The sequence below is a fragment of the Azohydromonas australica DSM 1124 genome (assembly GCF_000430725.1).
In the GTDB taxonomy this organism is placed as follows: Bacteria; Pseudomonadota; Gammaproteobacteria; order Burkholderiales; family Burkholderiaceae_C; genus Azohydromonas; species Azohydromonas australica.
Genome location: NZ_KE387211.1, coordinates 93,007 through 207,196 on the forward strand (window position 1 = coordinate 93,007; position 114,190 = coordinate 207,196).

At 71.6% G+C, this 114,190-nt stretch carries 94 protein-coding genes (1 of these 94 cut by a window edge); 47 read left to right on the forward strand and 47 right to left on the reverse strand.

The genetic code is table 11. From position 1 onward, the window contains the following. The 5 genes from H537_RS51740 to H537_RS0132925 all read left to right on the forward strand — a co-directional run. Window positions 1–3,618: response regulator (locus H537_RS51740; protein WP_043461109.1), on the forward strand; the 3,618-nt coding region annotated here is incomplete at its 5' end. Then, entirely contained in the window at window positions 3,609–5,900 is a 2,292-nt protein-coding gene (locus H537_RS46875; RefSeq protein ID WP_051244003.1) for a hybrid sensor histidine kinase/response regulator, read from the forward strand. The genes H537_RS51740 and H537_RS46875, both read left to right, overlap by 10 nt. A 67-nt stretch (window positions 5,901–5,967) precedes the next feature. Beyond that, window positions 5,968–6,360, forward strand: a complete 393-nt coding sequence (locus tag H537_RS0132915) for a hypothetical protein (RefSeq protein WP_029001286.1) — start codon at window positions 5,968–5,970, stop codon at window positions 6,358–6,360. Next, complete coding sequence (locus H537_RS0132920; RefSeq protein WP_029001287.1) at window positions 6,361–6,621, forward strand: DUF5985 family protein; 261 nt, start codon at window positions 6,361–6,363, stop codon at window positions 6,619–6,621. 76 nt (window positions 6,622–6,697) lie between these two features. Then, on the forward strand, window positions 6,698–6,973 hold the full coding sequence (locus H537_RS0132925) for a DUF5985 family protein (RefSeq protein WP_029001288.1): 276 nt from the start codon (window positions 6,698–6,700) through the stop codon (window positions 6,971–6,973). Between the two features lie 30 nt (window positions 6,974–7,003). Here the strand turns inward: H537_RS0132925 and H537_RS46880 are convergent, their stop codons facing one another. Then, entirely contained in the window at window positions 7,004–8,449 is a 1,446-nt protein-coding gene (locus H537_RS46880; RefSeq protein WP_051244006.1) for a dienelactone hydrolase family protein, read from the reverse strand. A gap of 356 nt (window positions 8,450–8,805) precedes the next feature. Between H537_RS46880 and H537_RS46885 the strand changes: the two genes are divergently transcribed. The 3 genes from H537_RS46885 to H537_RS0132945 all read left to right on the forward strand — a co-directional run bounded on the left by H537_RS46885 (window position 8,806) and on the right by H537_RS0132945 (window position 12,594). After that, complete coding sequence (locus H537_RS46885) at window positions 8,806–11,031, forward strand: 4Fe-4S binding protein (RefSeq protein WP_084151129.1); 2,226 nt, start codon at window positions 8,806–8,808, stop codon at window positions 11,029–11,031. A 21-nt stretch (window positions 11,032–11,052) separates the two neighbouring features. Beyond that, entirely contained in the window at window positions 11,053–12,033 is a 981-nt protein-coding gene (locus H537_RS0132940) for an FAD:protein FMN transferase (RefSeq protein WP_029001289.1), read from the forward strand. Window positions 12,034–12,159: 126 nt separating this feature from the next. Further along, window positions 12,160–12,594, forward strand: coding sequence for an SRPBCC family protein (locus H537_RS0132945; RefSeq protein WP_029001290.1), 435 nt, complete (start codon window positions 12,160–12,162; stop codon window positions 12,592–12,594). A 456-nt stretch (window positions 12,595–13,050) separates the two neighbouring features. Here H537_RS0132945 and H537_RS0132950 read toward each other — a convergent pair whose 3' ends face one another. From H537_RS0132950 to H537_RS49950, 5 genes are all read right to left on the reverse strand, one after another. Next, window positions 13,051–13,680 carry a response regulator gene (locus H537_RS0132950; protein ID WP_029001291.1) on the reverse strand — a complete coding sequence of 210 codons (630 nt, stop codon included), beginning with the start codon at window positions 13,678–13,680 and terminating at the stop codon, window positions 13,051–13,053. Further along, entirely contained in the window at window positions 13,677–15,092 is a 1,416-nt protein-coding gene (locus H537_RS49945; RefSeq protein ID WP_169517137.1) for a sensor histidine kinase, read from the reverse strand. The genes H537_RS0132950 and H537_RS49945 overlap by 4 nt, the downstream gene beginning before the upstream one ends. Before the next feature lie 92 nt (window positions 15,093–15,184). Then, complete coding sequence (locus H537_RS0132960; protein WP_211235123.1) at window positions 15,185–15,502, reverse strand: DUF2149 domain-containing protein; 318 nt, start codon at window positions 15,500–15,502, stop codon at window positions 15,185–15,187. Next, window positions 15,499–15,984: a MotA/TolQ/ExbB proton channel family protein gene (locus H537_RS0132965; RefSeq protein WP_029001293.1), complete on the reverse strand. Its 486-nt coding sequence runs from the start codon at window positions 15,982–15,984 to the stop codon at window positions 15,499–15,501. Before H537_RS0132965 ends, H537_RS0132960 begins: the two co-directional genes overlap by 4 nt. Window positions 15,985–15,987: 3 nt before the next feature. Then, window positions 15,988–16,788 (reverse strand): SEL1-like repeat protein, encoded by an 801-nt coding sequence (locus H537_RS49950; RefSeq protein ID WP_051244011.1) that lies wholly within the window; start codon window positions 16,786–16,788, stop codon window positions 15,988–15,990. A gap of 144 nt (window positions 16,789–16,932) precedes the next feature. Between H537_RS49950 and glgX the strand changes: the two genes are divergently transcribed. From glgX to H537_RS56630, 5 genes are all read left to right on the forward strand, one after another. Further along, a complete protein-coding gene (gene glgX, locus H537_RS0132975) occupies window positions 16,933–19,065 on the forward strand; it encodes a glycogen debranching protein GlgX (protein ID WP_029001294.1) in 2,133 nt (710 codons plus the stop codon). Window positions 19,066–19,131: 66 nt separating this feature from the next. Next, window positions 19,132–20,943 carry a malto-oligosyltrehalose trehalohydrolase gene (gene treZ, locus H537_RS0132980; protein ID WP_029001295.1) on the forward strand — a complete coding sequence of 604 codons (1,812 nt, stop codon included), beginning with the start codon at window positions 19,132–19,134 and terminating at the stop codon, window positions 20,941–20,943. After that, window positions 20,936–26,014 (forward strand): malto-oligosyltrehalose synthase, encoded by a 5,079-nt coding sequence (locus tag H537_RS0132985; RefSeq protein WP_029001296.1) that lies wholly within the window; start codon window positions 20,936–20,938, stop codon window positions 26,012–26,014. Before treZ ends, H537_RS0132985 begins: the two co-directional genes overlap by 8 nt. A gap of 163 nt (window positions 26,015–26,177) precedes the next feature. Then, the gene (locus H537_RS0132990) at window positions 26,178–26,582 is read left to right on the forward strand and encodes a hypothetical protein (protein ID WP_029001297.1); all 405 of its coding nucleotides are present in this window, start codon (window positions 26,178–26,180) and stop codon (window positions 26,580–26,582) included. A gap of 90 nt (window positions 26,583–26,672) precedes the next feature. Further along, entirely contained in the window at window positions 26,673–28,886 is a 2,214-nt protein-coding gene (locus H537_RS56630; RefSeq protein WP_051244013.1) for a PAS domain-containing hybrid sensor histidine kinase/response regulator family protein, read from the forward strand. Between the two features lie 15 nt (window positions 28,887–28,901). Here the strand turns inward: H537_RS56630 and H537_RS56635 are convergent, their stop codons facing one another. The 3 genes from H537_RS56635 to H537_RS53740 are packed head-to-tail and all read right to left on the reverse strand — an operon-like array spanning window position 28,902 to window position 31,329. Beyond that, complete coding sequence (locus tag H537_RS56635) at window positions 28,902–30,314, reverse strand: sensor histidine kinase (RefSeq protein WP_029001298.1); 1,413 nt, start codon at window positions 30,312–30,314, stop codon at window positions 28,902–28,904. After that, window positions 30,311–30,976 carry a response regulator transcription factor gene (locus H537_RS0133005; protein ID WP_029001299.1) on the reverse strand — a complete coding sequence of 222 codons (666 nt, stop codon included), beginning with the start codon at window positions 30,974–30,976 and terminating at the stop codon, window positions 30,311–30,313. Before H537_RS0133005 ends, H537_RS56635 begins: the two co-directional genes overlap by 4 nt. After that, window positions 30,973–31,329, reverse strand: coding sequence for a PepSY domain-containing protein (locus tag H537_RS53740; RefSeq protein WP_064736088.1), 357 nt, complete (start codon window positions 31,327–31,329; stop codon window positions 30,973–30,975). The genes H537_RS0133005 and H537_RS53740 overlap by 4 nt, the downstream gene beginning before the upstream one ends. Before the next feature lie 216 nt (window positions 31,330–31,545). Between H537_RS53740 and H537_RS0133015 the strand changes: the two genes are divergently transcribed. The 3 genes from H537_RS0133015 (at window position 31,546) to H537_RS0133025 (ending at window position 33,739) form a co-directional block, all read left to right on the forward strand. Further along, entirely contained in the window at window positions 31,546–31,857 is a 312-nt protein-coding gene (locus H537_RS0133015; RefSeq protein ID WP_029001300.1) for a PepSY domain-containing protein, read from the forward strand. Window positions 31,858–31,871: 14 nt separating this feature from the next. After that, entirely contained in the window at window positions 31,872–32,330 is a 459-nt protein-coding gene (locus H537_RS0133020; protein WP_043461112.1) for a hypothetical protein, read from the forward strand. A 182-nt stretch (window positions 32,331–32,512) separates the two neighbouring features. Next, window positions 32,513–33,739 carry an amylo-alpha-1,6-glucosidase gene (locus H537_RS0133025; RefSeq protein ID WP_051244016.1) on the forward strand — a complete coding sequence of 409 codons (1,227 nt, stop codon included), beginning with the start codon at window positions 32,513–32,515 and terminating at the stop codon, window positions 33,737–33,739. Between the two features lie 264 nt (window positions 33,740–34,003). Here H537_RS0133025 and H537_RS0133030 read toward each other — a convergent pair whose 3' ends face one another. Then, window positions 34,004–34,957 (reverse strand): hypothetical protein, encoded by a 954-nt coding sequence (locus H537_RS0133030; RefSeq protein WP_043461114.1) that lies wholly within the window; start codon window positions 34,955–34,957, stop codon window positions 34,004–34,006. Window positions 34,958–35,300: 343 nt separating this feature from the next. On the opposite strand from H537_RS0133030, the gene H537_RS0133035 reads away from it, so the two are divergent. Together H537_RS0133035 and H537_RS0133040 are read left to right on the forward strand one after the other, a co-directional pair. Beyond that, window positions 35,301–37,364, forward strand: a complete 2,064-nt coding sequence (locus H537_RS0133035) for a carbon starvation CstA family protein (protein ID WP_029001304.1) — start codon at window positions 35,301–35,303, stop codon at window positions 37,362–37,364. Further along, a complete protein-coding gene (locus tag H537_RS0133040) occupies window positions 37,361–37,621 on the forward strand; it encodes a YbdD/YjiX family protein (protein ID WP_029001305.1) in 261 nt (86 codons plus the stop codon). Before H537_RS0133035 ends, H537_RS0133040 begins: the two co-directional genes overlap by 4 nt. 16 nt (window positions 37,622–37,637) lie before the next feature. On the opposite strand, the gene H537_RS0133045 is transcribed toward H537_RS0133040, so the two are convergent. Together H537_RS0133045 and H537_RS0133050 are read right to left on the reverse strand one after the other, a co-directional pair. Then, window positions 37,638–38,450, reverse strand: a complete 813-nt coding sequence (locus H537_RS0133045) for an alpha/beta hydrolase (protein ID WP_043461115.1) — start codon at window positions 38,448–38,450, stop codon at window positions 37,638–37,640. A gap of 7 nt (window positions 38,451–38,457) precedes the next feature. Beyond that, entirely contained in the window at window positions 38,458–38,799 is a 342-nt protein-coding gene (locus tag H537_RS0133050) for an HNH endonuclease signature motif containing protein (RefSeq protein ID WP_043461116.1), read from the reverse strand. A gap of 226 nt (window positions 38,800–39,025) precedes the next feature. On the opposite strand from H537_RS0133050, the gene H537_RS46910 reads away from it, so the two are divergent. Together H537_RS46910 and H537_RS0133060 are read left to right on the forward strand one after the other, a co-directional pair. After that, window positions 39,026–40,147 carry an extracellular catalytic domain type 2 short-chain-length polyhydroxyalkanoate depolymerase gene (locus H537_RS46910; protein WP_064736089.1) on the forward strand — a complete coding sequence of 374 codons (1,122 nt, stop codon included), beginning with the start codon at window positions 39,026–39,028 and terminating at the stop codon, window positions 40,145–40,147. 38 nt (window positions 40,148–40,185) lie between these two features. Then, window positions 40,186–40,704, forward strand: a complete 519-nt coding sequence (locus H537_RS0133060) for a hypothetical protein (protein WP_156902090.1) — start codon at window positions 40,186–40,188, stop codon at window positions 40,702–40,704. Between the two features lie 24 nt (window positions 40,705–40,728). Here the strand turns inward: H537_RS0133060 and H537_RS0133065 are convergent, their stop codons facing one another. The 3 genes from H537_RS0133065 to H537_RS0133075 form a co-directional block, all read right to left on the reverse strand. Next, window positions 40,729–41,892 (reverse strand): hypothetical protein, encoded by a 1,164-nt coding sequence (locus H537_RS0133065; RefSeq protein WP_156902091.1) that lies wholly within the window; start codon window positions 41,890–41,892, stop codon window positions 40,729–40,731. A 99-nt stretch (window positions 41,893–41,991) separates the two neighbouring features. Continuing rightward, window positions 41,992–43,104, reverse strand: coding sequence for a hypothetical protein (locus H537_RS55185; protein WP_211235124.1), 1,113 nt, complete (start codon window positions 43,102–43,104; stop codon window positions 41,992–41,994). Between the two features lie 157 nt (window positions 43,105–43,261). Continuing rightward, a complete protein-coding gene (locus H537_RS0133075; RefSeq protein ID WP_029001311.1) occupies window positions 43,262–44,911 on the reverse strand; it encodes a galactose oxidase early set domain-containing protein in 1,650 nt (549 codons plus the stop codon). Window positions 44,912–45,519: 608 nt separating this feature from the next. Between H537_RS0133075 and H537_RS0133080 the strand changes: the two genes are divergently transcribed. After that, window positions 45,520–46,404 carry a ketopantoate reductase family protein gene (locus tag H537_RS0133080; RefSeq protein ID WP_029001312.1) on the forward strand — a complete coding sequence of 295 codons (885 nt, stop codon included), beginning with the start codon at window positions 45,520–45,522 and terminating at the stop codon, window positions 46,402–46,404. 12 nt (window positions 46,405–46,416) lie between these two features. Here the strand turns inward: H537_RS0133080 and H537_RS46915 are convergent, their stop codons facing one another. Further along, complete coding sequence (locus tag H537_RS46915; protein ID WP_051244021.1) at window positions 46,417–48,084, reverse strand: GGDEF domain-containing protein; 1,668 nt, start codon at window positions 48,082–48,084, stop codon at window positions 46,417–46,419. 268 nt (window positions 48,085–48,352) lie between these two features. On the opposite strand from H537_RS46915, the gene H537_RS0133090 reads away from it, so the two are divergent. From H537_RS0133090 to H537_RS0133110, 5 genes are all read left to right on the forward strand, one after another. Continuing rightward, window positions 48,353–49,054, forward strand: coding sequence for a Crp/Fnr family transcriptional regulator (locus tag H537_RS0133090; protein WP_029001313.1), 702 nt, complete (start codon window positions 48,353–48,355; stop codon window positions 49,052–49,054). Window positions 49,055–49,145: 91 nt separating this feature from the next. Continuing rightward, window positions 49,146–49,337, forward strand: coding sequence for a YgaP family membrane protein (locus H537_RS0133095; RefSeq protein ID WP_029001314.1), 192 nt, complete (start codon window positions 49,146–49,148; stop codon window positions 49,335–49,337). Window positions 49,338–49,452: 115 nt separating this feature from the next. Then, window positions 49,453–50,520: an alpha/beta fold hydrolase gene (locus H537_RS46920; protein ID WP_084151132.1), complete on the forward strand. Its 1,068-nt coding sequence runs from the start codon at window positions 49,453–49,455 to the stop codon at window positions 50,518–50,520. 310 nt (window positions 50,521–50,830) lie between these two features. Next, on the forward strand, window positions 50,831–53,515 hold the full coding sequence (locus H537_RS49960; RefSeq protein WP_051244025.1) for a response regulator: 2,685 nt from the start codon (window positions 50,831–50,833) through the stop codon (window positions 53,513–53,515). A 329-nt stretch (window positions 53,516–53,844) separates the two neighbouring features. Then, entirely contained in the window at window positions 53,845–55,653 is a 1,809-nt protein-coding gene (locus H537_RS0133110; RefSeq protein ID WP_084151134.1) for a galactose oxidase early set domain-containing protein, read from the forward strand. A gap of 34 nt (window positions 55,654–55,687) precedes the next feature. Here H537_RS0133110 and H537_RS0133115 read toward each other — a convergent pair whose 3' ends face one another. The 9 genes from H537_RS0133115 to H537_RS0133155 form a co-directional block, all read right to left on the reverse strand. Next, window positions 55,688–56,740 carry an MBL fold metallo-hydrolase gene (locus H537_RS0133115; protein WP_029001316.1) on the reverse strand — a complete coding sequence of 351 codons (1,053 nt, stop codon included), beginning with the start codon at window positions 56,738–56,740 and terminating at the stop codon, window positions 55,688–55,690. A gap of 4 nt (window positions 56,741–56,744) precedes the next feature. Further along, window positions 56,745–57,404 carry a peroxiredoxin gene (locus tag H537_RS0133120; RefSeq protein WP_029001317.1) on the reverse strand — a complete coding sequence of 220 codons (660 nt, stop codon included), beginning with the start codon at window positions 57,402–57,404 and terminating at the stop codon, window positions 56,745–56,747. 491 nt (window positions 57,405–57,895) lie between these two features. Next, the gene (locus tag H537_RS0133125) at window positions 57,896–58,333 is read right to left on the reverse strand and encodes a hypothetical protein (RefSeq protein WP_029001318.1); all 438 of its coding nucleotides are present in this window, start codon (window positions 58,331–58,333) and stop codon (window positions 57,896–57,898) included. Between the two features lie 39 nt (window positions 58,334–58,372). Then, window positions 58,373–61,477, reverse strand: a complete 3,105-nt coding sequence (locus H537_RS0133130; protein WP_029001319.1) for an efflux RND transporter permease subunit — start codon at window positions 61,475–61,477, stop codon at window positions 58,373–58,375. A gap of 13 nt (window positions 61,478–61,490) precedes the next feature. Next, window positions 61,491–62,672 carry an efflux RND transporter periplasmic adaptor subunit gene (locus H537_RS0133135; RefSeq protein WP_238446899.1) on the reverse strand — a complete coding sequence of 394 codons (1,182 nt, stop codon included), beginning with the start codon at window positions 62,670–62,672 and terminating at the stop codon, window positions 61,491–61,493. Between the two features lie 304 nt (window positions 62,673–62,976). Then, window positions 62,977–63,558, reverse strand: coding sequence for a hypothetical protein (locus tag H537_RS0133140; RefSeq protein ID WP_043461117.1), 582 nt, complete (start codon window positions 63,556–63,558; stop codon window positions 62,977–62,979). Further along, entirely contained in the window at window positions 63,555–64,841 is a 1,287-nt protein-coding gene (locus tag H537_RS46930; protein ID WP_051244028.1) for a TolC family protein, read from the reverse strand. Before H537_RS46930 ends, H537_RS0133140 begins: the two co-directional genes overlap by 4 nt. 133 nt (window positions 64,842–64,974) lie before the next feature. After that, complete coding sequence (locus tag H537_RS0133150; RefSeq protein ID WP_029001322.1) at window positions 64,975–65,451, reverse strand: hypothetical protein; 477 nt, start codon at window positions 65,449–65,451, stop codon at window positions 64,975–64,977. A gap of 96 nt (window positions 65,452–65,547) precedes the next feature. Further along, window positions 65,548–65,739 (reverse strand): heavy-metal-associated domain-containing protein, encoded by a 192-nt coding sequence (locus tag H537_RS0133155; RefSeq protein WP_029001323.1) that lies wholly within the window; start codon window positions 65,737–65,739, stop codon window positions 65,548–65,550. 158 nt (window positions 65,740–65,897) lie between these two features. Here H537_RS0133155 and H537_RS0133160 point away from each other — a divergent pair, with 158 nt between their 5' ends. The 4 genes from H537_RS0133160 (at window position 65,898) to H537_RS0133175 (ending at window position 69,607) form a co-directional block, all read left to right on the forward strand. Beyond that, a complete protein-coding gene (locus tag H537_RS0133160) occupies window positions 65,898–66,377 on the forward strand; it encodes a hypothetical protein (RefSeq protein ID WP_029001324.1) in 480 nt (159 codons plus the stop codon). A 132-nt stretch (window positions 66,378–66,509) separates the two neighbouring features. Then, entirely contained in the window at window positions 66,510–67,022 is a 513-nt protein-coding gene (locus H537_RS0133165) for a hypothetical protein (protein ID WP_029001325.1), read from the forward strand. 103 nt (window positions 67,023–67,125) lie between these two features. Then, window positions 67,126–67,401: a DUF2933 domain-containing protein gene (locus H537_RS0133170; protein WP_029001326.1), complete on the forward strand. Its 276-nt coding sequence runs from the start codon at window positions 67,126–67,128 to the stop codon at window positions 67,399–67,401. A gap of 4 nt (window positions 67,402–67,405) precedes the next feature. After that, a complete protein-coding gene (locus H537_RS0133175) occupies window positions 67,406–69,607 on the forward strand; it encodes a copper-transporting P-type ATPase (RefSeq protein ID WP_029001327.1) in 2,202 nt (733 codons plus the stop codon). 13 nt (window positions 69,608–69,620) lie between these two features. Here H537_RS0133175 and H537_RS0133180 read toward each other — a convergent pair whose 3' ends face one another. The 6 genes from H537_RS0133180 to H537_RS0133210 all read right to left on the reverse strand — a co-directional run bounded on the left by H537_RS0133180 (window position 69,621) and on the right by H537_RS0133210 (window position 77,424). Next, entirely contained in the window at window positions 69,621–69,986 is a 366-nt protein-coding gene (locus tag H537_RS0133180; RefSeq protein WP_029001328.1) for a response regulator, read from the reverse strand. Continuing rightward, the gene (locus H537_RS0133185) at window positions 69,983–71,122 is read right to left on the reverse strand and encodes a sensor histidine kinase (protein ID WP_156902092.1); all 1,140 of its coding nucleotides are present in this window, start codon (window positions 71,120–71,122) and stop codon (window positions 69,983–69,985) included. Before H537_RS0133185 ends, H537_RS0133180 begins: the two co-directional genes overlap by 4 nt. Further along, the gene (locus H537_RS49965) at window positions 71,119–73,191 is read right to left on the reverse strand and encodes a sensor histidine kinase (protein WP_051244031.1); all 2,073 of its coding nucleotides are present in this window, start codon (window positions 73,189–73,191) and stop codon (window positions 71,119–71,121) included. The genes H537_RS0133185 and H537_RS49965 overlap by 4 nt, the downstream gene beginning before the upstream one ends. A gap of 289 nt (window positions 73,192–73,480) precedes the next feature. Continuing rightward, window positions 73,481–75,139, reverse strand: a complete 1,659-nt coding sequence (locus H537_RS46940) for a SulP family inorganic anion transporter (RefSeq protein ID WP_084151135.1) — start codon at window positions 75,137–75,139, stop codon at window positions 73,481–73,483. Window positions 75,140–75,253: 114 nt separating this feature from the next. After that, window positions 75,254–75,934, reverse strand: coding sequence for a carbonic anhydrase (locus tag H537_RS0133205; RefSeq protein ID WP_029001330.1), 681 nt, complete (start codon window positions 75,932–75,934; stop codon window positions 75,254–75,256). A gap of 497 nt (window positions 75,935–76,431) precedes the next feature. After that, complete coding sequence (locus tag H537_RS0133210) at window positions 76,432–77,424, reverse strand: Bug family tripartite tricarboxylate transporter substrate binding protein (RefSeq protein ID WP_375136351.1); 993 nt, start codon at window positions 77,422–77,424, stop codon at window positions 76,432–76,434. A 145-nt stretch (window positions 77,425–77,569) separates the two neighbouring features. Between H537_RS0133210 and H537_RS0133215 the strand changes: the two genes are divergently transcribed. The 5 genes from H537_RS0133215 to maiA all read left to right on the forward strand — a co-directional run bounded on the left by H537_RS0133215 (window position 77,570) and on the right by maiA (window position 81,947). Continuing rightward, on the forward strand, window positions 77,570–78,058 hold the full coding sequence (locus H537_RS0133215; protein WP_043461121.1) for a MarR family winged helix-turn-helix transcriptional regulator: 489 nt from the start codon (window positions 77,570–77,572) through the stop codon (window positions 78,056–78,058). Between the two features lie 177 nt (window positions 78,059–78,235). Then, window positions 78,236–79,441, forward strand: a complete 1,206-nt coding sequence (locus H537_RS0133220; RefSeq protein ID WP_238446900.1) for a 3-hydroxybenzoate 6-monooxygenase — start codon at window positions 78,236–78,238, stop codon at window positions 79,439–79,441. Window positions 79,442–79,476: 35 nt separating this feature from the next. Next, entirely contained in the window at window positions 79,477–80,514 is a 1,038-nt protein-coding gene (locus tag H537_RS0133225; protein WP_029001334.1) for a cupin domain-containing protein, read from the forward strand. A gap of 73 nt (window positions 80,515–80,587) precedes the next feature. Then, complete coding sequence (locus H537_RS0133230) at window positions 80,588–81,292, forward strand: fumarylacetoacetate hydrolase family protein (protein ID WP_029001335.1); 705 nt, start codon at window positions 80,588–80,590, stop codon at window positions 81,290–81,292. 16 nt (window positions 81,293–81,308) lie between these two features. After that, on the forward strand, window positions 81,309–81,947 hold the full coding sequence (gene maiA / locus H537_RS0133235) for a maleylacetoacetate isomerase (RefSeq protein WP_029001336.1): 639 nt from the start codon (window positions 81,309–81,311) through the stop codon (window positions 81,945–81,947). Window positions 81,948–81,993: 46 nt separating this feature from the next. Here the strand turns inward: maiA and H537_RS0133240 are convergent, their stop codons facing one another. After that, entirely contained in the window at window positions 81,994–82,887 is an 894-nt protein-coding gene (locus tag H537_RS0133240; RefSeq protein WP_051244035.1) for a spermidine synthase, read from the reverse strand. Beyond that, window positions 82,871–83,488: a fused MFS/spermidine synthase gene (locus H537_RS46945; RefSeq protein ID WP_211235125.1), complete on the reverse strand. Its 618-nt coding sequence runs from the start codon at window positions 83,486–83,488 to the stop codon at window positions 82,871–82,873. Before H537_RS46945 ends, H537_RS0133240 begins: the two co-directional genes overlap by 17 nt. 273 nt (window positions 83,489–83,761) lie before the next feature. Here H537_RS46945 and H537_RS46950 point away from each other — a divergent pair, with 273 nt between their 5' ends. The 4 genes from H537_RS46950 (at window position 83,762) to H537_RS0133265 (ending at window position 87,780) form a co-directional block, all read left to right on the forward strand. Beyond that, window positions 83,762–84,610, forward strand: coding sequence for a carboxymuconolactone decarboxylase family protein (locus H537_RS46950; protein ID WP_043461130.1), 849 nt, complete (start codon window positions 83,762–83,764; stop codon window positions 84,608–84,610). Between the two features lie 197 nt (window positions 84,611–84,807). Continuing rightward, the gene (locus H537_RS46955; protein ID WP_051244038.1) at window positions 84,808–85,896 is read left to right on the forward strand and encodes a LysR family transcriptional regulator; all 1,089 of its coding nucleotides are present in this window, start codon (window positions 84,808–84,810) and stop codon (window positions 85,894–85,896) included. Window positions 85,897–86,083: 187 nt separating this feature from the next. Then, on the forward strand, window positions 86,084–87,046 hold the full coding sequence (locus tag H537_RS0133260) for a Bug family tripartite tricarboxylate transporter substrate binding protein (protein WP_051244041.1): 963 nt from the start codon (window positions 86,084–86,086) through the stop codon (window positions 87,044–87,046). A gap of 5 nt (window positions 87,047–87,051) precedes the next feature. Further along, window positions 87,052–87,780: a class II aldolase/adducin family protein gene (locus H537_RS0133265; RefSeq protein ID WP_043461132.1), complete on the forward strand. Its 729-nt coding sequence runs from the start codon at window positions 87,052–87,054 to the stop codon at window positions 87,778–87,780. On the opposite strand, the gene H537_RS0133270 is transcribed toward H537_RS0133265, so the two are convergent. Both H537_RS0133270 and H537_RS0133275 read right to left on the reverse strand, forming a co-directional pair. Continuing rightward, complete coding sequence (locus H537_RS0133270) at window positions 87,760–88,872, reverse strand: 2OG-Fe(II) oxygenase (RefSeq protein WP_029001340.1); 1,113 nt, start codon at window positions 88,870–88,872, stop codon at window positions 87,760–87,762. The two genes, H537_RS0133265 and H537_RS0133270, sit on opposite strands and share 21 nt — an antisense overlap. A gap of 260 nt (window positions 88,873–89,132) precedes the next feature. Then, window positions 89,133–89,594, reverse strand: a complete 462-nt coding sequence (locus H537_RS0133275; protein WP_238446902.1) for a MarR family winged helix-turn-helix transcriptional regulator — start codon at window positions 89,592–89,594, stop codon at window positions 89,133–89,135. Between the two features lie 376 nt (window positions 89,595–89,970). Here H537_RS0133275 and H537_RS0133280 point away from each other — a divergent pair, with 376 nt between their 5' ends. Beyond that, entirely contained in the window at window positions 89,971–90,954 is a 984-nt protein-coding gene (locus H537_RS0133280) for a Bug family tripartite tricarboxylate transporter substrate binding protein (RefSeq protein WP_029001342.1), read from the forward strand. A gap of 60 nt (window positions 90,955–91,014) precedes the next feature. On the opposite strand, the gene H537_RS0133285 is transcribed toward H537_RS0133280, so the two are convergent. Then, window positions 91,015–91,926 (reverse strand): LysR family transcriptional regulator, encoded by a 912-nt coding sequence (locus tag H537_RS0133285; RefSeq protein ID WP_029001343.1) that lies wholly within the window; start codon window positions 91,924–91,926, stop codon window positions 91,015–91,017. Between the two features lie 187 nt (window positions 91,927–92,113). On the opposite strand from H537_RS0133285, the gene H537_RS0133290 reads away from it, so the two are divergent. The 3 genes from H537_RS0133290 to H537_RS0133300 all read left to right on the forward strand — a co-directional run bounded on the left by H537_RS0133290 (window position 92,114) and on the right by H537_RS0133300 (window position 95,249). Beyond that, entirely contained in the window at window positions 92,114–93,412 is a 1,299-nt protein-coding gene (locus H537_RS0133290; RefSeq protein WP_029001344.1) for a gallate dioxygenase, read from the forward strand. Window positions 93,413–93,529: 117 nt separating this feature from the next. Beyond that, window positions 93,530–94,384, forward strand: coding sequence for a shikimate dehydrogenase family protein (locus tag H537_RS0133295; protein WP_043461135.1), 855 nt, complete (start codon window positions 93,530–93,532; stop codon window positions 94,382–94,384). Window positions 94,385–94,406: 22 nt separating this feature from the next. Next, window positions 94,407–95,249 carry an amidohydrolase family protein gene (locus H537_RS0133300; protein ID WP_029001346.1) on the forward strand — a complete coding sequence of 281 codons (843 nt, stop codon included), beginning with the start codon at window positions 94,407–94,409 and terminating at the stop codon, window positions 95,247–95,249. 143 nt (window positions 95,250–95,392) lie between these two features. On the opposite strand, the gene H537_RS0133310 is transcribed toward H537_RS0133300, so the two are convergent. Further along, the gene (locus H537_RS0133310; RefSeq protein WP_029001347.1) at window positions 95,393–96,295 is read right to left on the reverse strand and encodes a LysR family transcriptional regulator; all 903 of its coding nucleotides are present in this window, start codon (window positions 96,293–96,295) and stop codon (window positions 95,393–95,395) included. Window positions 96,296–96,433: 138 nt separating this feature from the next. Between H537_RS0133310 and H537_RS46960 the strand changes: the two genes are divergently transcribed. Then, window positions 96,434–97,759: an aromatic ring-hydroxylating dioxygenase subunit alpha gene (locus H537_RS46960; RefSeq protein WP_051244044.1), complete on the forward strand. Its 1,326-nt coding sequence runs from the start codon at window positions 96,434–96,436 to the stop codon at window positions 97,757–97,759. A 24-nt stretch (window positions 97,760–97,783) separates the two neighbouring features. Next, window positions 97,784–98,254 (forward strand): aromatic-ring-hydroxylating dioxygenase subunit beta, encoded by a 471-nt coding sequence (locus H537_RS0133320; RefSeq protein WP_029001348.1) that lies wholly within the window; start codon window positions 97,784–97,786, stop codon window positions 98,252–98,254. Window positions 98,255–98,263: 9 nt separating this feature from the next. Here the strand turns inward: H537_RS0133320 and H537_RS0133325 are convergent, their stop codons facing one another. From H537_RS0133325 to H537_RS0133335, 3 genes are all read right to left on the reverse strand, one after another. Continuing rightward, window positions 98,264–99,034 carry a sulfite exporter TauE/SafE family protein gene (locus H537_RS0133325; RefSeq protein WP_029001349.1) on the reverse strand — a complete coding sequence of 257 codons (771 nt, stop codon included), beginning with the start codon at window positions 99,032–99,034 and terminating at the stop codon, window positions 98,264–98,266. Between the two features lie 28 nt (window positions 99,035–99,062). Continuing rightward, window positions 99,063–100,055 carry a 4,5-dihydroxyphthalate decarboxylase gene (locus H537_RS0133330; RefSeq protein WP_029001350.1) on the reverse strand — a complete coding sequence of 331 codons (993 nt, stop codon included), beginning with the start codon at window positions 100,053–100,055 and terminating at the stop codon, window positions 99,063–99,065. 143 nt (window positions 100,056–100,198) lie between these two features. Beyond that, entirely contained in the window at window positions 100,199–100,675 is a 477-nt protein-coding gene (locus tag H537_RS0133335) for an OsmC family protein (RefSeq protein ID WP_029001351.1), read from the reverse strand. Between the two features lie 335 nt (window positions 100,676–101,010). Between H537_RS0133335 and H537_RS46965 the strand changes: the two genes are divergently transcribed. Then, window positions 101,011–102,369: a LysR family transcriptional regulator gene (locus H537_RS46965; protein WP_064736090.1), complete on the forward strand. Its 1,359-nt coding sequence runs from the start codon at window positions 101,011–101,013 to the stop codon at window positions 102,367–102,369. A gap of 33 nt (window positions 102,370–102,402) precedes the next feature. Here the strand turns inward: H537_RS46965 and H537_RS46970 are convergent, their stop codons facing one another. Beyond that, on the reverse strand, window positions 102,403–104,613 hold the full coding sequence (locus H537_RS46970) for a hybrid sensor histidine kinase/response regulator (protein ID WP_051244047.1): 2,211 nt from the start codon (window positions 104,611–104,613) through the stop codon (window positions 102,403–102,405). A 124-nt stretch (window positions 104,614–104,737) separates the two neighbouring features. On the opposite strand from H537_RS46970, the gene H537_RS0133350 reads away from it, so the two are divergent. Then, window positions 104,738–106,096, forward strand: coding sequence for a class II 3-deoxy-7-phosphoheptulonate synthase (locus H537_RS0133350; protein WP_029001352.1), 1,359 nt, complete (start codon window positions 104,738–104,740; stop codon window positions 106,094–106,096). An 80-nt stretch (window positions 106,097–106,176) separates the two neighbouring features. Here the strand turns inward: H537_RS0133350 and H537_RS0133355 are convergent, their stop codons facing one another. The 6 genes from H537_RS0133355 to glgC all read right to left on the reverse strand — a co-directional run. Beyond that, complete coding sequence (locus H537_RS0133355; RefSeq protein WP_029001353.1) at window positions 106,177–106,644, reverse strand: hypothetical protein; 468 nt, start codon at window positions 106,642–106,644, stop codon at window positions 106,177–106,179. A 194-nt stretch (window positions 106,645–106,838) separates the two neighbouring features. After that, entirely contained in the window at window positions 106,839–107,309 is a 471-nt protein-coding gene (locus H537_RS0133360; protein ID WP_156902094.1) for a hypothetical protein, read from the reverse strand. Between the two features lie 297 nt (window positions 107,310–107,606). Beyond that, window positions 107,607–109,127, reverse strand: a complete 1,521-nt coding sequence (malQ, locus tag H537_RS0133365; RefSeq protein ID WP_029001355.1) for a 4-alpha-glucanotransferase — start codon at window positions 109,125–109,127, stop codon at window positions 107,607–107,609. A gap of 109 nt (window positions 109,128–109,236) precedes the next feature. Then, window positions 109,237–111,717, reverse strand: coding sequence for a glycogen/starch/alpha-glucan phosphorylase (locus tag H537_RS0133370; protein WP_029001356.1), 2,481 nt, complete (start codon window positions 111,715–111,717; stop codon window positions 109,237–109,239). A gap of 47 nt (window positions 111,718–111,764) precedes the next feature. Then, a complete protein-coding gene (gene glgA, locus H537_RS0133375) occupies window positions 111,765–113,216 on the reverse strand; it encodes a glycogen synthase GlgA (protein WP_029001357.1) in 1,452 nt (483 codons plus the stop codon). Next, window positions 113,216–114,190, reverse strand: the 3' portion of a protein-coding gene (gene glgC / locus H537_RS0133380; RefSeq protein WP_029001358.1) for a glucose-1-phosphate adenylyltransferase. 285 nt of this gene lie beyond the right edge of the window; 975 of the gene's 1,260 nt are visible here — the last part of the coding sequence; the start codon falls outside the window, past its right edge — the gene reads right to left on this strand; its stop codon occupies window positions 113,216–113,218. The genes glgA and glgC overlap by 1 nt, the downstream gene beginning before the upstream one ends.

The following is a 114,190-nucleotide window of genomic DNA, read 5'->3' on the forward strand; positions in this document are numbered from 1 at the left end:
GGCGGCCAGGCCGACGTGCAGGGCGTGGCCGGCACCTGGAAGGACCTCACCGAGAGCGTGAACTCCATGGCCGCCAACCTCACGGTGCAACTGCGCGACGTGTCGAAGGTGTCGGCGGCCATCGCCGGCGGCGACCTGACGCAGAAGATCACCGTGGACGTGCGCGGCGAGATCCTGCAGATCAAGAACGTGATCAACACCATGGTCGACCAGCTCTCGTCCTTCGCGGCCGAGGTCACGCGCGTGGCGCGCGAAGTCGGCACCGAAGGGCGGCTGGGCGGCCAGGCGCAGGTCAAGGGCGTGTCGGGCGTGTGGAAGGACCTCACCGACAACGTCAACTCCATGGCCGGCAACCTGACCTCGCAGGTGCGCGGCATCGCCAAGGTGGTGACGGCCGTGGCCGACGGCGACCTGCAGCGCAAGCTGACCGTGGAGGCCAAGGGAGAAATTGCGGCGCTGGCCGACACCATCAACTCCATGACCGACACCCTGGCCACCTTCGCCGACCAGGTGACCACCGTGGCGCGCGAGGTGGGCGTGGAAGGCAAGCTGGGCAACCAGGCCAAGGTGCCGGGCGCGGCGGGCACCTGGAAGGGCCTGACGGAGAACGTGAACCAGCTCGCGGCCAACCTCACGACGCAGGTGCGCGCCATCGCGGAGGTGGCGACGGCGGTGACCAAGGGCGACCTCACGCGCTCCATCACGGTGGAGGCGCAGGGCGAGGTGGCGGCGCTCAAAGACACCATCAACGAGATGATCCGCAACCTCAAGGACACCACGCAGAAGAACACCGAGCAGGACTGGCTCAAGACCAACCTGGCGAAGTTCTCGCGCATGCTCCAGGGCCAGCGCGACCTGGAGACGGTGGGCCGGATGATCCTGTCGGAGCTGGCCTCGGTGGTGGGCGCGCAGCAGGCCGAGTTCTACGTGCTCAGCGGCGGCGCGGAGGCGCCGCGCCTGAAGCTGCTGGCCAGCTACGCCTCCAGCGGCCAGGGCATGCACGGCAAGCAGATCGAGCTGGGCCAGGGCATGGTGGGCCAGTGCGCGCTGGACAAGAAGAAGGTGCTGCTCACCAACGTGCCCTCGGCCTCCTTCCGCATCGCCACCGGGCTGTCGGAGACCACGGCGATGGACGTGCTGGTGCTGCCCGTCATCTTCGAGGAGCGCGTGCGCGGCGTGATCGAGATGGCCTCGCTGCAGCGCTTCAACCCGGTGCACGAGGGCTTCCTGGAGCAGCTCACCGAGTCCATCGGCATTGTGATCAACACCATCGAGGCCAACACCCGCACCGAGGACCTGCTCAAGCAGTCGCAGTCGCTGGCGCACGAGCTGCAGCAGACCAACCAGGAGCTGCAGGAGAAGGCGCGGCTGCTGGCGCACCAGAACCAGGAGGTGGAGCGCAAGAACCGCGAGGTGGAGCAGGCGCGCCAGGCGCTGGAGGAGAAGGCCGAGCAGCTGGCGCTGACCTCCAAGTACAAGTCGGAGTTCCTGGCCAACATGTCGCACGAGCTGCGCACGCCGCTGAACTCGCTGCTGATCCTGTCGGACCAGCTGTGCAAGAACGCCGAGGGCAACCTCACCACGCGCCAGGTCGAGTACGCCAAGACCATCCACTCCTCGGGCAACGACCTGCTGATGCTGATCAACGACATCCTGGACCTGTCCAAGATCGAGTCGGGCACAGTGGCGGTGGACCTGTCGGAGCTGCGGCTGGAGGACCTGCAGCGCTCGGTGGAGCGCAGCTTCCGCCACTTCGCGGACTCCAAGCACCTGGGCTTCGGCATCGAGATCGCCGACGGCGCGCCCCCGTCCATGCTCACGGACGTGAAGCGGCTGCAGCAGATCATCAAGAACCTGCTGTCCAACGCCTTCAAGTTCACGCACCGCGGCCACGTGCACCTGCGCATCGGCACAGCGCCCGAGGGCTGGCTGCCGGAGAGCGAGGAGCTGCGCCGCGCCGGGCCGGTGATCAGCTTCGCGGTGTCGGACACGGGCATCGGCATCCCGGCGGAGAAGCAGCAGATCATCTTCGAGGCCTTCCAGCAGGCCGACGGCTCCACCTCGCGCAAGTACGGCGGCACCGGCCTGGGCCTGGCCATCAGCCGCGAGCTTTCCAAGCTGCTGGGCGGCGAGCTGCGGCTGGTGAGCACGCCGGGCGAGGGCTCGACCTTCACGCTGGTGCTGCCGCAGACGCTGAGCCTGCCGCGCAGCCAGCGCGCCATGCACCGTGACCGCGCCCCGGAGGCACCGCTGCAGCAACAGGTGCCGGCGCCGCGCCAGGCGCAGCAGCAACAGCAGGCCGCGGCCTGGGGCGCCGGGGCGCTGCTGGGCACGCTGCCCGCCGCGGTCGCGCCGGCGGACGGCTCCCGCCTGCTGCCGGCACCGGTGCCGGAGCCCGATCCCGACACCTTCGAGAACGTGGCCGACGACGACCGCCACCACCTCATGGCCGGTGACAACGTGCTGCTGATCGTGGAGAACGACCTGGGCTTCGCGCGCGTGATGCTCGACTCGGCGCGCCAGGCCGGCTTCAAGGGCCTGGTATGCACCACGGGCGCCAGCGCGCTGGGCCTGGCCTGCGAGTACCGGCCCTCGCTGCTGACGCTGGACATCCACCTGCCCGACATGCCGGGCTGGCGCATCCTGGAGCGGCTGCAGGCCGACGCGCGCACGCGTCACCTGCCGGTGTGCGTGATCTCCACCGACGACGCGCGCGAGCAGGCGCTGCAGGCCGGCGCGCTGAGCTTCATCGGCAAGCCGCTGCACTCCCGCGACGAGCTCGACGACGCCTTCGGCAAGCTGCACCGGTACGCGCAGCAGCCGGTGCGGCGGCTGCTGGTGGCGCTGCCCGACGGCGAGGCGCGGCGCACGCTGGCCGAGACGCTGCAGCAGGACGAAGGCGTGGAGCTGGCCTTCGCCGAGGACGCGGCTGCCGTGCGGGCGCAGCTGCGCGAGGCCGATGCGCTGGTGATCGACGCGGCGATGCAAGGCTTTGGGCCCGAGGACGTGCGCGAGGCCATGGAGTCGCACCCGCTGGGGCTGCAGCTGCCGGTGCTGCTGTGGAGCCCGGACGGCACCGACGCCGGCGTGTGGGAGCGCCAGCACGGCGGCTTCAGCCTGCGCCGCGCAGCCACGCCGCAGGAGCTGCTGGGCTACGCCTCGCTGGCGCTGCACCGCGCCGCGGCCGAGATGCCGGAGGCCGAGGCGCGCGCGGCGGAGGCCGTCACCGGCGGGCGCTGCTCGCTGCGCGGGCGCAAGGCGCTGATCGTGGACGATGACATGCGCAACATCTTCGCGCTGGCCACGGTGCTGGACGACCACGGCATGGAAATCGTCTCGGCCGACAACGGGCGCGAGGCCATCCGCATGGTGGAGAGCGACCCCTCCATCGAGATCGTGCTGATGGACATCATGATGCCGGAGATGGATGGGCTGACCACCATGCAGCACATCCGCCAGCTCCCGCGCGGGCGCGAGCTGCCCATGGTGGCCGTGACGGCCAAGGCCATGAAGGGCGACCGGCAGAAGTGCATCGAGGCCGGCGCCTGGGACTACCTGTCCAAGCCCGTGGACCCGGCGCACCTGCTGGGTGTGCTCAAGGGGTGGCTATGCCGCTGACGCCCAAGCCGCCGGGGGCACCGATGCCGCCCGCACCGCCCCCGGCCCGCTCCACCACGCCGACCATCACCACGCTGCCGGACGAGGACGAGGCCGTCACCAGCAGCATCCTCATCGTCGACGACCTGCCGGAGAAGCACCTGGTGTTCCGCGCGCTGCTGGAGGACCTGGGGCAGGAGCTGGTCTCCGCGTACTCCGGCGCCGAGGCGCTGCGCGAGGTGCTGCGGCGCGAGCTCGCGGTGATCCTGCTGGACGTGAACATGCCCGACATGGACGGGCTGGAGACGGCGCGGCTGATCCGCCAGTACAAGCGCGCGGCGCACACGCCCATCATCTTCATCACCGCCTACGCCGACGAGATGCAGACGCACCGCGGCTACGAGCTGGGCGCGGTGGACTACATCATGTCGCCGGTGGTGCCGCAGGTGCTGCGCTCCAAGGTGCAGGTGTTCGTGGACCTGCACGTGATGCAGCGCCGCGTGCGCCGCCAGGCCGAGCAGCGCGTGGCGCTGGTGGAGGCCGAGGCCGCGCGCCGCGCCGCGGAGCGCGCCACGTGGCGCTCCAACTTCCTGTCGCAGGTCAGCGGCGTGCTCAGCGCCTCGCTGGACGCCGAGGTCGCCATGCGCGGGCTGCTGGAGCTGGTGGTGCCGGCACTGAGCCCCTGCGCCGCGCTGCAGGTGTGCACTGCCACCACCGAGGCCACGCCGCAGCGGCTGCTGGTGGCGCGCGGCGACAGCGCGGGCCGGCCCGTGGCCTTTGCCGAGCACGCGCTGCACGAGATGGCGCCGCCCGTGCGCGAGGCCTTCATCCGTACGCTGTCCGAGCGGCAGCCCCAGGCGCTCGCGGAAGACCCGTGCGAGGCGCTGGACGAAGCCGAGGGCCACGCCGGCGCCACGCCCGCGCACCGGCTGCCGCACGGCGTGGTCATGCCGCTGCCGCACGGCACGCGCGTGCTGGGCGCGCTGTTCGTGGCGGCGCAGCCGGACCAGGAGCTGCTGCAGTCGCTGTGCGAGCGCGCGGCGCTGGCCCTGGAGAACGCGCGGCTGTACCGCACGCTGCAAGCCGAGATCGAGGAGCGGCGCCATGCGCAGGAGCAGCTCACGGCGCTGAACCGGCGCAAGGACGAGTTCCTGGCCATGCTTTCGCACGAGCTGCGCAACCCGCTGGCGCCGATCCGCAACGCGGTGGAGGTGATCCGCCGCATCGCGCCGGCGGGGCAGCCGCGGCTGTCCTGGGCCACGGACGTGATGGACCGCCAGGTGCGGCACATGACGGAGCTGGTGGAGGAGCTGCTGGACGTGGCCCGCATCAGCCAGGGCAAGATCAGCCTGCAGATGAAGCCCATCGACCTGCTGACGGTGGTGGCGCATGGCACCGAGACGGCGCGTCCGCTGCTGGACGGGCGCCGCCACCATCTGACGGTGCAGCTGCCCGCGGCGCCGGTGTGGCTGCGCGGCGACTTCGCGCGGCTGTCGCAGGTGGTGTCGAACCTGCTCAACAACGCCGCGAAGTACACGCACGAGGGCGGGCGCATCGAGCTGTCGCTGCAGGTGGCGCAGGGCCAGGCGGTGGTGAGCGTGCGCGACAACGGCATTGGCATCGAGGCCGCACTGCTGTCCACCGTGTTCGAGCTGTTCGAGCAGGGCCAGCGCTCGCTGGACCGCAGCCAGGGCGGGCTGGGCGTGGGCCTGACGCTGGTGCAGCGCCTGGTGCAGCTGCACCACGGCGACGTGGAGGCCCGCAGCGCCGGGCCGGGCCAGGGCTCGGAGTTCATCGTGCGGCTGCCCTGCCTGGCGGAAGTGGAGGCGCCCGCGCCGGCGCCGTCCGCGGATCCCGTGCAGGCCGCGGAGACCCGCGGCTGCCGGGTGCTGGCGGTGGACGACAACGTTGACGCGGCCGACACGGTGGCGATGTTCCTGCGCATGGAAGGCCACAGCGTGGAGACCGCGCACAGCGGGCCGGAGGCGGTGGAGCGGGCCAAGGCCTTCCAGCCCGAGGTGGTGCTGCTGGACATCGGGCTGCCGGGCATGGACGGCTTCGAGGTGGTGCGCCACCTGCGCGCCCTGCCCGCCACGCAGCACGCGCTGGTGATCGCGCTCACCGGCTACGGCCAGAAGTCGGACCAGGCGCAGGCGCGGCAGGCGGGCTTCGACCACCACCTGGTGAAGCCGGCGGACATCGCGGCGCTGGCGGCGCTGATCGCGCAGTGGCGCGCGCAGCAGGGCGCGGGCATCGAGGGGAGTGCCGGCGCCGGTGGCCGCGGCGCCCAGGGCGCGACGTGAGCGCCGGGGTGGCGGCCGCCCGCCGGCGCGTCGGCGGGCGCGCGGCGGGCCTGGCGGAGGCGCTGGCTTGAGCCCAGACGACGCGCTGCCGGACGACCTGCGGCGCTTCATCCTCACCAGCGTTCCGTCGGTGCCCTTCCTGGAGGCGCTGCTGCTGCTGCGCGGCCGGCCCGACTACGCGTGGCCGGTGGCCGAGGTGGCGCGTGCGCTGTACGTGCCGGAGGCCACGGCGGAAGGCGTGGCGCAGGCGCTGCGCGAGGTGGGCCTGGTGGAGCCCGAGGCCGCCGAGGCGCAGCGGCTGCATTACCGGCCCCGCGACGCGGCGCTGGCGGCGATGGTGGACCGCCTGGCCGAGGCCTACCGCGTGGACCTGATCGGCGTGACCAAGCTGATCCACGACCGCGTGCAGAAGAACGCCACGCGCTTCGCCGACGCTTTCTGCCTGCGAAAGGGAAACTGAATGGCCCAAGCCATCTATTCGCTGTGCGCGCTCACCGCGCTGCTGTGCGCGGGGTTGCTGCTGCGCGCCTATGCGCGCACGCGCTTCAGGCTGCTGCTGTGGAGCGGGCTGTGCTTCGTGGGCCTGACGGCCAACAACCTGCTGCTGGTGCTGGACCGGCTGGTGTTCCGCGACCTGGACCTGAGCCTGGCGCGGCTGCTGGTGGCGCTGGGCTCGGTGCTGCTGCTGGTGGTGGGCATGCTGCTGGAGCACGACACGTGAGCGCCCCCGCACGGCCGTTCCGAAGGGGGCGATCCGTCCCGCTTGGCGGGACCGCGCGCAGCGCGAGGGTGCACCCATGAACACCGAGCCGCTGGCGCCGATGCTGCTGGGCGCGATCGCCTGCGCGTCCTTCATCGCCGCGCTGCTGTTCTGGCGCTACTGGCGCAGCAGCGGCGACCGCTTCTTCCTGCTGCTGGGCGCGTCGTTCCTGGTGGAGGCGCTCAACCGCGTGCACATGGCCCTGCGCCCGGCCAACGACGAGAGCGAGCCCATCACGTACCTGGTGCGGCTGCTGGCCTACGGGCTGATCCTGGTGGCGATCTGGGACAAGAACCGGCAGGGGCGGCGCTGAGGTGCCAACGCCCGCCGCGCCGGGCCCGGCTCAGGGCTCCGCCGCCCACACCACCCCCTGGTCCACCGCGTACAGCCTGCAGCCCTGGTGCGCCTTGTTGCACTGCTCCAGGGCATGGGCCAGCGGATCGGGGCCCAGCGCGGCGGCGTTCCAGGCGCCGTCCGGCGCGATGACGAAGGCCTTGGGGCGGCGCAGCTCCAGGTACTTCAGCCAGCCCTGGCGGCCGGACTCGTTGACGAAGGGAATGGCGGGCGCCTCTTCCGGCACCGCGGGCCGCAGCGCCGGCGGCGCGGGCGTGGGACGCACCCAGGACACGTGGTCGTCCACCGCGTAGACCTGGCAGTGGCGCGAGCGCGCCCGGCACTCCTTCAGGCCGCGGCCCACCGGGTCGAAGCCGCCGTAGAAGGCGGCCGCGTAGGTCGGCGACACGATGTAGGCCCGGGGCATGGGCCGCTCCAGGAAGCGGCGATAGTGCTCGTGCCCCTTGTCGCTCAGGTAGGGCACGGCCTCCACGTCGTCGAGGGCGGCGTGGCCCGAAGGGGGCGGGAAGTCCTGCGGCAGGTACTGCGGATGCGCGATGGCCGCGGGCAGGCCGAGCTGGCGCAGGAAGGCGTCCGTCTTGGGCGCCCAGATCGGCAGGCCCTCGGGATAGACCAGCAGGTGGTGCGCATCCTTCATGAAGGGCCCGAAGGCCTCCATCTGCGCCTTCGCGCCCATGGCGGTGTAGCGCGAGAGCATGGCCTGCCACACCGGCGGGCCGAAGTAGCTGTCGTTCTCGCCGTAGAACCAGATCGAGGGCACGCGGGTGGAGGCGCCAAAGCGCTCGGCCCCGCGCGCCAGCGCGGCGGCGGAGGACGGGCAATTGGAGATGTTCATGCCGCCGGCGAAGTTGACCAGGCCCTTGACCCGCGGATCGCCCAGCGTGCCGTAGGCCAGCGTGTTCCAGCCGCCGATGCTCTGGCCGGCCATGACGGTGCGGCTGGCGTCGATGCCGGGCTGCGTGGCCAGGAAGTCCAGCACGGCCTGGATGTCGCGCGCGTTGTCCAGGCCGACGCGCTCCTGGTTGCAGCCGAAGGGCCTCATCTCGCCTTCCGAGCCGGCGTAGCCGCGCAGCATGGGCAGCGCCACGGCGTAGCCGCGCGAGAGAAAGTAATAGGCGGCGAAGGTGTGGACGTAGCGCGGCACCTGCGCGCGCGGCGTCTTGCCCGCGGCGCCGTGGTTCACCACCGCCAGCGGAAAGGGCCCCGGCCCGTCGGGCTGCAGCAGCGTCACCACCAGGCGCACGCTGCGCTGCAGGTCCACGGGGACCATCAGCACGCGCTCGTTCATCGAGGCTTCGGGCGCGGCGGTGCTGGGGACAGTGGTGCTGGAAGCGGCGGCGGCGTCAGGCTCGGCAGCGGGGCTCGCCGGGGACAGGCCGGCCAGGGCGGCTGCCCACAGCGCGCCGGCCAGGAGGCGGCGGAAGTTTCTTTTCATGTCGCGCCGATTCTTCGCGCGCGGCGCGGGCGGGACGGCGGCGGCCGTTCACGCAGGCCTGGAGACTGCCTGCTTTTTCACGCATTTCCGATTTCCGCGGCCCGCACGCCGGCTCAGCCGGGACCTGGGCGCTTCAGCGCGCTCGCAGGAAAGCGAATGGCCCGCGCACGCTGGCCTGGAACCCGGGCGATTTGCCCGGCATCGTGCCGGCAAATTCCCTTCGCATGCATTCCTGGAATTTCGGCCAGCCTGCCCGTATTACCCTGAGCCACCGGTTGCAATCGGGCTCCCTACAGATGATCGAGCCTCGACGGCAACGATAACCTTGAGTACGTTGCCTTGGGGCAAAAATCACGATGACGGGCCACCATCCAACAAACACCTGTCCGGCATTCAAATGCGGAACTTGGCAGATCGCCGCCCTGGCACTGCTGATGGCCCTGGCATCCTGGTGCCCGCTATCTTGGGCAGGCATCCTGGATAAATCGGAAATCGAGCGGCGCTTCAGCCATCCTTACCGGGTGGAGGAAAAGCTGTCGAACGTCCCTGTCTGGCCTGTCACCAGCCCGCTCGAACAAAACCTCGGACCGGCACTCTACGTTTTCGAATCCATCGACATCGCGCCATTGCCGGGTTTCGAGGGCAACCCCATGAATTTTCTCATTGCCATCGACCGCAAGGGAAACTTCGTGGACGTGGAGCTCCTGCAGCAGCGCGAGCCTGTTTTCACCTTCCGCGATCTTGGCGGTCAGAAGGATCGTCCGCTGAAGGAATTCATTGCGCAATATCCCGGCCACAGCATTTCGGACCAATACCTGATCGCCCAGGACGCCGCGCGCAACAAGAACGGCGGCCCCGCCCGCAGCCACGCCGGCCAGACGACCCTCGACGGTGTCGCCAAGGCCACCACCTCCATCCGCATCATCAACCAGACCGTGCTCACCGCCGCGCTGGAGGTCGCGCGGGCGCGCCTGGGCTTTGCCAACCACCAGCAGGCGGGCCCGCCCGCCCAGGTCAGGAGCGATGCATTTGAAGCAGCCAGCTTCGACGCGCTGGTGCGAAACGGCTCCATCGGCCATTTGCGCCTGACCCATGCCGAAGCGGAAAAGCTGTTTGCCGGCACCGAGGGCGAGGGATCGGATACCTACGGAATTTCGCATCCCGAAGAAACCTTCGTCGAGCTCTACGTGGCGTACCTCAACGTCCCCACCATCGGGCACGCCGTGCTGGGCCGGGAACAATATGAGCAGGTCATGGCGCGCAATTTCGATCACCAGCATCTCTGGTGGGTCGGAACCCGCGGGCGCTTTGTCCTGGCCGATGAAGACTTCCTGCCCGGGGCCCAATCGTCCCGCCTGGCCATGGCGCAGGACGGGATGTTCCTGGAGTTTCGCGACCAGGGACTGGAACCCCGCCAGGCCGGCGGCCTGAAAGATCTGAATTCCTCGCGGCTGTTCGGCGTGAACGCCGATGCCCATCTGGACCCGGCGCGGCCTGCCGAATTCCGGCTCACGTTCAGCCGGTCCAGAGGCACGGTCCTGTCCGCCATCACCCACCAGAGCGCGACGCTCGCCCATTCACCGCCGGCGCGGTATTTCAGCTACCCGCCCAAACCCTGGCCCGAATGGTTGCTCGCCTGGCAGGCGCGCGCGGTCGATATAGGCGTGCTGCTGGCGGCATTTAGCCTGCTGAGCCTGGTGCTGGCCCGACCCCGCTGGTGGTCCGTTTCGGCACGGCGGCTGGCGCTGTTCCGCAGGGGCTTCCTGGCCTTCACCCTGATCTATGTCGGGTGGCATGCGCAAGGGCAGTTGTCGGTCGTGCAGATCACGGGGCTGATCAAGGCCCTGATGGGCGGCCATGGGCTGTCGAACTTCCTGTACGACCCGATCAGCCTGGTGCTGATGGCCTTCACCGGCATCACGTTCTTCCTGTGGGGACGGGGCGCCTTCTGCGGCTGGCTGTGCCCGTTCGGCGCCTTGCAGGAATTCGTGGGCCTGCTGGCGCAGCGGCTGCGCATCCCGCAACTGGACCTGCCGCCGCGGCTGGCTCGCCGCCTGGGGTGGAGCCGCTACGCCGTCCTGGCCACATTGGTCGTGGCGGCCTTCCTGTTCCCGACGCTGGGCGAGACGCTCAACGAGGTCGAGCCCTTCAAGACCACCATCACGCTCGGATTCGACCGGCCCTGGCCCTTTGTCGCCTATGCCGTGGCACTGCTGCTGCTGGCGGCGGCCTACTACAAGTTCTTCTGCCGCGTGCTGTGCCCGCTGGGTGGGGCCATGTCCCTGGGCGGCAAGCTCAGGCGGCTGAACTGGCTGCCGCGCCGCGCCGAGTGCGGCAAGCCCTGCCAGCGCTGCAAGACGGCCTGCCGCTACGACGCCATCGAGCCCTCCGGCGCGGTGCGCTGGGACGACTGCTTCCAGTGCCTGGACTGCGTGGGCATCTACCACGACGCGCAGCGCTGCGTGCCCGTCATCGTCCACCACCGCACCGGCAGGCACCTGGCCGGACAGGCCGCGGCGACGCGGGCGGCCGGGCCCTCGCCGCACGCCAACGCCTCTGAGCAACCGACCCCGACCTGCTGAACCCCTGGCCGAGCACACACCATGCAACGACGAACGCTCCTGTTAGCACCGCTGGGCTGCCTGCCCCTGACCACCGCCCGCTCCGCGCCATCGCCACTGCAGCGGCCATGGCACAGCCGCCACCTGCAGGGCCTGGGCACCCAGCTGCACCTGCAGGTGGCGCACGCCGACCCGGCCCGGGCGGAGAAGGCGCTGTCGGCGGCCCAGGCGGTGCTGCGCAAGGTCGAGGACGCCATGAGCCTGTTCAATGCTGATAGCGAGCTGCAGCGGCTCAACCGCACCGGGCGGTTGTCCAGGCCGAGCGGCCACCTGCTGGCCGTGCTGCGCGAAGCCCAGTGGGTGGCCGAGCGCAGCCGGGGTGCCTTCGACGTCACGGTGCAGCCGCTGTGGCAGCTGTCCGACGCCGCCCGCCAGGCCGGCCGCCTGCCCACCGCTGCCGAACGCACGCAGGCCCTGGGCCTGGTGGGCTGGCGGGGCCTGAAGGTCAGCGAGCGGGCCATCGAGCTCGCCCGCCCCGGCATGGCTGTCACGTTGAACGGCATCGCGCAGGGCTACGCGGCCGATGCCGTGCGCGCCACGCTGCGCTCGCACGGCATCGAGCACGCACTCATCGATACCGGCGAATTCGGCAGCCTGGGACGCAGCCCGCGCGGCGGGGCCTGGACCCTGGGCGTGGAAGACCCTCACCACACGGGCCGGCTGATCGCCGCGCTGGCGCTGGACGGCAGAAGCCTGGCCACCTCGGCCGACAACCGCAGCGCCTTCACGCCGGACCACCGCCATCACCACATCCTCGATCCGTCCACGGGCGACTCCCCCACCGCCCTGAGCAGCGTCAGCGTGGCCGCGCCCAGCGCCATGCGGGCCGACGCACTCACCAAGGTCATGTTCATGGCCCGGCCGGCGCTCATCGCGCAGCTGGCCCGGCACTGGCAGGTCGGCGTGCTGTGGGTCGACAAGCAGGGCCGGTGGGGCGCCACGCCGGATCTCCGGCTGGCCTGAGCGGCGGGCGGCGCCCGCCGCGGCCACCAGCGCTTCATTTCAATGTCCCAAGGCAATCGGGGGGCGGTATGGCCTCGGGACATCAGCACCGCCGCCCCTCCATAAAACCCAGAAAGGCACCTGCCCATGTTCACCAAGCAAGCCATCACCAAGAAGCTCGACACCTCCACCGCCAAGGCCTGGCACGCCATCCGCGGCATCGAAGGCCTGGACCGCTGGTTCCCGATCATCGGGAGCTGCCGCGTCGAGGGCAGCGGCGTCGGCGCCCAGCGCCACATGACGCTGGAGGGCGGGCAGATCACGGACCTCATCGAGGCCGTCGACGACGAGCGCAAGCGCTTCGTCTACCTGCGCACGACTTCGCCGTTCCCGGTGACCCACTACCGCGGGACCGTGGAGATCTTCGACTCCTACGACGGCCAGGCGGTTCTGAGCTGGACCATCGACTTCGAATCCCGGCCCGAGGACAGCGAGGCCGTCGCCGCGCTGGTCAAGGGCGCCATCTCCGACGGCATCGACGGCATGGAGCGGGAGCTGCGGGAAGCGACGGTCAGCGCCTGATTGCAGTTCTCGACAGCGACTCAAGAATCCCGTCACACCCACGAAGGCGCAGTGCTGTCCGGGGAAGTTGGTGGCATCCCGTCAGCCAAGCCGTATCGCACCCTGCTTCGTCATCCCGGCGCAGGCCGGGATCCACGAACGCCGCAGCGTCTCCCAGAGCCGCATTTCCACGTGCCGGCGCCTGCCACGCCACTGCCTTGGTGCGCGTGGATCCCGGCCTGCGCCGGGATGACGGGCCAGGGTGCGTACCACAGCAGCTCGCGGGATACGCCTGTTCCTGTTTCCCCGGACAGCACTGGACGAAAGCCGGGATGACGACTTCCTGGGCTGGCGGCCTGCGTCGCAGCCGGCAAGGCAAATCGGTTTCCGACTTCCCCGGACAGCAATGCGCCTTCGCGGGCATGACGGAATCACGTCACTGGCAATGGCAAATTGGAATGAGAGCGCGCCCCGCGCCTACGCCGTCCACCCGTTCTGCCAGGCCAGGCGCGCCAGCTCGAAGTCGCTGCTGGTGCCGAGCTTGGCCTTCACCTGGTAGTGCAGGTTGTGGACGGTCTTGACGCTCAGCGCCAGCGCTTGCGCGATCTCCTGCGGGCTGCGGCCCGTCACCAGCGCGCGCATGACCTCGAACTCGCGCGGCGACAGCCCGTGCGCGGCCGGCGGCTGGGGCTGCAGCAGCAGCGCCGCTACCTCGCCGGCGATGTCGGCACTGATCAGCCGCCGGCCCTGGCTCACCTGGCGCACGCCCTGGACGAGCTCCTGCGGCGGGCTGCTCTTGGTCACGTAGCCCAGGGCGCCCGCGCGCAGCGCCTGCGCGGCCCACACCGGGTCGCGGTGCATGCTGAAGGCCAGCACGCGGCAGGCGGCGTCGCGCTGGCGCAGGCGCTGGATCAGCTCCAGCCCGCCCAGCCCGGGCAGCGCCAGGTCCACCACCAGCACGTCCACCGGCTGCTCGCGCCAGGCCTGCAGCGCCTGCGTGCCGTCCCCGGCCTCGGCCACCACCTGCATGTCGCCCTGCAGCTCCAGCAGGCGGCGGTAGCCCTCGCGCACCACGGCATGGTCGTCCACCAGCATCACGCGGATCACGGCATCTCCTCCTCTTGCGGCGCCGCAACCGCGGCGCCCTCTTCCAGGTCTTCCCGCAGCGGCAGCCACGCCCGCAGGCCCAGGCCGCCGGCGGCGCAGCGCTCCCACTCCAGCCGCCCGCCCAGCGCCAGCACGCGCTCGTGCAGGCCCAGCAGGCCGTGGCCCGATGCCGGCGGCAGCGCCGAGGCGGCGCCGGGGCCGTCGTCGGCCACGCTCACGTGCAAGGCGCCCGGCTCGCGCCGCAGTGCCACCACGGCGTGCTGCGCGCCGCTGTGGCGCTGCGCGTTGGTCAGCGCCTCCTGCACGATGCGGTAGACGTGGATGTCGTGGTCCGGCGGCAGCGGCACCCAGGGCTGCGGCAGCTCCAGCCGCACGTGCAGCTCACTGCCGTCGGCGCGCCGGCGCGGCAGGCTCGCCAGCGACTGCAGCGCCACCGCCAGGCCGAAGCGGTCCAGCGCCTGCGGGCGCAGGTCGGCCAGCACGCGCTGCAGGCCGTCCAGCAGCTGCGCGGTGGTGCGCGCCATGGCCTGCGCGCTGGCGGCGGCCTGCGGCAGCGCCTGCGTCATCAGGCTCATCGCCGCGGCCTCGGCCTGCAGCGCGGTCAGGCTCTGCCCCATTTCGTCGTGCAGCTCGCGCGCCAGGCGGCGGCGCTCGGCCTCGCGCGCCTGCAGCAGGTGCAGGCTGAGCTGCTGCTGCCGGCGGCGCAGCTCGGTCAGATGCTCGGCCAGGTCGTTGAAGCCCTGGCCGATGTGCTCCAGCTCGCGCAGCCGCATGGGCGGCAGGCGCACCTGCAGGTCATCGGCGGCCAGCCGCGCAAGCGCGCCCAACACCTGGTTGGCCGGCGCCAGCGAGCGCGCCACCAGGCGCGAGGCCAGCCACAGCATGGACATCAGCCCCGCCGCCGCCGCGGCCAGCAGCGCCCAGCGCTGCCAGAGCCGGCGCCCTTCCAGCGCCCAGTGCGGCTGCACCTCCACCGTGGCGACCTTCACGCCCTCCGACAGCGTCAGCGTGAGCGTCGTTTGCCACGCGCCGGGCGGGCCGCCGGCCAGCACGCGCGCCAGCCGTGCCGACGTCGCGTCGGGGTCATCGACCCTTGGCAGGCAGCCGGCATCGAGCACGCGGCCGTAGATGTCCACCACCTCGGCGCAGAAGGGCGCGAGCTGCGCCAGTGTCTCCAGCGGCTGCAGCGTGACGCTGCGGCCGCTGCGGTCGAAGGCGCTGGCGTGCCGCGCCAGGTCGTCGGCCAGCAGCTGGGTCGCCAGCATCGCGGTGCTGGGCAGCGCCTGGGCATTGCGCTGGCGCCACTCCCGCCAGTCGCCCCAGGCCAGCACCGCCACTACCGCCAGCGCCACGGCCCCCAGGCGCCAGCGCAGGGCACGGCCGAGGAGGAGCAGCGGGGGACGGGAGGGCATGGGGGGCGGCAGCGCTTCGGATGCGGCGGACTGGGCGGCGTGATGCATGGGGGGCGGCATCTTGCACCAGCGCCACGGCGGCACCGCCGGCCTCACTCCGGCACGTACACCATCGACCCATCCTCCAGCCGGTACGCCACGCCGGCCTTGACGCCGCCGCTGCCGCCGCCCGCCGTCCCCTCGGCCGCCTTGAAGCGCTCCACGCGCTGGCCGTCCTTGATCACCACCTGCATGTCGGGCCGGCCGGCGTTGCGGATCACGGTCACCTTGTCGGCGGTGAAGGGGTTCAGCGGATGGCTCGCCATGGCCAGCAGCAGCGCGGCGATCAGCACCAGGAACACGTCGATGAGGTTGACCAGCGACAGCACCGGGTCCTCGTCCTCCTCGGCCAGCAGGCGCTCGCGGATCACGGCCGCGCCTCCGGGGCAGCCAGCGCCTGCAGCTCGCCGGCGTACCAGCGCCGGCGCACCTGGGCGATGGTGTAGGTGATGGCCGCGGCGATGAGCGCCAGGATCACGGCCGAGAAAGCCATGGTCAGGCCCCGCGCCACGGCGTCGAGCTGGCCGCCGGCCAGGGCCTGCAGCGCCGGGCCCATGGGGATCATGGTCGCCACCAGGCCCAGCATCGGCGCCACGCGGGTGCTCACGCGCACCAGCTCCAGCCGCCGCAGCGCCAGCAGCTCCAGCGCCGCGGCGTCGAGCTCGGGCCGCAACGCGCGGGCCTGGTGCAGCTCGAAGGCCGCGGGCACGCCGCGGCGGCGCTGCAACGCCTGCAGCACGCAGGCGCCCAGCGCGAAGAAGGCATAGGCGAAGAGCGCCGCGATGCCCAGCAGCACCGGCAGCAGGAACAGCTGGCTCAGGCCGTACATCGCCCCGTCCACGGTGGTGTGCATGGCTCAGGCCCCCTTCGCGGCCAAGGCGTTGGGCACGCGGACGGCGCCGGCCTCCACCTGGCTGCGCCGGCCCCGGCGGCGCTGGTGCCAGGCGCCCGCGCCGGCCAGGGCCAGCACGCCCAGCCCTAGCCCGGCGGCCTCGCCGGGCAGCCCGGGCAGCGCCTCGGCCGCCTGCTTCACCAGGCGCTGCGCCGTGGCCTGGGCGGCGGCGACGGCGCCCGGCACCGGGCCCACGCCCTCGCCGCGCTGGTTGCGCGAGCCGGTGTGGTGGCCGGTGCGCAGGAAGGTCTTAGCGTCCTCGCTGCCCAGCGCGGCGGAGCGCTCGAACCACTTGCGCGCCTCGGCCTCGTTGCGCTCCACGCCGTTGCCCTCGTACAGCGCCGTGGCGTAGTGCAGGCTGCCCAGGGCGGCGTAGCCCTCGTCGCCGGCGCTCTCGGCCGCCTGCTTGTAGAGGGCGGCAGCGGCGGCCGGGTCGCGCGGCACGCCGGAGCCGTCCTCCAGCAGCAGGCCCTTCCAGATCATGGCGCCGCCGTAGCCCTTAGCGATGCACTTGTCGAAGATCCGGTGCGCCGACGCGAAGTCGCCGCACTTGGCGGCGAAGTAGCCGTAGCTGCAGGTGACCATGCCCGCGGGCTGCTCCACCCAGTACTCCAGCGACAGGGTGCTGACCTCGCGGGCGAGCGGGTCGCTGGCGCCGGGGTCGGCGGGCGAAGGGCCGCCGCAGTGGCCGGCAGCCTGGGCGGCGGCGCCCAGCAAAGCCAGAACAAGCGCCGCGGCGGCGCGATGCAGGTGGTCGAAAGGCATGGAACGCGGGCCGCGGTCGGCCGTGTGAGGCAATGCGGCCACTGTGCGCGTCGCCCCAGGCCGTGGGACAGAGCAGCTTGCTCAGCCGTACCCGGGCAAATTGCCCGCCGTCGCAGGCGTCCCATTTGCTCAAGCGCCTCGGCCATGAGCCGAGAGACCCCCATCACCACCGTCTGGCCCGGGCGGCCGTATCCCCTGGGCGCAACCTGGGACGGCGAGGGCGTGAACTTCGTGCTGTTCTCCGAGCACGCCCAGGAAGTGCACCTGGCGATCTTCGACCCCAGCGGGCGGCGCGAGCGCCAGCGCATCCGGCTGCGGGAACGCACCGACGACCTCTGGCACTGCTACCTGCCCGAGGCCCGTCCCGGGCTGGCCTACGGCTACTACGTGCGCGGCCCCCACAAGCCCGAGGAAGGGCACCGCTTCAACCACCACAAGCTGCTGCTCGACCCCTACGCCAAGGACTTCATCGGCCGCCTGCGCTGGAACGACTCGCTCTGGGGCTACTCCCTGGGCCACCGCAAGGGCGACCTCTCCCTCGACCGCCGCGACAGCGCCAGCTTCATGCCCAAGTGCCGCGTGCTGGAGCCCGCCTTCACCTGGGACAGCGACCGGCGCCCCGACATTCCCTGGACCGACATGGTCATCTACGAGATGCACGTGCGCGGCTTCACCATGCGCCACCCCGAGGTGCCCGACGCGCTGCGCGGCACCTACGCCGCCCTGGCCACCGCGCCCGTCATCACCTACCTCAAGCGGCTGGGCGTCACCACGCTGGAGCTGCTGCCCGTGCACACCAACGTCAACGACCACTACCTGGCGCAGCGCGGACTGCAGAACTACTGGGGCTACAACACCCTGGGCTTCTTCGCGCCGGAGATGCGCTACAGCGCCTCGGAAAAGGTCAAGGAGTTCAAGACCATGGTGCGCACGCTGCACGCGGCGGGCATCGAGGTGATCCTGGACGTGGTCTACAACCACACCTGCGAGGGCAACCAGATGGGGCCCACGCTGTCCATGCGCGGCATCGACAACGCCGCCTACTACATGCTCGGCGCCGAGCGCCGCTACTACGCCGACTACACCGGCTGCGGCAACACCCTCAACCTCGAACACCCGCGCGTGCTGCAGCTGGTCATGGACTCGCTGCGCTACTGGGTCGACGAAATGCACGTGGACGGTTTCCGCTTCGACCTGGCCTCCGCGCTGGCGCGCGAGGGCGGCGTGGTGCAGCACCTGGGCGGCTTCTTCGACGTCATCCGCCAGGACCCGGTGCTCAACAAGGTGAAGCTGATCGCCGAGCCCTGGGACCTGGGCGCCGGCGGCTACCAGGTGGGCAACTTCCCGCCCGGCTGGGCCGAGTGGAACGACCGCTACCGCGACGGCATGCGCGCCTACTGGAAGGGCGACGGCGGGCTCATCGGCGAGTTCGCGCGCCGCCTCACCGGCTCCTCCGACCTCTACGGCCGCTCGGGCAAGAAGCCGCACGCCAGCATCAACTTCATCACTGCCCACGACGGCTTCACGCTGCACGACCTCGTGGCCTACAACGCCAAGCACAACGAGGCCAACGGCGAGGACAACCGCGACGGCAGCGACAACAACCGCTCCTGGAACTGCGGCGCCGAGGGGCCCACGGACGACGCGGCCGTCGTGGCGCTGCGCGAGCGCCAGCAGCGCAACTTCCTGGCCACGCTGTTCCTGTCGCAGGGCGTGCCCATGCTGCTGGCCGGCGACGAGATCGGCCGCACCCAGGGGGGCAACAACAACGCCTACTGCCAGGACAACGAGACCAGCTGGCTGCACTGGGACCTCACGCCCGCGCAGGAGGCGCAGCTGCGCTTCACGCAGCTGCTCATCGGCCTGCGCCGCGGCCACCCCACCTTCCGCCGGCGCGACTTCTTCGACGGCCGCCCGCTCTTCGGCGGCCAGCTCAAGGACGTGCTCTGGCTCAAACCCGACGGGCGCGAGATGACGCCCCAGGAGTGGGAGCACGAGCATGCGCGCTGCCTGGGCATGTACCTCGCCGGCGCGGCCATCAACGACGTGGGCCGGCGCGGGCGGCCGATCTACGACGACGACTTCCTCATCGCCTTCAACGCCGACGCCGAGGAAGTGCCCTTCACCATCCCGGACATCCCCGGGGAGGACTGGCGCGTGCTCATCGACACCTTCGAGCCCGAGGGCCTGGGCGACGGTCTGCTGCGTGCCGGCCAGCGCTACGCCCTGCGGGGCCGCTCGCTGGTGGTGCTCACGCGGCCCATGGTGACGGTGTGACGCCTTTCTTCGCGCAGCCGCCGCGCGCGGCTGTTTTGCCTATCGACCCTCCTGGACCGGAACCTCATGCACACCATGCCTTTCGGCGCCACGCTGCTGGATGACGGCGGCGGCGTGCGCTTTCGCCTGTGGGCGCCCGACGCGCCGACGCTGCGGCTGCGCTTCGAACAAGCCGGCGTGCAGCGCACGCTGCCCATGAACGCGCTGGACGAGGGCTGGCACGAAGCCGTCGTCCCCGAGGCCCACGCCGGCACGCGCTACCAATTCGTGCTGCCTGACGGCCTGGCCGTGCCCGACCCGGCCTCGCGCTTCAACCCCGACGACGTGCACGGCGCCAGCGAGGTCATCGACCCCGACGGCTACCGCTGGAACGACAGCGGCTGGCGCGGCCGGCCCTGGCACGAGGCGGTGGTGTACGAGCTGCACGTGGGCACCTTCACGCCCGAAGGCACCTACGCCGCGGCCCAGCAGCGCCTGGCCGAGCTGGCGGAGCTGGGCATCACGGCCGTGGAGCTGATGCCGCTGGCGGACTTCCCCGGCCGCCGCGGCTGGGGCTACGACGGCGTGCTGCATTTCGCGCCCGACGCCAGCTACGGCCGGCCGGAAGACCTGAAACGCTTCGTGGACGAGGCGCACCGGCTGGGGCTGATGGTGCTGATCGACGTGGTCTACAACCACTTCGGCCCCGACGGCAATTACCTGCACGCCTACTGCAAGCGCTTCTTCAACCCGGCGCACCAGACGCCGTGGGGCGCGGCCATCAACTTCGACGGCGAGCACAGCCGCACCGTGCGCCAGTTCTTCGTCGCCAACGCGCTGTACTGGGTGGACGAGTACCACTTCGACGGGCTGCGCATGGACGCGGTGCACGCCATCGCCGACGACTCGCCCACGCACATCGCGGTGGAGGTCGCCCGCGCGCTGCGCGCCGGCCCCGGGCGCTTCCGCCACGTGCACGTGGCGCTGGAGAACGACGACAACGCCGCGCGGCTGCTGGCGCGCGACGACGACAACCTGCCCACCGGCGCCGACGCGCAGTGGAACGACGACCTGCACCACGCCGCCCACGTGCTGGCCACCGGCCAGCGCGACGGCTACTACGCCGACTACGCCGACGACCCCGTGGCGCGCCTGGGCCGCTGCCTGGCGGAAGGTTTCGCGTACCAGGGCGACCCGTCCGCCTTCCGCGAGGGCAAGGCGCGCGGCGAGCCCAGCGCGGAGTTGCCGTCCACGGCTTTCGTCTCCTTCCTGCAGAACCACGACCAGATCGGCAACCGCGCCTTCGGCGAGCGCATCAGCGACCTCGCGCCGGTGCCGCGGCTGGATGCGCTCTACGCCTGCCTGCTGCTCTCGCCGCACGTGCCGATGCTGTTCATGGGCGAGGAGTTCGCCGCGTCGGCGCCCTTCCTCTACTTCTGCGACTTCGGGCCCGAGCTGGCCGCGGCGGTGTCCAAGGGCCGGCGCGAGGAGTTCGGCCGCTTCGAGGCCTTCAGCAGCGAGGAGGCGCGCGCCGCCATCCCGGACCCCAACGCCGAGGCCAGCTTCACCGTCAGCCGCCCGGACTGGGACCAGCGCGAGCTGGAGCCGCACGCGCGGCGCCTGGCGCTGGTGCGGCAGCTGCTGGCGCTGCGCCGGCAGTGGCTGATGCCGCGCCTGGCGGGCCTGGCCGGCGGCGGCAAGCACCGCGTGGAGGACGGGGTGCTGCAGGTGGTGTGGCGGCTGGGCGACGGCGCCACGCTGCGGCTGGCGGCGAATTTCGGGGAGGCGGCCCAGCTGCGCCCGCCACTGGCGGGCCAGGTGGTGTTCGAGCAACGGGCCGACGACGGGCAGCTGCAGCCCGATGGCGTGATCGTGACGGTGGAGAACGTGGATGGCTGAAGACTTGCTGCGCCGCTGGTGCGAGCGCTTGAAGGTGGGCACCGAGTGGCACGACGTCTGGGGCCAGCGCCACGAGGTGCCGGACGTGGGGCTGAAGGCGATCCTCGCCGAGCTGGGCGTGAAGTCCCTGGACGCGGAGGCGCTGGACGCCGCCGAGGCCGCTGACTGGCACCAGCCGCTGCCGCCGGTGCTGGCCGTGAAGGCCGACGAGGAGCGCTTCGACCTGCCGCTGAAGCTGCCGCGCGAGGTGCGGCTGCTGCGCTGGACCATCCACGAGGAGGAAGGCGCCGTCCACAGCTGGGACGCCGACGCGGATGCCCTGCCCCAGCAGGCACAGGCCGTGGTGCACGGCCGCGCCATGCGCGCGCTGCGGCTGTCCATCGGCACCCGGCTGCCCGCGGGCTACCACCGGCTGGTGCTGGAGACCGAGGGCATCGCGCTGGGCGAGTGCCTGCTCATCGCCGCGCCGGCGCGCTGCTGGCGCCCGCCGGCGCTGCAGGAGGACGGGCGCGTCTGGGGCCCGGCGCTGCAGCTCTACGCGCTGCGCTCGCAGCGCAACTGGGGCATCGGCGACTTCACGGACCTGGCCGAGCTGGTGGCGGAGTTCGGCGAGCGCGGCGCGGGCATCGTGGGCCTGAACCCGCTGCACGCGCTGTTCAGCCACAACCCGTACCACATCAGCCCCTACAGCCCCTCCTCGCGCTCGCAGCTCAACACCATTTACCTGGACGTGGAGGCGGTGGAGGACTTCCGCGAGTGCGACAGCGCCCAGGCGCTGGTGCGCTCCGCGGGCTTCCAGAACCGGCTGCAGCAGCTGCGCGACGCGCCGCAGGTGGACTACCCCGGCGTGGCCGCCGCCAAGGCCGAGGTGCTGCGCCGCCTGTACGCGCACTTCCGCGAGCGGCACCTGGACACGGCCAGTGCGCGCGGACGCGCCTTCCGCGCCTTCCAGTCCGACCGCGGCGAGGCGCTGCGGCTGTTCGCCACCTTCGAGGCGCTGCAGGCGCGCTTCCACGCCCAGGACGGCAACGTGTGGGGCTGGCCGGTGTGGCCGGACGCCTTCCGCGACCCGCGCGGCGAGGCGGTGCGCCGCTTCCAGCGCGAGCAGCGCGAGGCGGTCGAGCTCCACGAGTACCTGCAGTGGCAGGCGGACCTGCAGCTCGCGCGCGTGTCGCACCGCTGCCGCTCGCGCGGGCTGGCGGTGGGGCTGTACCTGGACCTGGCGGTCTCGGTGGACCGCGCCGGCGCCGACGCCTGGGGCCACGCCGCGCTCTACGCCGCCGGCGCCACGGTGGGTGCGCCGCCGGACGAGATCAACGTCCAGGGCCAGGACTGGGGCCTGCCGCCGCTGCACCCGCAGCGCTTGCTCAACAGCAAGCTGCGCTTCTTCATCGAGACGCTGCGCGCCAACATGCGCCACGCCGGGGCGCTGCGCATCGACCACGTGATGGGGCTGATGCGGCTGTACTGGATCCCGCCCGAAGGCGGCGCGACCCGTGGCGCCTACGTGCACTACCCGCTCAAGGAGCTGATGGCGGTGGTGGCGGTGGAGAGCCAGCGCAACCAGTGCATGGTCATCGGCGAGGACCTGGGCACCGTGGCCGACGAGGTGCGCGCGGCGCTGGCCGAGGCCGAGGTGCTGTCGTACCGGCTGCTGTACTTCGAGCGCGGCGAGGGCGGCGCCTTCAAGGCGCCCGAGGAGTATCCGCGCGCGGCGCTGGTGGCCATCAGCACGCACGACCTGCCCACGCTGGCGGGCTGGTGGACCGGGCACGACCTGCAGGTGCGCAAGGGCCTGGGCCTGTATCTGGACGACGCGGTGTACGAGGAGCAGCTCGTGGGCCGCGCGCAGGAGAAGTACCGGCTGCTGCTGGCGCTGCGGCACGCGGAGCTGCTGCCGCCGGACGTGAGCATCGACCTGGGGCACCCGCCGCCGCTGACGCAGCCGCTGGTGGAGGCGGTGCACGCCTACATGGCGCGCACGCCCTCGTGGGTGCTGATGGTGCAGCTGGAGGACGCGCTGGGCGTGCTGGACCAGCCCAACCTGCCCGGCACCGTCAACGAGCATCCCAACTGGCGCCAGAAGCTGCCGCTGCCGCTGGACGCGCTGGTGGCGGACGAGCGCGTGCTGTCGCTGTCGCGGGTGCTGGCGCAGCTGCGTCCGCACGCGCCGCTGCAGGCGCTGCAGCGCCCGCGCGCGCAGGCGGTGGTGCCGCGCGCCACCTACCGGCTGCAGTTCCACAAGGACTTCAACTTCGAGGCGGCGACCGCCGTGCTGCCCTACCTGCAGCGGCTGGGCATCAGCCACGTCTACTGCTCGCCGCTGATGCGGGCGCGCCCCGGCAGCATGCACGGCTACGACGTGGTGGCGCACGACGAGTTCAACCCGGAGCTGGGCGGGCGCGAGGGCTTCGAGCGCTTCGCCGCGGCGGCCAAGGAGCACGGGCTGGGGATCATCCTGGACCTGGTGCCCAACCACATGGGCGTGCTGGGCGGGCACAACGCCTGGTGGTCCGACGTGCTGGAGCACGGCGAGGCCTCGGCCTACGCGCGCTATTTCGACATCGACTGGCAGCCGGTCGATCCGGCGCTGCACGGCAAGGTGCTGCTGCCGGTGCTGGGCCAGCACTTCGGCCAGGTGCTGGAGGCGGGCGAGCTGAAGCTGGTGTTCGAGCCGGAGCGCGGCGCCTTCGCGCTGCAGTACTGGGAGCACCGCTTCCCGCTGGACCCGCGCACCGCGGCGCCGCTGCTGGAGCGCGCGGCCACGTTCCTGGAGGGCGCCTCCTCGCTGGCGCTGCAGAGCCTGGCCACCGCCTGCCGGCACCTGCCCGCGCGCGAGGACGCGGCGCCGCAGGCGCGCTTCGAGCGCCAGCGCGACCAGGCGCTGCTCAAGGAGCGGCTGATGGCGCTGCTGCGCGAGGACGGCCGGGTGCAGGGCGCGATCGAGGCCGCACTGGCCGACCAGCAGACGCCCGATGCCCTGGACGCGCTGCACGCGGCGCAGGCCTGGCGCCTGGCCTTCTGGCGCGTGGCCTCGGAGGAGATCAACTACCGGCGCTTCTTCGACGTGAACGAGCTGGCCGCACTGCGCATGGAGGAGCCGGCGGTGTTCGAGGCCACGCACGGCCTGGCGCTGGAGCTGTGCGCCGCGGGCGTGGTGGACGGGCTGCGCATCGACCACCCCGACGGGCTGCACGACCCGGCGCAGTACTTCAACTGGCTGCAGCAGGGCTACGCGCGCCGCGTGGGGCTGCTGCTGCCGCAGAAGGAGGACGGCGGCCGGCCCGCGCGCCCGCTGTACGTGGTGGCCGAGAAGATCACGGCCGGGCACGAGGACGTGCCGGAGCACTGGGCGCTGCACGGCACCACCGGCTACCGCGCGATGAACGTGCTCAACGGCGTGCTGATCGACTGCAACGCGCGCGAGCGCCTGGACCGCATCTGGCAGGCCGTCAGCGGCGAGGACGAGCCCTTCGAGGAAGTGGGCTACCAGGGCAAGCAGCTGATCATGCGGGTGTCGCTGAGCTCGGAGCTGACGGTGCTGGCGACGGAGCTGCTGCGCATCGCGCGCTCGCACCGGCGCACGCGCGACCACGGCCTGAACAACCTGCGCCGCGCGCTGGCCGAGGTGGCGGCGTGCATGCCGGTGTACCGGACCTACATCGTCGACAAGCCGTCGGCGCAGGACCGGCGCTTCATCGACTGGGCGGTGGCGCAGGCGCGCCGGCGCAGCCGCGCGGCCGACACCACCGTGTTCGACTTCGTGCGCAGCACGCTGCTGGCGGAAGCCGTGGAAGGCGCGGACGAGGCGCTGCGCGAGCGGGTGCGGCGCTTCGCGATGCGCTTCCAGCAGTTCACGGCGCCGGTGACGGCCAAGGGCGTGGAGGACACGGCCTTCTACCGCTTCAACCGCTTCCTGCCGCTGAACGAGGTGGGCGGCGAGCCGGGCACCTTCGGCATGACGTTGCGGGCCTTCCACGGCGCCAACGGCGACCGCGCCGCGCGCTGGCCGCACACGATGCTGGCGACCTCCACGCACGACAACAAGCGCAGCGAGGACGTGCGCTGCCGGCTGGACGTGCTGAGCGAGTTCCCGGCCGCGTGGCGGCTGTCGCTGCGGCGCTTCTACAAGGCGCCGCAGCTGCAGCGCGCGCGGGTGGCGGCGCAGGAAGGCCACCAGATGCCCGCACGCGCCGACGAGTACCTGCTGCTGCAGACGCTGCTGGGCACGCTGCCGGCGCAGGGGCTGACGGAGGAGGCGCTGCCCGAGTACCGCGAGCGCATCGAGCGCTACGCGCTCAAGGCGGTGCGCGAGGCCAAGCGCCACAGCAGCTGGGTGAACCCGGACGCCGAATATGAAGAAGCGCTGCTGACGTTCATCCGCAGCGCGCTGCCGCGGGTGAAGCCGAACCCGCTGCTGACGGAGATCCAGGCGCAGGCGGAGGTGCTGGCGTGGTTCGGCGCGCTGAACTCGCTGACGCTGGTGCTGCTGAAATACACGCTGCCCGGCGTGCCGGACCTGTACCAGGGCAACGAGCTGCCGGACTTCAGCCTGGTGGACCCGGACAACCGCCGTCCGGTGGACTACGGCCGGCGCAGCCGGCTGCTGGAGCAGTTCGAGACACTGTCGGCGAGCCCCGACGGGCTGGTGAACGTGCAGGAGCTGACGCCCTCGCTGCACGACGGCCGGCTGAAGCTGTGGCTGACGTGGCGGCTGCTGCAGTGGCGCGCGGAGAGCCCCGGGCTGTTCCGCGACGGCAACTACCAGCCGCTGAGCGCTGCCGGCGCGCGCGCCGACCACGTGATCGCCTTCGCGCGCGAGACGGCGGACGGGCAGCGGCTGATCAGCGTGGGCGGGCGCTTCTTCGCGCGGCTGCTGGGCCTGCAGATGGGCTGGCCGTTGGGCGAGGAGGCCTGGGGCGACACCACCGTCGAGATGCCGGCCTGGGCGGAAGGGCTCACGCTGCGCAACGTGCTCACCGGGGAAAAGCACGCGGTGCGGGACGGGAAGCTGCGGGTGGCGGAGGTGTTCGGGACGCTGCCGGCGGGGGGGCTGGTGGTGGAGGGGTGAGTCCGGCGTTTTCACGCCTTGGCAGCCTTTCCGCAACGACACCACGCCCCTGACAACGCCACTGCCCCCTGTCGCGACTTTTTCACGCCCCGTTACCACCTGCCCGCCAATTCGGCCGGGCAGACTAACGGGCTGTTACAGAACAAGACGTACCAGGGAGCGTATGGCCATCGGAAGAAGAGCCAAGGGCAAGGGAAGAAGCAAGGGCAAGGGCGACAAGTCGGCCCGCAGGGAGATCAAGGCCGCGCAGGCCTACGTCAAGCGTTGCTTCAGGCAGTTCTCGCTGTTCACGCGGGCGGAGCTGGACCTCGGCGCGGCGCAGGTGGCGGACCGCTACCAGGCCAACCAGGCCGACCGCACGCTGGCCGCCAAGCTCCTGCTCATTACCACGGCACGGAGCGATTGCCCGGAAGATTTCAAGCCCTCCGCCATCAAGCGCTATTTCTTCCTGCCTGGCACGACCGAGCACTGCGTCAACCACTTCCTGGCCGACCGGTTCTCGCTGTCCAGGCACGTGAGCGACGAGCGGATGCTTGGCCTGATCGAGAGCGGCGGCAGCGGGCGATAGATCACCCGGCGCGCTGTCGGGCCAGGTCACGAACGTTGTTTGTAACCCCTGGTAGCCTGCGCTTTTCGCCCAGGGACCCGTCGCTTCATCGTGTCCGACCACCTCCCCGCTGCCCTTCCCCGTCCGCACTGGCGCAAGCGCCTGCTGCTGCCGCTGGTGGGCGTGCTGCTGCTGACGCTGGCGGGCGTGGCGATGGTGCTGCGCGAGGAGCGCCGGACCGAGTCGGTGCGGCTGCAGGCCCTGGCCGACGCCAAGGCGCAGCAGGTGGCGGAGTGGGTGCGCGAGCGCCACGGCAACCTGCGCCTGCTGGGCAGCAGCGGCTTCCTGGGCGATCTCTACCGGCGCTGGCGCGAAAGCGGTGACGCCCAGGCCGGCAGGCTGCTGGGCATGCGGCTGACGGAGTGGCGCCGCGCCACGGGGGTGGACTCGCTGTTCGTGCTCGACAAGCAAGGCGGCGTGGCATGGAGTTCGCAGCCGGGGCCGGCCACCGATCCGGAGGCCGGGCCGCTGCACGACCTGCCGCCCGTGGGCGAGATGCGCGGCCCCCGCCGCGCGGAGGGCGCGGTGGTGGTGGACTTCCTCGTGCCGCTGTCGGACCTGCAGGGGCGGCCGGGGCCGGTGGTGCTGATGCGGGTGCGCGCCGACAGCTACCTGGTGCGCGTGCTGGCGAGCTGGCCCTCGGTTTCCGCCACAGGGGAGGCCCGCATCGCCTGGCGCGAGCGCGACGGCGCCGTGACCGTGCTGCGCGCCGTGCGCGAGGGCAGCCAGACCAATGCCGGGCTGCTGGTGGCCACGCCGCGGTCGGCGGCCACGCGCGCGGTCCAGGGCGACGTGGCCCAGGGCCGGCCTTTCGACGGCGTCGACACGCAGGGCCGCAGCTACCTGCTGGTCGGCCGCCCGGTGGAGGGCACGCCGTGGCTGCTGCTCACCGGCGTGTCGCAGGGCGAGATCGCGCGCAACGCCATCCTGCCGGCCGCGCTGGTGTCGCTGGCCGGCATGCTGGCGCTGCTGACCGTGGCCAGCGTGACGCGGCTGGGCTTCAAGGAGCGCGAGATCGTGGCGCTGGAGCGCATGCACCGCTCCGAGGCGGCGCAGCACCTGAGCGAGCAGCGCCTGTCGCTGGCCGTCGAAGGCGCCGGGTTGGGGCTGTGGGACTGGGACCTGCGCAAGGGCTCGCTGCAGTTCAACGAGCGCTGGCCGCGCATGCTCGGTTTCCAGCCCTGGGAGCTGGAGCCGCGCTACGACACCTGGGAGCGCCTGGTGCATCCGGACGACCTGCTGCGGGCCAGCGCGGCGCTGCGCCGCCACCTGCGCGGGCAGGCGCCCTTCTTCTCCGTGGAGTACCGGCAGCGCCACCGCGAGGGGCACTGGGTGTGGCTGCTGACGATGGGCCGCGTGGTCGAGCGCGAGGGCGACGGGCGCGCGCGGCGCGCGGTGGGCGTGTTCCTGGACATCGACGAGCGCCGCCGCAACGAGGAGGAGCTGGCGCAGTACCGCCAGCACCTGGAGGCGATGGTGGAGCAGCGCACCGCGCAGCTGGCCGAGGCGCGCGAGCGCGCCGAGGCCGCCAACGAGGCCAAGAGCCGCTTCCTGGCCAACATGAGCCACGAGATCCGCACCCCGCTCAACGCCGTCATCGGGCTGAGCCAGCTGCTGGCGAAGATGAGCCTGCCCGAGAGGGCGCAGGGCTTCGTCGGCCACATCGGCCTGGCCGGCGAGCAGCTGCTGGCGCTGACCAACGACGTGCTGGACCTCTCGCGCATCGAGGCCGGCGAGCTGCAGCTGGAGCGCGTGCCCTTCGCGCTGAGCACGCTGCTGGAGACGGTGCGCGCCATCGTCCAGGCCCAGGCCGCCGCCAAGGGCCTGGCGCTGTGCTTCGAGATCGCGCCAGGGCTGCCCGAGGAGCTGCTGGGCGACCCGCTGCGCATCCGGCAGGTGCTGATCAACCTGCTGGGCAATGCCGTGAAGTTCACGGCCCGCGGCAGCGTGACGCTGCGCGTGGCGGCGCAGCACCCGCAGGCCGGACGCTGCCGGCTGTGCTTCGAGGTCGTGGACACCGGCATCGGCATCGACCCGGCGATGCACTCGCGCATCTTCGAAGCCTTCACCCAGGGCGACGGCTCCATCACGCGGCGCTACGGCGGCACGGGCCTGGGCCTGTCCATCGTGCGCCGGCTCGTGACGCTGATGGACGGCGAGCTGGCGCTGCAAAGCGCCCCGGGCCAGGGCAGCACCTTCAGCGTGAGCCTGAACCTGTACATGCCCGCGACGCCGGCCACGGCGCCGGGGCCGGCGCGTTCGTAGCGTCCCGCTTCCCCCTCAGCGCAGCGGCAGTCCCACCCGCACCAGCAGCCCGCCCAGCGCCGACGCCTCCAGCGCCAGCGTGCCGCCATGCAGCCGCGCAAGCTCGTCGGCGATGGCCAGGCCCAGGCCGCTGCCGGGCTGGCGCTCGTCCAGGCGCTGCCCGCGCTGCAGCGCCGCCTCGCGCTGCCCGGCCGCGATGCCCGGGCCGTCGTCGTGGATCTCGATCACCGCCAGGGCCGCCGCGCCGGGCGCGCCCTCCACGCGCACGCTCACCCGCACCCGGCCGCGCGCCCATTTGCAGGCGTTGTCCAGCAGGTTGCCCAGCAGGTCATGCAGCGTGTCCGAGGCCATCGCCACCCGGGGCGATGCCGGCGGCAGGTCCCGCTCGAAGCGCAGCTGCCGCGCCGCGTACAGCCGCTCCAGGACGCGCAGCAGGTCCTGCAGCACCGGCGACACGGGCGTGCCGGCGGCCGCGCCGGGCGTGGTGTCCAGCGCCCGCGCCGCGGCCCGCGCGCGCACCAGGTGCAGCTCCACCAGTCGCTGCAGCAACGCCAGCTGGGCCCGCACCAGCGCGCCGTCCTCGCCCGGCCAGTGCGTGGCGGCGTTGCCGATGACGGCCAGCGGCGTCTTCAGGCCGTGCGCCAGGTTGCCGGACTGCTCGCGCGCCTGCCGCACCAGCCGCTCGTTGTCGTCCAGCACGGCGTTGAGGTCGGCCACCAGCGGCTGCACCTCGGCCGGGTAGCGGCCCTCGATGCGCTGCGACTGGCCGCCGCGCAGGCGCTGCAGCGCCGACTGCAGCCGCCCCAGCGGCGCCAGCCCGGAGCGCACCTGCAGCCAGGCCGCCCCCCACAGCACCAGCGCCAGCACGCCCAGCGCCGCGGCGACCGTCAGCGCGTAGCTGCGCGCCAGGCTGCGCAGCCGCGTGGCGTCGGCGCCCACGGCCACCACCACCGGCACGTCCAGCCCGGCCAGCTCCACGCGCCGCGCCCACAGCAGCAGCGGCTGATCGCCCGGGCCGGTGGCGCTGAAACGCCCGGTGGCGCCAGGGTCCATGGCGGACCACCGCGCGGCCAGCGCCGGATCGTGCGGCGCGTCCCACCACGAGCGCGAGCGCAGCAAGGTGCCGTCGCCCTGCACCAGCCAGTACAGCCCGCCCAGCGGCTGGCGAAAGGCGGGATCGGGCGGCTCGCGCTGCAGCCGCAGGCGCGGCGAGGGCGCGGCGCCGTCCGCGCCGAGGGCCGGGACGACCTCCACCGCCAGGCCGGCGGTCAGCGCATCGAGCTGGACCCGCGCCCGCTCGGCCAGCTCCTGCTCCACGTGGTGGCTGAACAGCAACACCAGCAGCACGCCCACCGCGGCCAAGCCCAGCGCGATCCACAGCGCCGCCGCCAGCAGCAGGCGGCGGCGCAGCGAGCCTGCGCCGGTCACGCCGCGGCCTCGCCGACGCGCCAGCCCAGGCCGCGCACGGTGGCGATGAAGCCCGGGGGCAGCTTGCGGCGCAGCCGCGCGATGAACACGTCCAGCGTGTTGCTGTCGCGGTCGGCGTCCTGCGCGTACAGGTGCTCGGACAGCTCGGCCCGCGCCACCACGCGCCCGCGCTGATGCATGAGGTAGGCCAGCACGCGGTACTCGTGCGCGGTCAGCGCCACGGCCCGGTCCTCGACTTCCAGCGTGCAGCCGCGCGTGTCCAGCCGCACGGCGCCCAGTGTGAGCACCGGGCTGGCCAGGCCGCTGCTGCGCCGCACCAGCGCCCGCAGCCGCGCCACGAGCTCTTCCATCTGGAAGGGTTTGCTCAGGTAGTCGTCGGCGCCGGCGTCGATGCCCAGCACCTTCTCCTGCCAGCTGCCGCGCGCGGTGAGCACCAGCACCGGCACGGCCGAGCCGGCGGCGCGCCAGGCCCGCAGCACGGACAGGCCGTCCTGGCCCGGCAGGCCCAGGTCCAGCACCACGGCGTCGAAGGGCAGCTCACGGCCCAGGTGCTCGGCGTCGATGCCGTCGCCCGCCACGTCCACCGCGAAGCCGGCCGCCCGCAGCGCCTGCTGGAGCTGCCGCGCCAGCGCCGGCTCGTCTTCCGCCACCAGCACCCTCATCGCTTGTCTCCCGGTAGGGCGGCGGCCGGTGCCGGCGTGCGGCGGAACGCGGTTTCCAGCCGTGGCCCTTGCAGCGACAGCCAAGTGCCGTCGCGGGCGTCGAGCTCGATCTCCAGGCGCCGGCCATCGGGCAGCAGCCACTTCAGCTCGTATTCCAGGCGGCCGTCGTCGTCGTCCAGCTCGGCCTCCAGCAGCCGTCCGGGCAGCAGCGCCGACACCTGCCGCACCAGCTGCTCCAGCGCCAGGATGCGCCCGCGGCCCCGCTCGATGGCCGCGCGGTCCTGGCTGTCGCCCCAGGCCGGCACCCCGCCGAGGCCCAGCGCCAGCGCCGCCGCCAGCGCCAGGCCGGGCAACGCGAGTTGGCGCCGGCGCGCGCGGGCATGGGGTGCGCGGGACGAAGGCCCGGGCGGGCGGCGACGGTGAAAGCGGAGAGCTGGCAGCGGCATGGGCCGGGCAAGCGTAGCGCCGGCCGCATGAACGCCCGGTGAACGCGCGGTTCATGGGCCGTTCATGCGGCGGGGCGCAGCATCCGGGCCCTGTCCAACTCGAACCCCACCGTGGAGCAAGACATGACGACCCCGAGCAAGCACCGCCTCCTGGGCGCCGCCCTCCTCGCCGCGGCCGCCGCCATCGGCGTCCAGGCCCAGACCGTGACGCCCGCGCCGGCGGCGACTCCCGCCACGGCGGCGCCCACCTTGACCATGCAGCAGGTCATCGAGCGCCTGGCCGCGCGCGGCTACCGGGACATCAGCGAGATCGAGCTGGAGCGCGACGGCAGCTACGAGGTCGAGGCCCGCGACGGCCAGGGGCGCAAGGTCGAGCTGAAGGTGGACGGCCGCACCGGCGAGCTGCTGGCGCAGGACATCAAGGTCCGGCACTGAAAGGGGACGGCGGCATGAAACCCATCCTCTGGTTGACGAGCCTGGTGCTGGCGCTGGCCTGGACCGCGGGCGCCTGGGGCCTGAGCGAGGCGGTGCAATGGGCCGTGGCGCTGCCGGCCTCGGGCGCGGCCCCGGCGCTGGCGCAGTCGGTGGCCACCTGGACGGCGCCCGCCTGGCTGGAACTGTGGCTGGAGATCGATCCGCAGGAGCTGCAGGCGCTGCGGGATTTCGCGCTGTGGGCCCTCGGGCAGCTGCAGCACCCGGCCGCGGCGCTGCAGGCGGCGCTGCCCTTCCTGGTGCCGCTGGTCTGGCTCGCCTGGGCGCTGGGCCTGGCGCTGCTGGTGGCACTGACGCTGGCCATGCAATGGGCGCTGGGCCGCCTGGTGCGGCTCGTGCGGCGGGCGGCGTCCGCCCGGCCGCAACGGCTGCAGCCCCGGCATCGCCCTGAAGAGGGAAGCGTGCAGGCGTCCTGAACCCGGGCCCGCGGCGGGGCAACGGAAGGGGCGTCCGGGGACCGCGGGCCGCAGCGTGCACATGTCACGGCGGCCGGCGGGCCGGTGCGAACTGGCGGGCGATCGCCCGCCAATTGCGCCCTTGGTGCCGCGCGCGGCGCGCCACCATGCCGCCCTGAACCATGTCGAGTGCAGGAAAACCGATGCTGACCCTCAAAGATGCGGCCCATCCCCAACTGCCGCTGGCCGATGCCGCGGAGGAGGCCGCGCTGCTGGAGCGATGCCGGCAGGAGTCCCTCAAGCTGCTCAAGCGCAACTGCACCACCGGCGGCGTGCTGGCGGCCACGCCGGGGGCGATGGCCGAATCGCGCAGCTACACCCGGGTGTTCGGGCGCGACGCGGCCATCTGCGTGCTGGCGATGGCCGGCAGCGGCGACCCCGTGCTGGAAGCCGGCGCGGTGGCCAGCCTGGACGCGCTGGCGCGCGGCCAGGCCGGCAACGGGCAGATCCCGAAATACGTCGATCCGGCCGGCACCGAGGCCGACTTCTGGTACCTGGGCTGCATCGACGCCACGCTGTGGTGGCTGATCGCGGTGGACCACGTGCGCCGCCACTCGGCCGATCCGGCGATGAAGACGCGCTGGCAGGCCGAGGTGGACCAGGCGATCCGGTGGCTGCAGGCGCAGGAGCACCAGCGCTTCTTCCTGCTGCAGCAGAACGAGGCCAGCGACTGGGCGGACATCATGCCGCGCTCGGGCTACGTGCTCTACACGAACGCGCTGTGGTTCCGCGTCAAGTCGCTGTACGAGCTGCCGCAGTGGGAGGAGACGCGCTACCACTTCAACCACCTGTTCCACCCCTTCCACCGCGACCTGCCGGAGTACCGGCGCAGCCGGCTGATGGGCCATTACGCGCGCCGGGGCAAGGCGAGCCCGGGGCTGTACCTGAGCTTCGTGAACCTGTCCTTCGCGGGCGACGAGGGGGACGTGTTCGGCAACGTGCTGGCGGTGCTGTATGGGCTGGCGGGCGACTCGATGGCGCAGCAGGTGCTCAAGACGCTGCAGGCCGGCGGCGCGGGCACGCCCTACCCCGGGCGCTCGGTGCTGCAGCCGATCCACGAGGAGCACGAGCTGTGGCGCCAGTACATGGCGCGGCACCAGCAGAACCACCCGCACCAGTACCACAACGGCGGCATCTGGCCCTTCATCGGCGGCTTCTACGTGATGGCGCTGGCGCTGATGGGCCGGCGCGAGCTGGCACGCGCGGAGCTGGTCAAGCTGGCGCAAGCCAACGCCGCGGCTGACTGGCGCTTCACGGAGTGGTTCCACGGCCGCTCGCTGCAGCCCTGCGGCATGGCCGGGCAGAGCTGGAACGCGGCGGCGTTCTTGACGGCGCTGCAGGCGGTGGAGGGCGGGCGGTTCAGCATGTGACGTACGGCGCTGGCGCCCGGAAGCCGCCGGGAGGGGCGGTCATTGACGGCAACGATCCCTGAAGGCCCCCGCGTGGGGCCTTTTTCCATGGGCTGGACCGGCCTGCCTCCAGGGATGCCGCAACCCTCGCTCGCCTAACATGCTTCTGGCGCTGCGCAGGCATGAGGAAGAAGCTCATGGCGCTGCGACAGGCACGGGTGGGCAGAAGAAGCTCCGTGCCCAGGCCACGGCCGGCGATATCGGCGCGGGGCCGAGCCCGAAACCTCAGCCGATCACCTCGTAAGCCCGTCCGCTGGCCGTGCGCCGCGTGACCGACTCGCGCTCCAGCCGGGCCAGGAACTGGCGCGCCTCCTCGGCCGGCGAGCCCTCGGCACGCTGGATGGCGCGCGCATTGGGCTTGACCGAGCCGCTGCGCACGGCCGCCAGCACCCGCTGGTAGCGCGCCTCGGCATCGCCCTCGGCAATGTCGTCTTCCCCGTCGTCCTCGGCAACGGCGGCCGCGGTGCGCTGAGGCCGCGCGACAGCCGCCGGCGGGGCCGGCAGCGGCTCCAGCCACGGCGCCCGTTCGGCCGTGCGCGCCACGCGGAACAGCACACCGGAGGCCGACATCATCGTCAGGCCCACGAGCGCGATCAGCGCCGAGCGCACCACCGCGAACAGCACGGTGCGGTCGTCGCCCAGCAGCGTGGTGAGCGTGGGCCGCTTGGCGCTCTGAAGCTCCGCCAGCTCGACCGCCATGGGGGCGATGCGCCCCTCGATCTCCATGGCCTCGCGCAGCGCCTGCCCGCCGCGCTCGCGCGAGGAGGCCAGCACGGAACGCGACTGCGCCGCGGCGTTGTCGCGCAACCCGGCCGCCGTCGCCCGGTGGCTGGCGATGGCCGCCTGCAGCTCCTCGATGCGCGCCTCGTTGGCGCTGGCCTGCACGTCCGAGGACTGCACCAGCGCCAGCTGCGTCACGCTCATCGTGGCCACCTCGAATCCGAACAGCACGATGCCCAGCCCCACCAACGCCCAGCGCAGCCGCCGCAGCAACCGCTCCGGCAGCAACGCGGCCGTGCCGAAAGCCAGGAGCTGGCACAGCGTCAGCAGCACGCCAGCCAGGATCAGTGCCTGGCGGGCCATCTCGTCGCGCTCCGTCTGCTGCAGGCCCAAGGTGAAGAACCAGGCGCCAAGCGCACTGGCAGCCAGTCCGATGAAGGCGGCCAGCGTTCCCAGCACACGGTAGGTTCTGGGAGTGAGGTGGGTGTTGTCAGTCATTGGGAGGGGAAAAACGGAACAGCGACCCGTCTCAACGGCCGCTCCGGATGTTGAACAGGCAGACAAACTTGTCGATTTTCGTTGCATTCATGTCCGTGGATTGGCAAGTAGTTGGCGCCAAGACCATTTTTGTGCACGACCGCATCGGGTCGAGCCATCGCGCCGCCCACTCTGCCCCCGCGTTGTGCACACCGCTTGCCCCGGGAGCGACAGGCGCTTCCGGTCCACCGGGAGCTGATGCCTTGCGTGTCCAGGCTGCGGCCCCGGCTCTCGACGGGCTCCACGCAGCCGCCGGAGGAGACTCATGAACAAGCTCGTGTCCCTGCTCCTGTGGCCCGCCGTGGCGCTGCTGGGCGCCTTTTCCTTCGCCGCGCTGGCGCTGCACCGCGGCGAGTCGGTCAACGCGGTGTGGCTGGTCACGGCAGGGCTGTGCGTCTACTTCATCGCCTACCGCTTCTATTCGAAGTTCATCGCTGACAAGGCGCTGCGCCTGGACGACGCGCGCCCCACGCCGGCCATGCGCCACAACGACGGGATGGACTACGTACCCACCAACAAGTGGGTGCTCTACGGCCACCACTTCGCCGCCATCGCCGGCGCCGGGCCGCTGGTGGGGCCGGTGCTGGCGGCGCAGATGGGCTACCTGCCCGGCACGCTGTGGCTGCTCTCCGGCGTGGTGGTCGCCGGCGCGGTGCAGGACTTCATCGTGCTCTTCGCCTCGGTGCGCCGCGACGGCAAGTCGCTGGGCGAGATGATCAAGATGGAGCTCGGCCCCGTGGCCGGCACCCTGGCCTCCGTCGGCGTGCTGGCGATCATGATCATCATCCTGGCGGTGCTGGCGCTGGTGGTGGTCAAGGCGCTCACGGGCAGTCCCTGGGGCCTGTTCACCATCGCCGCCACCATCCCCATCGCGCTGCTCATGGGGCTGTACATGCGCATCATTCGCCCCGGGCGCGTGGGCGAGGCCTCGGCCTTCGGCGTGGTGCTGCTGCTGGCGTCCATCTTCGCCGGCCGCCTCGTCGCCGAGAGCTCGACCTTGGCGCCGCTGTTCACGCTCACCGGCACGCAGCTGGCCTGGGCGCTGATCATCTACGGCGCCGTCGCCGCGAGCCTGCCGGTGTGGCTGATGCTGGCACCGCGCGACTACCTCAGCACCTTCCTCAAGATCGGCACCATCGTCGCGCTGGCACTGGGCATCTACTTCGTGGCGCCGCTGCTGTCCATGCCCAGTACCACGCGCTTCATCGACGGCAGCGGGCCGGTGTTCAGCGGCAAGCTCTTCCCCTTCCTGTTCATCACCATCGCCTGCGGCGCCGTCTCCGGCTTCCACTCGCTCATCTCCTCGGGCACCACGCCCAAGATGATCGAGAAGGAGTCGCACATGCGGCTCATCGGCTTCGGCGGCATGCTCACCGAGAGCTTCGTGGCGCTGATGGCGCTCACCGCCGCCTGCGTGCTGGACCCGGGCATCTACTTCGCGATGAACGCGCCGGCGGCCGTCATCGGCACCACGGCCGAGAACGCCGCGCGCGTGATCTCCGAATGGGGCTTCGTCATCACGCCCGACGTGCTGACGCAGACGGCCAAGGACATCGGCGAGAGCACCATCCTCTCGCGCGCCGGCGGTGCGCCCACGCTGGCGGTGGGCATGGCGCAGATCCTGGGCCAGGCCTTCGGCGGCAAGGCGATGGAGGCCTTCTGGTACCACTTCGCCATCCTGTTCGAGGCGCTGTTCATCCTCACCGCGGTGGACGCCGGCACGCGGGTGGGCCGCTTCATGATCCAGGACATGCTGGGCCACGTGTACAAGCCCTTCGGCAACACCGAGAACCTGCCGGCCAACCTCGTGGCCACCGCCGCCTGCGTGGCGCTGTGGGGCTACTTCCTGTACCAGGGCGTGGTCGATCCGCTGGGCGGCATCAACACGCTGTGGCAGCTCTTCGGCGTGGGCAACCAGATGCTCGCCGGCATCGCGCTGCTGCTGTGCACCTGCGTGCTGGTGAAGATGAAGCGCGAGCGTTACGTGTGGATCACGCTGGTGCCCACGGCATGGCTGCTCGTCACCACGCTCACGGCCGGGGTGCAGAAGATCTTCCACCCCTCGCCGAGCATCGGCTTCCTGGCCCTGGCCGACAAGTTCAGCGCCGCGGCGGCGCAGGGCACGGTGCTGGCGCCGGCCAAGACCATCGCGGAGATGCAGCGCGTGGCCTTCAACAACTACCTCGACGCGGCCGTGTGCGGCTTCTTCGTGCTGCTGGTGGTGGCGATGTGCTTCTTCGCGCTGCGCATCTGCGCCAAGGCGCTCAAGCAGGCCCGGCCCACCGCGCACGAGATCCCGCCGGCGGCCACGCGCCAGGCGCCGGTATGAGCACGCGGCCCGACATGGAGAAGGACGCGCCGCCGGTGCCCGAGGACACGGCACAGGCCGGCGGCAGCGGCTGGGCCGCGCGCTGGCGCAGCGTCTGCGGCGGCTGCCGTCAGATCTTCGGCATCCCGGACTACGAGCGCTACCTGGCGCACGCCGCCGCGCGCCACCCCGGCGCGCCGGTGCTCTCGCGCGAGGAGTTCAGCAAGCGCGCCATCGACCGGCGCTACGGCGGCGGAGGCGGGATGCGCTGCTGCTGAGGCGTCCGGCGGCACCTCAGGGCGCCTCGCCCAGTGCCGCCGCGATCGCCCCGCGCCACCAGGCCGCATCCACCCGTTCCGGCCAGTCGTTGTGGCCGGCCCCTTCGAGCACCAGCAGCCGCTTGCGCCCGTCCAGCGCGTCGTACAGCGCCTGGCCCAGGCGCGCCGGCACGATGCCGTCATGCTCGGCCACGACCACGACCACCGGGCGGTCGAAGCCGGCGAGGTAGGCCATGCTGTCGTAGTCGTCGCGCAGCAGCCAGCGCACCGGCAGCCACGGATAGTGGATCGCGCCCACGTGCGCCAGCCGGTCCCAAGGCGTGATGAGCAGCAAGCCGCTGACGCGCTCGCGCTGCCCCGCCGCCGCGCCGGCGGCCACGGCTGCGCCCATCGATTCGCCCACCACCAGCAGCGGTCCCGGCCAAGCCTGGTATGCCAGCGCCAGCGCCAGCGTCTTGCGGGCATCGTCCACCAGGCTGGCTTCGCCCAGCGCGCCACCACGCGGCCCGTAGCCCGGATGCTCGGCCAGCAGCACGCGCCAGCCCTGCGGCGCCAACGCCTGCGCGTAGAACGCCCGGTGGCCGGCATGCCCGGCGTTGCCGTGGAACACCACCACCGTGCCCCGGGCCGTGCCGGACGGCTCCGCCACGAGGCCCCGGAAGTCCTGTGCCGAGGGCCAGGCCCGCAGCCTGCCGCCCGCCAGCTGCTCCACCGGTGCGCGGTCCGGGAAGTACAGCAGCCGGTCCTGCCAGCGCCAGACGGCCGCCAGGAACAGCAGCGCGACGATGGCCAGCAGCAGCAGCGTGGTCACGAGCTTCCTCACGAACATGCCCGGCTCAGCGACGCCGCCGCGGCTTGATGGTGCGGTCCCAGTACTCGGGCGGCTTGTTCGCCACCCAGCCCACGAAATCGGCGATTTCCGGATGCGCGCGCAGCGCCGCCCAGGTGTGGAAGCGCCGCGCCAGCTCCTTCTCGCTGAAGGTCGCGTGGATCTTGCGGTGGCAGATGCGGTGCACCAGCTGCGTGTCCTTGCCGCCGTGGCTGCGTGGCACCAAGTGGTGCTCGTCGGCCGAGGGCCCGGGCACGATAGGCCGCCCGCACAGCGGGCAAGGCGGCGGCGGGACGTCCGCCGCCGCGGCGAAGGGTTCTCCAGTGCGCAGGTGTCTCTTGCCGACCATGCCGCGTTTGTAACGTGCCGTGCCAAGCCCGCGTCGGCGCGGGATCTTCCATAGTCCGCCCGTCACGGCCACCACGGCGTCTTGACGCTGGCAAGCGGTCCATGCTGCAATGCAGCAATCAGGTAAGTCGTTGTAACGCAAGCAGCGCTCTGCCGTTGAGGCTAGGCGTGCTCCTGCGCTTCAAAACCGGCCGTCCCCCTGGCCGCTGATTCCCCTGGAGGCAACCATGCTCGATCCCCTGGCCGCGCCGCCGGCCGCTCCGCTGCCCAGCTTCAACGCCGACCTGAGCCAGAGCTCGGTGTCCGGGCTGTCGTCCGGCGCCTTCATGACGGTGCAGCTGCACGTGGCGCACTCGTCGATGTTCGTGGGCGCGGGCGTGGTGGCCGGCGGGCCGTACCGCTGTGTCGAGACCTTCCGCGGCTCCTCGCTGATCGCCGAGGACGCCTACGTGCAGAACGCGCTGTTCATCTGCATGAACCCGCTGATCCCCGAGGTCGGCCCCAATCCCGAGCGCCTGGTGAAGCTGGCCCGGGAGACCGAGGCGCAGGGCCTGATCGACCCGCTCAAGCACCTGGCCGGGCAGAAGCTCTACATCTTCACCGGCAGCGAGGACAAGGTCGTGGACTCCTCGGTGGTGCGCACCACGCGCCAGTTCTACGAGCTGCTGGGCGTGGCGCCCAAGGACATCCAGTACGTGGACGACGTGCCCGCGGGCCATGCGCTGCTGACCAGCAACGACGAGGACAACCCGCTGGGCGTCAACGCCCCGCCCTACATCAGCAACTGGGGACGGATGCAGAGCTGGGACATCCTGCGCCACATCTACGGCCCACTGAAGCCGCCGTCGGAGCGGCTGAGCGGGCGCATCCTGCGCTTCGACCAGCGCGAGTTCTTCGGCGGCGAGGCGCGCGCCAGCATGGCGCCCTACGGCTACGCCTACGTGCCCAAGGCGGTCGAGGACGGCGCACCCTGCCGCATCCACGTCGCGCTGCACGGCTGCACCCAGGGCTACAGCTACGTCACGCGCACTTCGGGCAAGGCCGATACCGCCACCGAGCCGCCCTACGGCAACCGCTACTACACGACCACCGGCTACAACGAGATCGCCGACAGCAACAACATCGTGGTGCTGTACCCGCAGGCCCAGGGCATGGACGACGCCCAGGTCCAGAACCCCGACGGCTGCTGGGACTGGTTCGGCTACAGCTGCCCCGACGCGCAGGCGCCGGACTACTACTCGCAGAACGCCATCCAGATCCGCGCCATCCACGCGATGCTGGTGCGCCTGGGCGGCAAGGCCCCGGCCGCAAAGGCGGGCCGCTCCAAGACCACGGCCGTGACGGCCTGAGGCCGGCGCTTCCCGGAACCCCCTAGCGAGATCCAGCGATGCCGATTTCCCAATCCCTGATGATGAAAGCCACGGGCTCGCGCCCCGACGACTGGCTCAAGGCGCAAGTGCAGCTGGCCAAGGCCGCGCTGCCCGATGCCGACAACCCCAGGCAGGTGCCGCTGCCGCTGGTGCCGCTGGCACGGCTGCAGTCGCTGCAGGCGCTGCTGACCCACACCGCCAGCAGCGCCACGACCCAGGCCACGCAGGCCGCGGCTGCGCTGCCCGCGCTGGCCGCCGACCCGAATGCACTGCAGGAAGCCTGGGCCCTGGCCGGCGCCGCGTTGCAGCAATGGTGGTCGTTGCAGGCGCAATGGCTGGAGCAGTGGACCGCGCTGGGCCAAGAGATGGGCCAGGTGCGCAAGGTCAACACCGTCTCCAAGTACGTGGGCCAGGAGATGGACCTGGTCAAGCAGGCCCAGACCCTGGTCAGCGACCAGACCTCCAGCGCGGTGCAGCTCTACGAGAACATCGTGGTCAACACCTCGTACTGGCTGAGCCAGAAGGCGCGGGGCTGAGGCCAGGCCGAGGCGGGACGGCGCTCAAGGCGCCGCCTCCAGCACCAAGTCCACGACCACGCCCGCGTGGTCCGAGGGCCACAGCCCGCCGGACGTGCGGTCGCCCAGCCGGCCGCCCACCACGGCCGCGGCGCGGGCCTGCACCGCGCCGCGCAGCCACACCAGGTCCGTGCGGCGCGAGAGCTGCGTCTCCTCGTTGTCCATCGACGGCGCCTGGCAGCAGGTGGCGCCGGGCTGGCCCGGCACCGCCTGCGCCCAGGCGTCACGGTAGCCCGCCGCCAGGAAATCCACGTAGCGGTCGTCCGGCGGCGCCGGCACGGCGTGCGCGTGCGCGGCCAGCGCCAGCACCACCGGCAGCGGGCTGGCGTCGGCCAGGGCGCGCAGCAGCTCGCCGTCCTGGCGACGTTCCTGCGGCATGAAGGGGTCCAGGTGCGCCGTCTGCGCGCCCATGAAGCGCAGCCAGCGGCCCTGCACCTGCGCATCCACCGCCACCCAGGCCCGCCCGCCCGGATAGACCCCCAGCTGCGCCACCCCGGCCGCCCCGGCGCGCGGCGTGTCACCCGGCGCATCGAGCCGGCCCGATTGCGGATGGGACCAGCTGAAACGGCCCGGCGGCAGGTCCGTGCGGGCCAGGATCACGTTGCGGTTGAGCACCTGCGCGCAGCGCCACCCGGCCGTGCCCAGGTCCGCCGGCAGCGGCGGCATGCCGAATTGCGCCACCTGCGCCGCCACGCGGTAGGACGTGCCCAGGCTGCGCAGCGCGCGTTGCAGCGCGGCGAGCATGTCGATCTCGACCTTCATCGGGCCGCAGCGCAGGCTGCGCCGCGCCAGCGGGCCGGTGGACCAGCGCGCCACGTCCTGCAGGCTCACCAGCGCCGGCGCGGCGCGGGCGATCTGCCAGGCCACCGCGCGCATGCGCTCGTGGGGCCGCGTGGCGCGCACCTCGCGCAGCACCTGGCCGGCGCCGGCGGCGAAGCCCGGGGCGTCGATGGCGAAGTACAGCGGCTGGTAGTCGGTCCCTTCGCCCAGGTCCCAGTTCATCACGCGCAGCGGGGCGTCGGTCTCGGTCTCGGTCTCAGGCGTCGGCTGGGCATGGGCGCGGGGCGCGGCCAGGACGGCCGCCAGGAGCGGCATGCAGACGGCCAGCCGGGCCGCCCGCCCGGCCCACGTCCGGAGGCTTGGGGGCATGGGAATTCCTTTCGCGTGCTTCGCCGCCGCGCAACCCGCGCACCGGCGCGGCGCGCCGGCATGGTGCCTGGACGCAGGCCCCCGCCACCTTGAGCAGCGTCAAGCGGGCAACCCGTGGCCGTGGCCCCGTCGCTGGCGCCGTCCCCTCATCACCGCCCCCAGCATCCCTACCCCCGCCAGCATCATCGCCACGGCCGGCGCCTCGGGCACCGGCGTGGCGATGAAGGCATGGCTGCGGCCGTCGGCCAAGTCACCGTGGCCCAGCAGCTGGCCGCGGTCGTTGATGCCCGTGAGGCCTTCCATCAGGTCCCAGCGCGCCTGCGCCCCGGGCGTGAGCAGGTTGCCGAGGTAGTCCTGCCGCCCGTCGTGGACCACCAGGGCGTAGAACACGTACTCGTGATAGTCCACTTCCGCGACGCCGTAGCCCGCGGCCCAGTCGCGCTCGTTGATGTCCACGGCGAAGCTGTCGTAGCCCAGGTCCGTGTAGCGCCCGCCCACGTACAGGCTCGACCCCAGCTCGCCCCAGTTGTAGTCCCAGTAGCGCACGATGGTGCTGCCCTTGTTGTTCACGGCCATGGCCTCGTACTGGCCGCCCCATTCCAGGTCGATGGGCTCGCCCATCTTCGCGTGCACGCCGTTGCGCACCACGAAGGCCCGCTCGTCGATGTCGTCGTTGGCGTACTCGGCCCGGCCCACGATCAGGCCGCGGTCGTTGATGTCCACCGCCGTGCTGTTGATCGCGTCCGGGATGTCGAGGTAGCGCGCCTGCCTACCGTCGTACAGGAACGCCCGGCCGTCCGCCTCGCCCACCACCTGGCCCTTTTCATTCACGGCGTAAGCCGTGCCGACGCTGGCGCCCAGCGGCTCGGCCAGGTTGGTGAAGCGGCCGCCGCGCCAAAGAAAAGGCAGGCGCTGGCCGTTGTCCATCAGCCGCGTGCCCACCACGTCGCCGCGCTCGTTGAGATCCAGCGTGCCGCCGCCCCAGGCGCCCAGGTCGTGCAGCCGGCCGCCGCGCCACAGGTAGCTGCGGTCGCTGTCCGAGTCCACCAGCGTGAAGTCGCCCCGGTTGTTGAGCGCCTGCACCGAGATGTGCTCCAGCCCGGTCAGGACGTTGAGGTCCTGCAACCGGTAGCGCAGCTCCGCCGCCAGCGCGCCGACACAGGTTCCAGCCGCCAGCGTGGCCGCCACCACGCCATGAAGAAGACGCTGCATGAAAGCCTCCTCGAAGCCGGGCCCCCACGGGCCCGCGAGAAGGCATTAGCGCAAGGCCGCCGCGCCGCGAGGATTGGCTGAACGTAGGCGCTGCAACCGGACGTACCGGCGGCGCCGGCCGAAAGTCACGGGCCGGGCCGCCGGGGCAGTGCTGCGCTCAGCCCAGCCTGACGATCCTCGCCTGCGAGGGCACCAGCCGCTTGGCGTCTGCCGGGGCCTGCGCGTTGCGCTGGAACACGAACAGCATGTAGTAGCCCGGCGGCATCTCGGTGGCGCTGGCCGGGGCGCTCACCGTCAGCGTCTGGCCGTTCTGCGTGAAGGCCAGCTCCTTGGCCCGCTGCTCGCTGGCGAAGGAGTGCGTGGACGAGCCCGTGCGCACCAGCATCACCCGCTCGATGGCCGTGGCGCTGCCCAGCGACACCTGCAGGCTGCCCGACCAGTTCACCACCTGCGACGACAGCCCGGTGATCACCGGCCGCGCCGCGGCGCTGCCGTCTGGATTGAACAGGTAGGGTGGGAAATACACCTCGCCGTTGAGGTGGCGCACCGGCCCCGGCGAGCCGCCGCCGCCGGTGAGCACCGCGCCGCTGGGCAGCAGCAGCGAGCTGTTGTGGTACAGGCGCGGTTTCTGGGCCGAGGCGGTCAGGCTCCACTGCCCGGTGGCCGGGTCCCACAGCTCGGAGCTGTACACCGCGTCGGCGTCCAGGTTGGCGTTGACCGAGCCGCCGTTGACCCACACCGTGCCGTCCGCCAGCACCGTGCCGAAACCCCACTTGCGCCACGCGCTCAGTGACGCGGTGCGCCCGATCACAGGCTGCGCGCCGTTGATGTCCACCAGCGACGCGATCTTGTCGTTGCGCAGCGACAGGATCTTGCCCGGCGCGTACATCACCGCCGGCAGGTTCCAGTTGGCGCCCGGCAGCTTGCCTTCGAGCTGCGTCAGCGTGCCGGTACCGGCGGTATCCAGCGTGTGGAAAAAGCCGTCGTGCGTGATGGTCAGAATTCGCCCGTCCGGCGCCAGCCAGGATTTGGGATACCACCAGTTGTTGCCGTTGATCACGCCAAAGGCTTCGCCGCTCTGCGCGGTGGAGAGCACGCGCCAGCCCGTGCCAGGCACGTAGATTTCAGGTGTCGTGGAATAACTGACGGTAGTGGCGGGCGCATTTTTCGTGCCGGCGAAATACAGGTCGTCGCGCCCGCCCAGCACCACCACCTCGCCCTTGTCCGTGGTCACCGCAGTACCGTACCAGCGCCTGTAGGCCATGGACGAGGAATCGCGGCGCAAGGAATTGTCGGCCGGGTTGAAGATATTCACGTCGGCGGTGGCGTAATTCCGCTTGCCATTGACGGTGCGGTCGCCGCCGGCCAGCAGCACTTGGCCCGAGGACGGCAGCACGAGCTGGGCGCTGCAGAAGAGGTCCGTGCCGGTGGTGTTGGACAGCAGCTGGAAGGGCGAGGTGTCCGCCCCCGGCAGCGTGGGGTTCCAGTTCGGGTCCCACACGGCGTAGTGGAACTGCGCACCCTGCACGCCCTTGTCGTCGCTGCCGTAGGCCAGCACCCGGCCGTCGGGCAGCAGCACCATGTGGATCGGCATCACCGGCCAGGAGAAGGTCGGGCCGAACACGCCGGCCGTGTAGGCCTGCGGCGTGACGCCCTGCGGCTTGTAGATCGTCATCAGCTCGCCGCCGGCGGCCAGCTCCTTGAGCACGTCGGTGAGGATGCCGGCCGAGGTCACGGGCCCGGCGCCGAAGTCCACCGGCGCGCTGGTGTCGTCCTCGCTGGTGTCCGGATCGCTGGGTGCCGGCACCGTGCCGCCGCTGTTGCCGGTGTCCGTGCTTGGCGCAGGCGCCGGGGCCGGCGCGGGGGATTCGGCCGGTGCAGGTGCAGGCGCCGGCGGCCGTGCGGCGGTGGAACCCGAAGATCCGCCGCCTCCACCGCCGCCGCCACAGGCGGTCAGCGCAAACAGAAACAATATCGAGACCGCGCGGCGGGGAAATGCGGATGCCGGCGAATCGTGAGGCTTGACATAAGTCATGAACTGCACAGGTAAATGGCGATGGACGATCAGCAGCCCGGTTTCAGGCTGCGCCGTACCGGCACCTTGCGCAGCATCCAAACTGGCCGATACCCCATGATCCGACGTGGATTGTGGCCACGTGTGAATCATGATTCCCCAAGTAAATCGGCTATTTAGTCAAGATCGCCCCTGAATATCCAGACCTCCGCCTTGATTTTCAGGATGCGAAAGCGCAGCCAAATCCGGACAGGATGCCATTCGTTACCCGGTACCATCCGCGCCCTGGTCCTCAATTCATCGACGAAGTTGCCATGCCGTCCACGCCACCGTCTTCCGCTGCGAGCTTGCCGAGCCAGGAGGCCCGTCCGGGCGCCGAGGGTTCCTGGAAGGTCGCCGTCATGGGCGCGGGCGCCGTGGGCTGCTACTACGGCGCGCTGCTGGCACGCGCCGGGCACGAGGTGGTGCTGATCGGCCGCCCGGCACACGTGCAGGCCGTGCAGCGCGAGGGCCTGCGGCTGCAGAAGCAGGCGCTGGACGAGCGGGTGCGCGTGGCGGCCAGCACCGAGGCCGCGGCGGCGAGCGGCGCGTCGCTGGTGCTGTTCTGCGTCAAGTCCACCGACACCGAAAGCGCCGCCGCGCAGCTGCGCCCGCACCTGGCGCCGGGCGCACTGCTGCTGTCGATGCAGAACGGCGTGGACAACGCCGAGCGGCTGCGCGCGGCGCTGCCAGGCCATGCGGTGGCCGCCACGGTGGTGTACGTCGCCACTGAGATGGCGGGCCCCGGCCACGTGCGCCACCACGGGCGCGGCGAGCTGGTGATGGAGCCCTGCGCCGGCGCCGAGGCCGTGGCCCGGCTGCTCACGGCGGCGGGCGCGCCCACTGAGATCTCCGGCAACGTGCGCGGCGCGCTGTGGGCCAAGCTGATCCTGAACTGCGCCTACAACGCCTTGTCGGCCATCACGCAGCTGCCTTACGGCCGGCTGGTGCAGGGCCCGGACGTGACGGACGTGATGGGCGACGTGGTGGCCGAGTGCCTGGCCGTGGCGCAGGCCGACGGGGTGCAGGTGGTCGGCGACGTGCCGGCCGCGGTGCGCCGCATCGCCGAGACCATGCCGGCGCAAACCTCCTCCACCGCGCAGGACCTCGCGCGCGGCAAGCGCAGCGAGATCGACCACCTCAACGGCTACGTGCTGCGCCGCGGCCAGGCGCTCGGCATCGCCACGCCGGCCAACCGCGTGCTGCACGCGCTGGTGCGGCTGCTGGAGGACAAGGCGGCGGGCTGAACGCGCCGCGGCTCAGGCCAGCGCCGCCGGGCGGTTCTCGTCCTCCCCGGCCGGCAGCGCGAACTCCACCCGGTTGCGCCCCTTCTCCTTGGCGCGGTAGAGCGCGCGGTCGGCGCAGCGCTGAAGCGAGCGCACGTCCTGCGCGTCCTCGGGGAACACCGCCACGCCCAGCGAGACCGTCACGCTGAAGGCCGCGCCGGCGTGCGTCGTCACCACCATCGCCTCCACGCTGCAGCGCCAGAACTCGGCGCGCGCGCGCAGCGCGGGCTCGTGCAGCCCGGGCAGCAGCAGCAGGAACTCCTCGCCGCCGTAGCGGCACGCAACGTCGCCCTCGCGGCAGAGGTGGCGCAGCAGCTGCCCCAGGTGCCGCAGCAGCTCGTCGCCGCCGGCATGGCCGTAGGTGTCGTTGATGCGCTTGAAGTGGTCCACGTCCAGCATCACCAGCGCCAGCGGATAGCCCCCACGCCGCGCCCGCGCCAGCTCGTGCTCCAGCGTCTCGTCCATGTAGCGGCGGTTGAACAGGCCCGTGAGCGGGTCGCGCAGCGCCTGCTCCTGCAGCCGCGACTGCAGCGCCTCGATCTCGCTTACCCGCACCTGCAGTGCCGCATGCGCCTCGCGCAGCGCCTGCCCGCGCTGGCTCAGGCGCAGGTTGAGCCGGCGCAGGTGCCCGGCGGTCAGCCCAAGCACCACCGTGGCCGCCACGAACAGCGCCAGCACCGCCACCAGCTGCGCGCGGTCCGGCGGTTCGTCGGGGTCGTAGAGGAAGCCGTCGAGCCGGGTGTCGTCGAGCATGCCCAGCTCCTGGTAGGTCTCGGCGATGTGGCGCCAGCGCCCGGCGTTCATGTGGCCGATCTCCACCAACTCCGGCTGCATCAGGCGCTGCATCTCCGCGGCCTCGAACAGCAGGTGCTCGCGGCTGTGGCGCCGGCCCCAGCGCTCTTGGATGGCGTCCGCCATCTCCTGCGGATGCGCCATGGCGTACTGCCAGCCCTGCAGGCTGGCCTCGCGGAAGGCCTTCACGCGCTGCGGGTGGCGGCGGATCTCCTCCTCGGTCGTGAAGAGGTTGTCACCGTAGAAGTCGATGCCGGCCGAGCGCGGCGTGAGCACGGTGTGCGGTGCGCCCGAGGCGCGTACCTCGAACAGCTCGTCGCTGGAGTAGGCGGAGATGGCGTCCACCCGCCCGGCCACCAGGTCCGCCGCGCTGAAGTTGTGCGGCAGCAGCTGCAGCTGCCGCGGGTGCACGTTCTCCTTGTGCAGGTAGGCGAAGAGCTCGTCGCCCTGCTGCTCCTGCATCACCCGCTTGCCCACCAGCCCGTGCACGTGGTCGATCTCGCCGCGCGCGATGTACACGTAGGGCGAGTGCTGCAGGATCACCGCCAGCACCACCACCGGCTGGCCCTGGCGGCGCAGCCGCAGCAGGTTGGAATGGCCCACGCCGTACTGCGCCCGGCCCTGCAGCACCTCCGCCACCGTGTCCTGGTCGGGCTCGGCCTCGACGATGCGCACCTCCAGCCCGGCGCGTCGGTAGTAGCCCTGCTCCAGCGCCGCGTAGTAGCCGGCGAACTGGAACTGGTGCCGCCACTTGAGCTGCAGCGTGACCTGCTCCAGCGCCCAGGCCTGCAGCGGCAGCACGCCGCCGCACAGCAGGCAGAGCCAGGCCAGCAGGCCGCGCGGCGTCATCGGCACCCGCCTTCCGCCCCGGCCCGGCCGCGGACCGAGGCCGGGACCACGCACGCGGCGGCCTGCCAAAGCCTCCGGCGAGCACCCGGCAGGGCACGCGTGGTCGGGCGTCGCGAAACACGGTCCATGGCGTCCAGCAGGCTACGACGGATACCTGGCTGGGGGCTTGACATATGCCAAGGGTACTAAGCAACCCCGGTACGCCGCCATCGGTGCGAACCACTGTGGCATGGCCGGGCCGGCGCGGACCGCTGGTTACAGTGCCCGCATGGACGCCCTCCCCGCCGACGCCGCCTCCGCCGCGCTGCCGCTGCTGCAACGCATCGCCACGCTCTACCCGGAGCTGCCCGTGCCGCCGCAGGCCGTTGCCGGCGAAGCGCCGTATGCGCTGCCGGCGCCGGTGACGGTGCCCGCCGGCGTGGTGCTGTTCGAGGAGTCCTCGCCCTGCGGCGGCTTTCCGCTGGTGCTGCAGGGCGCGGTGCGCGTGGCGCGCGGCACCCCGGGCGGGCGCTCGATCGAGCTCTACCGCGTGGTGCCGGGCGAGATCTGCGTGGTGTCGGCGGCCTCGCTGTTCGGGCAGGCGCCCATGCCCGCGCACGGCATGACGGCCACGCCCACGGAGCTGGTGCTGCTGTCGCCGCCAGTGTTCGAGGCCTGGACCGCGCACGCACCTTTCCGCCGCCACGTGTTCGGGCTGTTCGCCGGGCGGCTGGCCGACGTCATCAGCCTGGCCGAGGCGGTGGCCTTCCAGCGCCTGGACCAGCGCCTGGCCGCGGCGCTGCTGGGCCGCGGCGCGGTGCTGTGCACCACGCACCAGCAGCTCGCCGACGAGCTCGGCACCGTGCGCGAGATCGTCACGCGGCTGCTGCGCCGCTTCGAGCGCGCCGGCTGGCTGGCCCTGGGGCGCGAGCGCATCGAGGTGCTGGACGCCGCCGGACTGCGCCGCACCGCCCAGGGACCGGCGGACTGAGCCTCGGTGACCGCGGTCACAGACCGCGACCCTCCTGCGGCGCGACAGTGGCGACCGTCCGGCACGGGGCCGGGTCGCAGGAGTAAAGGCAATGAGGACGAATGAAGGTGGCGTGGACCGCGCGCTGCGCGCGGTGGCCGGCGTGGCCCTGCTGGGGCTGACCGCCACGGGCGTGATCGGCAGCTGGGGCTGGATCGGCGTGGTGCCGCTGGCGACGGCAGCCATCGGCTGGTGCCCGCTCTACACGATGCTGGGCATCAACACCTGCGGGCTCAAGCGCTGAGCACGACCGGCGCCGCCGCGGCGCCATCGCGGCGCGATTTCTTTGTGCGTCGCAGCAAAACGGGAACGTCGGTTGCCGCACCGGGGGCCATGCAAGCCTTCCGAGGAGAACCGCGATGAGCATCGGCCAGACCGACCCCACCCGATCCAGATTTCTGCCCGGCCTGGTGGCCGCCGCCGCCGTGCTCGGCGTCTCCGCCCTGGTGACGCGCGCCATGGCGCGCAAGGCCGAGCGCGAGAACCCGCCGCAGGGCCAGTTTGTCAGCGTGGACGGCGTGCGGCTGCACTACACGGTGCACGGCGCCGCCGAGAACCCGCCGCTGGTGCTGCTGCACGGCAACGGCGCCTCGGCCACCGAGATGGAGATCAGCGGCCTGGTGGAGCTGGCGGCGCGGCACTTCCGGGTCTACGCCTTCGACCGCCCGGGTTACGGCCACAGCGAGCGCCCCACGCAGGGGCACAGCTACACGCCGGAGGCGCAGGCGCGGCTGTTCCTGCATGCGCTGCGCGAGCTGCAAGTGGAGCGGCCGATCGTGCTGGGCCACTCCTGGGGCTCGATGGTGGCCTTCGCCATGGGCCTGGCCGAGCCCCAGGCACTGCGCGCGCTGGTGCTGGTGTCGGGCTACTTCACGCCCAGCCTGCGGCTGGACTCGCCGCTGATGGGCGTGCCCGCGCTGCCGGTGCTGGGCACGCTGATGCGCCACACCATCTCGCCGCTGCTGAGCCGGGCGCTGTGGCCGCTGATGACGCGGCGCATCTTCGCGCCCAAGCCGGTCACCGAGGCCTTCAAGCGCGACTATCCGACCTGGATGTCGCTGCGCCCGCACACGCTGCGGGCCAGCGCGGCGGAGTCGGGAATGATGATCTGGGAGGGCATCAAGCAGCGCCGCCGCGAGAGCGAGCTGGCGGTGCCCACCGTCATCGTCGCCGGCGAGGCGGACCTGCTGGTGATCACGCGCTGGCAGTCGCAGCGCCTGCACAACCGGCTGCCGCAGAGCCGGCTGCGCCTGGTGCCCGGCGAAGGGCACATGGTCCACCACACCGCGACGCCGGCCGTGATGGAGGCCATCGCCGAGGCCTGGCACATGTCCGAGCCGCTGGTGACGACCTCCTCCTCGCTGGCCGAGGCGGCGCTGGCGCCGGTGCAGCCGCTGCACGGCACGCAGGCACAGCGGGCGGCCTAAGGCGGGACGCCGCCCTCGCACCGTACGGGTGGCCCCAGCCGGGCCCGGCCCCAACCCGATACCGGCCCGGGTGCTCCGGGTAAATCCGCAGTGCCCGCCGGACCACCCGCCGCGGCGCGGCAGGCGCAGCCGGGGCAGCCCCGCTAGAGTCGGGGGGCTGATGGTCCTGCCGGCGCCACCTTGGCGCCGGCACCCCCTGCCCGGATGTTGCGCAGTTCTCTTCATCTCAGCAGCCGCTCCCGGCCCCGGCCGGCCGGGTCCACGCACCGGTGGGCCCGCACCGCCCGTTCAGGCCGTCCCGGACGCCGCCATGCCTGACGCCGCCACGCTGTTTGCCGGCGCCGGCCTGGCGCGCGCCGAGTGCCGCGCCATCGACTGGAGCCGCACCCCGCTGGGCCCGGTCGAGCACTGGCCCGCCGCGCTGCAGTCCCTCGTCAGCGTGGCCCTGGCCGCACCGCTGGGCATGGCCGTGCTGTGGGGCCCGTCGCTGGTGCGCATCCACAACGACCGCTACCGCGAGCTGCTGGGCGCCGCCCACGCCGGCGGGCAAGGGCAGCCCGTGCGCGACGGCCCGCCGCCTGCCTGGCACGGGCAGGTGCCGGACTGCGAGGCCGTGCTGCGCCGGGGCGAGGCCCTCCGTCTGGAGCACCAGCGGCCGGTGCCGCAGCAAGACGGCGAGGCGGCGCAACGGCTCCTGTCCTTCACCTGCAGCCCCATCCCCCTGGGCGACCCGCACGGCGCCGCGGTCGGCGGCGTGCTGGTGACGGTGGCCGAATCTCCCGGGCGGGACGCGCGCGCGGCGATGGCCCAGGCGCCGCGGGAGCCCGACGGCAGCGCGGCGGAGCCGCCTGACACCGACGTCACGGAGCAGGTGCAGCGGCGGCGCCAGGCCGAGGCCGCGCTGGACCGCAGCCCGGAGCGCTTCCAGCGGCTGGCGCAGGCGCTGGAGCGGCTGGCGGGCGCCGCCACGCGCGAGCAGCTGCTGCAGGTGCTGCTGGACTCCGCCCGCAGCCTCTCGGGCGCCGACGGCGTCGCGCTGGTGCTGCGCGACGGGCCGCAGTGCTGGTACGTGGGCGAGGACTCGCCGGCCGGAACGCTGTGGACCGGCAAGCGCTTTCCGATCGAGGCCTGCGTCTCGGGCTGGTCCATGTTGCACCGGCGGACCGTGGTCATCCCCGACGTGTACGCGGACCAGCACGTCCCGCACGCGCTGTACGCACCCACCTTCGTGCGAGGGCTGGCGATGGTGCCGGTCGGACAGGACGAGCCCGTCGCCGCGCTGGGCGCCTACTGGGCGACGGTGCACCCCGCCGGCTCCGAGGAGCTGGCCGTGCTGGAAGCGCTGGCCCGCGCCACCGGCGCGGCGCTGGCGCTGCGCGAGGCCGTGGAGCAGCGGCTGGACAGCGAGGCCCGGCTGCGCGTGGCGCTGGAAGCGGCGTGCATGGACGCCTTCGAGTACGCGCCGGCCGCCGGCCAGGTACGGCGCAGCGGCAGCCTGTACCCGCTGCTCGGCCTCGGCCCGCAGGGGACGGCCGGCGAGTTCTTCGCGCTGCTGCACCCGGAGGACCGCGCCGCGCTGCTGGCGCGCATCCAGGCGCTCACGCCCGCGCACCCGGCCTACGTCGCCGAGTACCGGTGCCGGGGCATCGACGGGCGCTGGCACTGGCTCGTGGACCACGCCCGCATGAGCTTCTCGCCCGACGGCCAGCCGCTGCGCCTCATCGGCGTGAACATGGACATCACCGAGCGCAAGCAAGCCGAGCAGGCGCTGCACGCCCTCAACGCCACGCTGGAGCAGCGCGTGCGCGAGCGCACCGCCGAGCTGTCCGCCGCGCGCGACGCGGCCGACGCCGCCAGCCGGGCCAAGAGCGCCTTCCTGGCCAACATGAGCCACGAGATCCGCACGCCCATGAACGCCATCCTGGGCTTGACGCACCTGCTCGCTTGCGACCAGCCCACGCCGCAGCAAGCCGAGCGGCTGGGCCACGTCGAGGGCGCAGCACGGCACCTGCTGGGCGTGATCAACGACATCCTTGACCTCTCCCGCATCGAGGCCGGCAAGCTGCAGCTGGAGGAACGCGACTTCGAGCTGCCCGCGCTGCTGGATCAGGTGCGCTCCATCGTCAACGACGCCGCCACGGCCAAGGGGCTGCGCGTGGAGACCGAGGCTGGTGCGGCGCCGGCGGCGCTGCGCGGCGACGAGACGCGCGTGCGCCAGGCGCTGCTGAACTACGCGGGCAACGCGGTGAAGTTCACCGCCGCCGGCCGCGTCGTGCTGCGCGCGCGGCTGCTGCACGAGCACGGTGACGAGCTGCTGCTGCGCTTCGAGGTGCAGGACAGCGGCGCAGGCATCGACCCGCAGCAGGTGGCGCGGCTGTTCGAGGCCTTCGAGCAGGCCGACAGCTCCACCACGCGCGAGCACGGCGGCACGGGGCTGGGACTGGCGATCACGCGGCGCCTGGCGGAGCTGATGGGCGGCAGCGCGGGGGCTGAAGTCCTGAGCGGCGGCAGCCTGTTCTGGTTCACGGCCCGGCTGCGGCGCGGCCAGCGCCCACCGCCGCCGGCCGTGCTGTCCGAGCGGGCCGACGCCGAGCTGCGCCGCCGCCACGCCGGGGCCCGGCTGCTGGTGGCGGAGGACAACGTCATCAACCGCGAGGTGGCGCTGGCGCTGCTGCGCGCGGTGGGACTGGAAGTGGACTTCGCCGAGGACGGGCACGCGGCCGTTGAGATGGCGCGGTGCCGGGACCATGCCCTGGTGCTGATGGACATGCACATGCCCGGCCTGGACGGCCTGCAGGCCACGCGGACGCTGCGCGCGCTGCCGGCACTGCGCACGTTGCCCATCCTGGCCATGACCGCCAACGCCTTCGACGAGGACCGTGCCGCCTGCCTGGCCGCGGGCATGGACGACTTCGTCTCCAAGCCCGTGGAGCCCCAGGCGCTGTACGCCACGCTGTTGAAGTGGCTGGACCACGGGGCGGGCGATCCCCAGTGAGCGCGGCCGGCGCCCGCCTTCTCCGGGCTGCGCCGGCCCCCTACCACGCCCTGACGCCCCAAAAGGCCCTCTTCGGGTTTTGGGTAACCAAGGGCATCCCGGCTCGGTTCAATCCCGCTTTCATATCCTGAAAATTACCCAGGCCTCGAGATATTCGAGACCCGGGAATACGCGTCGGTTACTTACCGGGAGAATCAAGCTTCACATGCGGCCACAAGGCCCCCTCGAATCGGGGGGTACTGGATAGTTTAATTACTACGCATGGTGCGCTCCGAGCACTACCTTGAAAAAGGCGGTCGGTATTTTTTTCCTATTTGGAGTTGCACCCTATGCTGGACGTCAAACCCTGCCCTAAACCCGTGGCCGAATTTCCACGCCATGCGCTGTCGATCATTTTCGCGTGCGCGCTGGCGGCGTGCGGTGGGGGCCAGGGCAACTCCGCGTCCGGCGGTGCCGGCCGCTCGGCCGTGGCGTCGCTGCCCACGTCCGCGGACGTGGAGATGGGCGAGGACGACCGCGAGGCGCCAGTGGACTTCGGCGCCGGCCCGGTGGGCGCGTCCGGCGCCGTCACCGAGACACTGAAGCAGCTCAGCGCCGACGGTGCGCTCGCCGGCGCGCTGGCGGACATCAACAAGCCCGTGCTGCCGGCGCCCGCGGCCTACACGGCCGGGGTGTTCGGCCCGGCCTTCGCCTGGCCGGTGATGCCGATCCACATGGTGCTGCTGCCCGATGGCCGGGTGCTGGGCTACGGCACCGACGACCTGGGCGTGCAGGGCGCCGCGCTGCACTACGCCGTGTGGGACCCGGGCTGGGACCCGGCCGTGCCGGGGGCGGACATCTCGCCGTTCCAGCTGCTGCCCAACGTCACCGGGACGGACATCTTCTGCGGCACGCAGCTGGTGCTGCCCTCGTCGGGCGAGGTGCTGCTCGCCGGCGGCGACCGCCCGGTCAACGGCAAGCGCAACTACGCCGTGGCGGACGTGAACATCTTCAACCCGGCCGACAACTCGATACGCCGCGACGCAGTGCCGATGAACTACCGCCGCTGGTATGGCACGGCCGTGACCACGGCGACGGGCGAGGTGGTGGTGATGGGCGGCCGGGACGACCGCGACTTTCCAGGCGTCGGCCTTATCCCGCCCACCGTCGCGACTTATTCCTCGACGCCTGAAATCTTCACGCCGGGCCTGGGCTGGCGCAGCCTGACCACGGCGCAAAGCGACGAGGCCTTCGGCGAGGTTCGCGGCAACTGGTGGTATCCGGAATCATGGCTGGCGCCGGACGGGCGCATTTGGACCATCACCAACGACGGCTTTATTTACGCCCTCGACCCGGCCGGTACCGGCACGCTGACCAAATTCGACGCCAAGGTCCAGGGCACGAACTGGAACACCCTTTCGCTGATGTACGCACCGGGGAAAATTCTCTCGGTGCGCGACACCACCTCGGTGGCGCTGGTGGATATTCAGAGCGGATTGCCGGCCGTCACGCCCGGGGCGCCGCTGAGCACGGCGCGCAAATGGGGTTTCGGCACGGTGCTGGCGGACGGCACGGTGTGGCTCAACGGCGGCTCGGTGGATGCCAACACCCTGGCGGACGCGGTGTACACGAGCGAGCTGTTCGACCCGGCCACCGGCCAGTGGACCCCGACGGCCTCGGCGACGAAGGCGCGCATGTACCACAGCAGCTCGCTGCTGCTGCCCAGCGGCGCGGTGCTCACGGGCGGCGGCGGCTCGCCGGGCCCGGTGCGCAACCTCAACGCGGAGCTGTACTACCCGCCCTACCTGTTCAACCCGGACGGCAGCGAGGCGGCGCGGCCGGTGATCGGCGACGTGGCGCCCGCGGCCTTCACCTGGTCCAGCGCCTTCACGGTGGCGCTGGCGAGCCCGTCAACCGTCGAGCGGGTGATGCTGGTGCGCACGGGCTCCGCGACGCACTCCTTCAACAACGAGCAGCGCGCCCTGGCGCTGCCCTTCACGCAAGTGGACGGCCAGACGCTGAGCGTCACCGCCCCGGCCAGCGCCACCGAGATGCCTCCGGGCTACTACATGCTGTTCGTGCTGCAGCGCAATGCGCTGGCGCCGGAGGGGCAGGTGAGGCTGGTGCCGTCGGTGGCGAAGGTGGTGAAGTTGGGGTGAGCGGCCCGGGGCTGGGAAGCCCCGCCCGCCGTGTTCAGCCCGGCGCTGGTGTGTCGCCGCCGCCTTGCAGCGGATAGCCCGCCTCGCGCCAGGCCTTGATGCCGCCGTCCAGCGCCACGGCGCGCATGAAGCCCATCTCGCGCAGCGTGGCCGCGGCCAGCGTGGAAATGCGGCCAAACTCGCAGCAGGTGATGATGCGACGGGTCGGGTCGGGCAGCTCCTCGTTGACGCGCAGCTCCAGCTGACCGCGCGGCAGGTGGCGCGCCCCGGCCACATGGCCGGCCATGAATGCCTCACGCTCGCGCACGTCCAGCACGATCAGGTCCGTGTCACCGCGCGTACTGCGTTCCAGCAGCTCGTCCAGCGACATGAACGGCACCCTGGCTGCCGCCTCCGCCAGCATCTGTGCCACCGTCTTGCCGCCAGAGAGATTGGTGCGCAGCGCCTCCGTCACATGCGTGGGCATGCTCAAGTTGAGGCCGTGCATCAGCGCCACGAAGTCCTCGCGCTCGCGGTGCTGCAGCCGAGGGTTGGAGGCAAGCTCCTCGCCGATGGTCGAGTGGTCGCGGCCCTTGTACTCGTGCGCCGGATGCACCTGCAACGCCGGGTCCAGCTTGAGCAGGCGCCCGAACAGACTGTCGTACAGGGCATGGGCATCGCCGGTGGGCAGGTCCGTTCTACCCGTGCCGCCGATGAGCAGCGTGTCGCCGGTGAAGACACGGTCCTCCACCACCAGGCACATCGAGTCCCGGGTGTGGCCGGGCGTGTGCAGCACGCGCATGCGCAGCTTGCCCACCACCAGCATCTCGCCGTCGTCCACCCGCATGTCCACGCCCGGGGCCGGGCTGGCACGGTGCATCACCGTGGGCACGCCCAGCGCGCGCGCGAGCTGGCGCGTGGCGGAGAAGTGGTCGGCGTGGGTATGGGTGTCGATCACGTACCGCACGCGCAGCCCGTCGCGCGCCGCCAGCGCCAGGTAGCGGTCCACCTGGCTCACTTCGGGGTCGATCAGCACCGCGGCGCAGGAGTCGCCACAGCCCACGAGATAGGACCGGCAGCCGCCGGTCGTGACTTGTTCGAAGATCACGGCATCACTTCGGTTGCGGAACCACGCGCAGGTAGGGCTTGGCCGCCTTCCAGCCGCCCGGGAACAGCGCCCTGGCGTCGTCGTCGCTGACCGAGGCGGCGATGATCACATCCTCCCCATGCTTCCAGTTCACCGGCGTGGCGACCTTGTGCTTGGCGGTCAGCTGGATCGAGTCCAGCACGCGCAGGATCTCGTCGAAGTTGCGGCCGCTGGTCATCGGGTAGGTCATCATCATCTTGATGCGCTTGTCCGGACCGATGATGAACACTGAGCGCACGGTGGCGTTGGTGGCTGCGGTGCGGCTCTCGGAAGTGCCGGGCTCTTCGGCCGGCAGCATGTTGTAGAGCTTGGCGACGTTGAGGTCGGTGTCGCCGATCATCGGGTACTTCGGGCGGTGACCCTGGGTCTGCTCGATGTCGTCGCACCAGCGCTCGTGGTGCTCCACAGGGTCGATGGACAGGCCGATGAGCTTCGCGCCGCGGCGGCTGAACTCCGGCTCGATCTTGGCCATGTAGCCCAGCTCCGTGGTGCATACCGGCGTGAAGTCCTTGGGGTGCGAGAACAAGACCGCCCAGTCGCTGCCGATCCACTCGTGGAAGCGGATCGGGCCCTGGGTGGTCTGGGCCGTGAAGTCTGGGGCGATGTCGTTGATGCGCAGGCTCACGAAGCTTCTCCTCTGGCGGTAAGCAGAGGCGGGCATTGTTCTCCCGTGCGCCATGCCTTGCCAAGCGCGTGCCGGTGAGCATCGGCAACGAGGCTCGGGCGCATGGGCAGCCCGGAGGCCGCCTTGGCGCAACAGACCCTGGACCCGCTGAACCCAACGGTTGAGGTCGTGGGTCGAGAGAAGCGCCTGGGCAGCACCAATGCAACGTGCAGCTTCGCAGGCCGTGACGGGGTGGTGGGCGACCGAGGCAACCGTCCACCCATTACCTTGTCAACGATTTCCGTGTCAGGCCGCGCTGCACGACGCGGCAGGTGCGCGTGGGCCACACACGCCCTGATGAAGCCAACGCCGCCGGCTCGGGCAACCGCACTTGGCGCCTCGATCCTCACTCTTCCCTGCTCCCGCTTCGCGGGCGAGGGGATGGAGGCCGCCGGGGTTCTCGGGAGCGTGCCGTTGACCTGCGCCGAAAGGCACTCCGCCGCGGGACGGGCTCAGTGGCTGTGCCCGGCCGTCGCCGCAAACGGCTCGAACCTCGCCTGCGCCGCCGGCTGCCCGGCCACCGTCGCCGACACGATCGCCTTCAGACCGGGCTGCGGCACGTAGGCGCCGCTGCCCTTGAGCAGGTTCTCGCCCGCGGGCTGCAGCGCGATGGTGGTCTTCTGGCCACCGGACAGCAGCGTGACGCTGCCGCTGGCGCCCTGCGTCGGCACCTTGGCACCGGCGTGGTCCGTGACGTACACGGCCACCGGCAGCGCGTCGCCCTTGGCGCCCAGCGCGGCCACGACCAGCTCGTAGTGGTGGATGCCCGCGGCGCGCAGCTGGCCGCCGTGGGGCGCCTTCACCGCGTCCAGCGTGGCGTCGTCGTGCGCCAGGGCAGCGCCGCCAACACTCAGCATCACGGCGGCGATCAGGGCATGGAGGGCTTTCATGGGATTCTCCTTTCAAGGTCGGGAACAAAAGGGTTGAGCTCAGAAGCTCTGGGTGGCCCGGGTTTCGAGCAGGCGCCGGGTCGGGCCTTCGCCCCAGCGCCGATACATCAGGGGAGTGAGCAGCGTGTCCAGCAGCGTGGAGCTCACCAGGCCGCCGAAGATCACGACGGCCACGGGGTGCAGCACCTCCTTGCCCGGCGCGTCGGCGGCCAGCAGCAAGGGGGTCAGGGCGAAGGCGGCCACCAGCGCCGTCATCAGCACGGGCGTCAGCCGCTCCAGTGAGCCGCGCACGACCATCGCGTCGCCGAAGCGCTCGCCCTCGAAGGCGCACAAGTTGACGTAGTGGCTGATCTTCAGGATGCCGTTGCGCGTGGCGATGCCCGTGAGCGTGATGAAGCCCACCAGCGCCGCCACCGACAGCGGCTGGCCCGAGATCCACAGCGCCACCACGCTGCCCACCAGCGCCAGCGGGATGTTGCCCATCACGATCAGCGCCAGCACCGCGGAGCGGTAGCGCGCGTAGAGCACGCCGAACACGAGCGCGAGCGAGACACCCGCCAGCAGCGCGATCAGCCGCGAGGCTTCCTCCTGCGCCTGGAACTGGCCCTCCAGCGCCGTGAAATAGCCCGCGGGCAAAGGCGTCGCGGCGACGGCCGCGCGGATGTCCGCCACCACCGCGGAGAGCTCGCGCCCGGCCGCGTTGGCCGAGACCACGATGCGCCGGCGCGCGTTCTCGCGCCCGATCTGGTTCGGGCCCTCGCCCTCCTCCACTTGCGCCAGCGCCGACAGCGGCACGTGCCCGCCGGGCGTCTCGATCAGCAGCGCGCGCAGCGCCTGCGGGCCGCGCATCTCGTCCGGCAGCCGCACCAGCAGGTCGATGCGCCGCGGCCCTTCCACCAGCTGCGTGATGCGCTCGCCCTCGATCAGCTGCTCCAGGCCACGCAGCACCGCGCCGGGCGCCACGCCGTGGCGCGCCGCGGCGTCGTAGTCCAGCCGGATCTTGAGCTGCGGAATCAGCACCTGCTTCTCGACCTGCAGGTCCGCCACACCGGGGATGGACGCCAGCCGGCCCTGCAAGCCCTCGGCCAGGCCGCGCAGCGTGTCCAGGTCGTCGCCGTAGACCTTGAGCGCGATCTGCGCCCGCACGCCGGAGAGCAGGTGGTCCAGCCGGTGCGAGATCGGCTGCCCGATGCTCACCGAGGCCGGCAGCACCCCCAGCCGTGCGCGCAGTTCCTGCACCACCGCCTCGCGCGGACGCTCGGAGGCGTGCAGGTCCACGTCCATCTCGGTGTAGTGCACCCCTTCCGCATGCTCGTCCAGCTCGGCGCGGCCGGTGCGCCGGCCCACGCGCACCACTTCCGGCACCTGCAGTGCCAGCTCCTCGGCCAGCGTGCCGATGCGGTTCGACGCCTCCAGCGAGGTGCCGGGATTGAGCAGCACGTTCACGGTCAGCGTGCCCTCGTTGAAGGGCGGCAGGAAGCTGCGCGGGAACTGCGTCGCCGCGAGCGCCGCCAGCCCCACCGCCAGCACCGCGCCGGCCAGCAGGGCCTGGTCGTGCCTGAAGGACCAGTGCAGCAGCCGCGCGTCCCAGGCTTTCAGCCGGCGCACCAGCGGGCTGTCGCCGTGCTCCAGCCGCTTCATGCGCGGCAGCAAGTAAAAACACAGCACCGGCGTGACGGTGGTGGCGACCAGCATCGAGGCCAGGATCGAGACGATGTAGGCCACGCCCAGCGGCGTGAACAGCCGGCCCTCGATGCCCGGCAGCGCGAACAGCGGGATGAACACCAGCACCACGATGGCCGTGGCATAGACCACGCCGGAGCGCACCTCCTTGGAGGCGTCCGCCACCACCTCCAGCACCGGCCGCGGCTGGGCCAGGGCGCGGTTCTCGCGCAGGCGGCGCAGCACGTTCTCCACGTCCACCACCGCGTCGTCGACCAGCTCGCCGATGGCGATGGCCAGGCCGCCGAGGGTCATGGTGTTGATGGACAAGCCGAACCAGCGGAACACCACCGCCGTGATCAGCAGCGACAGCGGGATGGCGGTGAGCGAGATCAGCGTCGTGCGCCCGTTGAGCAGGAAGGCGAACAGCACGATCGCCACCATCAGCGCGCCGTCGCGCAGCGCCTCGGCCACGTTGCCGATGGAGCGCTCGATGAAGTCCGCCTGCCGGAACAGGAATTCCGGCGCCGCCATGCCCGCCGGGCGGCTGCGGCCCAGCTCGTCCATGGCGGCCTCCACCGCGCGCGTGAGCCGCACGCTGTCGGCGTCGGGCTGCTTCTGCACGGACAGGATCACGGCCGGCTTCGCGCCGTAGCTGCCGTCGCCGCGCTTGACGGCCGGCGCCACCTGCACCGCGGCGAGCTGGCGCAGCAGCACGGGCTGGCCGTCCTTGACCGCGACGACGAGGTTGCGCAGCGCCTCCACGTCGGTGCTGCGGCCGATCTGGCGGATCAGCAGCTCGCGCCCCTGTGCCTCCAGGAAGCCGCCGCTGGTGTTGGCGCCGAAGTCGCGCAGCGCGCGGTCCAGGTCCTCGCGCGCCACGCCCAGCGCGCGCAGCTGCGCCGGGTCGGGCTCGACGCGGAACTGCCGCACCTGCCCGCCGATGCTCACCACCTGCGCCACGCCGGGCAGCGTCAGCAGGCGCGGACGCACCACGGTGTCGGCGTAGTCGCGCACCGCCATCGGGCTGACCTTGCCGGGGTCGGCCGGCAGCGCCAGCAGCAGCACCTCGCCCATGATCGAGGCGATGGGCCCCAGCTGCGGCACCACGCCCGGCGGCAGCTGCTCGCGCACCAGGTTCAGCCGCTCGTTGACCAGCTGGCGGTTGCGGTGGATGTCGCTGCCCCACTCGAACTCCACGTACACCACCGAGAGGCCAATGCCCGAGGTCGAGCGCACGCGCGTGACGCCCGGCATGCCGTTCATGCTGGCCTCGACGGGGAAGGTGACGAGCTGCTCCACCTCCTCCGGCGCCATGCCGCCAGCCTCGGTCATGAGCGTGACGGTGGGCTTGTCGAGCGCGGGGAACACGTCCACCGGCATGCGCTGCAGGCTCAGCAGCCCGTAGGCCACCAGCAGCAGCGCCGCGCCCAGCACGAACAGGCGCTGGCGCAGGCTGAAATGGATCAGGCGATCGAACATCGTCCGCGTCCTTTCAGCGCACCTGCGACAACAGCGCCGCGCCCGAGGTGACGACGCGCTCACCTGGCTTCAGGCCCTCGCGCACGGCCACGCTGTCCGCGCCCAGCGGTTCACCGCGCACGCGGCGCGGCTCGAAGCGCTCAGGATCGGCATGCACCCAGACGATGCTTTCGCCGGCCCCGTTGCGCGTGAGGGCGGCCGTGGGCAGCGCCGCGCCGGGCGCCTCGCCGCGCGTGCGCACCGTCACCTTCACCGGCTGGCCCACGGCCAGCGCGGCGGCGCCGTCCAGCACGCGAAAGCGCATCGGCAGCGCCTGCTCGCGCAGCAGCCGGCCGGCGCCGGCGGGCTGCAGCTTCAACACGCTGCCGCCGGCCTGGCCCTCGGCGGAAACCACCTTGGCGGGCAGCGCCAGGTCGTAGGCCGGGGCTTCCACCGCCAGCCGGGTGGGATCGACCACCTCGAACAGCAGCGCCTTGGCGTCCACCACCTCGCCGGCCACCACCTCGACGGCACTGAGCACGCCGTCCACCGGTGCGGCGAGCGGCTGCGGCGCGTCCAGGCTGGCGGCCAGCGCAGCCTGGCGCTGCTTCAGCGCCCGCACTTCGACACGCGCCGACTCCATCTCCTTGGCCGGGACGGAGCCTTCGAGCTGCTCCAGGCGGGCGATGCGGCGCTCGGCCAGCGCCACCTGGGCGCCCAGTTCGGCCTGCTGCGCCAGGCGGTCGCCGCGCTCCAGCGAGCTGGCGGCGGGCTTGAGCCAGGCGACGACCTCGCCCTTGCGCACCTTTTGGCCCAGCACCGGGAAGGCTTTACCCGCAGGCACGACGGTGCCCGGCTGCGTAGCCTGGATGCGCCCGCCGCTGCCGGGCTCGACCACGACGCGGCCGTTGAGCTCCACGCCCGCGCTCAGCGGCGCGATGGCCACGGGCTGTGTGCGCACGGCCAAGAGCCGCTGCACGTGCTTGGGCACGAACAGCGAGCCGTCGGGCAGCCGCGCGGAGGCTTCCAGGCTGGCGGCGCCGGCGGGCGCGGCGCTGTCGGGGCGGGCTGCGGCCGGGCCGGCGGCGGGGGCCGTGGGTTTGGATTGCTCGTGGGCGTGGTCCTCGCCGCCGTGGGCGTGGGCGAGGGGGAGCGCGGTGGCGAGGACCAGGAACAGGGTGATGAAGGGAAGCCGAGGCTGTGCAGGACGAAGCACGGCCGGCCGCCCTTCCATTCCGTCATTACCGCGAAGGCGGGAATCCAGGCGGCTCCACATCAGCCCGAAGCCTGGGTACTGCGAACCGAAAAGCAAGCCCCGGCGTTCACCCCGATCTGCTTGCGGCGGCTTGGGGGCCGCCTGGATTCCCGCCTTCGCGGGAATGACGAAGTAGTTGGCGGGACGACTCAGCTCTCGGCATGACGGAACAGTGCGTGCAGCACCTCGGCTGACGGGAACCGCGAGAACGCCATTGCCCCGGACAAAACGGGCCTCTTGTTGATTCATAGCCACCCCTCGCTCCTCACCGCCGCGCCGCCGAGGCACGCCGCCGCAGCGCCGACATCCCCGCCATCGCCACCGCCATCCCCGCGGCGCCAAGCGCCATCCAGCCCAGCGGCCCGCCCCACGCGGCACGCGGCGAGGTTTCACTCGCCACCGCGGCGGCGCCTTGGCCAGCGCCCTGGCCGGCGCCCTCCGCCCGCGCCACCACCAGCGGCGCCCCCAGCAGGTCCATGTCGCTGCCCGCCTGCACCGTGAAGGTCAGCGGATGCGAGCCCGCCGCCGGCACCTGGGCCAGCTTCAGCTCGTAGACGCCGGGCGAGACCTCGGCGGCCTTGCCGTTGGCGCCCGCGCCTTCCACCTCCACCACGGCGCCTTCCACCGGCGCGTTGGTGGGCGTGGCGTCGAGCCACAGCAGCAGCCGGCCGCCGGGCTCCAGCACGCCGACCAGCTCGAACAGCTCCGAATGCGCCGTGACGCGCGGCAGCAGCGGCCGGGCGTTGACCACCGCCGGCGGGCCGTGGTCCTCGCCGCCATGGGCGCGCACGGCCTCCGTGCACAGGCCCAGCAGCAGGGCCAGGGCGAAGATGAGGAATCGGTTCATGGCAGCACTCCAAGGGCTTGCTGCAGGCGCGAGACGGCCGCCTGGCGCGCCACCTCCAGCCGGCGCTGGTCCGCCTGCGCGTCGAAGGCGGCGGCGCGGGCGCGCAGCAGCGTGGGCAGGTCGCTCTCGCCCAAAGAAAAGGATTTGTTGATCAGCGCCAGCGTGTCGGCCGTGAGCGCGGCGCGCCGCGCGGCCAGGGCGGCCTTGGCGTCCACCGTGTCGCGCTCGCGCTGCGCGGCGTCGATCTCCAGCGCCAGCTGCGCCTGCAGCTGCGCCTCGCCGGCCTGGGCTTCGAGCAGGTCGGCGCGCACTTCGGCGCTGTCGCGCAGCCGCCGCGGCGCGGAGGCCAGCGGCAGCGTCAGTCGCAGGCCGACGGCGTTGGCGTAGGTTTCATTGGCATCGCTGCGCTCCCGCACCAGCCGCAGCGCGACCTCGGGCGTCTCGCGCGTGCTGCGCTCCACGAGCTGCAGCCGCGCCAACGCCAGCCGCACCGCGGCGGCGGCCGCGGCCAGGCGCGGGTGCGTGGCCGGGCGATCCTCCACGGCAACGGGCCCTTCGGCGCGCAGCGCGGCGGGGGCCGGCGCGCCGGTGAGCGCGCGCAGGCGGTCGGCGGCCAGGCGTTCAAGCAGCAGGGCGTCGGCCAGCGCGGCCTCGTTGCCCTGGGTCTCGGCGGCGGCGACGTTGGCGTCGGTGCGGGCCAGCTCGCCGGCGCGCTGGCGGCGCTCCACGTCGGCCTGCAGCGCGCGGGCGGAGTCCAGCCGGCTGCGCTGCAGCGCAACGTCCTCGCGCGCCAGCGCCAGCGCCCACCAGGCCTCGCGCAGCTCGCCGGCGAGCTGCAGCCGGCGCGCGAGGGTGTCGTCCTCCAGCCCCTGGAGCTGCGCCGAGGCCAGCGACTGCTGCACGCCGCGCTGACCGGGCAGCCACAGCGGCACGCCGATCTCGGCCTCCAGCTCGCGGCGCCCGGCGCGGCGGTTCAGGCGGTCATCCAGCGCGCTCAGGCCGATGCGCGGCGCGCCGGCGGACAGGTTGCGCGCCAGCGCCGCGGCGGCCTGCGCCTGCTCGGCGCGCGCCGGCAGCGCCTGGCCCGCGGGCGAGCGCGCCCAGGCCAGCGCCAGCGCGGCCTGCAGGCTGTCCGGCGCGCCGGCCGGCGCAAGGCTGCTGCCGGCGCCGGACCAGGGACTGCCGGCAGGTGCCGGTACGACTGGTGTGGCCGGCGTGGGCGCGTCGGCGGCGTGTGCGGCCAGGACGGCCGCGAGCCCTGCCGACACGATCAGATGCTTCATCAAGGCTTCCTCGACAACGATGCGGATGCATGGCGTATGCGGAAGAAGCGGCGGGCGCCGAGACCGCGCTGCCCTGTTCAGGCAGCGGCCTCGTCGAAGACCGGAATTCGGGTGGGAAGACCTGGCCGCCGCTTCAAGCGGCGAGGCCTATGGGCGGCCGTTGCAGCCGTTGCGGCGGCACCGAGCTGAAGCGCGCACCCTCGGCGGGGCTGAGCTGGCTGGGGAGTTTCAGTGCCGGCAGGCCGGTGTCGAAGCCCGCGGCCAGCGGCGGGGAATGCAGGCTCATGCAGGCGGCGGAGCCGCTGCACGGGTCCTGGCTGGCGCTCGCCGGGCCGCCATCGCCGGGACCGTGCCCGGCCGGCGGTGCGGCGTCGTGGTGGGCGTGATGCTCGTGCGCCGGCGCGTGCGCGTCGGCATGGCCGGCGTGGTGCCCGTCGTGGCCCGCCAGCGCCTCGTGGTGGCCGGCATGGGCCTCATGGGCCGCGGCCAGCGCCATCACGGCCGCCTTGTCCTGCAGGCTCACGTGCCCGCGGCACGGCATGGCCACCAGCGCCCACGCCGACTGGATCGGCAGCAGGAGCATCAGGACGATGGCGATGAAGCGGCGCACGGGAAAGCGAAAAACGATGGGCGGGGACAGTGGCGAGTTTAGGCGCTGTGGCGGCAAGGCCGGCCTGAGCAAGGGTCAAGCCGGCCGTGGCACCTGTCACGCCGGGTCGTAGCCCGCGTCGGCCAGCGCCCGGGCCAGGGCTTCGCGATCGGCCGCGCCCTCGACCTGCACCTTGTGGCTGGGCAGGTCGATCTGCACGCGCGCCTGCGGTGCCACGGCCTGCAGCGCCTGGGTGACGGCGCCGACGCAGTGGCCGCAGGTCATGGTGGGGAGGGTGAACTCGATCATGGTGGCTCCTCGTGGTGGGCAAGTGAAAGCAGTCTGGACCTTGCCACTGTGGGAAGGTCAAGCGCCTTGTCCCTGCCGGCGTTGACGGTGATCAATCCGCCGCCGTGGGCCGGTCCTAAGCTGCGGACAAGTCCTGCCCGACGTGGCTTTTCAGCCTCATGCCCTTCACGTCCCGCTCACGCCTGGTCCGCTGCATCACCCGGCTGATGTGCTGGGTGCTGTTGGCCGGGTGGTTTGTGGGGGCGGCCAATGCGTGCGTGCTGCTGGATCGCGCGGCCGAGCCACTGCGGCAGGCGGCGGCGCACCCGCACGAGGCCGCGGCCTCGGAGCACCACCATCCCCGTGAAGCCGCCCGCGTGAGCGACTGCCACGGAGACGGCCATGAAGGCGGCCCTGCGCAAGGCCGTGACACGGCTCCCGGGCTGCAGGCCTGCAAGCACCTGTGCGACGGCGAGCAGCAGGCGGTGGCCAAGGCCGGCGCCGGGGAGCTGCCCTGGCTGCACTGTGTTGCGTCGGCCACGGCGGCGTCCTGCCTGGTCGTGCCCGCTCCCGCCCCGGCCCCCGCGCCGCGACCCGATGCCGGCACCCTGCCGGCGCCTCCGCCCATTCCCATCGCGTTCCTGAGGCTCACGATCTAGAGCCCCCAGCCTGCCCGCCCGGCACGCCGCCAATGGCCCGTGCCGGACGGGCTGCGCGTCCTGGCCCGGCAGCGCCCTGGCTGCTGCCCGCCGCCTGCTTCCCCATCGCTACACATCCCAGAGGACTGCACCATGGCACTTCGCACCCTGGCCTTCACGGCCATCCTGGCCGCCTTTTCGCTCGGCGTTTACGCCCAGACCAATCCGGAAGACCACGCCGCACACCATCCCGAGGGCGCGTCCGCGCCCGCGGCAACCCCTGCACCGGTACCGACGCCGGCTCCCGCCGCAGCGGCCAGCGCCGCTCAGCCCGATGGCATGGGCTCGATGAATCAGATGGGCCGCATGGACCAGCACATGAAGGCCATGCAGGAGATGCACCAGAAGATGGCCCAGGCCCGCACGCCCAAGGAGCGCGAGGCCTTGATGGCCGAGCACATGAAGCTCATGCAGGAAGGCATGGCCATGATGAACGGCATGGGCGGCATGGGCGGCATGGGCGGCATGGCCACCGCGCCGGGCGCCGCGTCCTCGGCGGCAACGCCGGCCGCCCGCCTGCAGCGGCTGGAGCAGCGCATGGACATGATGCAGTCCATGATGCAGATGATGATGGACCGCATGCCGGCCGCGCCCGGCAAGCCGTGAACACGGCCGCCAGAGGTGCCGGGGCTTGACCTTCCCATGATGGCAAGCCCCAAGGTTCTATTGCAGCCGGCCCCCCGCCGGCGCTTGCGCAAAGGAGCTCGGCATGGACACGTCCCGTCATCCCGACACGCGCACCGGGCGGCATGACGCCGCCCCGCGGCGCAGTCCCTGGACCACGGTCCTCGTCATGCTGCTGCTCATCGGCGGCTTCTACTTGTTGCGCGAGCACTGGGGCCACGTGACGGGGCTGTGGCCCTACCTGCTGCTGGCCTGCCCGCTGATGCACCTGTTCCATGGGCATGGCCACCACGGCCACCACGGCCACCGCCATGGCGGGCCGCAGCGGCACGACGGCCCCGCGTCGGACAAGGACTGGTGAGGCCATGAGCATGCAGCCACACCACCACGCGCACGAGCACCATGCCCACGCGCAGGGCCCCGCCCACGCCCATGAGCCTCGCCACGAAGCGCCGCTGCCCGCGCCGGGCACCGTCTACACCTGCCCCATGCACCCGGAGATCCGGCAGGACCATCCCGGCAGCTGTCCCAAGTGCGGCATGGCGCTGGAGCCGCTGCTGCCCGAGGCCGAGGCCGGCGACGAGAACCCGGAGCTGGCGGACTTCAGCCGCCGCTTCTGGTGGACGCTGCCCCTGACCGTCGCCGTCACCGTGCTGGCCATGGCCGGGCACCGGCTGGGCTGGTTCGGCATGGGCACGCAGAGCTGGGTCGAGCTGCTGCTGTCGGCGCCGGTGGTGCTGTGGGCGGGCGCGCCCTTCTTCGTGCGCTGGGCGCAGTCGCTGACGCACCGCAGCCCCAACATGTGGACGCTCATCGGCACGGGCACCGGCGCGGCCTTCCTCTACAGCGTGGCGGCGACGCTGGCGCCGCGGGCCTTCCCGCCCTCCTTCTTCGACATGGGGCGCGTGCCGGTGTACTTCGAGGCCGCGGCGGTGATCGTCTCGCTCACCCTGCTGGGACAGATGCTGGAGCTGCGGGCGCGCTCGCAGACCTCGGCCGCCATCAAGTCGCTGCTGGGCCTGGCGCCCAAGACCGCGCGGCGCATCCGGCCCGACGGCGGCGAGGAGGACGTACCGCTCACGCACGTGCACGTGGGCGACCTGCTGCGCGTGCGCCCGGGCGAGAAGGTGCCCGTGGACGGCGTGGTGGTGGAAGGCGCCAGCGCGGTGGACGAGTCCATGCTCACCGGCGAGCCGCTGCCCGTGGGCAAGCGCGCGGGCGACAAGCTCATCGGCGCGACGCTCAACACCAGCGGCGCGCTGGTGTTGCGCTCCGAGCGCGTGGGGGCCCAGACCATGCTGTCGCAGATCGTGCAGATGGTGGCGCAGGCGCAGCGCTCGCGCGCGCCCATGCAGCGCATGGCCGACCAGGTCGCGGGCGCCTTCGTCGTCATGGTGGTCGGCATCGCGCTGCTGACCTTCCTCGGCTGGGGGCTGCTCGGCCCCGAGCCCTCGTGGGTGCATGGGCTGGTCAACGCCGTGGCCGTGCTGATCATCGCCTGCCCCTGCGCGCTGGGCCTGGCCACGCCCATGTCGATCATGGTCGCCACGGGCCGGGCCGCCACGCGCGGCGTGCTGTTCCGCGACGCCGCGGCCATCGAGCGGCTGCGCGAGGTGGACACGCTCATCGTGGACAAGACCGGCACGCTCACCGAGGGCAAGCCGGCCTTCCACGGCGCCGAGCCCGCGCCGGGCTGGCAAGCCGAGGAGGTGCTGCGCCTGGCCGCGAGCCTGGACCAGGGCAGCGAGCACCCGCTGGCCGACGCCATCGTGGGCGCCGCGCGCGAGCGGGGCCTGCGCCTGGACAAGCCGGAGGAGTTCGAGTCGGGCAGCGGCATCGGCGTGCGCGGCCGCGTGGCGGGGCGCCGGCTCGCGCTGGGCAACACCGCGTTGATGCGGCAACTGGGCGTGGCGGTGGACGCGCTCGTGCCGCAGGCCGAGGCGCTGCGCGCGCAAGGCGCCAGCGTCATGCACCTGGCGGTGGACGGCGAGCTCGCGGGCCTGCTGGCCGTGGCCGACCCGGTGAAGGGCAGCACGCCGGAGGCGCTGAAGGCGCTGCGCGAAGCCGGGTTGCGCGTGGTGATGGCCACCGGCGACGGCCTGACCACCGCCCGCGCCGTGGGCGCGCGGCTGGGCATCGACGAGGTGCACGGCGAGGTGAAGCCCGCCGACAAGCTGGCGCTGGTGGAGGCGCTGCAGCGCCAGGGCAAGGTGGTCGCGATGGCCGGCGACGGCATCAACGACGCACCGGCGCTGGCCCAGGCCGACGTGGGGCTGGCGATGGGCACCGGCACCGACGTGGCGATGAACAGCGCCGCCGTCACGCTGGTCAAGGGCGACCTGCGCGGCATCGCGCAGGCGCGCGCGATCTCGCAGGCCACCATCGCCAACATGAGGCAGAACTTGGGCTTCGCCTTCGTCTACAACGCGTTGGGCGTGCCGCTGGCGGCGGGGCTGCTGTACCCGTTCACCGGCTGGCTGCTCTCGCCCATGATCGCGGCGCTGGCGATGAGCCTGAGCTCGGTGTCGGTGGTGGGCAACGCGCTGAGGCTCAGGGCGCGCGCCTGACCATGGGCCCGCCTCAGCCCGCCAGCACGCGCGCGACGGTGGCGAGCAGTTCCTTGTAGTCGAAAGGCTTGGGCAGGTAGCCATCGCAACCCGCCGCCAGGATGCGCTCGCGGTCGCCCTTCATCGCCTGCGCCGTCAGCGCCACGATCTTGAGGCCGGCCGTGCGCGGATCGTCGCGCAGCAACCGGACGGCACCGAGCCCGTCCAGGCCCGGCATCTGCACGTCCATCAGCACCAGATCGGGCAGCTGCTCGCGGGCCAGGCGCACGCCCTGCTCGCCATCGCCGGCCTCCAGCACCTCGAAGCCGGCCTTGCTCAGCACCAACCGCGCCAGCTTGAGGTTCTGCGGGTTGTCTTCGACGATCAGGATCCGGTTCATGCGGCGGGCTCCGGGGCGGCACCGGGCCTCGGCAGCGTGAAGAAGAGGCGCGCGCCCTGGCCCGGTGCCGACTCGGCCCAGACCTTTCCGCCGTGCTTGCTCACCACCTGGTGCACCACCGACAGCCCCACGCCGCTGCCTTCGAAACCGCTGTCGTGGAAACGCTGGAACGGCTGGAACAGCCGTTGCGCCGCCGCGGCGGCATCGAAGCCCGTGCCGTTGTCGCCGATGCAGAACGTCGCCGTCTCGTCCACGCGGTGCAGGCCGATGACGGCCTCGGCCCGCTCCGCGCTGTACTTGAAGGCATTGGACAGCAGGTTGGACAGCGCCAGGCGCAGCAGCCGCTCGTCGCCGAGGGCGTGCAGCCCCGGCGCGATCTCCCAGCGCACGCGGCGCTGGGGCTGGCCCGCCGCCAAGGCCGTGGCCAGCTCGGTGGCCATGGCGGAGAGGTCCACGTCGCCGCGCTGCAGCTCGTGGTGCGACAGCTGCGCCAGCAACAGCATGTCGTCGATGATGGTGGTCATGCGCCGGCCCGCATCGAGCATGTGCCGCAGCCACTCGCGGCCCTGCTCGTCCAGCGCGGCGCCGTGGCGCTGCTGCAGGAGCTGGCCGAAGCCCAGCATGTGGCCCAGCGGCGTGCGCAGGTCGTGCGAGAGCGAGTAGCTGAAGCGCTCCAGGTCCTGGTGCGCCTGGTGCAGCTCGCTGAAAGCCTGCTCCATGGCGGCGGCCTGGGCCTGCGCCTGCTGGCGCAGGCGGTGCAGCGCGATGAAGACCTCCGCCTTGGCGCGCAGGATCTGCGGCACCACGGGCGAGAGGATGTAGTCCACCGCGCCGAGCTGGTAGCCCTTGAAGACGTCGGCATCGTGCGTGTAGACGGCCGACACGAAGAGGATGGGCGCATCCACCTGCAAGGCCGATTCGCGCAGCTGCCGCGCCAGGTCGAAGCCGCTGGTGCCGCCCAGGTGCACGTCCAGCAGGATCAGCGCGTAGTCGCGCTCGGCGCAGCGGGCCAGGGCCTCCTCGGCGCTGGCAGCCTGCACCAGCGTCGCCGCCGTGCTGCGCAGCACGACCTCGTACAGCCGCCGGTTGGCGGCGGTGTCATCGACGATCAGCACGGCGGGCAGGGAATCGTTCATGGCGTGGATGGCGTTGTGGTGGCCGCGGGCGCCTCGGTCCGCCACGGCAGCCAGACGGTGAAGGTCGAGCCCTGCTGCGGCCGGCTGTGGACCTGTATCCCGCCGCCGTGCAGCTCGGTCAGCCGCAGTACCAGCGACAGGCCCAGCCCGGTGCCGGCGTATTGCCGGTTCAGGGCCGACTCGATTTGCACGAAGGGCTGGAACAGCCGCTCCAGGTCCGGCGGCGCAATGCCGATGCCGCTGTCGCGCACCGAGATCTCCAGGAAGTCGGCAGGCCCGCCGTGGCAAGGGGGCACGACCCGGGTGTGCGCGTCCGGCTGCAGCCCAGCGCCCCGCGGCGCGGGCACCCGCGCCAGGCGCAGCTCGACCTGGCCGCCCGCAGGCGTGAACTTGACGGCGTTGGAAAGAAGGTTGAAGACGATCTGCCGCGCCTTGCGCGTGTCCGCGTACAGCAGGCCCAGCTCCGGCGCCACCTCGCAGCACAGGCGCACGCGCTGCTGCTGCGCGCGCTCGCGCAGCATCGACATCCCGCTGGCGGCCAGCTCCGCCGCGCTCAGGGGTTCGAGCTCCAGCGCCATCTGCCCGGCCTCCACCTTGGCCAGGTCCAGCACCTCGTTGATGAGCGACAGCAGGTGCTTGCCGCTGGCCGCGATCTCGTCCACGTACTCCGCCTGCTCGGGGTTGAGGTCGCCGACCAGCCCGTCGCGCATCACCTCCGCAAAGCCGATCACGGCATTGAGCGGCGTGCGCAGCTCGTGCGACATGTTGGCCAGGAACTCGCTCTTGCTGCGGCCGGCCTGCTCCAGCGCCGCGTTCTTGCGCTGCAGCTCCAGCCCCTGCTCGCTCAGCCGGTTGGCCAGCTCGTCGAGCTGGCGGTACTGCTCCAGGTTGTGCAGGGCGATGCCCAGTTGCGCGCACAACTGGCTCACGAAATCATTCTCGCGTGCGGACAGCCGCTCGACGGCGGCCAGCGCCAGCACGCCCAGCGTCTGCTCGTAGTAGGTCACCGGGCACAGCAGCACGTTGACCACGCGCTGCGACACGAGCCAGCCGGTGAGGACCGGCGAGACGGCGGCGTCGGTGGACCTCAGCAGCACGGGCTGGCGCGTGCGCGCCGCCTCCGCGGCCGCGCCCGTCCCGGGCAGCGGGACGGCGGCCACCTCGGCCGGCGCGCCACGAACGGCGACGGCACGCCATTCGTGCGCGTCGTCGGTGAGCCGGTACAGGCCCGCGGCCCTGAACAGCGGCTGCGCCGCCAGCAGCTCCAGCGTGCCTTCCAGCGCCGCCGGGGCACCCCGCGCACTGTTGTAGAGCGTCAGCATCCGCCCATGCAGGGCGGTGTAGGCGCGTTCCGTGGCGGCGTCGGCCTCGGCGCGCGCACGGGCACGGGTCTGGCGCAGCAACTGCCAGAACACCAGCGGCACCGTCAGCAGGATGGCCAGCACCATGCTCACGAAGATCCGCCGCGTGGCGTGCAGATGGTCCCGCTCCTGCGTCTCGCGCAGCTGCAGCAGCCGCTGTTCCTCCGCGGCCAAGGCCAGGAATGCCGGCTGAATGCGCGCCATCACCGCCAGCCCGGCCTTCAGCCGCTGTGCCGCGTCCAGGTTGCGCTCCATCTGCGCCAGCGCCTGGGTCTGGCCATAGAGGACGATGCGCTCCTGCAGCAGCACGCGCAGTTGGGCGATGCGCTGCTGCTGCCCGGCGTTGTCCGCCGTGAGGCGGGCCATGTCGTCCACATGCCGGCCGGCCACGGCCAGCGCGGCGTCGCGCTCGGCCAGGAAGTCGGCGCGCCGCGAGACGAGAAAGCCGCGCTGGGCCGATTCGGCACGCCAGAAGGCCGCCTCGGCAGCAGCCACGTTGGCCAGGACCTCGTGCGTATGGCTGACGAAGGCCCGCGCGCGGCCCGTGCGCTGCGTGAAGCTCCAACTGGTGACCGCCAGCGTCAGCACCACCAGCACCGCCACCATGTAACCCGCAATGGCGGAATCGAACCAGCGTGCCGGCGCGGCCGGCGCGGACCGGGACTCGGGCGGACTGAATCCGCCGTCCAAGGCGTGCTCCGAGGTCATGCCTGGCTCCAACCGTCGTGCAGCCCCACCGCGAGCAACCGCAATACCCGCACGCGCGCCAGACATCCCATCGCACCGATTCCCACCTGGTCGTGACCAGCGGCAGTCTCAGCCTGGCCAGCGGGCGGTGTCCAGACGCCGGGCCACGCAGACATTGACGCGTGTCAAGCGGCGACGGCGCTCCGGCCCTGCGGTGGGAAGCGCAGGCTCGGCACGGGCTGGTCGGGGTGGTCGCCGTCGTCGAAGGTGTTGCCGCCGCTCCAGACGTTGGTGGCGTTGAGCATGGAGATCAGGTCGTGCCCCGAGTCCCAGCGCCCACGCTTGCGGCTTGGGCACTGGTGCGGGCCCTGGCCACGCGCGGCATCGAAGGTGCGGCTGCACGGCCCGGCGCCTCGGCCGGCGGCAAGGAACGCAGCTCCACCTCGATGTGCCGCTCCCGCGCGTGGGCCACGAAGTCGTCGAGGGCTTCCCGGATGTCGCGGTCGATGAAGCGGCAGCGCGCGCCGTCGATGATCAGCGAATGCCCCGGCTGCACGCGCTCCAGGCAGCGGCGCAGCGTGGCCTTGCTGAAGAAGGACACGTCCTTGCTCAGCTGCAGCAAGTGCGCGTGCTCGCGCGAGGTGATGGACAGCGCGCCGCGCGTGTTGGCGTGGATCACGAACAGCATGCTGGTCGCCAACCCCATCAGGATGCCCATGAGCAGGTCCGTCGCCAGGATGGCCGCCAGCGTCACCGCGAAGGGCACGAACGCGGCCGGGCCCTGGCGCCATGCGGCCACCACGATGGCCGGCTTGGCCAGCTTGTAGCCGGTGTGTAGCAGCACCGCGGCTAGCGCGGCCAGCGGGATCCAGCGCAGCAGCTCCACCAGCAGCAGCACGCTGGCCAGTAGCAGCACGCCGTGCAGCATGGCCGACAGCCGCGTGCGCGCGCCGGCCTGGATGTTGGCCGAGGAGCGCACGATCACCGCCGTCAGCGGCAGGCCGCCCAGCAGGCCCGCGACGATGTTGCCCACGCCCTGCGCCTGCAGCTCGCGGTTGGGCGGCGCCACGCGCTTGAGCGGGTCCAGCCGGTCCGCCGCCTCCAGGCTCAGCAGCGTCTCCAGGCTCGCCACCACGGCCAGCGTCACCGCCACGGTGTAGACCTGCGGGTTGGACAGCACGCTCCAGTCAGGCGAGGCCAGTTGAGACAGCAACGAGCCCCAGCCGTCCACCGCCGGCAGCGACACGAGCTGATGTTCCACCAGCGCGTCGGCAGGCATGGCGCTGCGCAGGAAGGCCTGGCAGCCCACGCCCCACAGCACCGCCAGCAGCGCGCCGGGCAGGCGGCCGATGACGGGCAGGCGCTTCACGAAGGGCTGGTCCCACAGGAACAGGATCGCCAGCGCGCCCAGCGCCACGGCCACGGCGCCTTCGCTCACGGAGTCGAGCACCAGCGCCATGGCGTCCAGCGCCTGGGTGTCGTCGGGCACGCCCTGCAGCATCTGCGGCGTGGAGGCGAAGCCGAAAGCCACGGGCAGCTGCTTGATGATCAGCAGCACGCCGATGGCGCTGAGCATGCCCTTGATGACGGACGAGGGGAAACAGGCGCCGAGGTCGCCCGCGCGCAGGCGCCCGAACACCCATTGCAGCGCACCGGCCAGCACCACGGCCACCAGGAAAGCGTCGAAGCTGCCCAGCGTGGCGATGGCGTTGACGACGATGACCACCAGCCCGGCGGCCGGGCCGCTCACGCTCAGCTGCGAGCCGGAGAGCACCGCCACCACCAGCCCCCCCACCACGCCGGAGACGAGGCCGGCCAGCAGCGGCACGCCGCTGGCGAGCGCGATGCCCAGGCACAGCGGCAGGGCGACCAGGAAGACCACGACGCCCGCCGGCAGGTCATGGCGGAGGTGGCGGAAGCAATGCGGAATGGCGCCCGCGGACGGGCGCTCGGCAACACGAGTCTGCATAGGGAACAACGGTTCGAGGGAGGCGGATCGGGGAAGAAGCCCGGACGCGGGCCCGGTGCGCGGGGCGTCCGGTTTCAGGGGAGCGGGGCGCGAACGCGCCCGGGGGTCAGCCCGTCAGGCGGCGCGGCGCAGCGCCACGTCCGGCGCGTCCACGGCATGCACCTGGCGCAGCCGGCCGTTGCGCAGGCCGTAGACCCAGCCCAGCAGGCGCAGGTGCTGGCCCCGCTGCCAGGCGCGCTGCACCAGGTGCGTGGCGGCCAGCGTGCGCACCTGCTCGATGACGTTGAGCGTGACCAGGCGGTCCACCTGGGCCGCCAGCGCCGCGTCGGCAGGCAGGCCCGAAGCGCTGGAATCCACCTGGTGGCGGTGCTGCTGGTAGAGGCGGCGCAGCGGCCGGATGCGTTCGGCCAGGTAGTCCGAGCGGGCATGGCCGGCGGGGTTCGGCTCCGCCTCGGCCTCCGCGGGCGGCAGCAGCGCCGCGCGCACGCCACCGCAAGCGTCGTGGCCGCACACGATCACCGACTCCACGTTCAGCACGTCCAGCGCGTACTGCAGCGCGCTCATGACGCTGTTGTCGTCGGTCAGCGCCAGGTTGGCGATGCTGCGGTGGACGAAAAGCTCACCCGGCGCGGCATTGACGATGCGCTCGGCCGGCACGCGGCTGTCGGCACAGCCGATCCAGAACACGCCCGGCTGCTGCCCGGCACTCATGCGCTCGAAGAACGCGGGCGCGCGCGCATCCATCTCGTCGGCCCAGGCCTGGTTTTCCAGCAAGAAACGGGTCGGCAGATCCATCAGAACTCCTTGTTGGTTTTCGATTGCTGCAGCGCAACAAGGATCTAGCGTAAACCCCGAGATTTCTTACCGAGAAGTAAGTTTGCGCTTGCTTGCACGTGCGTCCGGTGGCAACGCGGAAGGAACTTCAGACCCGTTTGCGTGGGCATGGACCGCTGGCTGGGCCGTACCAAGACACCAACTTCCCGGACTTGGTCAGCAACGAAACCGTCGCAGCCCCGCCTTGGGCTGCCGCTCGCCATTGGGGACTGCGCATGCCTAGTGCACTGGCGCGGGGCGAACGAGCAGGCGCTTACTCCGGGTTTCCCCCAGGATCTGTGGATAAGCCTGGGGAAAAGCTGATGAGAAGGGCGCCAAGCGCCTGTCGGGCCTGGGGCTGGCTTAGCGTGCTCAATCGGTGGGCACATCGGGCCCAAAACGCACCGAGGCGGTGCCCAGGCCGACCTCTTCGGCGCCTTCGGGCCACCGGCGCAGAGCCGGCCCGAAGGCGCCGTGCGTCACTCCAGGCTGATGTTCTTGCGCCGCGTCAGCTCGCCGTAGATCTTCGACTTGGCTGCGGCCTGACGGCCGATCTCCTCGGCCGACCAGTTCAGCGTCTCGAAGGCGAAGGTGTTGAAGCGGGCCTGTACGTCGGGTTCGGCCACGGCCTTGGCCACGTCGGCGCCGATCTTGTCGCGCACGGCCGCGGGCAGCCCGCGCGGCGCCACCAGCACGACGAAGGAGTTCACGTCCATGGCCGGGCCGCCGGCCTCGGCCATGGTGGGCACGTCAGGCATCTGCGGGATGCGCTTGGGCGCCGCGATGGCGATGTAGCGCAGCTTGCCGGCCTTGTAGGGGCCCTGGCTCGACGGCAGGGTGCCGAAGCTCCACGACACGTCGCCCGAGCCCACGGAGGTGAAGAGCTGCGACACCTCGCGGTAGGGCACGTGCTGCATCTCGGTGCCGGTGCGCATCTGCAGCTCCTCGCCGCCCAGGTGGCCCGGGCTGCCCACGCCCCAGGAGCCGTAGCTCACCTTGCCCGGCTCGGCCTTGGCCGCGGCCACCACGTCGGCCACGGTCTTGAACTTCGAGTCGGCCGCCACGGCCAGCAGGAAGGGCGTGCGGAACAGGATCGCCGTGGGGTCGAAGGTCTTGAGCGTCTCGAAGTTGCGCGACTTGTACAGGTGCGGCAGCGCGGCCAGGTGCTCGGAGTCCAGCTGCAGCAGCGTGTAGCCGTCGGCCGGCTTGGTCTTCACGGCATCGATGGCGATGAAGCCGCCGCCGCCCGGGCGGTTCTCCACCAGCACGCGCTGGTTCCAGGTCTTGCTCAGCTTCTCGCTCACCAGGCGCAGCACCGCGTCCGGGCCGCTGCCCGGGGCGAAGGCGGTGAAGATGGTCACCGGCTTGCTCGGGTAGGCCTCGGGCTGCGCCTGCGCCGCGGTGGCCAGCAGCGCGCCGGCGGCGGCCAGCACCATGTGGCGGCGCTTGAGCGTGAGGAAGGTGGAATTCATGCGTGTCTCCGTCGGTGGAATGGTGGAGGCGGGATTACCCCGTTGCCCTGTTTATCCGCATGCCTATCATCAGCATGCTTATATTCAGCATAGTGGAAACTTTGACGTGGATCATTGCGGGTTTACGCCGATCGATGCCAGTGCCATGAAAACCGACCTTGCTCCCCCTCCCCTGCCCGCGCTGGACGACCTGCCGGGCCACTTCATCCGCCGCCTGCAGCAGATCGCGGTGGCGCTGTTCATGGACGAGCTCAAGGACTGGGGCCTGACGCCGGTGCAGTACGCGGCACTCAATGCCGCGGCGCGCATGCCCGACATCGAGCAGGGCGCGCTGGCGCGGGCCATCGGCTTCGACACCTCCACCACCGGCGGCGTGGTGGACCGGCTGGAGCGCCAGGGCCTGCTGGTGCGCAAGCCCTCGCCGGCGGACCGCCGCGTGCGGCTGCTCACCACCACCGAGGCCGGCCGCGCGCTGCTCGACGAGATCGGTCCGGCCGTGGAGACGGTGCAGCAGCGCATCCTGGCGCCGCTGCCGCCGGAGGAGCGGCCCCTGTTCCTGCGCATGCTGCGCACGCTGGTGGAGGCCAACAACGACCTCAGCCGCGCGCCGCGGGAGTTGCCCGAAGGGCGCTGAGGCCGGCGGGCTGGGCCGTCCCGCGCCGATGCCGGCGCCGTGACTGACGGCGAGCCGGCGGCGCGCTGACCTCCCCCGCAAGCCCCGCACGGGTTTACCCGGATTTGATCTGCCGCAATCGAACCTACACTAATCTTCAGTGTGCTGACTTTCAGCGTTCTTTGACAGGAAACGAGCATGGGCACGACGATGAGCACGGAACTTCCCATCCTGGTGGCCGGTGGCGGCATCGGGGGCCTGGCGGCGGCGCTGGCGCTGGTGCGCCGCGGCTTCAGGGTCAAGGTGATGGAGCAGGCGCCGGAGATCGGCGAGATCGGCGCCGGTATCCAGCTCGGCCCCAATGCCTTCCACGCCTTCGACGCGCTGGGGGTGGGCGAGAAGGCGCGCGGGCGTGCCGTCTACACCGACTACATGGTCATGCACGACGCGCTGGACGAGGTCCAGGTCGGCCGCATCCCCACCGGCGAGGCATTCCGCAAGCGTTTCGGCAACCCCTACGCCGTGATCCACCGCGTGGACGTGCACCTGTCGCTGCTGGAAGGCGCCCAGGAAACCGGCCGCGTGGAGCTCCTGACCTCCACCCGCATCGAGCGCATCGAGCAGGACGCGCAGGGCGTCACGGCTTACGACCAGAAGGGCAACGCCCACCGCGGCATCGCGCTGATCGGCGCTGACGGCGTGAAGTCGGTGGCGCGCCAGCAGTACGTGGGCGACGCGGCGCGCGTCACCGGCCATGTGGTGTACCGCGCGGTGGTGGACAAGAAGGACTTTCCGGAAGACCTGCAGTGGAACGCCGCGAGCATCTGGGTCGGCCCCAACTGCCACCTGGTGCACTACCCGCTGCGCGGGGGCGAGCAGTACAACGTGGTCGTGACCTTCCACAGCCGCGAGCAGGAGGAGTGGGGCGTGCGCGAGGGCAGCAAGGAGGAGGTGCAGAGCTACTTCCAGGGCATCTGCCCGAAGGCGCGCCAGCTCATCGACCTGCCCAAGAGCTGGAAGCGCTGGGCCACGGCCGACCGCGAGCCCATCGGCCAGTGGACCTACGGCCGCGTCACGCTGCTGGGCGACGCCGCGCACCCGACCACGCAGTACATGGCGCAGGGCGCGTGCATGGCGATGGAGGACGCGGTGACGCTGGGCGAGGCGCTGCGCGTGCACGGCAACGACATCGACAAGGCCTTCGACCTGTACCAGCGCTCCCGCGTGGCGCGCACGGCGCGCATCGTGCTGTCTTCGCGCGAGATGGGCCGCATCTACCACGCCAAGGGCGTGGAACGCCTGGTGCGCAACGATCTGTGGAAAGGCCGCACGCCGGAGCGCTTCTACGACGCCATGGAATGGCTCTACGGCTGGAACGTGGACAACTGCCTGGCGGCGCACTGATCCGCCGCCACCCCGATTTCCCGAGGAGACAACTGATGAACGAACTCGGTCGCCTGGAAGACCTGCCCGCGGAGTACCTGCAGGCGCTGAAGGCGCAGAACCTGGTGCCGCTGTGGCCCAGCCTGCGCGCCGTGCTGCCGCCGGGCAAGCCGCGCCCCAACACGCGGCCCACGCACTGGCCGTACCAGGCGCTGCGCCCGCTGCTGCTGCAGGCCGGGGAGCTCACGCCCATCGAGAAGGCCGAGCGCCGCGTGCTGGTGCTGGCCAACCCGGGCCACGGGCTGGAGAAGATGCAGGCCAGCGCCGCCATGTACCTGGGCATGCAGCTGCTGCTGCCCGGCGAGTGGGCGCCTTCGCACCGCCACACGCCCAACGCGGTGCGCATGGTGGTGGAGGGCAGCGGCGCCTGGACCACGGTGGACGGCGAGAAGTGCGTGATGAGCCGCGGCGACCTGATCCTCACGCCCACCGGGCTGTGGCACGAGCATGGCCATGACGGCAACGAGCCCGTGGTGTGGCTGGACGTGCTGGACCTGCCGCTGGTCTATTACATGGAGGCCAGCTACCACATCGACGGTGCGCGCCAGGCGGTGAAGCAGGGCACCGGCGAGCGCGCCTGGACGCGCAGCGGCGTGGTGCCCATGCCGGTGTTCGAGCGCTCCAGCAAGGCCTACCCGATGCTGCGCTACCCCTGGACCGAGACGCGCGCGGCGCTGCAGGCGCTGGCGGCCGACCAGCCGGAGCTCGAAGCCGTGCAGGTGGGCTACGTGAACCCGGAGACGGGCGCGCCGGCCGAGAACATCCTGGGCTTCTACGCGCTGATGCTGCGCCCGGGCCAGACGCTGCGGCTGCCGGTGCGCTCGCCCGCGTGCGTGTTCCACCTCATCGAAGGCGCCGCGCAGGCGCGCATCGAGGGCGAGAGCTTCACGCTGGCCGAGGCCGACACCTGCTGCGCGCCGGGCTACAGCGAGGTCAGCCTCGTGAACGGCTCGGCCAGCGAGCCCGCCTTCCTCTTCATCGCCGACGAGACGCCGCTGCACCGGAAGCTGGGCGTGTTCGAGAACCGCGGCTGATCCGCGCCCCCCATAACTACCATCCGCGGCCGCGCTGCGGCGGCCGCAGCTCCCCACCTCTGCAAGGAACCCCATGAGCACTGCTTACCTCTGGAACCCGCCCCCCGTCGCCTCGCTGCCCGTGCGCGGCGAGTCCGCCCGGCTGCCGGTGAACCGCCTGTTCTTCGTCGGCCGCAACTACCACGCGCATGCCGTCGAGATGGGCAAGCCGGTGGACAAGTCGGTCGAGCGCCCCTTCTACTTCACCAAGGCGCCCCAGACGCTGGTGGAGTCCGGCGCCACGGTGCCCTACCCGAGCGAGACCAAGAACTTCCACTTCGAGATGGAGCTGGTGCTGGTGGTCGGCAAGCCGGGCTTCCGCGTCAAGGCCGAGGACGCACACGAGCTGGTCTACGGCTATGCCTGCGGCCTGGACATGACGCGGCGCGACCTGCAGCTGGTGGCTCGCGACAAGGGCCGTCCCTGGGACCTGGGCAAGGACGTGGAGAACTCCTCCGTGTGCAGCGAGGTCGTGCCCATGCCGGGCGTAGTCATCGAGCGCGGCGAGATCGTGCTGGCGGTCAACGGCCAGACCAAGCAGCAGTCCAATGTGGACAAGCTGATCTGGAACATCCGCGAGATCATTGCGGACCTGTCCCTCTTCTATCACCTGCAGCCCGGCGACCTGATCTACACCGGCACGCCCGAGGGCGTGGGCGCGGTGGTGAGTGGCGACCGCATCAGCGGCCGCGTCGAGGGCGTGGGCGAAGTCGCGTTGAACATCGGCCCGGCCGAGTGAGGCTGCGGCACGCATGATGAAGCTCTACAACTTCTTCCGCAGCGGCACCTCGCACCGGCTGCGCATCGCGCTCAACCTCAAGGGGCTGGATGCGCTGTACGTGCCGGTGGACCTGCGCACCGAGGAGCACCTGAACGAAGCCTTCCTCGCGCTCAACCCGCAGGGGCTGGTGCCGGCGCTGGAGGTGGATGGTGAAGTCCTCATCCAGTCGCCGGCCATCATCGAGTGGCTGGAGGAGCGGCATCCCGAGCCGCCGCTGCTGCCGCGCGATGCGCAGGCGCGGGCCCGCGTGCGCGCGCTGGCGGCGATCGTGGGCTGCGACATCCACCCCATCAACAACCGCCGCATCCTGGAATACTTGCGCAAGCAGCTGGGCCAGGACGAGGCCGCGGTCAACGCCTGGTGCGGCACCTGGATCACGGCCGGCTTCGACGCGATCGAGGCGCTGCTGGCGGCCGACACGGCACGCGGCGACTTCTGCTTCGGCCACGCGCCCACGCTGGCCGACGTGTACCTGGTGCCGCAGGTGGAAAGCGCCCGGCGCTTCAAGGTGGACCTGTCTCCCTACCCGCTGATCCGCGCCGTGGACGCGGCCTGCGGCGAGCTGGACGCGTTCAGGCGCGCGGCGCCGGCGGTGCAGCCGGACGCGGGTTGAGCGGTACGCCGGCGGCGCCGGCCGGAACAGGCTGAAGGGCGGCCCTTCAGGGCTTCGCGTTCATCAGGTTCGCCGGCGCGAACTTGTCCGTCAGCACCCGCGTGCCCTCGGGCCAGCGGGTGTTGGTGTCGAACAGCGGCAGCAGCCATTCCGGCGTCACGCCGAAGCGGCGCAGCGGGCCGTCGAGCTCGCGGGCACGCGCCTGCACCTGCGCCATGGGCGGCAAGCCGCCCTTGCGCGCCAGGATCACGCGGTTGTGCCGCTTGGGGTTCACCAGGTTGAAGAAGGGGCCGAACACGCTGTGGTGCGTGGCCGACTCCGAGGCGTAGAGGCTGGACCAGGAGAAGGTGTTGGTGGCGATCACGCCCTGGGGTGCCAGCACGCCGTGCAGCTCGGTGAAGTACTCCCGGGTCACCATGTGCTCGGGGATGTAGGAGTGGTCGAACACGTCGTGCAGCACCAGGTCGTACTGCCGCCCCTGGCGCAGCGCGCGCTTGACGAAGACGCGGCCGTCCTCGGTGAAGACCTTGGTCTGCGGCCCGGGCACGAAGCTGAAATGGCTGCCGGCCACGCGCACCACCGCCGGGTCGATCTCCACGCAGTCGATCTGCGCCTGCGGCAGCAGCTTCTGCAGCACCGTCACCATCACGCCGCCGCCCAGGCCCATCACCAGCACGCGCTGCGGCGCTGGCCCCAAGTACAGCGCGCCCAGGAGCATGCGGTAGTAGTCGAAGCGCAGCTCGTCCGGGTTGGTGAGCGAGACGCAGGTCTGCGCCACCCGCGCGTCGCGCCCGAACTGCAGGCAGCGCCGGTCGTCGTCCTCGTACACGAGGATGTTGCGGTAGGCCGATTTCTCGGTGTGGATCACGCGCTCGGCCCAGGCCGCGCCGCTGCCCAGCAGCGCCGCCGCCAGCGCCAGTGTTTCAAGCCGCCGCCACATGGCCCTGCCCCCCGCGCGCCACCAGCAGCCCGCCCACGCCGACGGCGGCCGAAGTCGCCAGCAGCCCGGCCATGATCTGGTCCAGGTCGAAGATCAGCACCAAGTAGAAGGACGTCGCCAGCGTCCCCAGCGTGCTGCCCAGCGTGGAGACGAAGAACACCCCGCCCGCCACGCGGCCGGCGGAGCCCAGGCGGTCCACCAGCAGCCGCACCGCGTAGGGCGACACCGCGCCCGACACCGTGATGGGCAGGAAGAACAGTGCCACCGAGCCCGCCAGCGCGCCGTAGCGCGCGTCCTCCACGCGCACGGCCACCGCCTCCAGGATGGGCTCCTGCGCCAGCGCGCAGGGCAGCGCCGCGGCCATCGCCAGCAGCACCAGCGCGCTGAGCCGCGCCAGGCTGGGCGCGTGCGCCGAGAGGCTGCCGCCGATGAGGTAGCCCAGGGACAGCGAGAGCATGAACAGCGTGATCACGGCGCCCCAGACGTAGATGCCCGAGCCGAAGAAGGGGCCCAGCGCCCGCGCCCCCAGCAGCTCCAGCGCCATCACGAAACAGCCGGACCAGAAGGCCAGCAGGTACACGCACAACCTTTCAAGCTTCACTGCAGCTCCCATGACCTGAGCGGCGCCCGGGGGCCGCAAGTTCGCGACGCCGTGCCTGTCGATGGACGAGATCGTTGCCTGGTGGACAGTTTACGGCTGCCGCCGCTTGCACTCCCCTGGCAGGCGACCCGAGCCCCTTGCGGCACGAGCCATGCCGTGCCTGGGCCGCAGCGCGGCGGCACCGCCTGGAACCGGTCGCTCAGCTGATACCCGGCGGGTATCAGTTCCACAATGCATTGGCCGCGTCGGCGGGGGCGGCCTACGGTTGCACCCATGGCACCACACCTTTCCCACACCCCATCGCCCGCTGCGGCGCCGCAGGATCCCACCTACCTCCGCGGCCTGGCGGCCCTGCGGCAACTGGAGGGCACCGAGCGCCCGACCCTGCTGGACGGCCTGGCGGACCTCGCGCCGGATCTGGCGACGCTGGCCATCCGCTTCGTCTACGGCGAGATCTACCCGCGCCCGGGCCTGGACCTGCGCTCGCGCCAGCTGGTCACCGTGGCGGCCCTGGCCGCCCTGGGCCATGCCCGGCCGCAACTGAAGTTCCACATTGCCGGCGCACTCAATGCAGGTTGCAGCAGCAACGAAATCGTCGAAACGCTGCAGCACCTCGTGATCTATGCCGGCTTCCCCGTCGGCCTCAATGGCGTGTTCGCCGCACGGGAGGTCTTCCAGGAGCGCGGCTGCAACCATGAGCCGCTGGCTTGCGGCGCCGCGCAGGGCGACGACAGCCGGGCCCGCTTCCAGGCCGGCTTGCAGGCGCTGCAGGAGATCGATGGCCACGCCGGCGAGCAGGTCATCGCGGCGCTGGACGGGCTGGCGCCCGATCTGGCGCGCTTCATCATCGAGTTCGCCTTCGGCGACATCTACACCCGCCCGGGCCTGAGCCTGGTGCAGCGCGAGCTCGTGACGCTGGCGGCGCTGGCCGCCCTGGGCACCGCCGTGCCGCAGTTCAAGGTGCACGTGCACGGCCTGCTCAACGTCGGCGGCACGCGCCAGATGCTGGTGGAGTCGCTGATCCACCTGGCGGCCTATGCGGGCTTTCCGGCTGCGCTCAATGCGCTGCAGGCCGCGCGCGAGGTGCTGGACGAGCGAGCCGCCAAAGGCCAGTCCTGCTGAAGCGCCGCGTCCCCGGCAGCTTTCCGGCCGTGGCGGCAACACGGTGGTCGCCGCCCTGGGCCGCCGTGGCGGACTGGGGCGCCAACAGCGCCTCCCGGCTGCGCCTGCCGCCATCCTGACCCAGCCGTCAGGGAACCGACCGACTCCCTTGCTACCCTTGGCGCCAGTGACAAGCACCGAGGGTGGCCAGGGGGTCCATGGGAGTGCAGATCAAGCTGCAGCAGTGGCGCTATTTCGTGGCGGTGGCCGAGACGCTGAACTTCAGGCTGGCAGCCCAGCAGCTGTTCATCACGCAGCCGCCGCTGACGCGCCAGATCCAGGCGCTGGAAGCGGCCCTGGGCTTGACGCTGTTCGAGCGCAACCGCCAGGGCGTGCGCCTGACGGACGCCGGCCAGACGGTGCTGGAGCAGGCGCGTTCCCTGCTGCAGGCAGCCCAGGCCCTGCAGACCCTGGAAGCGTTGCCGCGGCCGGTGTCCGACGCCGGCGCCGCGGCCGGCCCGCCGCGGCTGCGCCTGGGTCTGACCAGCGTCGTGGACGCAGGCGGCCTGGCAGACCTGCAGGCTGCTTTCCAGAAGCGCTGGCCCGGCTGCGAAGTGCAAATGGTGCGCGACCGCTCCACCAGCCTGGTGCGTCGGGTGTCCCGGGGCGAGCTGGAGGCGGCACTGATCGGCTTGCCCGCCCGCACCGAGGGGCTTGAGCTGACGCCCCTGTGGGCGGACCCGCTGATGGCGTGCCTTCCGGCCACGCATCCCCTGGCACGCCAGCGCACGGTGGCGCTGACGGCCTTGCAGGACCGGCCGCTGTTCTGGTTCAAGCGCTCGCTCAACCCCAGCTTCTACGACTATTGCGAGCAGGTCTTCAACCGCCTGGGCTACCAGCCTCCCCGCCTGCCCGAGCCGGCGGAGCACCACGTGCTGCTGGCCCAGGTCGCCGCGGGCCAGGGCGTGGCGCTGGTTCCACGGTCCATGCGCGCGCTGCGCCGCCAGGGCGTGGTCTACCGGGTCCTGCGCGATGCCGGCGGCCTCAGCGTGCAGATCGGCCTGGTATGGCGCGCACGCAAGGCCGGGCCGCCTGCCGAGGCCGCGGCGGGTCCGGGGCTGCCGGACATGGCGGCGCTGGCGCAGTGCGCGCGCGAAGCCATGGGGGGCCGCTCCCCAGGCGCAGAGACCGGCACCCCGCAGACGGCTTCCGCGACCGGCCGCCTCGACGGCCCGGGACAAAGCCGGCCACCGGTGGCAAACGGCCCGGACCGCAATCACCGGACGCGGCCCGGACGCGAGACGTAGCCATGCGCATCCAGGGATGGCCGTCCTTTTCGGAAACGGGCCCGGCACCCGGGTCCCATCCGCCCACTCCCTCCCGGCCGTGGTGCCGCGACGCCGGCAAGCCCCAGGGTAAGCCACCGTGCGCAGACCGTGCCGGAAGGATTATTCTTAGCAAGCTATGTTTTTTGACGATCGTGGAGAAAACTCGATGAAGAGCATGAAGGCCTGCGCTGCGCTGCTGCTGGCAGCGAGCGCGACCGTGGCGGTGGCACAGGGCGACTGGCCCGCCAAGCCGGTGACGGTGGTGGTGCCCTCCTCGCCCGGCGGCGGTACCGACACCTACGGCCGGCTGCTGGCGCAGGCGCTGACGGAGCAGCTCAAGCAGAGCTTCGTGGTGGACAACAAGCCCGGCGCCAGCGGCGCCATCGGCGCGACCTACGTCGCCAAGGCGCCGCCCGACGGCTACACGCTGCTGGTGGCCTCGAACTCGTCGCTGGGCATCAACCCCGCGCTGTACAAGAGCCTGACCTACGACGTGTTCCGCGACTTCGCGCCGGTGACGCGCGGCGTGATCGCGCCCATGGTGATCGTCGCCAACCCGAGTGCCAACGTGAAGACGCTGCGCGAGCTGGTGGAGCGCGGCAAGCGCGAGCCCGGCACGCTGTTTTACGGCACGGCCGGCGTGGGCAGCCCGCTGTACATCGGCGTGCGCATGATCGAGGCGTCCACCGGCGCGCAGTTCAACCATGTCCCGTACAAGGGCGTGGGCCCGGCCTACCAGGACCTGCTGGGCGGCCGCGTGCAGTTCATGCTGACCGACCTCGCCAGCGTGCGGCAGTACGTGGACGCGGGCAAGGTGCAGGCGCTGGCCATTACCGACAAGAGCAAGCTGCTGCCCAGCGTGCCCACGCTGGCCGAGGCCGGCGTGCCGGGCATCAAGGCGTTCACCGCCTTCTCGGTGATGGTGCCGGCCAAGACGCCGCCGGCGCTGGTCAAGCGCATCGCCGGCGAGATCCAGAAGGCGATGAAGGACCCGGCCCTGGTGCAGAAGCTGGAGCAGCAGGCGCTGCTCCCCGTGGCGGACACGCCCGAGCAGTTCGCCGCCTCGCTCAAGGAGGAGCAGCAGAACTGGGGCGCCTTCATCAAGGCCCAGAACATCCAGCCGGAGTGAGCCGCATGAGCCTCAGTGCCCATCCCGATCTCGTCGCCGACCTGGTCGATGCCAACCACATCCTGTTCCACCAGGGCATCGTGGATGCCTTCGGCCACGTCAGCGTGCGCCACGACCAGGATCCCGGCCGCTTCCTGCTGGCGCGCAACATGGCGCCGGCGCAGGTGAGCGCGGCCGACATCGTGGAGTACGCGGTGGACAGCGGCGAGGCGCTGGACCCCGCCGCACCGCGCCCGTACCTGGAGCGTTTCATCCACAGCGAGATCTACAAGGCGCGCCCGGACGTGATGGCGGTGGTGCACAACCACTCGCCGGCCGTGCTGCCTTTCGGCATCGTCAAGGGCGCGCGGCTGCGCCCGGCCTGCCACATGTGCGGCTTCCTGGGCGAGGGGCCGCCGGTGTTCGAGATCCGCGACCACGCCGGCGCCGCCACCGACCTGCTCATCCGCAACCGCGAGCTCGGCACCGCGCTGGCACGCTCGCTGGGCCAGGAGCGCGTGGTGCTCATGCGAGGCCACGGCTGCACGGTGGTGGCGCAATCGCTGCGGCTGGCGGTGTACCGCGCGGTCTACACCGAGGTAAACGCCAAGCTGCTGCTGCAGGCACTGCCGCTGGGCGAGGTGCAGTACCTCACGCCGGAAGAAGCTGCGGCCGGGCACACCACCGAAGGCCAGGTGGACCGGCCCTGGAACCTCTGGAAGCAATTGGCGCGCTCAGGCCTGGGCGGCTCCTGAGTTCTCCAGCATGTCGCCAGGCGTGACGAGGAAGCCCTGGTTCTGCTCGCGGATCGTTGCCGCTGCATCGTCATAGAGGAAGGGCAGGTAGGTGTAGCGCCGGCCCCGGGTCACCGGCATGGCTGCATGGAGCAGCGAGCAGGAGAAGACGACCGCTCCGCCCGCGGGCGGGCTGTAGGTCTGGTGGCCGAACTCGGGGAAGTGCAGTTGCCCGCCCTCGAACTCGCCACTGTTGAGCACGACCGACACCGCGAAGCGCCGGTGCGCCGTACCCTTGGTGGTGTTGTCGCGGTGCGCGCGAAAGTGTCCGCCCGACTCGCCGTCATAGCAGGCCACGATATGGCGCTCGATGCGGCTGGCATGGAACTGGAACGCCTTGTGCACCTCGGGGACCACCCGATGGTGGATGCGCGACATGCAGATCGTGCGCAGCGCTTCGTCGGCGATGTGCTTGTCGCTGCGGCGCTTGTGGCCGTAGTCGTGCATGCCCACGGTCTTGCCGCCGACTTCACGCATGAAGCCGGACTCCTGGGCGCCTCCTTCGTCGTAGTAGTCGATCAGCCGGCGGCACAACTGCGGCTCGAACACCCTGGGGATGATCAGCACCGGCGCCGGGACTTGGGCGGCGAGCCCGGTTCCCAGGCGCGGCGCCGAAGAGAGCGTCTGCAGCACGGTGGCGACATGCGCCCGGGCATCGTCGCCAAAGGGAACCACGGCGTAGACGCGCAAGCGCTCGTCGAGGATGAAGGAAGCCCGGACGTAGTGGTGCCCATCCGTGCGGCCGTAGAGCCGGCTGACGTTGAGGTCATGGTCCCAGAAATGGCGGATGCCGGGCAGGCTTTGCTGCACCCGACGGCCTGCCTCGTCTTCCGGGTCGACGCTCACGCCGAAGAAGCACGCCTGCACGTCGTCGAAGGCCCGGCGCTCGTGCAGGAACCCGTCCAGAACGGCCCGGCTGAGCACATCCCTGGCCGTGGCGAAGAAGCACAGCACCACGTACCGGCCCGCCACGGTGTCGAAGTGGTAACGCTCGTTGGATGTGCACCGAGATACGAACCACGGCGCCGGCTCGCCCACAAGGGGCATGCGCATGCTGCGGTTTGCTGCTGGTTCGTTGCCCGACATCTCGATTCACTCCCGTGCATGTATTGGATGCCGGATTTTCGAGTGCGGCCGCGAACCGGGGCGGCCCGCCATCCGTGCCGCCGGCCACGGGTGTGCAGTGCGCCACGGTTGCGGACCAGGTTGTGTTTGACAAGGGTCTGACGGGTTCCTTGTTCCCTCGGAGCACGAGCCCTTTTGGGACCCTGTCAGACACGACCTGGGCGCCGCCACGCGCTCACCGCCTCGCCCTACTCGCCCAGCGCCGCGTCCCGCGCCAGGTTGTCCAGCATCGTCAGCAGCGCGCGGCGCACTGCCGCCACGTCATCCTGCTGCAGGCCCTGCAGCGCCATGGCGTTGACCTCCTCGGCCAGCGGCACCAGCGCCTTCTTGAGCTTGCGCCCCTTGGGCGTGAGGAAGACGTAGACGTTCTTGCGGTTGTCGGCCCGCTGCTCCAGCGAGACGTAGCCCAGCGACTCCATGGCGCGCAGCGCGATGAAGGTGGTGGGCTCGGCCACGCCGGCCTCGATGCTGAGCTCGCGCTTGGTCAGGCCGTCGCGCTCCCACAGGATGCGCAAATACACCCAGTGGCCCATCTGGACCTCGTGCCGCGCCAGGCGCACGCGTAGCGAGCGGTCGAAGGCGCGCATCGTGTCCTTGATCAGGTGCGCCATGCGGTCGTTGGGCACAGCCTCGTGCCAGTGGCGCAGCACGTGGCGGGCGATCTCTTTTTCACGGTCCTCGGCGGCTTTGGAAGCAGGCACGGCAGCGGGTGAAGTGGTGGGATGCATGGATTTTCGCAGCGGCGCCAGCAAGGGCCTGCACCACGTGATGTCCCGAGGCCGGCACTGCTGGATGAGCGCTCAACGCGGCTGCCGCCGGGCATGCGGTGAAAACCTCATGTTTACCCCTATTCCGAGCGGTTATCGCGCCTTGTGTTTTGTCATCTTACCGACCCGGCGCCGCCTCCCTAGAGTCGCGGCCTCGTGACGCAGATCAACCCACCAGCGACCCTGCCGTGCTGGCGCTGAAGCACTGACGCGCCAGGGCCCGCACCGGCCCTGCGTCACCCTCTTTCGGAGACGCCCCATGAAGACGACCCTTCCCCTGCTGGCCGGCACCGCGCTGGCCACGCTGTCCCTGTTCGGCGCCGGTGCAGCGCATGCGCAGGAGTTCCCGACCAAGCCCGTGCGCATCCTCACGCCCTTCCCGGCCGGCGCCGGTCCCGAGGCGGTGCTGCGCCTGGTGGCCGAGAGGCTGCAGAAGAAGTGGGGCAAGCCGGTGATCATCGAGAACAAGCCCGGCGCCAACGGCTTCATCGCCATCGACGCCTTCAAGCGCGGCGCCACCGACGGCCACGACCTGATCCAGCTCGACAACGTGCACCTGGCCGCCTACCCGCACCTCTTCAAGAAGCTGCCCTACGACGCGGCCAGGGACTTCGACGTCGCCGCGCCGCTGTTCCGCAACTACTTCTTCGTCGGCGTGGGCGCCAACAGCAAGTACAAGGCGGTGGGCGACATCGTGGCCGACGCGAAGGCGCGCCCGACGGCGCTGAACTACGGCTCCTGGTCGGTGGGCAACCCGGTGCACCTGGGGTCGGCGCTGCTGGAGTCGATGACCAACACCCAGATGCAGCACGTGGTCTACAAGGAGACCTCGCAGCTCTACGCCGCGGTGGCCTCGGGCGAACTGGACTGGTCGCTGGGCTCGCTGGCCACGGCCGGCCCGCTGCAGCGCGCGGGCAAGATCAAGTTCATCGCCGTCACGGCGCCGAGGCGCCTGGCCGCCTTTCCTGACGTGCCCACGGTGGCCGAGTCCGGCGGCCCGGCCGGCTACGAGGTCACGGGCTGGACCGCGATCGCCGCGCCCAAGGGCCTGCCCAAGCCCGTGGCCGACAAGATCCAGAAGGATGTCAACGAGGCGCTGGCCGACCCGGAGATCAAGCAGCGCTACGCCACCTTCGGCTACGAGCCCTTCCCCGCCACGCGCGAGCAGTTCAGCGCCTTCGTCGCGTCCGAGTCGGCCAAGTACGCCGACGTGATCAAGCGCGCGAAGGTGGCGCTGGACTGACGCTGCAGGCCATCTTGCCGGGGCCGGCGGAACGGATGCTTTCTGCCGGCCCTGGCGGCCTCAACCCATCACCTCCAGCCCGCCGAAGTGATGCGCCGCGCGGCTCAGGTGCGCGATGAAGTGCCGCACCGCCGGCACCAGCGCGCTCTCGGGCCGCGTCATGGCCGCCATCTCGGCCAGCAGCGGGCCTTCCTGCACCGGCACCAGCCGCATGTAGGCCGCGGCCGTCGGGTGCACGGCGATCTGCCGCGGCATCAGGCCCACGAAGTCGCCGCCCGAGATCAGCGCCACCAGGCCCAGCGTTGAGTTCACAACCGCACTGGCCTTGGGCACGGGCAGGCCGTTCTCGGCGAACAGGTGCTTCGCGTAGCCCGCGTCGGCCGAGGTGCCCGTGAAGACCCAGCGCGCATCCGCCAGCTCGGCCAGCGACGTCGCCTTGGCGTGCTGCGAGTACTTGCCCGCCACCACCACCATCTGGATCGGCATCAGCGGCTCGATCACCAGCTCGCCCGCGGGCAGCCCCACCGGCACCGGGCCCACGCACACGTCCACTTCCCCCGCGCGCAGCCGCGTGAGCTGCGCCATGTACAGCTCCTCGTCGATGCGCAGCCGGATGCCGGGATAGCTGGCGCTGAAGGTGCGCAGCGCCTCGGGCACCAGCAGCATCAGCGCCAGCGGCACCGCCGCGACGTGCAGGCTGCCCACCATCTCGCCGCTGAGCTGGCGGATCTGGTCCACTGCCGCGGCCAGCTCGCGCTCCACGGTCTTGGCCCGCTCCACCAGCACGCGGCCCTGCGCCGTCGTGGCCACGCCGGTGTTGGAGCGCAGCAGCAGCGGCGCGCCCAGCTCCAGCTCCAGCTCGCGGATGGCCTTGGTCAGCGCGGGCTGCGACACGCCCAGCTTGCGCGCCGCGTTGCGCAGGCTGCCCGTCTCCACGGCCGCCAGCAACGCGCGCAGTGACTGCAGCTTCATGTTTCCCCCTATTCCTGCTGGTTATCGCGCCTTGCCAATTGTCATCTTACGAAGCTGCCCTCGCGTCCCTAGAGTCGCGGCTTCGCGACGCAGGCCCGGCACCGAGCCCGCCCCGGCGCGTGGCCGGCAGCCAGCACAGCGCCCGCCCGCGCGGCCGGCGCCTCAAGGATTCAAAGAGGAGATTCCCATGGCAACCATCATTGGCGGCATCGCCGCATCGCACACGCCCACCATCGGCTTCGCCTTCGACCGCGACAAGCGCGACGACCCGGCGTGGCAGCCGGTGTTCGAGGCCTTCGACCCGGTGCGCCAGTGGATCAAGGACCAGCGCCCCGACGTGCTGCTGCTGACCTACAACGACCACATCACCTCGTTCTTCTTCGACCACTACTCGGCCTTTGCGCTGGGCATCGGCCAGGAGTGGCACGTGGCCGACGAGGGCGGCGGTGCACGCGACCTGCCGCCCATCGGCGGGCATCCGCAGTTCGCGGCGCACATCGCGCAGTCGCTGGTGTCCGAGGAGTTCGACCTCTCCTGCTTCCAGGGCAAGCCGCTGGACCACGGCTGCTTCTCGCCGCTGTCCATGCTGTGCGAGCACAAGCCCGACTGGCCCGCCAAGCTGGTGCCGCTGCAGATGGGCGTGCTGCAGTTCCCCATCCCGACGGCCCGCCGCTTCTACAAGCTCGGCCAGGCCCTGCGCCGCGCCATCGAGAGCTACCCCGAGGACCTGCGTGTGGCGGTGGTCGCCACCGGCGGCCTGTCGCACCAGGTGCACGGCGAGCGCGCGGGCTTCAACAACGTGGAGTGGGACCACCGCTTCCTGGACCTGTTCGAGAACGACCCCGAGCAGCTGGCCGACATGACGCACGCCGAGTACGCGGCGCTGGGCGGCATGGAAGGCGCGGAGGTGATCATGTGGCTGACCATGCGCGGTGCGCTGGGCGCGAAGGTGCAGTGCAAGCACCGCAGCTACTACCTGCCCTCGATGACGGGCATCGCCACCGCCATCTTCGAGTGCTCGGCCGGCCCGCTGCCCGAAGCCGTGCTGGCGCGCCACCGCGAAGCCATGGGCAAGCAGCTCAAGGGCGCAGAGGCACTGCAGGGCACCTACCCGTTCACGATCGAGCGCAGCGTCAAGGGCTACCGCCTGAACCGCTTCCTGCACGACCTCATCCTCCCGGCACAGCGCGCGCACTTCCTGCAGGACCCCGAAGGCGCGTTCGCCGACGCGGCGCTGAGCGACGAGGAGCGCGACATGGTGCGCCGCCGCGACTGGCGTGCGCTGATCCGCTACGGCGCCTCCTTCTTCGTGCTGGAGAAGCTGGGCGCGGTGGTGGGCGTGTCGAACCTGCACATCTACGCCGCCATGCGCGGCGAGACGCTGGAGCAGTTCCAAGCCACGCGCAACGCGCCGGGCGCGCTGTACTCGGTGGCGGGCAAGGACGCCGGCGCGCTGAACTGGGACAAGCAGGCCGAGAAGGCCTGAGCCCCGCCGTCCCGGCGGGTGGGCCGCTCACGCGGGCGTGAAGCGGATGCCGGGACGGCGCTGGCGCGCCATGTGCCATCGTCGTGCAGGACCCACCCGACACAGGAGACACCCGCCATGCCCGCGATCACCGGAACCACCCGCGTCTTCTACATCCTTGGCGACCCGGTGGCGCAGGCGCGCACCCCCGAGGTCTACAACCCGCTGTTCCAGCGCCACGGCATCGACGCCGTGGTCGTGCCGCTGAAGCTGCCGGCCGCGGCGCTGCCGGGTTTCCTGCAGCACGGCATGGCGGCGGAGAACGTCCGCGGCTTCTGGGCCACCATCCCGCACAAGTCCGCGCTGGCGGCGCTGCTCAAGCCCGAGGACCCTGTGGCCGCCGTCGCCGGCGCGGTCAACGCGGTGCGGCGCTGCGAGAACGGCCGCCTGGAGGCCGCGCTCTTCGACGGCATCGGCTTCGTCAAAGGGCTGGACCACTTCGGCATCGCCGTCCGCAACCGGCGCGTGCTGGTGGTGGGCGCCGGCGGCGGCGCGCACGCGGTGGCGGCCGCCCTGGCGCAGCGCGCGCCGGCGCGGCTGGCGGTGTTCAACCGTTCGGCCGAGCGCGCCCGGAGCCTGGTGCAGCGGCTGCAAACCCTGACGGGCACGGCCGCCGAGGTGGCCGGCAGCGCCGACCCGGCGGGCTTCGACCTGGTCGTCAACTGCACGCCACTGGGCCTGCAGCCCGACGACCCGCTGCCTTTCGATCCCGCGCGCGTGGACGCGGGCGCCGCGGTGGTGGACATCATCATGAGCCGCGAGCCCACGCCGCTGCTGCGCGCCTGCCGGGCCCGCGGCCTGCAGGCCGAGCCCGGCTACGAGATGCTGGTGCAGCAGGTGCCGGAGTTCCTGCGCTTCTTCGGATTCGAGGACGTGGCCCAGGCGCTGCAGGGCGACCTCAGCGAGCTGCGTGCGCTGCTTCAGCCCAAGTGACCGCCCCACGGAACGCTCTGCCATGAGCATCTTCGACGAAGCCAAGGTCGACACCCACTGCCACGTGTTCGACCCGGCCCGCTTCCCCTACGCGCCCGACGTGGCCTACCGGCCCGCCGGGCAGGAGCTGGGGCCGGTGGCGCAGTACCGGCAGGTGATGGACGCCTACGGCATCCGCCACGCGCTGCTGGTCGGTCCGAACTCGGGCTACAACCTCGACAACCGTTGCCTGCTCGACGCCATCGAGCATGGCGGCGGGCGCTTCAAGGGCATCGCCGTCGTGCCGCTGGACATCAGCCGCGATGACCTGGCGGTGCTGCGCTCGCGCGGCATCGTCGGCGTGGCCCTCAACGCCGCGATGCTGGGCACGGCGTACTGCCTGCAGGCCGGGCCGCTGCTGCGCCTGCTGGCCGAGCTGGACATGCTGCTGTCACTGCAGGTGGAGCACGACCAGCTTGTGGAGCTGCGCCCGCTGCTGGCGGCCCACGGCAGCGTGCGCGTGCTCATCGACCACTGCGGTCGCCCGGCCGCCGGCGGCGGCATCGCGCAGCCCGGCTTCCAGGCACTGCTGGAGCTGGCACGCAGCGGCTGCGTGGCCGTGAAGCTCTCGGGCCAACAGAAGTTCTCCGCGCTGCCGCCGCCTTTCGAGGACACCTTGCCCTTCGTGAAGGCGCTGATCGGCGCCTTCACGCTCGACGCCTGCTTCTGGGCCAGCGACTGGCCCTTCCTGCGCGCGCCGCACCGGCTGGACATGGGCCCGCTGCTGCGCCAGGTCGAACGCCTGCTGCCCGACGCCGCGGACCGCCGCAAGCTGCTGTGGGACACGCCGCGGCGCTGGCTGGGCTTCGAGGGCAACGGCGCCTGACCGGCTTGCTGCAGCTGCCGCATCCGGCCTTCGCCGGCGGCGGCATCCTGGAGAGCGCAGCCTCCCGCCTGAAAGTTGTGCAAGCGACGCTGCGCCTCCTGCAGGCATGACATGGCTCTCTCGGCGGCTATCGCCAACCGACCTCAGCCCCCGAACAGCTCCAGCACGAGGTTTCGCAGCCACACGTTGGCCGGGTCCTTGTGCACGCGGGCGTGCCAGAACAGGTTGATCGGCACGCCCGGCACCTCCACCGGCGACGCCACCCAGCTCAGGCCGAAAGGCCCGGCGATGCGCTGCGCCAGCGGCTCCGGCACGGTGGCCAGCAGCTCCGTGGTCTGCACGATGTGGCCCACGGCCGTGAAGTGCGGCACCGTCAGCCGCACCCGGCGCTGCACGCCGGCGCGCTGCATCACCTCGTCCACCTGGCCGTGCCCCGTGCCCTGGGCCACCACCACCACGTGCTCGGCATCGCGGAACTCCTGCAGCGTGACGTGCCCCTTGTCCAGCGGGTGGCCTTGGCGCATCAGGCACACGTAGCGCGTGTGCAGCAGGCGGCGCTGGAAGAAGCCGGCCTTGAGCTGGGGCAGCAGCCCGATGGCCAGGTCCACCTTGGCCGCCTCCATCTCGTCCTTCAGGTTCACCGACGCGTTGCGCACGGTGCTGATGGACACGTTCGGCGCCGTGCGCACCAGCGCCTCGACCAGCCGAGGCAGGAACCAGATCTCGCCGATGTCGCTCATGCCCACCGTGAAGCCGCGCCGCGCCGTGGCCGGGTCGAAGCCGCCGCGCTGGTTGAGCGCGCCACGGATCAGCTCCAGCGCGGGCGTCAGCGACGCCGCCAGCTGCTCGGCATAGGGCGTGGGCGCCATGCCCTGCGGCGTGCGCGTGAACAGGTCGTCGCCCAGCAGCTTGCGCAGCCGCGCCAGCGCGTTGCTCACCGCCGGCTGCGTCAGCCCCAGGTTCTCCGCCACCTTCGACACCCGCTTCTCCGCCAGCAGCTGCCTGAAGACGACCAGCAGGTTCAGATCGATCTCTTCCAGCTCCACGCGGCTTTCCCCATCAATTGAAGTGATGGAGTCTATTCAGCCAAATCCATTGGCTGAATGTCATGAAACGCGGACGATGCGGTGCACCGCGCCGCCGTCCGCCCGGCAGGACGGCGTGACCATTCAAAGGAGACCAGCATGAGCCAGCCCGCATCCGCCGTTTTCCCCGTGGAGCCGAACTGGGAGCTCGGTGGCACGAGCCGCATTCCCTTCCTGAGCTACACCAGCGAGGAGCTCTACAAGCGCGAGCTGGAGCGCTTCTTTTACAAGGGCCACTGGTGCTACGTCGGCCTGGAGGCCGAGGTGCCCAACCGCGGCGACTTCAAGCGCACGGTGGTGGGCGAGCGCTCGGTGATCATGACCCGCGACGCCGACGGCCAGATCCATGTGGTGGAGAACGTGTGCGCGCACCGCGGCATGCGCTTCTGCCGCGAGCGCCACGGCAACAAGAAGGGCTTCACCTGCCCCTACCACCAGTGGAGCTACACGCTCAAGGGCGAGCTGCTGGGCGTGCCCTTCAAGCGCGGCGTGCGGCAGGCCGACGGCAGCTTCCAGGGCGGCATGCCGGCGGACTTCAAGCCGGCGGAGCACGGCCTCACGCGGCTGAAGGTCGCCACGCGCGGCGGGGTGGTGTTCGCCAGCTTCGACCACGGCGTCGAGCCGCTGGAGGACTACCTGGGCCCCGTCATCACGCGCTGGTTCGACCGGCTCTTCAACGGCCGCAAGCTCACGCTGCTGGGCTACAACCGCCAGCGCATCCCGGGCAACTGGAAGCTGATGCAGGAGAACATCAAGGACCCCTACCACCCGGGCCTGCTGCACACATGGTTCGTCACCTTCGGGCTCTGGCGCGCAGACAACCAGTCCGAGCTGGTGATGGACGCGAAGCACCGCCACGCGGCCATGATCTCCACCCGTGGCACCGGCGGCGAGGCCGGCCAGGTGACCAGCGTCTCCAGCTTCAAGCAGAGCATGCAGCTCAACGACCCGAGCTTCCTGGACATCGTGCCCGAGCCCTGGTGGGGCGGCCCGACGGCGGTGATGACCACCCTCTTCCCCAGCGTGATCCTGCAGCAGCAGGTCAACAGCGTCTCCACGCGCCACATCCAGCCCAACGGCCACGGCAGCTTCGACTTCGTGTGGACGCACTTCGGCTTCGAGGACGACACCGAGGAGATGACGCAGCGCCGCCTGCGCCAGGCCAACCTGTTCGGCCCGGCCGGCTTCGTCTCGGCCGACGACGGCGAGGTGATCGAGTTCTCGCAGCAGGCCTTCGAGAGCAAACCCTTCCACCGCGCGCTGGCCGAGCTGGGCGGGCGCGGCGTGGACGAGCACACGCCGCACATGGTCACGGAGACGCTGATCCGTGGCATGTACCGCTACTGGCGCGAGGTGATGGAGGCGCCCGACGCGCCGGCCGCCCCGTGTGCGGGCGCCGGCGACTGCGGCCACGGCGCGGCCTGACAGAACAACACAGGAGACGAACGGATGGACTTCCAGACCTACCACGAGCTCACGCAGCTCTACGCCGACTACGCCTCGGCGGTGGACTCCGGAAACTGGGACCTGTGGCCCGAGTTCTTCACCGACGACTGCTGCTACCGGCTGCAGCCGCGCGAGAACCACGAGCGGGGCTTTCCGCTGGCCACGCTGAGCTTCACCAGCAAGGGCATGCTGCGCGACCGCGTCTACGGCATCCGCGAGACGCTGTTCCACGACCCGTACTACCAGCGCCACGTGGTGGGCGTGCCGGTGGTCCGCAAGGACGAGGGCGAGCGCTTCGAGTGCGAGGCCAACTACGCGGTGTTCCGCACCAAGCTCTCGGAGCTGTCCACGGTGTTCAACGTCGGCCGCTACCTCGACACCGTGGTGCGCACGCCGGCCGGGCTGAAGTTCGCCTCGCGGCTGGTGGTCTACGACAGCGAGATGATCCCCAACTCCATCATCTATCCGCTCTGAGGCGCACCGCTACTTCAGCGCCAGCACCAGCGCCACGAAGGCCAGGAAGCCCAGCAGCACGCGGCGGAACCAGGTTTCGCCCAGGCGTCCGCGCAGCCGCTGGCCCAGCGCCAGGCCGGCCGCCATGGGCAGCAGCGCCAGCGTGGAGAGCCCCAGGTCCTGCACGCCCAGGCGCCCGTGCGCGGCCATGGCGGCGTACAGCGGCAGCGCGCTGCTGAGGTAGATGACGCTGATGCTGCCGATGAACACCTCGCGCGGCAGCCGCAGCGACACCAGGTAGCTGACGATCAGCGGCCCCGACAGCGAGGACACGCCGCCCATCGCGCCCGACAGCGCGCCCACGCCCGCGCTCCACCAGCGCTCGTGCCGTGGCGCCACCTTCAGCTGCAGCGGCAGGCTCAGCAGCACCAGCGCGAACAGCACCACCGCCGCCAGCACCTGGTTCAGCGCCTGCGGCGACAGCGCCAGCGTCATGGGCACCGTCAGCAGCGTGCCCACGAGCAGCGTGGCGATCAGCGGCAGGAAGCGCCGCACGCTGGCCCAGGACACGCCGGTGTCGAACACCTGCCAGGCGTTGGACACCAGCACCGGCATGGCCATCAGCGCGATGGCCTGCGGCGCCGGGATGAACAGCGATAGCAGCGGCACCGCCACCAGCGGCATGCCGATGCCCAGCGTGCCCTTCACCAGGCTGCCCAGCAGCACCACCGCGGCGCACGCGGCCACCACGCCTGGCGCCATGGCCAGGGCGGAAGCGCCGAGCAGGGTCGCCAGGCTCATTGGCAAGCAGTGCGCAGGGTGCGGGGCTTCAGATGCTGAAGCTTTCGTAGGTGGCGGGGTGGAACATCTCTTCCACCGCCACTTGCCGCGAGGACAGGCCTTGCGCGTGGTGGTGCCGCGCGAAGGTCTCCAGCGTGGCACGGTTGCCCGCCACGCCGTAGGACCAGAAGTCCTCGCCCAGCGTTTCGCGCGCGGCCTTGAGCTGCTCCTCGACGAAGGGCAACGTCACCTTGGTGGCGGAGGTGTCGGACAGCAGCTCCAGCGCCGCATCCTTGGACTGGCTGAAGGCCTTGAACACGGCCGCCGGCAGCCACGGGTGCTGTGCCGCCAGGCCGTTGCGGATGGCGACGACGTGCATGATTGGGAACACGCCCGTGCGGCGGTAGTAGTCCTTGGCCGCCGCGGTGGGGTCGTCGAACAGCCAGCCGATGTTCGGGTTGCGCCGCAGGATGTGCGCGCTGGGCGGGCGCGGGGCGATGAAGGCGTCGATCTCGCCGCTGTCCAGCAGCTCGGAGATGGTGCGGCCTTCGGGCGCATCCTCCAGCCGCACGTCGGGCGGCAGCTGCAGCTTGATCTTCTCCGGGCGCCCCGCCATGTCGATGCCGCCGCGCACCCAGGTCACGTCCTCGGGCCGCACGCCGAAGTCGTCCTGCAGGATCGAGCGGGCCCACACGATCGCCGTGAGCTGGTACTCGGGCACGCCCACGCGGCAGCCCTTGAGGTCTTCCGGGCGCTGGATGCGGTCCTTGCGCACGTAGATGGAGGTGTGGCGGAAGGCGCGCGAGAGGAACACCGGCACCGCGATGTACGGGCACTCGCCGCGGCTGTGCTTGACCAGGTAGCTGGAGAGCGACAGCTCGGTGATGTCGAAGTCCTGGCTGCGCATGGCGCGAAAGAAGGTCTCCTCCGGGCTGAGCGTCATGTAGACCGGGTCCACGCCGTCGATGAGCACGCGGCCGTCGATCAGCGCGCGGGTGCGGTCGTAGTCGCCCATGGCGACCGAGAGTTGGAGCTTGGACATGCGGCTTTGGTCTGAAGGGGTACGGTGTCCGCCTGCAGGCGGTATTTGCTTAGTGCTCTAAGTTTGCTGCAAGTCTAATGCAAGCAGGCGCGCCTTGCAGGCCTGTTGCTGGAGCCGGCGCGCAGTGGCGGACCCGGCGTGGCTCAGCGCGCGGGCTGGAGCACCGGCTCGCAGCGCACCTCGGTCAGCACCGAGTTGGCGATGAAGCACTCCTCGTGCGCCTCGTGGTGCAGGGCCTGGAATTCCTCGGAGCTGGGCAGCCGCTCGCCGGAGAAGCTCACTTGCGGCCGCAGCGTGACGGTGGAGACGAACAGCTTGCCGCGCGCGTTCTTCGCCATCACGCCCTCGGCGCGGTCGCTGTAGTGGTCCACGCGGAAGCCGCGCCCTGCGGCGAGGGAGAGAAACCACAGCATGTGGCAGCTCGACAGCGAGGCCACGAAGCCTTCTTCCGGATCGACCGCGGCCGGGTCGGACAGCGGCACCCGCACCACGTGCGGCGAGGACGAGCCCGGCAGCACCGCGCCGCCGTCGAACTCGATGAGGTGGCGGCGGCTGTAGCGGTTGTCCAGGAAGTCCTGATCGCCGCGGCTCCAGTGGACGTGGGCGGTGTAGATGTGCATGGCTCCTCTTTCCGTGGTCTCAATGCGCGGGCGCTGCCGGGCCTACCATGCCGGCCATCTTGGCCGGCGCCCGGCGTCCCGGATTCTGGCCGAGCCCCGCGCCGGGCCCTCCACACCGGCTCGCTGCGCGGCGGCGCGACATTTGCCGCCCCTTCAAAGCCCTCTCTTCGAAGTCTTTACGCCCCTCATGCCCTTGCCTGCCGCCCGGCCTTGCGCCGGCACGAATCCAGGAGCCGCCGCTCGTCGCGCGCCGCACTGCTGCCAGGGCCCGGCCAGGCCGGGCCTGGCGCCAATCACCGGAACCCCGCATCCCGGCCCCGGGCCGGCTCGCCGCCATGGAGCACTCCATCGGTACTGAGCCGGCCCCGGCGCCCGAGGCCTGGGGCGCCGGCGCCGACCACACCGGCCTGCCGCCGCTGGCCGAGCGGCTCAAGGCGCTGCGCGTGCTGCAGGCCGTGGTGCGCCACGGCAGCGCGGTGCGCGCAGCCGAGGCGATTCACCTGTCACAGCCGGCGGTGACGCGCGCGGTGCTGGAGCTGGAGCGCGCCTGCCAGACACCGCTGTTCGTGCGCGCCGCGCGCGGCATGGTGCCCACGCCGGCGGGCACGCGCGTGGCGCAGCGCGCGGGCACGGTGTTCCTGATGCTGGCCTACGGCGCCTCCGAAGCCCTGACGGCCGCCCCAGGCGAGGCGCAGCGGCCCGTGCAGCCCGAGCGCTTCGCCGCCGCCGTGTCCATCGGCAGCCTCAGGGCGCTGGCGGCGGTGGCGACGCAGGGCAGCGAGGCCCGCGCGGCACAGGCGCTGGGCGTGACACAGCCGGCGGTGCACACCGCGCTGCAGGCGCTGGAGCACCTGCTGGGGCTGCGGCTGTTCTACAAGTCGGCGCAGGGCACGCGGCTCACGCCCTCGGGCCAGGCGCTGCTGCGGCGGGTGAAGCTGGCGTTCTCGGAGATCCGCGCCATCGAGGGCGACATCGCCGCCTGGCGCGGCGAAATCCGCGGCCGCGTGGTGGTGGGCGTGCTGCCGCTGTCGGTGCCGCTGTTCCTGCCGCGCGCGGTGGAGGCGCTGCTGCAGGCGCATCCCAGCGTGGAGGTGCAGGTGGTGGACGGTACCTACGACAGCCTGCTGCAGCAGCTGCTGAGCGCCGACATCGACGTCATCGCCGGCGCGCTGCGCGCCGAGGCATCGCCGGCCGAGGTGCGGCAGCACTGCCTGTTCGAGGACGACCTGGCCGTGGTGGCGCAGCGCGGCCACCCTTGCCTGGCGCTGCCAGCGCCCACGCTGCGCGACCTGCTGCGCTGGGACTGGGTCATCCCGCTGCCCGGCTCGCCGGCCGCGGCGGCGCTGGCGCGGGTGTTCCGCGAGCAGGGCCTGCCGCCGCCGCGCGGCCGGCTGCAGGCCGGCAGCCCGACGCTGACGCAGGCCTTCACGCAGCAGACCGGCCGCCTGGCGCTGGCCTCGCGCGGACAGGCGCTGGCCGAGCGCGAAGGCCCGCTGTGCCTGGTGCCGGTGGCGCTGCCGGGCACCCGCCGGCGCATCGGCACGGTGGTGCGCGCCCTGAGCGAGCCCGCGCCGGAGCTGCAGCGCTTCCTGCAGGCCTGCGCGGCGGCGGTGCCGGCGTTCCTGCGCGGCGACGGGAGGACCGAGGAAACGGACGCCTCCGTGCCGGCCGGCGGGAGCCGGCAGGACTCCTAGACGGCCGGCCCCTTCAGGACACCGAGGCCCGCCTTACCCGGCATCCGCCGCGCCCAGCGCCGCCGGCTGCAGCGTCCGCAGCAGCGCCTGCAGCTGCGCGGGGTCCACGGGCTTCACCAGGTGCTCGTCGAAGCCGGCTTGCGCGGTCTGCGCCCGGTCCTTCTCCTGGCCCCAGCCGGTGATGGCAATGAGCGTCACCGCCGCGCCGCCGGGGCGGCGGCGGATCTCGCGCGCCACCTCCAGGCCACTCATGTCCGGCAGGCCCAGGTCCAGCAGCAGCACCCGGGGCTGGAGCTGGTCGAAGGCCCGCAGCGCGGCGGCACCGTCGTGCACGGCGCTGGCCGCGAAGCCGCCGCTGCGCAGCAGCATCGCCAGGCTGTCGGCGGCGTCCTGGTTGTCGTCCACGATCAGCACCGTCGGCATGCGTGGGAACAGGCTCACGACCTTGGCGTCCGGCAGCGGCTGCGCCTCTGCCGCGCCCGCCGCCAGCGGCAGCCGCACCGTGAAGCGGCTGCCCCGCTCCACCCCCTCGCTGAACACGCCGATGCGCCCGCCGTGCAGCTCCACCAGCTGCCGCACCACCGCCAGCCCGATGCCCAGCCCACCGCTGCCCTGCCCCGTGCGCTGCACCTGCGTGAACAGCTCGAAGACCTGCGCCTGGTCCGCCGCCGCGATGCCGATGCCGTTGTCGCTCACGCTCACCACCGCCTCGGCGCCCTCCTCGTCCAGGCGCACCGTGATCTCGCCACCCGGCCGCGTGTACTTGGCCGCGTTGTCCAGCAGGTTGCCCAGCACCTGCTGCAGCCGCGTGGCGTCGCCGTCCACCCACACCGGTTGCGGCGGCAGCGAGACCACCAGCCGGTGCCGCAGCGCCGCGCAGGCGGGGCGGGTGTTGTCCACGGCCTGCTCGATGACACCGCGCAGGTCCAGCCGCTCGCGCTGCAGCTCGATGGCGTTGCGCGTGATGCGGCTCATGTCCAGCAGGTCGTCCAGCAGCCGCGCCATGTGCGCGGCCTGGCGGCCGATGATGGAGCGCGCCTGCTCGCGCACGGCCGGCGCCACGTCCTCGCCCAGCATCGCCACGGCGTAGCGGATGGGCGCCATGGGGTTGCGCAGCTCGTGCGCCAGCGTGGCCAGGAAGGCGTCCTTGCGCTGGCTCTCGCGGCGCAGCTGCGCCTGCGCCTCGGCCAGTGCCGTCACGTCCACCGAGGCGCCGATGACGCGCGTGACGCGGCCCTCGGCGTCCCGGCCGGCCGCGCGCACCGAGCACAGCAGGTGGTAGGGCTGGTCCCTGAAGCGCCCATCGACCTGGAACTGCACCGGCTCGCCGTCGGCGTACACGCGCTCCAGCGCCCGCTTGTGCTCCTCGTTGGGAATGGTCTCGCCGATGCGCCGCCCCACCACGTCGGCTGGCTGCAAGCCGAAGCGGGTGTTGTAGATCCAGGTGTAGCGCCGCTCGGCGTCGCATTCCCAGGCCGTGACCTTGCCGCTGTCCAGCGCGAGGTGGAAACGCTCCTCGGCCGCCTGGCTGGCCTGCAGTGCGAGCTGCCGGTCTGTCACGTCGGCCGTGACGCCGGAGACGCGCACCGCGCGGCCGAGCGCGTCGCAGTGCACGTGGCCATGGGTCTCGACCCAGCGCAGCTCGCCGGTGTCGGCGCGGTGCATGCGGCCGAGGAAGGTGTAGTGCCGCCCCTGGCGCAGCGCGTCGTCCACGAGGGCGCGCACGCGCTGCACATCCTCCGGATGGGCCAGCGGCCAGGCCTCGTCCACGTGCGCCCAGGTCTTGCCGAAGACGGCCTCGGCGCCGCCGGAGAAGCTCATGGCACCAGTGCGCACGTCCCAGTCCCAGGCGGCCATGCGCCCGGCGCTCAGGGCCATGTTGAGCCGCTCGTGCGTCGTCTGCGCCTGCTGCAGCAGCCAGCGCGACCAGGCCGACACGCCCACCGCCAAGCCGCCTGCCAGCAGGAACAGGCCAAGGATGAGCAGCTCCGCCGGCCGGGTCGGCGGCCAGGGCTCGCCGGCCGGTGCGATCCAGAAGGCGCTCAGCGTCAGCGCAGCCGCCCCCAGCACGGCAAGGCCAGGCCCCGCGCCGGCCAGGTAGCCCGTCAGCACCAGCACGGGGAAATAGGGCAGCAACGGGGCACGGCCTTCGAGCAGCGGCTGCAGGAAGACGTTGAGGGCCGAGGCCGTGGCATACGCAAGCAGCGCCAGCAGCCAGCGCTTCCATGGCGTTTCGATGATCACGCGGTGCTCCCCGGCTGAGTCGTTCGCGGGCCGCGCTACGCTGCACTTCCCGTGCAGCGCCCGGCCCCTGGACCGGAGCATGCCTTGCCGGCACCGCCATCGGACAGTTTTGGAGAACTCCGCCATGACCACTGCCTGGTCCCCCGCCAGCTGGCGCCAGCGCCCGGCGCGCCAGCTGCCGGCTTATCCCGACGCCGCGGCGCTGGAAGTGGCCGAGCGCCAGCTCGCCGGCAGCCCGCCGCTGATCTTCGCCGGCGAGATCGCCGCGCTGCGCCAGCGCTTGGCCGCCGTGGCGCGCGGCGACGCCTTCCTGCTGCAGGGCGGCGACTGCGCCGAGAGCTTCGACGAGCTCAGCGAGGCCACGGTGCGCGACACCTTCCGCGTCATCCTGCAGATGGCCGTGGTGCTGACCTACGCCGCCAAGTGCCCGGTGGTGAAGGTCGGGCGCATCGCCGGGCAGTTCGCCAAGCCGCGCTCCTCCGACACCGAGACCCGCGACGGCCTGGCGCTGCCCTCATACCGCGGCGACATCATCAACGCCCCCGCCTTCGCAGAGGACGCACGCCGCCCCGACCCGCGGCGGCTGCTGGCGGCCTACGGGCACTCGGCGACCACGCTCAACCTGCTGCGCGCCCTCTCCCACGGCGGCTTCGCCGACCTGCACCAGGTGCACCGCTGGACCGCCGATTTCGTCAAGGCCAGCCCGCAGGGCGAGCGCTTCGAGGAACTGGCCGACCGCATCACCGACTCGCTGGCCTTCATGGAGGCCTGCGGCTTCGACGCCGCGCTCACGCCGCAGCTGCGCGAGGTGGAGTTCCACACCTCGCACGAGGCGCTGCACCTGCACTACGAGCAGGCGCTCGTGCGCCGCGGCGAGAACGGGCGCTGGTACGGCGGCTCCGCGCACATGCTGTGGCTGGGCGAGCGCACGCGCGACCCGGGCGGCGCGCACGTGGAGTTCCTGCGTGGGCTGGACAACGCGCTGGGCGTGAAGCTGGGCCCGACGGCGCAGCCGGACGACGTGCTGCGGCTGCTCGACGTGCTGGACCCCGACAACGAGCCCGGGCGCATGGTGCTCATCACCCGCATGGGCGCGGGCGCGGCGGCCGAGAGGCTGCCGCCGCTGCTGCGCGCCGTGCGCGACGCAGGCCGCGCCGTGGTGTGGTGCTGCGACCCGATGCACGGCAACACCGTCACCGCCTCCAACGGCTTCAAGACGCGCGACTTCACGCGCATCCTGCAGGAGGTGCGCGAGTTCTTCGCGGTGCACGCGCAGGAAGGGACGCACGCCGGGGGCGTGCATTTCGAGATGACGGGGCAGGACGTCACCGAGTGCCGCGGCGGTGCGCAGGCGCTCACCGACGAGGGGCTGGCAGCGCGCTACCTCACCTCCTGCGACCCGCGGCTCAACGGCTCGCAGAGCCTGGAGCTGGCCTTCCTGATCGCGCAGATGCTGCGCGCGCGGCGGGCGCCGCCGGCCTGATCCCGTTGCGGGGAAGAAGCGCTGCGTTCGCCCTGGCGCATCGGCGGCCGGGGCGAACGCAGCGCTTCAGGGCCTCCGGGTCAACGCACCCCGGCCGCCGCCACCGGGGCGAGCGCCACCGGATAGGCCAGCTCCACGCGGGCGTTGCGGTCGAGCACGTCGGCGTAGTCGTAGCGCACGTTCACTGCCAGCGTCCCGGTGCGCGGACCGTTTTCCTGCAGCGCCAGCTTGTAGCTGCAGCTCGCCGCCGACGGCAGCGGCTCGTCCGAGCAGCCGTCGTGCACCATCCGGAAGTGGAAGGGCAGCAGCATCGGCTGGAGGTTGGTGGCGGTCTCCACGCCCTCGTTGCGCAGCGTGAGGACGATCTGCCCGGGATTCTGGCCGCCGCTCTCCGTGTCGACCACCAGCGACAGGGCCTGGCCCGTACCGCGGGGCTCCTGGGCCTTCACCGCGGTATCGGCGCTGCCGCCGATACCTGCGCCCGCACAGGCTGCGAGCACGGCGCCCAGGCAGCAACCGAAGGCAATGGTGTGGAACAGACGCTGCATGAATTCCCTCCACAGGTATGAAGACCCACGCATACCAGTGAGCCGGTCCGCCGCGGCGGCCTGTCACCGGGGGTGCTTCAAGACTCCATGGTCTCCGTCTTTCGACTGTTGCGCCAGGGACATGTCAAGGGGTTGAAATAGGACTTTTGTCACGGCAGGCGCGGGACGGAAACCTCATGTGCAGCACGGCGGCCTCACCGGGACAGCGAGGCCACCACCGAGGACGCCTTGGGATAGACGAGGCTGCCGCCGGCGCTGCGGTTGGGCAGGTCGGCGTAGTCGTAGCCCACGGCCAGCGCCATGGTGGCGCCGTTGGGCAGGTCGCCTTCCAGGGCGACCGTGTAGGTGCAGCGGGACGCCGCGGGCAGCGGTTGGCCCGTGCAGCCGTCGCGCACCATGCGCACGCGCGTGGGCAGCGCCAGCTCCTGGAGGCGCGTGGCGGTCTCAGCGCCGTTGTTGCGCAGCGTCAGCGTGACGACGCTGGTGCTGCCGTTGCCCGGCTCCGGGGTGCTGGCGTGCAGGGACAGCCCGGGACCGGTGCCCCGCAGCATGCCGCTGGTGGTGCTGCTGCCAGCGGGGCTGGAGGCGGCTCCCATGCCGGTGCAGGCCTGGAGCAGCGCCATCAGGCAGGCGCCGAGGGTGATGGGGACAACGACGTTTCGCATGGGCATCCCTCCGCTGTCTTGGCATCCGGGCATCGCCGTCGGTGCCCGCCGCGCCCGCTTGGCGGCATGCGCCTCGGCCGGGCTGGCGCCATGGTCGGGGGCGGGTGCCGCCGGCACCAGGGAGGGTTCTCATGACGCCAGGGAGCGGTTTGTACCGGCCGGGCGGGAAAGGCGTCCTGGGCGGCCGTTCGCGCCCGTGGCCGCGGCCGGCTCGGCCCCTGCAAGGGATCGCCAGCGCCCGTAGGAAGCCAGCGGCGGCGGCGCGGGAGGCGCCGCCGCGGTGGAGGCCGTGCGCGCTCAGCGCTGCGACAAACGCCCGTACAGCTGCGCCATGCGCCGCAGCCGCGCGGCGGTGTCGGACGGCACCAGCAGCCAGTCGAAGCGCCAGGCCCAGTTGCCCTCGGCCGTGCCGGGACGGTTCATGCGGTGCTCGGTGGGCAGGCCCAGCGCGTCCTGCATCGGGAACAGCGCCAGGTCCGCGACGCTGGCCATGGCGGCGCGGATCAGGTCCCAGTGGATGGCGCGGCCGTCGGTGGCGAGGTATTCGCGCAGGTGGTGGCGCGGTTCGTCGCCGATGCTGGCCCACCAGCCCGGCGTGGTGTCGTTGTCGTGCGTCCCGGTGTAGACCACCGAGTCGGCGCTGTGCGCATGCGGCAGGAAGCGCGGCTCGCCGCCCGCCGCCGGCTCGCCCCAGGCGAACTGCAGCACGCGCATGCCCGGAAAGCCCAGCTGCCGCCGCAGCGCCTCCACGTCGGGCGTGATCACGCCCAAGTCCTCGGCGATCACGGGCAGCTCGCCCAGCGCGCGCGCCGCCGCCTCGAACAGCGCCGCCCCCGGGCCGGGACGCCAACGGCCCTTGAGCGCAGTCGGCTCATCGGCCGGGATCTCCCAGTAGCCGGCGAAGCCGCGGAAATGATCGATGCGCACGATGTCCACCAGCTCCAGCGTGCGGCGCAACCGCTCGGTCCACCAGGCGTAGCCGGTTTCCGCGTGCGCGCTCCAGCGGTAGAGCGGGTTGCCCCAGCGCTGGCCATCGGCGCTAAAGAAGTCCGGCGGCACGCCGGCCACCACGCTGGGGCGGCCCTGGGCGTCGAGCTCGAACAGCTCGGGATGCGTCCAAACGTCAGCGCTGTGCAGCGCGATGAAGATGGGCATGTCGCCCACGAGGCGCACGCCGCGCTCGCGCGCGTAGCGGTGCAGCTGCTCCCACTGGCGGCGGAAGCACCACTGCGCGAACTCCCAGAAAGCGATGCGCTCGCGCAGCGACTCGCGCGCCGCGCGCAGCGCTGCCTCCTCGCGCCAGGCCAGCGCGGCGGGCCAGCCGGTCCAGTCGCTGTCCGGGTGTGCCTCGGCCAGCGCCATGAACAGCGCGTAGTCCGGCAGCCAGTCGGCCTGCGCGGCGCGGAAGGCCGCCAGTTGCTCGCGCTCGGTGGGCGTAGCGTGCTCGGCGAAGCGCTGCGCCGCGCTCGCCAGCCGCGCCATGCGCCAGGGGATGACGCGCTCGTAATCCACGCGCCGGGCCTGGAAGTCCGCCGGCGCGGCGAGCTCCTCGGGCTCCAGCCAGCCGCGGCGCTGCAGCTCGTGCAGGTCGATGAGCAGCACGTTGCCGGCGAAGGCCGAGCTGCTCATGTAGGGCGAGTGGCCCAGCCCCACGTTGCCCAGGGGCAGCATCTGCCACAGCGTCTGCGCGCCGGCGGCCAGCCAGTCCACGAAGTGGTAGGCGCCGGCGCCGAAGTCACCCGAGCCGTGCGGGCCGGGCAGCGAGGTGGGATGCAGCACGACTCCGCTGCCGCGGGGGAAGCGTTGGGCGAGGGACATGGGAGCTTGTTGTTGGAGTTCGTTCGAGCCGGGCAAGCCAGGCCCCTCGCCTGCGCAGCGCGGAGGCGAGGGGAAAACCTGGGAAGTGGGTGGCGGAGGAGCCGCGGGGTCAGCCGCCGGCCTTGCCGATCGGCAACTTCACCGGCGTCGTGTGCCAGATCTCACGCGCGTACTCGGCGATGGTGCGGTCCGAGGAGAAGGGCCCCATGCCGGCGACGTTCATGATGGCCTTGCGGGTCCAGGCCTCCTGGTCGCGGTAGAGCGCGTCGACGCGGTCCTGCGTGTCCACGTAGCTGCGGTAGTCGGCCAGCAGCAGGTAGTGGTCGCCCCAGTTCACCAGCGTGTCGAAGACCTGGCGGTAGCGGCCGGGCTCCTCGGGGCTGAAGACGCCGTCGCGGATCGCGTCCAGCGCGCGCTTGAGCTCCGCGTCGCGCTCGTAATACTCGCGCGGCTGGTAGCCGTGGGCGCGCAGCGCCTGCACCTCGGCCGTCGTGTGGCCGAAGATGAAGATGTTGTCCTCGCCCACGTTCTGGCGGATCTCGATGTTGGCGCCATCGAGGGTGCCGATGGTCAGCGCGCCGTTGAGCGCGAACTTCATGTTGCCGGTGCCCGAGGCCTCGGTGCCGGCGGTGGAGATCTGCTCCGAGAGGTCGGCCGCGGGAATCACGATCTCGGCCAGGCTCACCGAGTAGTTGGGCAGGAACACCACCTTGAGCCGGCCGCGCGTGCGCGGGTCGGCATTGATGATGCGCGCCACGTCGTTGGCCAAGTGGATGATCTGCTTGGCCATGTGGTACGCACTGGCCGCCTTGCCGGCGAACACCACCACGCGCGGCACCCAGTCGCGCTCGGGCTCGTCCACCATGCGGTGGTAGCGCGTGACCACGCCCAGCAGGTTCAGCAGCTGGCGCTTGTACTCGTGGATGCGCTTGACCTGCACGTCGAACAGCGCGTCGGGGCTGAGCTCCAGCTTCGAGTGAGGCAGGTGAGTGCCGATCCACTGCGCCAGGCGCTCCTTGTTGTGGCGCTTGGCCTGCGCGAAGGCCTGCACGAAGGCGGGCTGGTCGGTCATCTTGCGCAGCACCGCGAGCTGGTCGAGCTCGCGCCGCCAGCCGCGGCCCAGGCGGCCGTCGAGCAGTGCAGCCAGCCGCGGGTTGGCCTGCGACAGCCAGCGCCGCGGCGTGATGCCGTTGGTCTTGTTGTTGAACCGTTGCGGCCACATCTTCGCGAGGTCGGCAAAGATGCTCTGCTGCATCAGGTCCGAGTGCAGCTGCGACACGCCGTTGATGCTGTGGCTGGCCACTACCGCCAGGTAGGCCATGCGCACGCGGCGCTCGCCGGACTCGTCGATCAGCGACACGCGGCGCAGCAGCTCCACGTCGTGGCCGTGCGTCTCCGTCACGCGCTTGAGGAACTCGGCGTTGATGTCGTAGATGATCTGCAGGTGCCGCGGCAGCACGCGCGCGAGCATGGCCACCGGCCAGGTCTCCAGCGCCTCGTGCATCAGCGTGTGGTTCGTGTAGCTGAAGATGCGCTGTGTCAGGTCCCAAGCCGCGGCCCACGGGATGCCGTGCTCGTCCACCAGCAGCCGCATCAGCTCCGGCACCGCCAGCACCGGGTGCGTGTCGTTGAGGTGAATGCTCACCTTGTCGGGCAGGCGGTTGAAGTCCTTGTGCGAGCGCAGGAAGCGATGCACCAGGTCCTGCAGGCTGGCGCTGCAGAAGAAGTACTCCTGGCGCAGGCGCAGCTCGCGGCCCGACGGCGTGCTGTCGTCGGGGTAGAGCACGCGCGAGACGTTCTCGCTGTTGTTCTTGCGCTCCACCGCCGCGAAGTAGTTGCCCTGGTTGAAGGCGGAGAGGTTCATCTCCTCCGTGGCCAGCGCGCGCCACAGCCGCAGCGTATTGGTGGCCTGCGTGCCGTAGCCGGGGATGATGGTGTCGTAGGCCATGGCCTCGACGTCCTCCGCCGGCACCCATCGCCGCTGCGTGCCCTGCCCTTCCACGTGGCCGCCGAAGCACACGCGATAGCGCACCTCGGGCCGCGGGAACTCCCACGGGTTGCCGTGCGAGAGCCAGTAATCGGGCACTTCCACCTGGCGACCATCGACGATGGTCTGGCGGAACATGCCGTACTCGTAGCGGATGCCGTAGCCGAAGCCCGGCACGCCCAGCGTGGCCATGCTGTCAAGGAAGCACGCGGCCAGCCGCCCCAGGCCGCCGTTGCCCAGCGCCGCATCGGGCTCCAGGTCGGCCAGCTGGTCGAAGTCCACCTCGAAGTCGGCAAGCGCCTGCTTCACCGGCGCCATGATCTCCAGCGCCAGCATGGCGTTGGTGAAGGTACGTCCGACGAGGAACTCGGCCGAGAGGTAGTAGGCGCGCTTGACGTCCTGTTGGTACTGCGCGCGCGTGGTGCGCATCCAGCGCTCCACGAGCTGGTCGCGCACGGCCAGCGCGACGGCGTGGAGCCAGTCTTCCTTGCGCGCGGCCACCGGGTCCTTGCCGACCGCGTAGATCAGCTTGTTGGCGATGGCTCGCTTGAAGAAGGCAACGTCCCGGTCGGGGTGGTCGTAGGTGAAATCGTCGAGGCTCATCGCCTGATCTCCCGGCTGATCCGTTCTGTGTGGTGCTGAAGAAGGGTCTAGGCGCCGAGCGATCGGTACAGGGCCAGATACTGCTCGGCCGCGTCGTCCCAGCCGAAGTGTTGCGCCATTGCGCGCCGCTGTACTGCTTTCCAATCGGTTTGGCGCGCAAATAACGCGAACGCGCGTCTAAGTGCACGCCTCATATCCCCCGTATCAAACGCATCGAAGACAAATCCGGTGGACTTTTCCTCAACGAGGTCTTCGAGCGTGCAATCCACCACGGTGTCGGCCAGGCCGCCGACGCGGCGCACCAGCGGCAGGCTGCCGTAGCGCAGGCCGTAGAGCTGGGTGAGGCCGCAAGGTTCGTATAGCGAGGGCACCAGCGTGACGTCGCTGCCGGCGAAGATGCGGTGCGCCAGCGCTTCGTCGTAGCCCACGCGGATCGCCACCGCCTCCGGATGCGCTGCCGCCGCCTCGCGCAGCGCGGCCTCGATGCCCGGGTCGCCCGAGCCCAGCGTGACCAGCTGCCCGCCGCGCGCCACCAGCTCGGGCAGCAGCGCCACCAGCAGCGGCAATCCTTTCTGCTCCGCCAGGCGGCTGACCATGCCGAACAGCGGCCCCGGGCGCTGCTCCAGGCCCATCTCCTTCTGCAGCGCGGTGCGGCAATGGGCCTTGCCAACGAGCTTGGCGGCATCGAAGCGCCGGGCGATGAGCGCATCCGCCGCCGGGTCCCACACGCGCTGGTCCACGCCGTTGAGGATGCCCGAGAGGCTGCCGCCGGCAGCGCGCCGGCGCAGCAGCCCGTGCAGCCCGCAGCCCTGCTGCGGCGTCTGGATCTCGTGCGCGTAGGTCGGGCTGACCGTGGTGACGTGGTCGGCGTAGAAGAGCCCCGCCTTCATGAACGAGAGCTGGCCGTGGAACTCCAGCCCCTCCACCGCGAAGGCCTGTCCCGGCAACCCCAGCTCGTGCAGGTGCCGCGCCCCGCACAGCCCCTGGTAGGCCAGGTTGTGCACCGTATAGACCGTGCGCACCGGCGGCCGGTGCGGGCTGAAGGCGAGGTAAGCGTTGACCAACGCGGCATGCCAGTCGTGGCTGTGCACCACGCCCGGCGTCCACCACGGGTCCAGCCCCTCGGCCAGCCGGGCCGCGGCGAAGCCCAGCAGCGCGAAGCGGCGGTGGTTGTCGGCGTAAGGATGGCCGCGCTCGTCCTGGTAGGGGTTGCCGGGCCGGTCGTAGAGCGCCGGCGCCTCCACCACGTAGGCCGGCAGTCCGTCCAGCGCCGCCAGGCGCCCGAACAGCAGCCGCGCCGGCTCGCCCCAGGGCGCGTGGAACTCGGCCACCGTGGCGGCATCGCTCAAGCCCTCGCGCAGCGCCGGGAAGCCCGGCAGCAGCACGCGGACCTCGGCACCGGCGCGCGCCAGGGCGCCGGGCAGCGCGCCGGCGACATCCGCCAGCCCGCCAGTCTTGAGCAGCGGAAAGATCTCGGCGCTGACTTGCAGGACCCGCATCACAGCCGCGCCAGCATTTCACGCGTGACCAGCACCACGCCGCCTTCGCTGCGCTCGAAGCGCTGCGCGTCCAGCTCCGGGTCCTCGCCGATGCTCATGCCCGCCGGGATGACGCAGCCGCGGTCGATCACCACGCGCTTGAGCACGCAGCTGCGCTCCACCGTCACGCCGGGCAGGATCACCGCCTCGTCCACGTGGCAGAAGGAGTGGATGCGCACGTTGGAGAACAGCACCGAGTTGCTCACGTGCGAGCCGCTGACGATGCAGCCGCCGGAGACGATGGTGTTGACCGCCAGGCCGTGCTGCCCCTTCTGGTCGGGAATGAACTTGGCCGGCGGGAGCTGGCGCTGGTAGGTCCAGATCGGCCAGTCGTCGTCGTAGATGTCGAGCTCGGGCGAGATGCTGGCCAGGTCAAGGTTGGCGGCGAAGAAGGCGTCGATCGTGCCCACGTCGCGCCAGTACGACTGGTTGCTGCCCCGGTTTCGCACGCAACTCATGGAGAAGGGATGCGCCAGCGCGCGCCCTTCCTCCACCGTGCGCGGGATGATGTCCTTGCCGAAGTCCAGGCTCGACTCGGGCCGGGCCATCTCCTCCTCCAGCAGCCGGTACAGGTAGTCGGCGTTGAAGATGTAGATGCCCATGCTCGCCAGCGACACGTCATCGTTGCCGGGCATGGGCGGCGGGTCCGCGGGCTTCTCGACGAAGCTGGTGACGCGCCGCTGGCCGTCCACCGCCATCACGCCGAAGGCGCTGGCCTCGCCGCGCGGCACCTCGATGCAGCCCACCGTGCAGCCCGCACCGCTGGCGACGTGGTCGCGCAGCATGATGGAGTAGTCCATCTTGTAGATGTGGTCCCCGGCCAGCACCACGATGTACTCGGGCTTGCCCGAGGCGATGATGTCCAGGTTCTGGTAGACGGCGTCCGCCGTGCCGCGGTACCAGTGCTCCTCGTCGATGCGCTGCTGCGCCGGCAG

What these genes read in the sequence shown, in the direction of transcription:
- H537_RS46875 (WP_051244003.1), top strand. Translation starts at nt 3,609, where the DNA reads ATGCCGCTGACGCCCAAGCCGCCGGGGGCACCGATGCCGCCCGCACCG.
- H537_RS0132920 (WP_029001287.1), top strand. Translation starts at nt 6,361, where the DNA reads ATGGCCCAAGCCATCTATTCGCTGTGCGCGCTCACCGCGCTGCTGTGC.
- H537_RS0132925 (WP_029001288.1), top strand. Translation starts at nt 6,698, where the DNA reads ATGAACACCGAGCCGCTGGCGCCGATGCTGCTGGGCGCGATCGCCTGC.
- H537_RS46880 (WP_051244006.1), bottom strand. Translation starts at nt 8,449, where the DNA reads ATGAAAAGAAACTTCCGCCGCCTCCTGGCCGGCGCGCTGTGGGCAGCC.
- H537_RS46885 (WP_084151129.1), top strand. Translation starts at nt 8,806, where the DNA reads ATGACGGGCCACCATCCAACAAACACCTGTCCGGCATTCAAATGCGGA.
- H537_RS0132940 (WP_029001289.1), top strand. Translation starts at nt 11,053, where the DNA reads ATGCAACGACGAACGCTCCTGTTAGCACCGCTGGGCTGCCTGCCCCTG.
- H537_RS0132945 (WP_029001290.1), top strand. Translation starts at nt 12,160, where the DNA reads ATGTTCACCAAGCAAGCCATCACCAAGAAGCTCGACACCTCCACCGCC.
- H537_RS49945 (WP_169517137.1), bottom strand. Translation starts at nt 15,092, where the DNA reads ATGCCCTCCCGTCCCCCGCTGCTCCTCCTCGGCCGTGCCCTGCGCTGG.
- H537_RS0132965 (WP_029001293.1), bottom strand. Translation starts at nt 15,984, where the DNA reads ATGCACACCACCGTGGACGGGGCGATGTACGGCCTGAGCCAGCTGTTC.
- H537_RS49950 (WP_051244011.1), bottom strand. Translation starts at nt 16,788, where the DNA reads ATGCCTTTCGACCACCTGCATCGCGCCGCCGCGGCGCTTGTTCTGGCT.
- glgX (WP_029001294.1), top strand. Translation starts at nt 16,933, where the DNA reads ATGAGCCGAGAGACCCCCATCACCACCGTCTGGCCCGGGCGGCCGTAT.
- treZ (WP_029001295.1), top strand. Translation starts at nt 19,132, where the DNA reads ATGCACACCATGCCTTTCGGCGCCACGCTGCTGGATGACGGCGGCGGC.
- H537_RS0132985 (WP_029001296.1), top strand. Translation starts at nt 20,936, where the DNA reads ATGGCTGAAGACTTGCTGCGCCGCTGGTGCGAGCGCTTGAAGGTGGGC.
- H537_RS0132990 (WP_029001297.1), top strand. Translation starts at nt 26,178, where the DNA reads ATGGCCATCGGAAGAAGAGCCAAGGGCAAGGGAAGAAGCAAGGGCAAG.
- H537_RS0133005 (WP_029001299.1), bottom strand. Translation starts at nt 30,976, where the DNA reads ATGAGGGTGCTGGTGGCGGAAGACGAGCCGGCGCTGGCGCGGCAGCTC.
- H537_RS0133015 (WP_029001300.1), top strand. Translation starts at nt 31,546, where the DNA reads ATGACGACCCCGAGCAAGCACCGCCTCCTGGGCGCCGCCCTCCTCGCC.
- H537_RS0133020 (WP_043461112.1), top strand. Translation starts at nt 31,872, where the DNA reads ATGAAACCCATCCTCTGGTTGACGAGCCTGGTGCTGGCGCTGGCCTGG.
- H537_RS0133025 (WP_051244016.1), top strand. Translation starts at nt 32,513, where the DNA reads ATGCTGACCCTCAAAGATGCGGCCCATCCCCAACTGCCGCTGGCCGAT.
- H537_RS0133035 (WP_029001304.1), top strand. Translation starts at nt 35,301, where the DNA reads ATGAACAAGCTCGTGTCCCTGCTCCTGTGGCCCGCCGTGGCGCTGCTG.
- H537_RS0133040 (WP_029001305.1), top strand. Translation starts at nt 37,361, where the DNA reads ATGAGCACGCGGCCCGACATGGAGAAGGACGCGCCGCCGGTGCCCGAG.
- H537_RS0133045 (WP_043461115.1), bottom strand. Translation starts at nt 38,450, where the DNA reads ATGTTCGTGAGGAAGCTCGTGACCACGCTGCTGCTGCTGGCCATCGTC.
- H537_RS0133050 (WP_043461116.1), bottom strand. Translation starts at nt 38,799, where the DNA reads ATGGTCGGCAAGAGACACCTGCGCACTGGAGAACCCTTCGCCGCGGCG.
- H537_RS46910 (WP_064736089.1), top strand. Translation starts at nt 39,026, where the DNA reads ATGCTCGATCCCCTGGCCGCGCCGCCGGCCGCTCCGCTGCCCAGCTTC.
- H537_RS0133060 (WP_156902090.1), top strand. Translation starts at nt 40,186, where the DNA reads ATGCCGATTTCCCAATCCCTGATGATGAAAGCCACGGGCTCGCGCCCC.
- H537_RS0133065 (WP_156902091.1), bottom strand. Translation starts at nt 41,892, where the DNA reads ATGCCCCCAAGCCTCCGGACGTGGGCCGGGCGGGCGGCCCGGCTGGCC.
- H537_RS55185 (WP_211235124.1), bottom strand. Translation starts at nt 43,104, where the DNA reads ATGCAGCGTCTTCTTCATGGCGTGGTGGCGGCCACGCTGGCGGCTGGA.
- H537_RS0133080 (WP_029001312.1), top strand. Translation starts at nt 45,520, where the DNA reads ATGGGCGCGGGCGCCGTGGGCTGCTACTACGGCGCGCTGCTGGCACGC.
- H537_RS46915 (WP_051244021.1), bottom strand. Translation starts at nt 48,084, where the DNA reads ATGACGCCGCGCGGCCTGCTGGCCTGGCTCTGCCTGCTGTGCGGCGGC.
- H537_RS0133090 (WP_029001313.1), top strand. Translation starts at nt 48,353, where the DNA reads ATGGACGCCCTCCCCGCCGACGCCGCCTCCGCCGCGCTGCCGCTGCTG.
- H537_RS0133095 (WP_029001314.1), top strand. Translation starts at nt 49,146, where the DNA reads ATGAGGACGAATGAAGGTGGCGTGGACCGCGCGCTGCGCGCGGTGGCC.
- H537_RS46920 (WP_084151132.1), top strand. Translation starts at nt 49,453, where the DNA reads ATGAGCATCGGCCAGACCGACCCCACCCGATCCAGATTTCTGCCCGGC.
- H537_RS49960 (WP_051244025.1), top strand. Translation starts at nt 50,831, where the DNA reads ATGCCTGACGCCGCCACGCTGTTTGCCGGCGCCGGCCTGGCGCGCGCC.
- H537_RS0133110 (WP_084151134.1), top strand. Translation starts at nt 53,845, where the DNA reads ATGCTGGACGTCAAACCCTGCCCTAAACCCGTGGCCGAATTTCCACGC.
- H537_RS0133125 (WP_029001318.1), bottom strand. Translation starts at nt 58,333, where the DNA reads ATGAAAGCCCTCCATGCCCTGATCGCCGCCGTGATGCTGAGTGTTGGC.
- H537_RS0133130 (WP_029001319.1), bottom strand. Translation starts at nt 61,477, where the DNA reads ATGTTCGATCGCCTGATCCATTTCAGCCTGCGCCAGCGCCTGTTCGTG.
- H537_RS0133140 (WP_043461117.1), bottom strand. Translation starts at nt 63,558, where the DNA reads ATGAACCGATTCCTCATCTTCGCCCTGGCCCTGCTGCTGGGCCTGTGC.
- H537_RS46930 (WP_051244028.1), bottom strand. Translation starts at nt 64,841, where the DNA reads ATGAAGCATCTGATCGTGTCGGCAGGGCTCGCGGCCGTCCTGGCCGCA.
- H537_RS0133155 (WP_029001323.1), bottom strand. Translation starts at nt 65,739, where the DNA reads ATGATCGAGTTCACCCTCCCCACCATGACCTGCGGCCACTGCGTCGGC.
- H537_RS0133160 (WP_029001324.1), top strand. Translation starts at nt 65,898, where the DNA reads ATGCCCTTCACGTCCCGCTCACGCCTGGTCCGCTGCATCACCCGGCTG.
- H537_RS0133165 (WP_029001325.1), top strand. Translation starts at nt 66,510, where the DNA reads ATGGCACTTCGCACCCTGGCCTTCACGGCCATCCTGGCCGCCTTTTCG.
- H537_RS0133170 (WP_029001326.1), top strand. Translation starts at nt 67,126, where the DNA reads ATGGACACGTCCCGTCATCCCGACACGCGCACCGGGCGGCATGACGCC.
- H537_RS0133175 (WP_029001327.1), top strand. Translation starts at nt 67,406, where the DNA reads ATGAGCATGCAGCCACACCACCACGCGCACGAGCACCATGCCCACGCG.
- H537_RS0133180 (WP_029001328.1), bottom strand. Translation starts at nt 69,986, where the DNA reads ATGAACCGGATCCTGATCGTCGAAGACAACCCGCAGAACCTCAAGCTG.
- H537_RS0133185 (WP_156902092.1), bottom strand. Translation starts at nt 71,122, where the DNA reads ATGAACGATTCCCTGCCCGCCGTGCTGATCGTCGATGACACCGCCGCC.
- H537_RS49965 (WP_051244031.1), bottom strand. Translation starts at nt 73,191, where the DNA reads ATGACCTCGGAGCACGCCTTGGACGGCGGATTCAGTCCGCCCGAGTCC.
- H537_RS46940 (WP_084151135.1), bottom strand. Translation starts at nt 75,139, where the DNA reads ATGCAGACTCGTGTTGCCGAGCGCCCGTCCGCGGGCGCCATTCCGCAT.
- H537_RS0133205 (WP_029001330.1), bottom strand. Translation starts at nt 75,934, where the DNA reads ATGGATCTGCCGACCCGTTTCTTGCTGGAAAACCAGGCCTGGGCCGAC.
- H537_RS0133210 (WP_375136351.1), bottom strand. Translation starts at nt 77,424, where the DNA reads ATGAATTCCACCTTCCTCACGCTCAAGCGCCGCCACATGGTGCTGGCC.
- H537_RS0133215 (WP_043461121.1), top strand. Translation starts at nt 77,570, where the DNA reads ATGAAAACCGACCTTGCTCCCCCTCCCCTGCCCGCGCTGGACGACCTG.
- H537_RS0133220 (WP_238446900.1), top strand. Translation starts at nt 78,236, where the DNA reads ATGGGCACGACGATGAGCACGGAACTTCCCATCCTGGTGGCCGGTGGC.
- H537_RS0133225 (WP_029001334.1), top strand. Translation starts at nt 79,477, where the DNA reads ATGAACGAACTCGGTCGCCTGGAAGACCTGCCCGCGGAGTACCTGCAG.
- H537_RS0133230 (WP_029001335.1), top strand. Translation starts at nt 80,588, where the DNA reads ATGAGCACTGCTTACCTCTGGAACCCGCCCCCCGTCGCCTCGCTGCCC.
- maiA (WP_029001336.1), top strand. Translation starts at nt 81,309, where the DNA reads ATGAAGCTCTACAACTTCTTCCGCAGCGGCACCTCGCACCGGCTGCGC.
- H537_RS0133240 (WP_051244035.1), bottom strand. Translation starts at nt 82,887, where the DNA reads ATGTGGCGGCGGCTTGAAACACTGGCGCTGGCGGCGGCGCTGCTGGGC.
- H537_RS46950 (WP_043461130.1), top strand. Translation starts at nt 83,762, where the DNA reads ATGGCACCACACCTTTCCCACACCCCATCGCCCGCTGCGGCGCCGCAG.
- H537_RS46955 (WP_051244038.1), top strand. Translation starts at nt 84,808, where the DNA reads ATGGGAGTGCAGATCAAGCTGCAGCAGTGGCGCTATTTCGTGGCGGTG.
- H537_RS0133260 (WP_051244041.1), top strand. Translation starts at nt 86,084, where the DNA reads ATGAAGAGCATGAAGGCCTGCGCTGCGCTGCTGCTGGCAGCGAGCGCG.
- H537_RS0133265 (WP_043461132.1), top strand. Translation starts at nt 87,052, where the DNA reads ATGAGCCTCAGTGCCCATCCCGATCTCGTCGCCGACCTGGTCGATGCC.
- H537_RS0133270 (WP_029001340.1), bottom strand. Translation starts at nt 88,872, where the DNA reads ATGCGCATGCCCCTTGTGGGCGAGCCGGCGCCGTGGTTCGTATCTCGG.
- H537_RS0133280 (WP_029001342.1), top strand. Translation starts at nt 89,971, where the DNA reads ATGAAGACGACCCTTCCCCTGCTGGCCGGCACCGCGCTGGCCACGCTG.
- H537_RS0133285 (WP_029001343.1), bottom strand. Translation starts at nt 91,926, where the DNA reads ATGAAGCTGCAGTCACTGCGCGCGTTGCTGGCGGCCGTGGAGACGGGC.
- H537_RS0133290 (WP_029001344.1), top strand. Translation starts at nt 92,114, where the DNA reads ATGGCAACCATCATTGGCGGCATCGCCGCATCGCACACGCCCACCATC.
- H537_RS0133295 (WP_043461135.1), top strand. Translation starts at nt 93,530, where the DNA reads ATGCCCGCGATCACCGGAACCACCCGCGTCTTCTACATCCTTGGCGAC.
- H537_RS0133300 (WP_029001346.1), top strand. Translation starts at nt 94,407, where the DNA reads ATGAGCATCTTCGACGAAGCCAAGGTCGACACCCACTGCCACGTGTTC.
- H537_RS46960 (WP_051244044.1), top strand. Translation starts at nt 96,434, where the DNA reads ATGAGCCAGCCCGCATCCGCCGTTTTCCCCGTGGAGCCGAACTGGGAG.
- H537_RS0133320 (WP_029001348.1), top strand. Translation starts at nt 97,784, where the DNA reads ATGGACTTCCAGACCTACCACGAGCTCACGCAGCTCTACGCCGACTAC.
- H537_RS0133325 (WP_029001349.1), bottom strand. Translation starts at nt 99,034, where the DNA reads ATGAGCCTGGCGACCCTGCTCGGCGCTTCCGCCCTGGCCATGGCGCCA.
- H537_RS0133330 (WP_029001350.1), bottom strand. Translation starts at nt 100,055, where the DNA reads ATGTCCAAGCTCCAACTCTCGGTCGCCATGGGCGACTACGACCGCACC.
- H537_RS0133335 (WP_029001351.1), bottom strand. Translation starts at nt 100,675, where the DNA reads ATGCACATCTACACCGCCCACGTCCACTGGAGCCGCGGCGATCAGGAC.
- H537_RS46965 (WP_064736090.1), top strand. Translation starts at nt 101,011, where the DNA reads ATGGAGCACTCCATCGGTACTGAGCCGGCCCCGGCGCCCGAGGCCTGG.
- H537_RS0133350 (WP_029001352.1), top strand. Translation starts at nt 104,738, where the DNA reads ATGACCACTGCCTGGTCCCCCGCCAGCTGGCGCCAGCGCCCGGCGCGC.
- H537_RS0133355 (WP_029001353.1), bottom strand. Translation starts at nt 106,644, where the DNA reads ATGCAGCGTCTGTTCCACACCATTGCCTTCGGTTGCTGCCTGGGCGCC.
- H537_RS0133360 (WP_156902094.1), bottom strand. Translation starts at nt 107,309, where the DNA reads ATGCGAAACGTCGTTGTCCCCATCACCCTCGGCGCCTGCCTGATGGCG.
- malQ (WP_029001355.1), bottom strand. Translation starts at nt 109,127, where the DNA reads ATGTCCCTCGCCCAACGCTTCCCCCGCGGCAGCGGAGTCGTGCTGCAT.
- H537_RS0133370 (WP_029001356.1), bottom strand. Translation starts at nt 111,717, where the DNA reads ATGAGCCTCGACGATTTCACCTACGACCACCCCGACCGGGACGTTGCC.
- glgA (WP_029001357.1), bottom strand. Translation starts at nt 113,216, where the DNA reads ATGCGGGTCCTGCAAGTCAGCGCCGAGATCTTTCCGCTGCTCAAGACT.